Source organism: Stenotrophomonas sp. YJH_SMC_91 (genome assembly GCF_059368495.1).
This window is the reverse complement of sequence record NZ_JCAFRT010000001.1, coordinates 170,758-284,076: the sequence shown is the minus strand read 5'-3', so window position 1 is coordinate 284,076 and position 113,319 is coordinate 170,758. Positions and strand designations below refer to the sequence as shown.

104 protein-coding genes, 2 tRNA genes and 1 pseudogene (2 of these 107 cut by a window edge) are annotated in these 113,319 nt (G+C 66.2%); 39 read left to right on the top strand and 68 right to left on the bottom strand.

Annotated features, from left to right (window positions below):
• The 5 genes from recQ to AC5P5X_RS01240 all read left to right on the top strand — a co-directional run.
• Positions 1–1,719 carry the 3' portion of a DNA helicase RecQ gene (recQ, locus tag AC5P5X_RS01260; RefSeq protein WP_099524734.1) on the top strand. 87 nt of this gene lie to the left of the window's left edge, so 1,719 of the gene's 1,806 nt are visible here — the last part of the coding sequence; the start codon falls outside the window, past its left edge; its stop codon occupies positions 1,717–1,719.
• A 154-nt stretch (positions 1,720–1,873) separates the two neighbouring features.
• On the top strand, positions 1,874–2,257 hold the full coding sequence (locus AC5P5X_RS01255; RefSeq protein ID WP_111174257.1) for a CopL family metal-binding regulatory protein: 384 nt from the start codon (positions 1,874–1,876) through the stop codon (positions 2,255–2,257).
• A 75-nt stretch (positions 2,258–2,332) separates the two neighbouring features.
• On the top strand, positions 2,333–4,144 hold the full coding sequence (locus tag AC5P5X_RS01250) for a copper resistance system multicopper oxidase (protein ID WP_111189263.1): 1,812 nt from the start codon (positions 2,333–2,335) through the stop codon (positions 4,142–4,144).
• Positions 4,141–5,166 carry a copper resistance protein B gene (locus AC5P5X_RS01245; RefSeq protein ID WP_111189264.1) on the top strand — a complete coding sequence of 342 codons (1,026 nt, stop codon included), beginning with the start codon at positions 4,141–4,143 and terminating at the stop codon, positions 5,164–5,166. The genes AC5P5X_RS01250 and AC5P5X_RS01245 overlap by 4 nt, the downstream gene beginning before the upstream one ends.
• A gap of 81 nt (positions 5,167–5,247) precedes the next feature.
• A complete protein-coding gene (locus AC5P5X_RS01240; protein ID WP_099531000.1) occupies positions 5,248–5,760 on the top strand; it encodes a GNAT family N-acetyltransferase in 513 nt (170 codons plus the stop codon).
• 73 nt (positions 5,761–5,833) lie between these two features.
• On the opposite strand, the gene AC5P5X_RS01235 is transcribed toward AC5P5X_RS01240, so the two are convergent.
• The gene (locus AC5P5X_RS01235) at positions 5,834–6,142 is read right to left on the bottom strand and encodes a TFIIB-type zinc ribbon-containing protein (RefSeq protein ID WP_005410738.1); all 309 of its coding nucleotides are present in this window, start codon (positions 6,140–6,142) and stop codon (positions 5,834–5,836) included.
• A 149-nt stretch (positions 6,143–6,291) separates the two neighbouring features.
• Here AC5P5X_RS01235 and AC5P5X_RS01230 point away from each other — a divergent pair, with 149 nt between their 5' ends.
• Both AC5P5X_RS01230 and AC5P5X_RS01225 read left to right on the top strand, forming a co-directional pair.
• The gene (locus tag AC5P5X_RS01230; RefSeq protein ID WP_111189265.1) at positions 6,292–7,059 is read left to right on the top strand and encodes a CPBP family intramembrane glutamic endopeptidase; all 768 of its coding nucleotides are present in this window, start codon (positions 6,292–6,294) and stop codon (positions 7,057–7,059) included.
• Between the two features lie 92 nt (positions 7,060–7,151).
• Entirely contained in the window at positions 7,152–7,574 is a 423-nt protein-coding gene (locus AC5P5X_RS01225; RefSeq protein ID WP_005414268.1) for a response regulator, read from the top strand.
• Between the two features lie 8 nt (positions 7,575–7,582).
• Here AC5P5X_RS01225 and AC5P5X_RS01220 read toward each other — a convergent pair whose 3' ends face one another.
• Positions 7,583–8,521 carry an alpha/beta hydrolase gene (locus AC5P5X_RS01220; RefSeq protein ID WP_062605815.1) on the bottom strand — a complete coding sequence of 313 codons (939 nt, stop codon included), beginning with the start codon at positions 8,519–8,521 and terminating at the stop codon, positions 7,583–7,585.
• Positions 8,522–8,603: 82 nt separating this feature from the next.
• Complete coding sequence (locus AC5P5X_RS01215) at positions 8,604–9,446, bottom strand: alpha/beta hydrolase (protein WP_062605813.1); 843 nt, start codon at positions 9,444–9,446, stop codon at positions 8,604–8,606.
• A 174-nt stretch (positions 9,447–9,620) separates the two neighbouring features.
• Between AC5P5X_RS01215 and AC5P5X_RS01210 the strand changes: the two genes are divergently transcribed.
• Positions 9,621–9,959, top strand: coding sequence for a hypothetical protein (locus AC5P5X_RS01210; protein WP_099527377.1), 339 nt, complete (start codon positions 9,621–9,623; stop codon positions 9,957–9,959).
• Between the two features lie 75 nt (positions 9,960–10,034).
• On the opposite strand, the gene AC5P5X_RS01205 is transcribed toward AC5P5X_RS01210, so the two are convergent.
• Positions 10,035–10,110, bottom strand: a tRNA-Lys gene (locus AC5P5X_RS01205).
• 178 nt (positions 10,111–10,288) lie between these two features.
• On the opposite strand from AC5P5X_RS01205, the gene AC5P5X_RS01200 reads away from it, so the two are divergent.
• On the top strand, positions 10,289–11,245 hold the full coding sequence (locus AC5P5X_RS01200) for a DUF2268 domain-containing putative Zn-dependent protease (RefSeq protein ID WP_099527376.1): 957 nt from the start codon (positions 10,289–10,291) through the stop codon (positions 11,243–11,245).
• Between the two features lie 183 nt (positions 11,246–11,428).
• On the opposite strand, the gene queC is transcribed toward AC5P5X_RS01200, so the two are convergent.
• The 18 genes from queC to aspS all read right to left on the bottom strand — a co-directional run bounded on the left by queC (position 11,429) and on the right by aspS (position 27,838).
• Complete coding sequence (gene queC, locus AC5P5X_RS01195) at positions 11,429–12,094, bottom strand: 7-cyano-7-deazaguanine synthase QueC (RefSeq protein WP_005410745.1); 666 nt, start codon at positions 12,092–12,094, stop codon at positions 11,429–11,431.
• Between the two features lie 78 nt (positions 12,095–12,172).
• Positions 12,173–12,874, bottom strand: a complete 702-nt coding sequence (gene queE / locus AC5P5X_RS01190; protein ID WP_033832979.1) for a 7-carboxy-7-deazaguanine synthase QueE — start codon at positions 12,872–12,874, stop codon at positions 12,173–12,175.
• Between the two features lie 139 nt (positions 12,875–13,013).
• Positions 13,014–13,832, bottom strand: coding sequence for a tol-pal system protein YbgF (ybgF, locus tag AC5P5X_RS01185; protein WP_005414274.1), 819 nt, complete (start codon positions 13,830–13,832; stop codon positions 13,014–13,016).
• Between the two features lie 3 nt (positions 13,833–13,835).
• Positions 13,836–14,354 (bottom strand): peptidoglycan-associated lipoprotein Pal, encoded by a 519-nt coding sequence (gene pal / locus AC5P5X_RS01180; RefSeq protein ID WP_005410748.1) that lies wholly within the window; start codon positions 14,352–14,354, stop codon positions 13,836–13,838.
• Positions 14,355–14,418: 64 nt separating this feature from the next.
• Positions 14,419–15,738: a Tol-Pal system beta propeller repeat protein TolB gene (gene tolB / locus AC5P5X_RS01175; RefSeq protein ID WP_111189267.1), complete on the bottom strand. Its 1,320-nt coding sequence runs from the start codon at positions 15,736–15,738 to the stop codon at positions 14,419–14,421.
• A 283-nt stretch (positions 15,739–16,021) separates the two neighbouring features.
• On the bottom strand, positions 16,022–17,077 hold the full coding sequence (gene tolA / locus AC5P5X_RS01170) for a cell envelope integrity protein TolA (protein WP_005410750.1): 1,056 nt from the start codon (positions 17,075–17,077) through the stop codon (positions 16,022–16,024).
• Positions 17,067–17,495, bottom strand: coding sequence for a protein TolR (gene tolR, locus AC5P5X_RS01165; RefSeq protein WP_005410751.1), 429 nt, complete (start codon positions 17,493–17,495; stop codon positions 17,067–17,069). The genes tolA and tolR overlap by 11 nt, the downstream gene beginning before the upstream one ends.
• Before the next feature lie 24 nt (positions 17,496–17,519).
• Positions 17,520–18,299, bottom strand: a complete 780-nt coding sequence (gene tolQ, locus AC5P5X_RS01160) for a protein TolQ (protein WP_005410752.1) — start codon at positions 18,297–18,299, stop codon at positions 17,520–17,522.
• 10 nt (positions 18,300–18,309) lie between these two features.
• Positions 18,310–18,741, bottom strand: a complete 432-nt coding sequence (gene ybgC / locus AC5P5X_RS01155; protein ID WP_111189268.1) for a tol-pal system-associated acyl-CoA thioesterase — start codon at positions 18,739–18,741, stop codon at positions 18,310–18,312.
• Positions 18,731–19,771, bottom strand: coding sequence for a Holliday junction branch migration DNA helicase RuvB (gene ruvB, locus AC5P5X_RS01150; protein ID WP_005410754.1), 1,041 nt, complete (start codon positions 19,769–19,771; stop codon positions 18,731–18,733). Before ruvB ends, ybgC begins: the two co-directional genes overlap by 11 nt.
• Positions 19,772–20,323: 552 nt before the next feature.
• Complete coding sequence (locus AC5P5X_RS01145; RefSeq protein ID WP_062605804.1) at positions 20,324–22,243, bottom strand: potassium transporter Kup; 1,920 nt, start codon at positions 22,241–22,243, stop codon at positions 20,324–20,326.
• 49 nt (positions 22,244–22,292) lie between these two features.
• Positions 22,293–22,886, bottom strand: a complete 594-nt coding sequence (gene ruvA / locus AC5P5X_RS01140; protein ID WP_005410756.1) for a Holliday junction branch migration protein RuvA — start codon at positions 22,884–22,886, stop codon at positions 22,293–22,295.
• Positions 22,887–22,899: 13 nt separating this feature from the next.
• Positions 22,900–23,421: a crossover junction endodeoxyribonuclease RuvC gene (gene ruvC / locus AC5P5X_RS01135; RefSeq protein ID WP_005410757.1), complete on the bottom strand. Its 522-nt coding sequence runs from the start codon at positions 23,419–23,421 to the stop codon at positions 22,900–22,902.
• 105 nt (positions 23,422–23,526) lie between these two features.
• Complete coding sequence (locus tag AC5P5X_RS01130; protein ID WP_005414277.1) at positions 23,527–24,258, bottom strand: YebC/PmpR family DNA-binding transcriptional regulator; 732 nt, start codon at positions 24,256–24,258, stop codon at positions 23,527–23,529.
• Between the two features lie 233 nt (positions 24,259–24,491).
• Positions 24,492–25,124 (bottom strand): esterase/lipase family protein, encoded by a 633-nt coding sequence (locus tag AC5P5X_RS01125; protein ID WP_049396250.1) that lies wholly within the window; start codon positions 25,122–25,124, stop codon positions 24,492–24,494.
• 75 nt (positions 25,125–25,199) lie between these two features.
• Positions 25,200–25,721: a GNAT family N-acetyltransferase gene (locus AC5P5X_RS01120; protein WP_005410760.1), complete on the bottom strand. Its 522-nt coding sequence runs from the start codon at positions 25,719–25,721 to the stop codon at positions 25,200–25,202.
• A 31-nt stretch (positions 25,722–25,752) separates the two neighbouring features.
• A complete protein-coding gene (locus tag AC5P5X_RS01115; protein WP_111189036.1) occupies positions 25,753–26,070 on the bottom strand; it encodes a DNA primase in 318 nt (105 codons plus the stop codon).
• A 16-nt stretch (positions 26,071–26,086) separates the two neighbouring features.
• Positions 26,087–27,838 (bottom strand): aspartate--tRNA ligase, encoded by a 1,752-nt coding sequence (gene aspS / locus AC5P5X_RS01110; protein WP_005410762.1) that lies wholly within the window; start codon positions 27,836–27,838, stop codon positions 26,087–26,089.
• 158 nt (positions 27,839–27,996) lie between these two features.
• On the opposite strand from aspS, the gene AC5P5X_RS01105 reads away from it, so the two are divergent.
• Positions 27,997–28,740 carry a DUF3011 domain-containing protein gene (locus AC5P5X_RS01105; protein WP_049403871.1) on the top strand — a complete coding sequence of 248 codons (744 nt, stop codon included), beginning with the start codon at positions 27,997–27,999 and terminating at the stop codon, positions 28,738–28,740.
• Between the two features lie 49 nt (positions 28,741–28,789).
• Here the strand turns inward: AC5P5X_RS01105 and AC5P5X_RS01100 are convergent, their stop codons facing one another.
• The 3 genes from AC5P5X_RS01100 to blaL2 form a co-directional block, all read right to left on the bottom strand.
• A complete protein-coding gene (locus tag AC5P5X_RS01100; RefSeq protein ID WP_005410764.1) occupies positions 28,790–29,431 on the bottom strand; it encodes a hypothetical protein in 642 nt (213 codons plus the stop codon).
• A gap of 53 nt (positions 29,432–29,484) precedes the next feature.
• Entirely contained in the window at positions 29,485–30,699 is a 1,215-nt protein-coding gene (locus AC5P5X_RS01095; protein WP_005410765.1) for a cation:proton antiporter, read from the bottom strand.
• An 84-nt stretch (positions 30,700–30,783) separates the two neighbouring features.
• On the bottom strand, positions 30,784–31,695 hold the full coding sequence (gene blaL2, locus AC5P5X_RS01090) for a L2 family extended-spectrum class A beta-lactamase (RefSeq protein ID WP_005414283.1): 912 nt from the start codon (positions 31,693–31,695) through the stop codon (positions 30,784–30,786).
• Positions 31,696–31,870: 175 nt separating this feature from the next.
• Between blaL2 and ampR the strand changes: the two genes are divergently transcribed.
• Positions 31,871–32,737: a LysR family transcriptional regulator AmpR gene (gene ampR / locus AC5P5X_RS01085; RefSeq protein ID WP_005410767.1), complete on the top strand. Its 867-nt coding sequence runs from the start codon at positions 31,871–31,873 to the stop codon at positions 32,735–32,737.
• Positions 32,738–32,815: 78 nt separating this feature from the next.
• On the opposite strand, the gene AC5P5X_RS01080 is transcribed toward ampR, so the two are convergent.
• The gene (locus AC5P5X_RS01080; RefSeq protein ID WP_005414284.1) at positions 32,816–34,681 is read right to left on the bottom strand and encodes an ABC-F family ATP-binding cassette domain-containing protein; all 1,866 of its coding nucleotides are present in this window, start codon (positions 34,679–34,681) and stop codon (positions 32,816–32,818) included.
• 335 nt (positions 34,682–35,016) lie between these two features.
• Here AC5P5X_RS01080 and AC5P5X_RS01075 point away from each other — a divergent pair, with 335 nt between their 5' ends.
• Complete coding sequence (locus AC5P5X_RS01075) at positions 35,017–37,404, top strand: TonB-dependent receptor plug domain-containing protein (RefSeq protein ID WP_111189034.1); 2,388 nt, start codon at positions 35,017–35,019, stop codon at positions 37,402–37,404.
• 104 nt (positions 37,405–37,508) lie between these two features.
• Here the strand turns inward: AC5P5X_RS01075 and AC5P5X_RS01070 are convergent, their stop codons facing one another.
• The 3 genes from AC5P5X_RS01070 to AC5P5X_RS01060 form a co-directional block, all read right to left on the bottom strand.
• Positions 37,509–38,360, bottom strand: coding sequence for a hypothetical protein (locus tag AC5P5X_RS01070; protein WP_227843754.1), 852 nt, complete (start codon positions 38,358–38,360; stop codon positions 37,509–37,511).
• A 156-nt stretch (positions 38,361–38,516) separates the two neighbouring features.
• Positions 38,517–39,014 (bottom strand): hypothetical protein, encoded by a 498-nt coding sequence (locus AC5P5X_RS01065; RefSeq protein ID WP_111108686.1) that lies wholly within the window; start codon positions 39,012–39,014, stop codon positions 38,517–38,519.
• Between the two features lie 44 nt (positions 39,015–39,058).
• Entirely contained in the window at positions 39,059–39,598 is a 540-nt protein-coding gene (locus tag AC5P5X_RS01060) for a hypothetical protein (protein WP_049411116.1), read from the bottom strand.
• Positions 39,599–40,081: 483 nt separating this feature from the next.
• On the opposite strand from AC5P5X_RS01060, the gene ybaL reads away from it, so the two are divergent.
• Positions 40,082–41,779, top strand: coding sequence for a YbaL family putative K(+) efflux transporter (ybaL, locus tag AC5P5X_RS01055; RefSeq protein WP_005414286.1), 1,698 nt, complete (start codon positions 40,082–40,084; stop codon positions 41,777–41,779).
• Between the two features lie 488 nt (positions 41,780–42,267).
• Here the strand turns inward: ybaL and AC5P5X_RS01050 are convergent, their stop codons facing one another.
• Complete coding sequence (locus tag AC5P5X_RS01050; protein WP_111189033.1) at positions 42,268–43,554, bottom strand: O-acetylhomoserine aminocarboxypropyltransferase/cysteine synthase family protein; 1,287 nt, start codon at positions 43,552–43,554, stop codon at positions 42,268–42,270.
• Between the two features lie 182 nt (positions 43,555–43,736).
• On the opposite strand from AC5P5X_RS01050, the gene AC5P5X_RS01045 reads away from it, so the two are divergent.
• The 3 genes and pseudogenes from AC5P5X_RS01045 (at position 43,737) to AC5P5X_RS01035 (ending at position 46,702) form a co-directional block, all read left to right on the top strand.
• On the top strand, positions 43,737–44,474 hold the full coding sequence (locus tag AC5P5X_RS01045) for a winged helix-turn-helix domain-containing protein (protein ID WP_005414287.1): 738 nt from the start codon (positions 43,737–43,739) through the stop codon (positions 44,472–44,474).
• Positions 44,471–45,761 (top strand): annotated as a pseudogene (locus tag AC5P5X_RS01040) (ATP-binding protein). The gene AC5P5X_RS01045 and the pseudogene AC5P5X_RS01040 overlap by 4 nt, the downstream one beginning before the upstream one ends.
• 140 nt (positions 45,762–45,901) lie before the next feature.
• Complete coding sequence (locus tag AC5P5X_RS01035) at positions 45,902–46,702, top strand: MipA/OmpV family protein (RefSeq protein ID WP_005414289.1); 801 nt, start codon at positions 45,902–45,904, stop codon at positions 46,700–46,702.
• Between the two features lie 72 nt (positions 46,703–46,774).
• Here AC5P5X_RS01035 and clpB read toward each other — a convergent pair whose 3' ends face one another.
• Together clpB and AC5P5X_RS01025 are read right to left on the bottom strand one after the other, a co-directional pair.
• Positions 46,775–49,360 (bottom strand): ATP-dependent chaperone ClpB, encoded by a 2,586-nt coding sequence (gene clpB, locus AC5P5X_RS01030; RefSeq protein WP_111189032.1) that lies wholly within the window; start codon positions 49,358–49,360, stop codon positions 46,775–46,777.
• Between the two features lie 181 nt (positions 49,361–49,541).
• Entirely contained in the window at positions 49,542–50,363 is an 822-nt protein-coding gene (locus AC5P5X_RS01025) for a DUF3014 domain-containing protein (protein WP_495215880.1), read from the bottom strand.
• Between the two features lie 170 nt (positions 50,364–50,533).
• Between AC5P5X_RS01025 and AC5P5X_RS01020 the strand changes: the two genes are divergently transcribed.
• A complete protein-coding gene (locus AC5P5X_RS01020) occupies positions 50,534–51,244 on the top strand; it encodes a glutathione S-transferase (RefSeq protein ID WP_060380491.1) in 711 nt (236 codons plus the stop codon).
• 79 nt (positions 51,245–51,323) lie between these two features.
• On the opposite strand, the gene AC5P5X_RS01015 is transcribed toward AC5P5X_RS01020, so the two are convergent.
• From AC5P5X_RS01015 to AC5P5X_RS01000, 4 genes are all read right to left on the bottom strand, one after another.
• Positions 51,324–52,928, bottom strand: coding sequence for a SulP family inorganic anion transporter (locus tag AC5P5X_RS01015; RefSeq protein WP_033833007.1), 1,605 nt, complete (start codon positions 52,926–52,928; stop codon positions 51,324–51,326).
• A gap of 752 nt (positions 52,929–53,680) precedes the next feature.
• Positions 53,681–55,399, bottom strand: coding sequence for a thiamine pyrophosphate-dependent enzyme (locus AC5P5X_RS01010; protein WP_111188915.1), 1,719 nt, complete (start codon positions 55,397–55,399; stop codon positions 53,681–53,683).
• A 131-nt stretch (positions 55,400–55,530) separates the two neighbouring features.
• A complete protein-coding gene (locus AC5P5X_RS01005) occupies positions 55,531–56,388 on the bottom strand; it encodes an XAC2610-related protein (protein ID WP_111188917.1) in 858 nt (285 codons plus the stop codon).
• A gap of 36 nt (positions 56,389–56,424) precedes the next feature.
• Entirely contained in the window at positions 56,425–56,907 is a 483-nt protein-coding gene (locus AC5P5X_RS01000; RefSeq protein WP_111188916.1) for a DUF3574 domain-containing protein, read from the bottom strand.
• Positions 56,908–57,123: 216 nt separating this feature from the next.
• Here AC5P5X_RS01000 and AC5P5X_RS00995 point away from each other — a divergent pair, with 216 nt between their 5' ends.
• From AC5P5X_RS00995 to otsA, 4 genes are all read left to right on the top strand, one after another.
• Positions 57,124–59,559 (top strand): TonB-dependent receptor plug domain-containing protein, encoded by a 2,436-nt coding sequence (locus AC5P5X_RS00995; RefSeq protein WP_111118407.1) that lies wholly within the window; start codon positions 57,124–57,126, stop codon positions 59,557–59,559.
• Between the two features lie 214 nt (positions 59,560–59,773).
• Positions 59,774–60,532 (top strand): trehalose-phosphatase, encoded by a 759-nt coding sequence (gene otsB / locus AC5P5X_RS00990; protein ID WP_005410783.1) that lies wholly within the window; start codon positions 59,774–59,776, stop codon positions 60,530–60,532.
• Between the two features lie 41 nt (positions 60,533–60,573).
• A complete protein-coding gene (locus AC5P5X_RS00985; protein WP_099562848.1) occupies positions 60,574–62,355 on the top strand; it encodes a glycoside hydrolase family 15 protein in 1,782 nt (593 codons plus the stop codon).
• Complete coding sequence (otsA, locus tag AC5P5X_RS00980) at positions 62,352–63,716, top strand: alpha,alpha-trehalose-phosphate synthase (UDP-forming) (RefSeq protein ID WP_005410785.1); 1,365 nt, start codon at positions 62,352–62,354, stop codon at positions 63,714–63,716. The genes AC5P5X_RS00985 and otsA overlap by 4 nt, the downstream gene beginning before the upstream one ends.
• Positions 63,717–63,788: 72 nt before the next feature.
• Here otsA and AC5P5X_RS00975 read toward each other — a convergent pair whose 3' ends face one another.
• Genes AC5P5X_RS00975 through rluD form a run of 4 tightly spaced genes read right to left on the bottom strand, consistent with a single transcriptional unit; the run spans position 63,789 to position 66,487 of the window.
• On the bottom strand, positions 63,789–64,226 hold the full coding sequence (locus AC5P5X_RS00975; protein ID WP_005410786.1) for a thiol-disulfide oxidoreductase DCC family protein: 438 nt from the start codon (positions 64,224–64,226) through the stop codon (positions 63,789–63,791).
• A complete protein-coding gene (locus tag AC5P5X_RS00970) occupies positions 64,201–64,725 on the bottom strand; it encodes a DUF4166 domain-containing protein (RefSeq protein ID WP_005414299.1) in 525 nt (174 codons plus the stop codon). Before AC5P5X_RS00970 ends, AC5P5X_RS00975 begins: the two co-directional genes overlap by 26 nt.
• A 2-nt stretch (positions 64,726–64,727) precedes the next feature.
• Entirely contained in the window at positions 64,728–65,498 is a 771-nt protein-coding gene (gene pgeF, locus AC5P5X_RS00965) for a peptidoglycan editing factor PgeF (protein ID WP_012481092.1), read from the bottom strand.
• The gene (gene rluD / locus AC5P5X_RS00960; protein ID WP_005410789.1) at positions 65,498–66,487 is read right to left on the bottom strand and encodes a 23S rRNA pseudouridine(1911/1915/1917) synthase RluD; all 990 of its coding nucleotides are present in this window, start codon (positions 66,485–66,487) and stop codon (positions 65,498–65,500) included. Before rluD ends, pgeF begins: the two co-directional genes overlap by 1 nt.
• Positions 66,488–66,600: 113 nt before the next feature.
• On the opposite strand from rluD, the gene AC5P5X_RS00955 reads away from it, so the two are divergent.
• Together AC5P5X_RS00955 and AC5P5X_RS00950 are read left to right on the top strand one after the other, a co-directional pair.
• Positions 66,601–67,488: an outer membrane protein assembly factor BamD gene (locus AC5P5X_RS00955; protein ID WP_024956778.1), complete on the top strand. Its 888-nt coding sequence runs from the start codon at positions 66,601–66,603 to the stop codon at positions 67,486–67,488.
• A gap of 190 nt (positions 67,489–67,678) precedes the next feature.
• Positions 67,679–68,881 carry a lipase family protein gene (locus tag AC5P5X_RS00950; protein WP_099562842.1) on the top strand — a complete coding sequence of 401 codons (1,203 nt, stop codon included), beginning with the start codon at positions 67,679–67,681 and terminating at the stop codon, positions 68,879–68,881.
• 279 nt (positions 68,882–69,160) lie between these two features.
• Here AC5P5X_RS00950 and AC5P5X_RS00945 read toward each other — a convergent pair whose 3' ends face one another.
• The 3 genes from AC5P5X_RS00945 to sucC all read right to left on the bottom strand — a co-directional run bounded on the left by AC5P5X_RS00945 (position 69,161) and on the right by sucC (position 73,101).
• A complete protein-coding gene (locus AC5P5X_RS00945; RefSeq protein ID WP_024956776.1) occupies positions 69,161–70,795 on the bottom strand; it encodes an NAD+ synthase in 1,635 nt (544 codons plus the stop codon).
• A 239-nt stretch (positions 70,796–71,034) separates the two neighbouring features.
• Entirely contained in the window at positions 71,035–71,910 is an 876-nt protein-coding gene (gene sucD, locus AC5P5X_RS00940; protein ID WP_005410793.1) for a succinate--CoA ligase subunit alpha, read from the bottom strand.
• A gap of 21 nt (positions 71,911–71,931) precedes the next feature.
• On the bottom strand, positions 71,932–73,101 hold the full coding sequence (sucC, locus tag AC5P5X_RS00935) for an ADP-forming succinate--CoA ligase subunit beta (RefSeq protein WP_004154430.1): 1,170 nt from the start codon (positions 73,099–73,101) through the stop codon (positions 71,932–71,934).
• A 357-nt stretch (positions 73,102–73,458) separates the two neighbouring features.
• Between sucC and AC5P5X_RS00930 the strand changes: the two genes are divergently transcribed.
• The gene (locus AC5P5X_RS00930; protein ID WP_005414304.1) at positions 73,459–75,072 is read left to right on the top strand and encodes a sensor histidine kinase; all 1,614 of its coding nucleotides are present in this window, start codon (positions 73,459–73,461) and stop codon (positions 75,070–75,072) included.
• Between the two features lie 60 nt (positions 75,073–75,132).
• Positions 75,133–76,506, top strand: a complete 1,374-nt coding sequence (locus AC5P5X_RS00925) for a sigma-54-dependent transcriptional regulator (RefSeq protein WP_005410795.1) — start codon at positions 75,133–75,135, stop codon at positions 76,504–76,506.
• A 125-nt stretch (positions 76,507–76,631) separates the two neighbouring features.
• On the opposite strand, the gene pilB is transcribed toward AC5P5X_RS00925, so the two are convergent.
• From pilB to AC5P5X_RS00910, 3 genes are all read right to left on the bottom strand, one after another.
• Complete coding sequence (gene pilB, locus AC5P5X_RS00920) at positions 76,632–78,365, bottom strand: type IV-A pilus assembly ATPase PilB (RefSeq protein ID WP_062605785.1); 1,734 nt, start codon at positions 78,363–78,365, stop codon at positions 76,632–76,634.
• A gap of 222 nt (positions 78,366–78,587) precedes the next feature.
• The gene (locus AC5P5X_RS00915; protein ID WP_099474769.1) at positions 78,588–78,995 is read right to left on the bottom strand and encodes a pilin; all 408 of its coding nucleotides are present in this window, start codon (positions 78,993–78,995) and stop codon (positions 78,588–78,590) included.
• Positions 78,996–79,147: 152 nt separating this feature from the next.
• A complete protein-coding gene (locus tag AC5P5X_RS00910; protein WP_043035129.1) occupies positions 79,148–79,585 on the bottom strand; it encodes a pilin in 438 nt (145 codons plus the stop codon).
• A 352-nt stretch (positions 79,586–79,937) separates the two neighbouring features.
• Here AC5P5X_RS00910 and AC5P5X_RS00905 point away from each other — a divergent pair, with 352 nt between their 5' ends.
• Genes AC5P5X_RS00905 through coaE form a run of 3 tightly spaced genes read left to right on the top strand, consistent with a single transcriptional unit; the run spans position 79,938 to position 82,691 of the window.
• Entirely contained in the window at positions 79,938–81,197 is a 1,260-nt protein-coding gene (locus AC5P5X_RS00905; protein ID WP_099474767.1) for a type II secretion system F family protein, read from the top strand.
• Between the two features lie 7 nt (positions 81,198–81,204).
• Positions 81,205–82,068, top strand: coding sequence for a prepilin peptidase (locus AC5P5X_RS00900; RefSeq protein ID WP_005410800.1), 864 nt, complete (start codon positions 81,205–81,207; stop codon positions 82,066–82,068).
• Positions 82,069–82,079: 11 nt separating this feature from the next.
• Positions 82,080–82,691, top strand: a complete 612-nt coding sequence (gene coaE / locus AC5P5X_RS00895) for a dephospho-CoA kinase (protein ID WP_495215878.1) — start codon at positions 82,080–82,082, stop codon at positions 82,689–82,691.
• Positions 82,692–82,950: 259 nt separating this feature from the next.
• Here coaE and AC5P5X_RS00890 read toward each other — a convergent pair whose 3' ends face one another.
• The 6 genes from AC5P5X_RS00890 to rimK form a co-directional block, all read right to left on the bottom strand.
• Positions 82,951–83,337: a hypothetical protein gene (locus AC5P5X_RS00890; RefSeq protein ID WP_111189383.1), complete on the bottom strand. Its 387-nt coding sequence runs from the start codon at positions 83,335–83,337 to the stop codon at positions 82,951–82,953.
• A 508-nt stretch (positions 83,338–83,845) separates the two neighbouring features.
• Positions 83,846–85,174, bottom strand: coding sequence for a sensor histidine kinase (locus AC5P5X_RS00885; RefSeq protein WP_005410803.1), 1,329 nt, complete (start codon positions 85,172–85,174; stop codon positions 83,846–83,848).
• A 4-nt stretch (positions 85,175–85,178) separates the two neighbouring features.
• Positions 85,179–85,856: a response regulator transcription factor gene (locus AC5P5X_RS00880; RefSeq protein WP_111189384.1), complete on the bottom strand. Its 678-nt coding sequence runs from the start codon at positions 85,854–85,856 to the stop codon at positions 85,179–85,181.
• A gap of 8 nt (positions 85,857–85,864) precedes the next feature.
• Positions 85,865–86,335, bottom strand: coding sequence for a hypothetical protein (locus tag AC5P5X_RS00875; protein ID WP_005410805.1), 471 nt, complete (start codon positions 86,333–86,335; stop codon positions 85,865–85,867).
• An 89-nt stretch (positions 86,336–86,424) separates the two neighbouring features.
• Positions 86,425–86,901, bottom strand: a complete 477-nt coding sequence (locus tag AC5P5X_RS00870) for a hypothetical protein (protein ID WP_005410806.1) — start codon at positions 86,899–86,901, stop codon at positions 86,425–86,427.
• 246 nt (positions 86,902–87,147) lie between these two features.
• Positions 87,148–88,026: a 30S ribosomal protein S6--L-glutamate ligase gene (gene rimK, locus AC5P5X_RS00865; RefSeq protein ID WP_005410807.1), complete on the bottom strand. Its 879-nt coding sequence runs from the start codon at positions 88,024–88,026 to the stop codon at positions 87,148–87,150.
• Between rimK and AC5P5X_RS00860 the strand changes: the two genes are divergently transcribed.
• Positions 87,946–88,404: an acyl-CoA thioesterase gene (locus AC5P5X_RS00860; protein WP_462362553.1), complete on the top strand. Its 459-nt coding sequence runs from the start codon at positions 87,946–87,948 to the stop codon at positions 88,402–88,404. The two genes, rimK and AC5P5X_RS00860, sit on opposite strands and share 81 nt — an antisense overlap.
• Here the strand turns inward: AC5P5X_RS00860 and AC5P5X_RS00855 are convergent, their stop codons facing one another.
• Together AC5P5X_RS00855 and AC5P5X_RS00850 are read right to left on the bottom strand one after the other, a co-directional pair.
• Complete coding sequence (locus AC5P5X_RS00855) at positions 88,405–89,559, bottom strand: hypothetical protein (RefSeq protein WP_111189385.1); 1,155 nt, start codon at positions 89,557–89,559, stop codon at positions 88,405–88,407. It lies immediately after the preceding gene.
• A gap of 74 nt (positions 89,560–89,633) precedes the next feature.
• On the bottom strand, positions 89,634–90,038 hold the full coding sequence (locus AC5P5X_RS00850; RefSeq protein ID WP_005410810.1) for a DUF805 domain-containing protein: 405 nt from the start codon (positions 90,036–90,038) through the stop codon (positions 89,634–89,636).
• 573 nt (positions 90,039–90,611) lie between these two features.
• On the opposite strand from AC5P5X_RS00850, the gene AC5P5X_RS00845 reads away from it, so the two are divergent.
• Positions 90,612–91,223, top strand: a complete 612-nt coding sequence (locus AC5P5X_RS00845; RefSeq protein ID WP_111118413.1) for a hypothetical protein — start codon at positions 90,612–90,614, stop codon at positions 91,221–91,223.
• 213 nt (positions 91,224–91,436) lie between these two features.
• Here AC5P5X_RS00845 and AC5P5X_RS00840 read toward each other — a convergent pair whose 3' ends face one another.
• The 5 genes from AC5P5X_RS00840 to AC5P5X_RS00820 all read right to left on the bottom strand — a co-directional run bounded on the left by AC5P5X_RS00840 (position 91,437) and on the right by AC5P5X_RS00820 (position 94,706).
• Complete coding sequence (locus tag AC5P5X_RS00840) at positions 91,437–91,940, bottom strand: hypothetical protein (RefSeq protein ID WP_111189396.1); 504 nt, start codon at positions 91,938–91,940, stop codon at positions 91,437–91,439.
• Positions 91,941–92,048: 108 nt separating this feature from the next.
• Positions 92,049–93,011, bottom strand: coding sequence for a hypothetical protein (locus tag AC5P5X_RS00835; protein ID WP_146257170.1), 963 nt, complete (start codon positions 93,009–93,011; stop codon positions 92,049–92,051).
• A complete protein-coding gene (locus AC5P5X_RS00830; protein WP_111189386.1) occupies positions 93,008–93,454 on the bottom strand; it encodes a DUF6932 family protein in 447 nt (148 codons plus the stop codon). The genes AC5P5X_RS00835 and AC5P5X_RS00830 overlap by 4 nt, the downstream gene beginning before the upstream one ends.
• 555 nt (positions 93,455–94,009) lie before the next feature.
• The gene (locus AC5P5X_RS00825) at positions 94,010–94,156 is read right to left on the bottom strand and encodes a hypothetical protein (protein WP_181453535.1); all 147 of its coding nucleotides are present in this window, start codon (positions 94,154–94,156) and stop codon (positions 94,010–94,012) included.
• A gap of 25 nt (positions 94,157–94,181) precedes the next feature.
• A complete protein-coding gene (locus tag AC5P5X_RS00820) occupies positions 94,182–94,706 on the bottom strand; it encodes an SPRY domain-containing protein (protein ID WP_227415898.1) in 525 nt (174 codons plus the stop codon).
• Here AC5P5X_RS00820 and AC5P5X_RS00815 point away from each other — a divergent pair.
• On the top strand, positions 94,671–95,201 hold the full coding sequence (locus AC5P5X_RS00815) for a tyrosine-type recombinase/integrase (protein WP_258391098.1): 531 nt from the start codon (positions 94,671–94,673) through the stop codon (positions 95,199–95,201). The two genes, AC5P5X_RS00820 and AC5P5X_RS00815, sit on opposite strands and share 36 nt — an antisense overlap.
• A gap of 62 nt (positions 95,202–95,263) precedes the next feature.
• On the opposite strand, the gene AC5P5X_RS00810 is transcribed toward AC5P5X_RS00815, so the two are convergent.
• The 3 genes from AC5P5X_RS00810 to AC5P5X_RS00800 form a co-directional block, all read right to left on the bottom strand.
• Complete coding sequence (locus AC5P5X_RS00810) at positions 95,264–96,289, bottom strand: hypothetical protein (RefSeq protein ID WP_111118414.1); 1,026 nt, start codon at positions 96,287–96,289, stop codon at positions 95,264–95,266.
• Between the two features lie 187 nt (positions 96,290–96,476).
• Positions 96,477–96,550, bottom strand: a tRNA-Gly gene (locus AC5P5X_RS00805).
• Between the two features lie 115 nt (positions 96,551–96,665).
• Positions 96,666–98,519 carry an autotransporter domain-containing esterase gene (locus tag AC5P5X_RS00800; protein WP_043034314.1) on the bottom strand — a complete coding sequence of 618 codons (1,854 nt, stop codon included), beginning with the start codon at positions 98,517–98,519 and terminating at the stop codon, positions 96,666–96,668.
• 206 nt (positions 98,520–98,725) lie between these two features.
• Here AC5P5X_RS00800 and thiS point away from each other — a divergent pair, with 206 nt between their 5' ends.
• The 4 genes from thiS (at position 98,726) to AC5P5X_RS00780 (ending at position 102,481) form a co-directional block, all read left to right on the top strand.
• Entirely contained in the window at positions 98,726–98,926 is a 201-nt protein-coding gene (gene thiS / locus AC5P5X_RS00795) for a sulfur carrier protein ThiS (RefSeq protein ID WP_005410812.1), read from the top strand.
• Between the two features lie 151 nt (positions 98,927–99,077).
• Positions 99,078–99,872 carry a thiazole synthase gene (locus tag AC5P5X_RS00790; protein WP_005410813.1) on the top strand — a complete coding sequence of 265 codons (795 nt, stop codon included), beginning with the start codon at positions 99,078–99,080 and terminating at the stop codon, positions 99,870–99,872.
• Positions 99,872–100,606, top strand: a complete 735-nt coding sequence (gene trmB, locus AC5P5X_RS00785) for a tRNA (guanosine(46)-N7)-methyltransferase TrmB (protein ID WP_099485282.1) — start codon at positions 99,872–99,874, stop codon at positions 100,604–100,606. Before AC5P5X_RS00790 ends, trmB begins: the two co-directional genes overlap by 1 nt.
• 27 nt (positions 100,607–100,633) lie before the next feature.
• Positions 100,634–102,481, top strand: a complete 1,848-nt coding sequence (locus AC5P5X_RS00780; RefSeq protein ID WP_111189388.1) for an SLC13 family permease — start codon at positions 100,634–100,636, stop codon at positions 102,479–102,481.
• A 381-nt stretch (positions 102,482–102,862) separates the two neighbouring features.
• Here AC5P5X_RS00780 and AC5P5X_RS00775 read toward each other — a convergent pair whose 3' ends face one another.
• On the bottom strand, positions 102,863–103,198 hold the full coding sequence (locus AC5P5X_RS00775; protein ID WP_111189389.1) for a Rieske (2Fe-2S) protein: 336 nt from the start codon (positions 103,196–103,198) through the stop codon (positions 102,863–102,865).
• 178 nt (positions 103,199–103,376) lie between these two features.
• On the opposite strand from AC5P5X_RS00775, the gene AC5P5X_RS00770 reads away from it, so the two are divergent.
• The 4 genes from AC5P5X_RS00770 (at position 103,377) to AC5P5X_RS00755 (ending at position 106,555) form a co-directional block, all read left to right on the top strand.
• Complete coding sequence (locus tag AC5P5X_RS00770) at positions 103,377–103,658, top strand: hypothetical protein (RefSeq protein ID WP_005410817.1); 282 nt, start codon at positions 103,377–103,379, stop codon at positions 103,656–103,658.
• A 75-nt stretch (positions 103,659–103,733) separates the two neighbouring features.
• Complete coding sequence (locus AC5P5X_RS00765) at positions 103,734–104,450, top strand: fumarylacetoacetate hydrolase family protein (protein ID WP_012481114.1); 717 nt, start codon at positions 103,734–103,736, stop codon at positions 104,448–104,450.
• Between the two features lie 54 nt (positions 104,451–104,504).
• Complete coding sequence (gene mscL / locus AC5P5X_RS00760) at positions 104,505–104,909, top strand: large-conductance mechanosensitive channel protein MscL (protein ID WP_005410819.1); 405 nt, start codon at positions 104,505–104,507, stop codon at positions 104,907–104,909.
• 224 nt (positions 104,910–105,133) lie between these two features.
• Complete coding sequence (locus AC5P5X_RS00755) at positions 105,134–106,555, top strand: M28 family peptidase (protein WP_111189390.1); 1,422 nt, start codon at positions 105,134–105,136, stop codon at positions 106,553–106,555.
• A gap of 162 nt (positions 106,556–106,717) precedes the next feature.
• Here the strand turns inward: AC5P5X_RS00755 and AC5P5X_RS00750 are convergent, their stop codons facing one another.
• The 5 genes from AC5P5X_RS00750 to AC5P5X_RS00730 form a co-directional block, all read right to left on the bottom strand.
• The gene (locus AC5P5X_RS00750; protein WP_111189391.1) at positions 106,718–107,551 is read right to left on the bottom strand and encodes a TrmH family RNA methyltransferase; all 834 of its coding nucleotides are present in this window, start codon (positions 107,549–107,551) and stop codon (positions 106,718–106,720) included.
• Positions 107,544–109,064 (bottom strand): alanine/glycine:cation symporter family protein, encoded by a 1,521-nt coding sequence (locus AC5P5X_RS00745; protein ID WP_005414320.1) that lies wholly within the window; start codon positions 109,062–109,064, stop codon positions 107,544–107,546. Before AC5P5X_RS00745 ends, AC5P5X_RS00750 begins: the two co-directional genes overlap by 8 nt.
• A 168-nt stretch (positions 109,065–109,232) precedes the next feature.
• Entirely contained in the window at positions 109,233–109,829 is a 597-nt protein-coding gene (locus AC5P5X_RS00740; RefSeq protein ID WP_111189392.1) for a GNAT family N-acetyltransferase, read from the bottom strand.
• A complete protein-coding gene (locus tag AC5P5X_RS00735) occupies positions 109,822–112,947 on the bottom strand; it encodes an efflux RND transporter permease subunit (protein ID WP_329762631.1) in 3,126 nt (1,041 codons plus the stop codon). The genes AC5P5X_RS00740 and AC5P5X_RS00735 overlap by 8 nt, the downstream gene beginning before the upstream one ends.
• Positions 112,944–113,319: the end of an efflux RND transporter periplasmic adaptor subunit gene (locus AC5P5X_RS00730; protein WP_049448774.1), read on the bottom strand. Its footprint extends 731 nt past the window's final position; the window shows 376 of its 1,107 coding nt (coding positions 732–1,107); its start codon lies off the right edge, out of view — the gene reads right to left on this strand; the stop codon is at positions 112,944–112,946. The genes AC5P5X_RS00735 and AC5P5X_RS00730 overlap by 4 nt, the downstream gene beginning before the upstream one ends.

The following is a 113,319-nucleotide window of genomic DNA, read 5'->3' as shown; positions in this document are numbered from 1 at the left end:
GTGGCTGCCGGTCATGATGCCCTGGTACTGATGCCCACCGGCGGTGGCAAGTCGCTGTGCTACCAGGTCCCGGCCCTGCTGCGTGACGGATGTGGCATCGTCATCTCGCCGCTGATCGCGCTGATGCAGGACCAGGTCGAAGCCCTGCGCCAGCTCGGCGTGCGTGCCGAGTACCTGAATTCAACCCTGGATGCCGAGACCGCCGGCCGCGTCGAGCGCGAACTGCTCGCGGGTGAACTGGACATGCTCTATGTCGCTCCCGAGCGGCTGCTGACCGGCCGCTTCCTGTCGCTGTTGTCGCGCAGCCAGATCGCCCTGTTCGCCATTGACGAAGCCCACTGCGTGTCGCAGTGGGGCCACGACTTCCGCCCGGAATACCGCCAGCTGACCGTACTGCACGAGCGCTGGCCGCAGATCCCGCGGATCGCGCTCACCGCCACCGCCGACCCGCCGACCCAGCGCGAGATCGCCGAGCGTCTGGATCTGCAGGAAGCACGCCACTTCGTCAGCTCCTTCGATCGCCCCAACATCCGCTACACCGTGGTGCAGAAGGACAACGCGCGCAAGCAGCTGACCGATTTCCTGCGCGGCCACCGTGGCGAGGCCGGCATCGTCTACTGCATGTCGCGGCGCAAGGTCGAGGAGACCGCTGAATTCCTATGCGGCCAGGGCTTCAACGCCCTGCCCTACCACGCCGGCCTGCCGCCGGAAGTGCGCGCGAACAACCAGCGCCGCTTCCTGCGCGAGGACGGCATCGTCATGTGCGCCACCATCGCCTTTGGCATGGGCATCGACAAGCCGGACGTGCGCTTCGTGGCGCATACCGACCTGCCCAAGTCGATGGAAGGCTACTACCAGGAAACCGGCCGCGCTGGTCGTGATGGCGAAGCTGCCGAGGCCTGGCTGTGCTACGGCCTGGGCGACGTGGTACTGCTCAAGCAGATGATCGAACAATCCGAGGCCGGCGAAGAACGCAAGCAGCTGGAGCGGGGCAAGCTCGATCACCTGCTTGGCTACTGCGAATCCATGCAGTGCCGCCGCCAGGTGCTGCTGGCCGGTTTCGGCGAGACCTATCCCCAGCCGTGCGGCAACTGCGACAACTGCCTGACGCCACCGGCCTCGTGGGACGCGACCATTCCGGCGCAGAAGGCACTGAGCTGTGTCTACCGCACTGGCCAGCGCTTCGGCGTCGGCCACCTGATCGACGTCCTGCGTGGCAGCGAGAACGAGAAGGTGAAGCAGCAGGGCCACGACAAGCTCAGCACCTACGCCATCGGCCGCGATCTGGATGCGCGCACCTGGCGCAGTGTGTTCCGCCAGCTGGTCGCCGCCAGCCTGCTGGAAGTGGACAGCGAGGGCCACGGTGGCCTGCGCCTGACCGATGCCAGCCGTGACGTGCTGACCGGCCGCCGCCAGATCAGCATGCGCCGCGACCCGGCCAGCAGCACCAGCGGACGCGAGCGCAGTGCGCAGCGCACCGGGTTGTCGGTACTGCCGCAGGACCTGGCACTGTTCAACGCGCTGCGCGGCCTGCGTGCCGAACTGGCGCGCGAACAGAACGTGCCTGCCTTCGTGATCTTCCACGACAGCACCCTGCGCAACATCGCCGAGCAGCGCCCGACCAGCCTGGATGAACTGGCCCGGGTCGGCGGCATCGGCGGCACCAAGCTGAGCCGCTACGGCCCGCGCCTGGTCGAGATCGTGCGCGAAGAAGGGTAACGCCCGGCTCCCTGTAGCACCGAGCCCACGCTCGGCTGCCGTGGCCGCAGAAGCAGCCGAGCGCGGGTTCGGCTCTACATTGGTGCCGGTCCAACCTTGAACCAGCCATTCAGCCGGAAGTGCATCGGCGCCCACTTGCAGCTAGATTAACGCCATGTCCCTGGCCTCGACCCTGCTCCGTGTCGTGCTCATGCTCAGCCTGTTGCTCAACGGGCTGAACGCGGCCATGGCCAGCGGTCACGAGGAAATGGGGCGGATGGCACACGCCGTCGCGGCCGCCGTAGATGGCGGTGACCCCGACTGCCAACACCACGCCGCCATGCAGGCCGACGAGGCCCCGCAGGCCAAGGCCCCCGCCCACGACGCCCACTGCCAGATCAAGGACTGCGTGCGCAGCTGCGCCCAGCACCCGCTGCTGGTGGTGCAGCCGTTGCCGTTCATGGCCGGCCCGGCGTTGTCGCTGGCACCACAGCCGATGCCGGCTACCGGCCGCCCGTCGCCGCCGCTGCCGCCGATCTCACGCCCTCCCATCGGCTGATTCCACACGCACTGTGCGCCCTGCGCACCGTAGCCGGCCACCTGCCGGCGTCTTTCCGTGTCTGGAGTCTCCACCATGAATACCCGCAATCCCCCCGGTCCGGGCGCTGTGCCCATGCCGTCACGCCGCCTGTTCGTGCAGGGCCTGGCCGCCGGTGGCGTGGTCGCCGGCATCGCCGCTGTCGGCGTGCCGCAACGCGCGCTCGCCGCCGCCACTGCCGCCCCACGGCTGGCCGGTGCCCCCGCCGTGCTCAGCGATACCCGCATCGAACTGGCCATCGGCGAATCGCTGGCCAATTTCACCGGCCGCCCCCGCCCGGCGATCACCGTCAACGGCTCGTTGCCGGCCCCGATCCTGCGCTGGCGCGAAGGCCAGACCGTGGACCTGTTCGTGCGCAACACGCTGGAACGCCACCCGACCTCCATCCACTGGCACGGCATCCTGCTGCCGGCCAACATGGACGGCGTGCCGGGCCTGAGCTTCAACGGCATCGGCCCCGGCGAGACCTACCACTACCACTTCCAGCTGAAGCAGTCGGGCACCTACTGGTACCACAGCCACTCGATGTTCCAGGAACAGGCCGGCCTGTACGGCGCGCTGATCATCGACCCGGCCGAACCGGCGCCGTACCACCATGACCGCGAGCACGTGATCATGCTGTCGGACTGGACCGACATGGATCCGGGCGCGCTGTTCCGGCGCATGAAGAAGCTGGCCGAGCACGACAACTACTACAAGCGCACCCTGCCCGACTTCCTGCGCGACGCGAAACGCGACGGTTGGTCCGCGGCGCTGTCCGACCGTGGCATGTGGGGCCGGATGCGGATGACGCCCACCGATATCTCCGATATCAACGCGCATACCTACACCTACCTGATGAACGGCACCGCCCCGGCCGGCAACTGGACCGGCCTGTTCCGCAGTGGCGAAAAGGTGCTGCTGCGCTTCATCAACGGCGGGTCGATGACCTACTTCGACGTGCGCATCCCCGGTTTGAAGATGACCGTGGTGGCCGCTGACGGCCAGTACATCCACCCGGTCAGCATCGACGAATTCCGCATCGCTCCCGCCGAAACCTACGACGTGCTGGTCGAACCCACCGGCCAGGATGCGTTCACCATTTTCTGCCAGGACATGGGTCGCACCGGCTACGCCGCCGGCACGCTGGCGGTACGCCACGGACTGCAGGCACCGATTCCCGCGCGCGACCCACGCCCGTTGCTGACGATGAGCGACATGGGGCACGACATGGGCAGTGGTGGTCATGGTGGCCACGACATGGCCGCGATGAAGGGCACGGAAGGTAGCTGCGGCGCCAGCATGGGCCACGGTGCGCACGGCGGCGGCGGTACCGCCAGCAAGGTACCGAAGCATCCGGCCAGCGAGCGCAACAACCCGCTGATGGACATGCAGAGTTCGGCCACCGAGCCGAAGCTGGACGACCCTGGCATCGGCCTGCGCGACAACGGCCGCCAGGTGCTGACCTACGGCGCGATGCGCAGCCTGTTCGAAGACCCGGATGGCCGCGAGCCGAGCCGCGAGATCGAGCTGCACCTGACCGGCCACATGGAGAAATTCTCGTGGTCGTTCGATGGCGTCCCGTTCGCCAGCGCCGAGCCGCTGCGGCTGAACTACGGCGAGCGCATGCGCATCGTGCTGGTCAACGACACCATGATGCAGCACCCGATCCACCTGCACGGCGTGTGGAGCGATCTGGAAAACGCGCAAGGTGAGTTCCAGGTCCGCAAGCACACCATCGACATGCCGCCGGGCACCCGCCGCAGCTATCGCGTGCGCGCCGATGCACTCGGCCGCTGGGCCTACCACTGCCATCTGCTGTACCACATGGAAGCGGGCATGATGCGCGAAGTGAGGATCGAAGAATGAGCCGCTCACTGCTTTCCCCCAGCCTGCTGGCCCTGGGCCTCGCCGCCGCGTTGCCGGTGTTCGCGCAGTCGCACGCCGGCCATGACATGGGCGCGATGAACGTGCCTGCGAAGAGCGCGAAGACCCCTGCCGAACCGGTCGATCATTCAAAGATGGATCATTCGGAGATGGACATGTGTGCGGCGGATCAGGCCGGCATGGACCACCCCACGATGGACCACTCGAAGATGGACCATGGCTCGATGCAGCCAGCGGCGATGGACCATTCGCAGATGGACCACGGGGCGATGGGCCACGGCACGCCTGCACCCACCGAACCGCGCGAACCGATCCCGGTCCCGACCGATGCCGACCGCGCCGCCGCCTTCCCGCAGATCGCGCATGGCGCGATGGAACACGCGCCGGAGATCAACAGCCTGCTGCTGATCGACCGGCTTGAGCATTGGGATGGCAAGAGCAGCAACGGCCAGGCATGGGAAGCCACCGGCTGGATCGGCGGCAACATCAACCGCCTGTGGCTGCGCACCGATGGCGAACGCAGCCGCGGCCGCACCGAATCGTCGTCACTGGACGCACTGTATGGTCGCAGCGTGTCGCCGTGGTGGGACGTGCTGGTCGGCGTGCGCCAGGACTTCCGCCCGTCCGACTCGCGCACATGGGCGGCCATCGGCATCCAGGGTCTGGCGCCGTACAAGTTCGAAAGCTCGGCCACGCTGTACATGGGCTCCGGCGGCCAGGTGCTGGCCAAGGCCGAGGTCGAGTACGACGTGCTGCTGACCAACCGATTGATCCTGCAGCCGCTACTGGAAGCTACCGTTGCGGCCAAGGACGAGCAGGAGTACGGCATCGGCCGTGGCCTGAACAAGGTAGAGGCCGGCCTGCGCCTGCGCTACGAGTTCAGCCGTCGCTTCGCGCCCTACATCGGCATCAGTCACGAACGCAGTTTTGGCGACACCGCCGACTATGCCGGTGACCACGCGCGCGACACGCGCTGGGTGGCCGGCGTGCGCATGTGGTTCTGAGCAGCAGATCGTGAGCAATGGCCAGCCCCGGCAGCCGCCGGGGCCGGCTACACTTCGCCACGTTCCAATGCAGGCACCGCCATGTCGTTGCAGATCCGCCGCGCCACCCTTGCCGATGTCGACGCGCTGTCGGCGATCGCCATCGCCACGTACAACGAAACCTGGGGCGATTCCTATCCGCCGCAGGAGCTGCACGATTTCCTGCAGGCGCACTACAGCAGCGAACCGCAGCGCATCGAACTGTCCGACCCACGCAGTGCCATCTGGCTGTTGCTGGACGGTGACGCCGTGGTCGGCTACCTGGCCGCCGGTGCCAACACCTTGCCGCACACGGATGCATGCGAGGGTGACATCGAACTGAAGCGGTTCTACATCCTGGCCGGACACCAGAACGGCGGACATGGTGCACGCATGATGGACGCATTCATGGCGTGGCTGGACCAGCCGCAGCGCCGCACCCTGTGGGTGGGCGTGTGGGAAGAGAATTTCGGCGCACAGCGCTTCTACGCGCGCTATGGCTGCGGCAAGGTTGGCGAGTACGACTTCATCGTCGGTGACACGCGCGACCGCGAGTTCATCCTGCGGCGGCCGTGATCACGCGCCCCATGTAGAGTGAAGCTTGCTCGACTGTCACCGCCAAAAGTCGAGCATGGCTCGACGCTACAAACTAGAAATCGAACAACTCCGACAGGAAGCTGTCCTTCTTCTTTTTCTTGTAGCCGTGTCCCCGGTTGTCCTCGTAGCGCTGGCCGAGGTGGCGGGTATCACGGTGCATCACCGGTGGCGGCGCGGACGCCGGCTGAGCCTGCACGGGCGCTGGCGGAGGTACTGCAGCACCGGCGCCCGCACGTTCGATGATCTTGTCCAGCTCGCCACGATCCAGCCACACACCGCGGCAACTCGGGCAGTAATCAATCTCGATGCCATGGCGCTCGGCCATCTGCAGCGTCTGGGTCTTGCACACGGGGCACAGCATCGGCATTGCTCCTGTCGGTCTGGTTTCGACTGTACCTGCACCGCGATGACTGTGCGGCAACGCATGACCGATGGCACAGGGACTTCCGGCGTGTGCCCACATGCGTACCGCGGGGCACACTGCGCCCTTGTTCCGCAGGGAATGCGTACATGACCGTGTTGTCCCGCCTGCCCACCACCGCACGCCTGTTGCTGGTGCTGCTGGGCGTCGGCCTTGGCCTGAACCTGCGGGATATCGCCGCGGCCATCGGCACACCGATTCCCGCACTGCCCATCCCCTATGGCGGCAGCCTGTTGGACAACGCGCTGGCGGTACTGGTGGCACTGCTGCTGGCCGCGCTGCTGCGGCCCCGTGACATGGGCCTGATGGCCAGCCTGGGGCTGCGCGGCAACGGCTGGAGCGGCCCCATGTGGGTGCTGCTGGCCAGCCTGCCGTGCTGGCTTGGCCTGGCGCTGCTCGGAACACCGAACAGGGCACTGACTGCACTGGATGCCGCCATGCTGGCGGTGCTGTTCCCGCTGGCCGAGGAAGTGCTCTTCCGCGGCCTGGGCTTCGTGCTGCTGGTGAAGATCGTGCGCGGCCCCTGGCCATGGCTTGCACTGCCGCAGGCGCTGCTGTTCGGCATGGCGCACTGGCTCGGCTTCGGTGGGTTCGACGGTGGCGGCATCGCGCTGTTCGTCGGCGCGGTGATCGCCGTGGGCGGCTTCATCTTCGCCTGGCTCGACCACCTTGATGGCAACACGCTCTGGTGCGGCCTGGTCCTGCATGTTTCGATGAACCTGGCCTGGAATGTGTTCAGCCTCGATGACGCCCTCGCATTGGGCTGGCAGGCCACCAGCCTGCGCATCGGCACCGCCCTGCTCGCGGTCACGGGGCTGGCCTGGCACGTGCGGCTCCGGCGCCAGAGAGGCCTGTAACGCCCGCTTAGCTTGCCGTGCACGTCGGGATCACTACCGGCTTACGCATACTTGCGCGCCTTTTCACCGTTGCTGTCCGGAGTTGTCGCGTCATGTTGCTGTCCAAGCGCCACGTTGAACCCCGCGTCCTGCTCATCGAGGACGCCGAGGAAACCCGCGAACTGAGCCGGCTGGCGCTGGAAAGCCAGGCCTGCCACGTAGTGGGCGTGAGCTCTGCCGAAGCGGCGCTGGGCCTGCTGGCCGCCGGTGAGCGTTTCGACCTGCTGTTCACCGACGTGAATCTGGGCGCGATCAGTGGCATTGAAGCCGCCAACCGGGTCCGCGGCCTGTATCCCCAGCTGCCGATCCTGGTGACGTCGGGCATGGACCAGCACCAGGTGCTGCCGCAGCTGCGCGACGGCATCCATTTCCTGCCCAAGCCGTACAACATGAGCGAGCTGCTCGACGCCATCCGGCTGTGCTTCCGGCACGCCGATGTGGGCGTATTGACCGGGCCGGATGCACAGGCGGCCTGAGGCATTCATCAACCGCTGCTGTACGGTCCGGTACCCGGGAACACCTTCAGCAGTGCGCGGGTGATCATGTCCGGGTAGACGGTGAAGTGATCCTCGTCATCGATCACCATGTTCTCCACTTTCAACGATCGCCCGCTGCTGCGCAGCTGCTCGGCGAATTCGGCGTTGTGGCGCAGCATGTCGTTGCGGGTGAAGTAACGCGGTTCGGGCTTGACCGTTTCAAAGCTGCCCACCGACAGCACCACCGTGGTCGGCTGCGCCGGCGCCTTGGCTTCGGCCTGCATGCGCGGCACCCGATGGTCGTCGAACCACAGCGACGGGCTGGACAGGATGTAGGTGCGGAACATGTCCGGGCGCGTGGTCAGCACATAGGCGCCGAACAGGCCACCATAGGAATGCCCCGCATAGGCACGCCGCGCCGGATCGGTGCGGTAGCGCGCGTCGATCATCGGCAGCACCTGCCCAGCGAGGAAATCGCGGTAGTGCGCCGCGCCGCCGTAGCTGACGTCATCGCTGTAATCACGCGGATCGGTACGCACCGGGTCGCTGGGCGTGTAATCGCGCGAGCGGCTCTGCTTGGAGGTCAGGCCTTCCTGCGGCGGTAGCCCGACCAGGATGAAATCCTCGATGTTGACGCCCTTCTGCCCGACCATGTTGCGCACGCTGCGCACCAGCGGGAAGCTGTACAGCGCATCGGTCACGTACAGCACCGGGTAGTGCTTTTCCGGATGCGCCGCGTAGTCGGCCGGCAGCGCCACCCAGACCGGATAATCGCGGCCGACCGGGTCGTGCACGCGCAGCGCTTCGGTGTCCGGCAGCACCACACCCGGCGTGGCAGTCGGCGCACTGTCCTTCGCTTCACTCTGCATTGCGGGCGGCGCCACCGACATCGCACAGCCACTCACGGCCAGGCAGGCCGCCACACTCCATCCACGCACACGCTGCATCCACACGCTCCCGTTGCGGGCGGCGCACCCGATGGCGCCGCTGCCGCATCGTTGCATGGTGTGCAGGCGGGTACCAGTGCGGTCAGGGCGAGGCCGGCGGCGGCGCCGGGAACAGCGTGCGCAGCGCCTGCAACGCGGCCGGATGATAGATCGTGGCGTGGGTTTCCTCCGGCAACGGCAGGTACTTCACCAGCGGCGACGGCGACGCCTGTTGCAGCAGCGTGGCCAACTGCGCGGCGGACGCAGCCAGCTCTGGCTGCCCACTGCTGGCCAGGAACACGCGCGGCTGCGCACGCGTCACCGCCGGCAGCTGCTTGGCCGCGCCGGCCAGCATTGCGCCACGGTTCCACCACAGGCTGGGGTCCAGCGCGATGTAGCTGTTGAACAGCGTCGGCTCCTGCAGCAGCGTCTCGACCACGAACAGGCCAGCCAGCGACTCGCCGATCAACGCGCGCTCCTCGGTGGTCGGGTAACGCTGACGCACCTGCGGCATCAGTTCATCGCGCAGGAAGGTACGGTAGGCCGCCGAGCCGCCGATGCGCGGCGCGATCTTCTGGTCCTGCGGGTCCTTGCTGGGGCCGGTCATGTCGCGGCGGCGCTCGGTGTTCTCGATGCCAACCAGCAGGAACGGACGCATGCTGCCGTTGCCGCTGAGCACCTGCACCAGCCCGGCCACATGCAGGAAGTCCTCGCCGATGCCGCCGTCGGGCATGTAGAGCACCGGTAGCGGCGCCTTCGGGTCCAGCCCCCACGGCTGCGGGCGGTAGACGTTGATACGACGGGTCTCGCCCAGAGCCTTCGACTCGATGGTGAAGGTCTCGCCGATGACCAGCGGCGTGGCGGCGGCGGGCGACGCGGATTCGGCGGCCATCAGCGGCGCGGCGGAGACGACGGACAACAACAGCGACAGCACGATCAGACGCATGGGACGGCCCATCCTGGGAAAGATGCCGAGCATAGACCGCCGGAGGCACTGTCGTTCGCGGCACTTTGCCGATCTGCCGGAACTGGAGCACCATGGAGCCGGTGATGGTCATGCAACGGGCACTTTGGCTCAAGGACTGGTCGCCGCCACGCTCATATCCACAAGGAGGTTCCCATGTTGAGTGTATTGATCGCCACCACCCTTGCCGCCGCCTCACCGCAGTCCAGCAGCACTCCGCCAGCATCCGCAGCGTATGCGGACTGCCTGCTCGCCCACCTCCAACCGGGATTGTCCGACCACGCGATCCCGCTGCTGCAGCAGGCCTGCGTCGCGAAGTATCCGGAGAGCTACGTCGCATATTCAGAACTGGAACGCCGGATCAGCGCGCAGCGCCGGGCTGACTTTGACGCGGCTCAAGCGGAAGCCGTGCGTTCCGCGAATGCGGCAGCGGCGGCCGCACAGCAAGCTGCCGACGCGGCGGCCGCAAAAGCCAAGGGAGTGCGGGCGAAGTAGAGGCCACGGACCAGGGCAACAAAAAAGGCACCGCATTACGGTGCCTTTCTGAATGACTTGGGTCATTGGATGCAATGGTGGGCCGTGAAGGATTCGAACCTTCGACCAAAAGATTAAAAGTCTTCTGCTCTACCGACTGAGCTAACGGCCCATTGCACTGCCCCAGCCTTTCGGCGGGGTGGGCATTCTACCCTACTTTACCGGGCCGGGTGAAACCCTGGTGCGTCGAGGTTGCCGGCCAGCGGCCGGCACTACCCGATCTGGTGAGCCCGCTTAAACCTTCTGGGCCTCACGCGCATCCCAGCTGTGATTCCTGCCCGGAGCCACGGATGCGCCTGCCCTTCTGCCTCATTGCCGCCCTGTTGCTGCCCTGTGCGGCACTGGCCGCCCCATCCCAGGTCGTCACCGACGACATCGGCCGCTTCTGGGCCACTTATGACGCTGTGCGCGCCGAGCCCGACGTTGAACGCCAGGTCGCACTGGTGCAGGAGCGCTACATCGATCCAGGCAGCCCCGGCCTGCATGCGCTGATGCAGGTCCGTAACTACACCGCCCGCGAATACGCCGAGGCCATGCGTGCGTGGCCGCGCTTCTGGACGTCGGTACGCCCATTGACCGCCAACGCGCAGCAGGCCAGCGCCACACTGGAACGGGACCTGGCCGCCTTCCGCACGCTCTACCCCGCCCTGCGCCCGGCCACCATCACCTATGCCGTGGGCGTGCTGCGTACTGGCGGGACCACGCTGGGTGACAAGGTACTGATCGGTGCGGAGATGGCGCTGGGCGATGAACGCGTGGACGTGAGCGAGCTACCGGAGCCGATGCGCAGCCGCCTGCGGATCTTCTACGACAGCCGTCCGGGGGCGAACAACGCGCAGAACAACCTGCACGAGTACGTGCATACCCAGCAGCGCGAGACTACCGGCAGCCTGGCGCAGTACGCGGTGCGCGAAGGCGTGGCGGAGTATGTGGCCGAACGGCTGAGCGGGCGTCGGCCAGCGTTGCCGCTGTACAGCTACGGGCCCGCGCACGAAGCGGAAATCCGCACGCGTTTCGTCGCTGAAATGGACGGCGGGGATCTGGACAACTGGCTGTACAACAGCGCCGGTAATCCGTTCGGGGTGAGTGATGTGGGGTACTACGCCGGCTACCGTATCGCGCAGGAGTACATGCGCCAGCAGAAGGATGAGAAGGCTGGGATCGCGCGGATGATCGAGCTGGATTATGCCGATCCGGGGGCGGTGCGGGCGTTTATTGAAGCATCGGGGTGGTTGCGGCAGCGGTAGCGCCGGGCCGTGTCTGGCGGACAGTGCCAACCAAGGTTGGCACCCACCAGAGTCAGACCTGCCCGGCGAGTCAGCCAGTGCGAACCAACGGTTCGCACCCACCGAGGGAGCGATTCGCACCCACCATCTGGGAATTCACACCCATCAGGGAAGCCGGCCAGCGGCCGGCACTACCAGGGGCGGTCAGGCGTACAGCGTCGGGTCGGGCACGCCGGCTTCGGCGAAGCCCTGCGCGCGCAGGCGGCAGGCATCACAGTGGCCGCAGGCGGCGCCGTTGGCGTCGGCGTTGTAACAGGACACGGTCAGGCCGAAGTCCACGCCCAGGCGCACGCCTTCGCTGACGATCTGGCCCTTGCTGAGGAACTGCAGCGGCGCGTGTACCTTGATGCCCGCACCTTCCACGCCTGACTTGGTGGCCAGGTTGGCCAGCGCCTGGAACGCGGCCACGAACTCGGGGCGGCAGTCCGGATAGCCGGAGTAATCCACGGCGTTGACGCCGCAGAAGATGTCGTTGGCGCCGAGCACTTCGGCCCAGCCGAGGGCCAGCGACAGCATGATGGTGTTGCGTGCCGGCACGTAGGTGACCGGAATGCCGGCACCACCGGCCTCGGGCACGTCGATGTCGTCGGTCAGTGCCGAGCCGCCGATGCTGCGCAGGTCCACGTCCACGGTCTTGTGCGCGACCACGCCCTGGGCCTTGGCCACGCGGGCGGCGGCATCCAGTTCGGAGGTATGGCGCTGGCCATAGCGCACGCTCAGGGCATGCACGGCAAAGCCCTGTTCCTGGGCCATGGCAATGACGGCGGCTGAATCCATGCCGCCGGAGAGAAGCACGACTGCCTTCTTCATGGGTAAAACATCCGGTTGGGAGGGGAAAGCCAGCACGCTGTCCCGCGCCGGAGCTACATCAGGGAACGCCGCGCGGGCTCATCGGCCCGGCTCGTCGTTCCACAGGATTTTATGCAACTGCATCTGGAAGCGCACCGGCAGGCGGTCTTCGACGATCCAGTCGGCCAGCTGGCGCGCGGTGACCTCGCCCTTGCTGGGCGAGAAGAACACGGTGCAGCGCTTCACCAGCTCGTGCTCGGCGACCAGGGCCTTGGCCCAGTCGTAGTCCTCGCGGCTGCAGATGACGAACTTGATCTGGTCGCGTGCGGTCAGCAGCGGCAGGTTTTCCCAGCGGTTGCGCGCCACTTCGGCAGACCCCGGCGTCTTGATGTCGACCACGCGCGATACACGCGGGTCCACCGCGCTGACGTCCAGCGCGCCGGAGGTTTCCAGCGAGACGTCCATGCCGGCGTCGCACAGCTTCTGCAGCAGCACCAGGCAGCGCTTCTGCGCCAGCGGCTCGCCGCCGGTCACGCAGACGTGGCGCACGCCCTGGGCCAGCACCTCGGCCACGATGTCGTCGATGTCCCACCAGGTGCCGCCATGGAAGGCATAGGCCGTATCGCAGTACTGGCAGCGCAGCGGGCAGCCGGTCAGGCGCACGAACACGGTCGGCCAGCCGGCGGTATCGGCTTCGCCCTGCAGCGAGGTGAAGATCTCGGTGATCTTCAGGCGCGGCAGCGGCGACTGCACGATGTCGCTGGGGGTAGCGACGGCGTTGGACGGGGTAACGGCGGTCATGGCAAACAATTCTTCATGGGACGGGCGACCGATTTATCGGCGCCGGAAACGAAAGCAGCCGAGCATGGGCTCGGCTCTACAGGAGGCTGCCGGAAATCAGCCCGGCGCCAGGGTACGCATTGTACGCCCGGTCAGCGGATCAACGGATCTGCTTGCCGAGGCGGATGGACTGCAGCCGATCCTGGGCGGTGCGCGCGGCGTCCGAGCCCGGGTACTGCGCCACGACGCTCTCCAGCGTCTGCTGGGCCTGGTCGACCTTGCCCTCGCCATACTGCGAGAGGCCAACCTTGAGCAGGCCGCCAGCGGCCTTGTCGTGGGTCGGATAGCGCGCGAGCAGTTCACGGAACTGGGTCTCGGCCATCGGGAAATTGCGGGTGGCGTAGTAGCTCTCGCCCAGCCAGTACAGCGCGTTCGGCGCGTAGACGCCGTTCGGGTACAGCTGCAGGAAGCTCAGGAACAGCTGCGCCGAATCATCGTACTTGCCGGCCTTCAGCGAATCGAAGGCGACGTTGTAGGACGTGCGCTCGTCGCCGGTGGCGGCAAGGCTGCCGGCATCACCATGGACGGACGGCGGCCGCTCGGAAGTGGCCGCCGCTGCGGGTTTTGCCGGGGCCGGTGCGGCCTTCGGCGCGCTCGCCGGAACGGGCGGCAGGGCCGGGGCGGCATTGCCCCCTTCCAACCGGTTCAGGCGGCTGTCCAGATCCAGGTACTGGTCCTGGGCGGACTGCTTGAGCTGGGCGTTGTCGTGCTGCAACTGCTCGATCGAGGCCTGCAGGCTGGTGACCTGCTGCCGCAGCTGGTTGATCTGGTTCAACAGGTCCTGGTTGGCACTGTTGTTGTACATCTGCTGCTCGAGCGCGCCGACACGGTCAGCCAGGCTCTGTCGCTGTGCATGCGCCGGTGCGGCAGCCACGAGGGCTGCCGCAACGACCAGCATCAGTTTGATGCCAATGCGCATGGATTACTGCGCGGTGTAGACGATTTCGACGCGACGGTTCTGCGACCAGCAGGACTCGTTCGACTCGGTGCAGACCGGACGCTCTTCACCGTAGGAAACGACGGTCAGCTGCGAAGCCGAGCCACCGTTGGCCTGCAGGGCCGAGTTGACGCCGTTGCCACGACGCTCACCCAGGGCCTGGTTGTACGCGCGCGAACCGCGCTCGTCGGTGTGGCCCTGCAGGGTGATGCGCGAGGACGGACGGTCACGCAGGTACTTGGCGTGGCACGCCATGATGGCCTGGAATTCCGGCTTCACGTCTTCCTTGTCCAGGTCGAAGTAGACAACGCGCTGGCGCAGGCAAGCGTCGGTATCCAGGTCGCCCGGGCCGTACAGGCCCGAGGTCGACGGACCGGTCGGGGTGGTGGTCGAGGTGCCGGTGTCGACCGGGGCTGCCGGCTCTTCCTTCACCTTCTTCGAGCAACCGGCCAGGACGGCCACAGACAGCAGGGAAACAAGCAGAACGCGGGTGGACTTGTTCATGGCGATACCTTTGTGGCTCCTAGGCCGATGAGGGGTTCAAGACAACGAAAATATTAACACTCTTTTAGCGCTGGGTACGGTATGGGGACCATGCCGGCTCGCGCACATCACCATCGGCCAGGACCAGGCGCTGGCGAACCCGCGCATCGGCCGAGACGGCATACAACACACCACGGCCACCTTCGCGGGCGGCGTACAACACCATGCTCGCGTTGGGCGCAAAGCTCGGCGATTCATCCAGCGAGCCCGGGGACAGCGTGCTCCAGCGCGGCGAACCCAGCGAGCTGTCCATCACCGCGATCTTGTAGCTGTTGCCCGAGCCCTGGGCGACGGCGATCTTCTTGCCGTCGTAGGACACCGAGGGCTTGGCATTGTAGTTGCCCTGGAAGGTCACGCGCTCGGCGCTGCCGCCGCCCGCGCCGACCTTGTAGACCTGCGGACGGCCGCCGCGGTCGGAGGTGAAGTACACCGCGCTGCCGTCCGGCGCCCAGGTCGGCTCGGTATCGATGGCGAAGTGGTTGGTAAGCTGGGTCAGCTGCTTGCTGCCCAGGTCCATCACGTAGATTTCCGGGTTGCCCGAACGCGACAGGGTCAGGGCCAGCTTGCGGCCGTCCGGCGAGAACGCCGGGGCGCTGTTGATGCCTCGGAAGCTGGTGACGAGCTCACGCGCGCCGGTGCCGATGTTCTGGATGTAGATCGCCGAATTGCCACGCTCGAAGCTGACGTAGGCCAGCTTGCTGCCATCCGGGCTCCACGACGGCGACAGCAGCGGCTCGGCCGAACGCACGATGGTCTGCGGATTGAAGCCATCGGAGTCGGCCACCATCAGCGCGTAGCGCATGGCGTCGCCCTTGCCGCTGGCGGTCACGTAGGCGATGCGGGTCCAGAAGGCGCCGCGCACACCGGTGATCTTTTCGTAGATGGCGTCGGCCATCTGGTGGGCAACGTCGCGCATGGCGTTGCCACGGGCGGTCATCGCCAGGCCCAGCAGGCGCTCGCCCTTGGGTACGTCGAACAGTTCGTACTCGACGCGGTAGGCGCCGGCACCGGCGTCGAGCACGCGGCCGACCACGATGTAGTTCTGCTTCAGCGCGCGCCAGGTGGCGAACTGGATGTCGCCGCCGCGCACCGGCTTCTCGACGATCTGCGCTTCGGGCAGCGTACGGAACTGGCCCGAACGCTCCAGGTCGGCACGGACCACGCCGGCGACGTCGGTCTGCGGTACAGCCGACGACCCCTGGTAAGGCATCGGCACGATGGTGATCGGCAGCGCGGAAGCATTGCCGCCGATGATGTCGATATCCAGCCCCTTCTGCTGCGCGACGGCAGCAAAGGGCAGCAACAGGGCCGCAAACACGGCAAGCCAGCGAGGCATCTTTTTCATGGAGCGCTCAATAGGGGGAAACCGGAACGAGGGATAACAAAGCGGCAGTGAACCGCTTCGCAATCATGAACCAAGGGTACGTGAATTCCGGGTCAGTTCCAGCCCGTCCTCTCACGCACCGTTAACGTCGTGGCTAACATCGCGCCCGTCTGCCCCGTCACGCCGCCCTGCGGGGCGGTGTTCGACAGCAGCCCACAGCCTGCCCGGTCGAGACCTGGCCTGCCAGAGGCAAGCGCGACATCCGTGGACGCGGGCAGCGGAGAGCCACCCTGCCCTGCCCGCCTCAGCGATCCTGGGCGGTGAAGGTGAAGTTGAGCGTGCGTGCGAACACCGACTCGAAGCCGCGGTACGGCAGCGGCTGCGCGTTGAGCACGGCGGCCTCGATCGAGCGCTTGCCGGCCTCGTCGTACGGGCAGTTCGGGCTGACCTTGGCCTGCATCACCGTGCCACCCGGAATCTGGGTGATGGTGATCTGGCAGCGCTGGCCCAACGGCACCGTATCCGGGCGCACCCACTGCGACAGCACCTTGGCCTGGATGGCGGCTGCGTACTTGGCCGAAAGGTCGTCGCTGTTGCCACCGCCACCGGCGGCCGGCTGCGAGGCACCACTGGAACCGGCAGCGGCACTGCCGGCGGCATTGCGCGCGGCGGCCACCTGGCGCAGCTTCTGCTCGGCCAGCTTGGCTTCCTTCTCGGCCTGCTCGCGGCGGGCACGGATCTCGGCGATCTTCTTCTGCTTCTCGGCCTCGGCCTTGTCAGCGGCCACGCGCTCCTGCTCGGCCTGCTTCTTCTTCTCGTCCGCTTCCTGCTGCTTGGCCAGGCGCAGCTTCTGCTCGGCTTCTTCCTGGCGCTTGCGTTCGGTCAGGTCGATCTGTTCCTGGCGGCGCTTGGCTTCCTGTTCCTGCTTGGCCTTCTCCTGGGAGATGGCCAGCGCACTCACCGCTTCCTGATCCTTGGTATCCGGCTGCGCGACACGCTCCTGCGCCTGTTGCTGCTGCGGCGTGGGGGCGTCCTGCGGGCGCGGTTCCGGGATCGGCTGCGGCGGCGGAATGGTGTCTTCCGGCACCGGGATGGGCTCGGCCACCGGCGGCGGCAGGTCTTCCAGCTTTTCCGACTGGCGCAGGGCCTGGCGCGCAGCGGAGGCCTCCGACGCAGACAGCGCCAGGCTGGCCTCGACCGACGGATCGCCGGCGGCGGCGTCGGTGTTGCGCTCGGGCGACCAGAACCAGGCCACGATGAAGACCAGCGCGACCAGCAGGTGCACCAGCAACGCCAATGCCAGGGGCAGGCCCCAGCCGGGTTCGCGCTGATGCGGGGGTGGCAGGGCGTCAGCGTGCATCGGTGGCCAGGCCTACCTTGTCTACCTTGGCGCGCTTGATCACATCCATCGCGGCGATGACCTTTTCATAGGCCACGGCACGGTCGGCGGCGACGATCACGCGCACGCCCTTGTCCTGGGCGGCGATGCCGGCCAGCCGGCCTTCCAGTTCCTCGGCCGACACGGCGGTCGGTTCCTTGGCATCGGGCAGCTTCAGGCTGAGCTGGCCGTCCTGGCGCACCGAGACGATCACCGGGTCCTGCTTGCTCTCCAGCGCCTTGGCGTTGGACTGCGGCAGGTCGACGTCGAAGCTCAGGGTGAGCAGCGGCGCGGTGACCATGAAGATGATCAGCAGCACCAGCATGACGTCGATGTAGGGAACGACGTTGATTTCCGATTTCAGCTTGCGGCGCTTGCGGCGACCGATGGCAGCGGACATGGCTTGGACTCCCGGGTCAGGCGCTTACTCGTCGCCAGCGCTCTGGCGCTGCAGGATGGAGCTGAACTCTTCGGCAAAGGTCTCGAACCGCACCGACATGCGCTCAACGCGCGTGGTGAAGCGGTTGTAGGCCCACACCGCCGGGATCGCCACGAACAGGCCGATGGCGGTAGCGAACAGTGCCTCGGAGATGCCCGGCGCGACGGCGGCGATGCCGGCCTGCGCACCACTGCTGATCATGTCGTGCATGGTCACCATGATGCCGAACACGGTGCCGACCAGGCCCACGTACGGCGCGGTCGAACCGATGTTGGCCAGCAGTTCCAGGTTGCGCTCGAGCTGGTCCACTTCGCGGGTATAGGTGGTGCGCATCGCGCGCTGCGCGCCTTCCAGCTGTGCGCGGCCATCCAGGCGGCGCTTGTCACGCAGGCGGGTGTATTCGCGGAACCCTGCTTCGAAGATGGCTTCCAGGCCGGTCACGCTGCGGCTGCGGTCGGTGGCCGCGCTGTACAGCTTGCCCAGGTCCGCGCCGGACCAGAAGCGGTTCTCGAACTCGTCGGCTTCGCGGGTGGCCTGCTTGAACACGCGGGCCTTGCGGAAAATGATCACCCAGCTGACGAACGAGCCGACCAGCAGCAGCAGCACGATGATCTTCACCGGCAGGCTGGCCTTGGCCATCAGTTCGAGGTAGTTGATGCCGCCGCCGGTGGTGGCCTGGGCAAGGGTCTGTGTCGCGGCGTTGCTGACGTCGGCCGGCAGTGCCTCGGTGACCGTGGCCTGCAGGGCCAGGAGCGTTGCGATCATCCGTTGTTCCTCAGTGTTCGGATTCGGGGTGGAGGTGGGGTTGCAGCACGGCAAGGACGGCCTCGTCCATGCCACGCGGGCGGAAACTGGCCGCGTCCAGTGCGGCGATGCGGGCCTGGGCCGACAGCAGCAATTCGCCGTCGCGCAGGATCTGCTGGTCGAAGACCATGCTGGCCTTCTTCAGCTGGACCAAACGGGCGCTCACCTGCAGGGTGTCATCCAGCCGTGCCGGCCTGATGAAATCCATCTGCATCGAGCGCACCGCGAAGATCATCCCGTGCTCGGCGCGCATGCGCTCCTGGCCGTAGCCGAGCGAACGCATCCATTCGGTCCGGGCCCGTTCCATGAAGGCCACGTAGCGGGCGTGGTAGACCACGCCGCCAGCGTCGGTATCTTCCCAGTAAATGCGTGTCGGCCAACTGAATAGTGGCTCAACCGACATCGGGAACCTCCGCGAACAGGTCCTGCGGCGGGTTCTTCGGCTTCAGACCCATGTGCCGGTAGGCTTTGTGGGTGGCCATGCGGCCACGCGCGGTACGCACCAGGAAGCCCTGCTGGATCAGGTACGGCTCGACCACGTCTTCCAGCGTGCCACGCTCTTCGGACAGCGCCGCGGCCAGCGATTCGATGCCGACCGGGCCACCATCGAAGTAGTCGACCATGGTCTTGAGCAGGCGCCGGTCAAGCTCGTCGAAGCCTTCCGGGTCGACCTTGAGCATCTTCATCGCGGCCTGGGCCACGGGCTCGTCGATGTGGCCACCGGCCTTGACCTGCGCATAGTCGCGCACGCGTCGCAGCAGGCGGTTGGCGATACGCGGGGTACCACGCGCGCGGCGCGCGATCTCCCCTGCCCCATCGGCGGTGCAGTCGATGCCGAGGATGCTGGCGGAGCGGCGCACGATACGGGTCAGTTCCTCGACGCTGTAGAACTCCAGGCGCTGGACGATGCCGAAGCGGTCGCGCAGCGGCGCGGTCAGCAGGCCGGCGCGGGTGGTGGCGCCGATCAGGGTGAACGGCGGCAGGTCGATCTTGATCGAGCGGGCGGCGGGGCCCTCGCCGATCATGATGTCGATCTGGAAATCTTCCATCGCCGGGTACAGCACTTCCTCGACCACCGGCGACAGGCGATGGATCTCGTCGATGAACAGCACGTCGTGCGGCTGCAGGTTGGTCAGCAGCGCAGCCAGGTCGCCGGCCTTTTCGATCACCGGGCCGGAGGTCACGCGCAGGGCCACGCCCAGTTCGTTGGCGATGACATGGCTGAGGGTGGTCTTGCCCAGGCCCGGCGGCCCGAAGATCAGTACGTGGTCGAGCGCGTCGCCACGCCCCTTGGCCGCCTGGATGTAGATTTCCATCTGCTCGCGCACCGGCACCTGGCCGAGGTAGTCGGCAAGGCGCTTGGGGCGGATGCTGGCGTCGGCGGCGTCATCCTCGCGGGTGGCGCCGGCGCCGATGATGCGGTCGTCGGTCATGTGCTGATTATGCGGCAAAAGTGCGGGTTTCGGCCGGGCTGCGCCCGGCACCCGCAGAGGCAACGTCAACGTCAACGTCAACGTCAACGTCAATTGCGAATCTACTGGGGATGGCGGGGTGGGTCCGGTCGCGGGGGACGCCGTGAACCCGTCCTTGGGGGCTTGGCCGCGGCATCCATGCCGCGGACACCCCCGCAACCGGACCCACCCCGCCTTCGACAGTTTTCTGCGGCCTGTCGGAACGACGTTCTGCTTTGGTGGGTGCCGACCGTTGGTCGGCACGGGGTCGGATCTGGTAGGTGTCGACCTTGGTCGACACGGTAGATCCGCGCCATGCGTGGATGGAACGGTGCAGCCGAGCGATGCCCAGCTGCTGGCGCGGAACACTTCGGGAAGCCAAACCCCCTTGTTGTTCAAGGGGGCGCGCCGACAGGCGGGGGGATAAGGTGGAATGCGCGGAACGCCGGCGCCAACGGCGCCTGCGTTTCAAGGAGGCGCGCCGATAGGCGGGGAGTAAGGTGGAATGCGTGTGGGACGTAGCGCAGGCGGAGATTAAATCTCCACCTGCGCGCCGAGTTCGACCAGGCGGTTGCCCGGAATCCGGAAGAAGCCGGTCGCGGGCGCGGCATTCCGGTGCATCAGCGCGAACAGCTTGTCGCGCCAGATCGGCATGCCGCGGTTGGCGGTGGCCACAATGGTTTCGCGGCTGGCGAAGAAGGTGGTGTCCATCGGGTCGAAATAGATGCCACCGTGGTCACACGAGCGCATCAGCGCCAGCGGTACGTCCGGGGTTTCCATGAAACCGAAGCGCACATAGACCCGGTAGAACTCGTCGCCCACCGACTCGATCTTCAGCCGCTGCCCTTCCATCGCATAGGGAATGGGCAGGGTTTCCACGTGCAGGAACACGTTGCGCTCGTGCAGCACCTTGTTGTGCTTGAGGTTGTGCATCAGCGCGTGCGGGGCCACGGTCGGGTCGGCGGTGAGGAACACCGCGGTGCCCGGCACGCGTACCGGCGGTGCCAGCATCAGGCCCGGCAGGAAGGTGTCCAGGCGGATGCCGTCCTTGCGGATCTCATCACGCAGCAGCTCGCGGCCACGGCGCCAGGTGCGCATCATGGTGAACAGGAAGATGCCCAGCACCACCGGGAACCAGGCGCCCTGCAGCAGCTTGGCGCCGTTGGCGATGACGAAGCCGAGGTCGATGATGAAGAACACCACGCACAGCGGCAGCAGCCAGCCACGCGACTTCGGCCACAGCGAACGTGCCACCACGGCCAGCAGCAGGGTGTCGATCAGCATCGTGGCCGACACCGAGATGCCGTAGGCCACGGCCAGGTTGGACGAACTGCGGAACGCCAGCACCAGGCCGAACACCATCACCGCGATGCCCCAGTTGATGCCCGGGATGTAGATCTGGCCGATGGTGTCGTGCGAGGTGTGCTTGATGCGCATGCGCGGGATGTAGCCCAGCTGCATGGCCTGGCGCGAGACCGAAAACGCGCCGGTGATGACCGACTGCGAGGCGATCACCGCCGCCATGGTGGCCAGGATGATCATCGGGTACAGCGCCCACGAGGGCACCGCCTCGAAGAACGGATTCTTCAGGGCCTCGGGGTGGTTGAGCACCAGTGCGCCCTGCCCCAGGTAGTTCAGCACCAGGCACGGCAGCACGAAGAAGTACCAGGCGTGGCGGATCGGGCGCAGGCCGAAGTGGCCCATGTCCGCATACAGCGCTTCGCCGCCGGTCACCGCCAGCACCACTGCACCGAGAATGAAGATGCCGTGCCAGCCGTGCTCCATGAAGAAGCGGATGCCCCACCACGGGTTGAAGGCCTTCAGCACCTCGGGCGCATCGACAATGTTGTAGATGCCGATCACCGCCAGCGATACGAACCAGATCGCCATGATCGGGCCGAACGCCTTGCCGATCTTCTCGGTACCGAAGCGTTGCGCGGCGAACACTGCCAGCAGCACCACCAGGGTGACCGGCACGATGAAGACATGCAGTCCGGGTGCGGCCACCTCCAGGCCTTCGACCGCACTGAGCACGGACATGGCCGGGGTGATCACGCCGTCGCCGAAGAACAGCGAGGCGCCGAAGATGCCGAGGATGCCCACCACATAAGCCGAGCGCGAGCCATTGCGCAGCGTGCGCTGGGTCAACGCCATCAGCGCCATGATGCCGCCCTCGCCATCATTGTCGGCGCGCATGATGATGGTGACGTACTTCAGGGTCACCACCAGGTTCAGCGCCCAGAAAGCCAGCGACAGCACGCCCAGCACGGTATCGTGGTCGCTGTTGAGCCCGTAGTGCGGCGAGAACGCCTCCTTCAGGGTGTACAGCGGGCTGGTACCGATATCGCCGAAGACCACGCCGATCGCACCGATGACCAGCGCCAGTCCTCCAGCGGAGGGGGCGTGGCCATGGCCGCCGGGGGCGGCTGCGTGCGGGGTTTGACTGCTGGACATGGGACTCCTGGCGAAGCTCAGGCGGTTTGTTGAAGGAAAGGAAGGCGGATCAACGCAGCGCCGACTGCAGCGCCTTGCGGATCACGGTGGCCACTTCGTCGCCTTCATTGAAGGCATCACGGGCCATGCGCGCGGCTTCGGCCGGCTTGTAGCCCAGCTGCTGCAGGGCCACGGTGGCGTCGGACAGCGGATCGGCCGGGGCCGGGCCGCTGCCGGTGGGCAGCGCGCCGCCGGCACCGAACTGGGCCGCGCGGTCACGCAGCTCCAGCACCATGCGCTCGGCGGTCTTCTTGCCGATGCCCGGAATGCGGGTCAGCGCGGTGATGTCACCGGCCTGGACCATGCGCGCAAACTCCTCGACGGTGACGCCGGACAGCACGGCCAGCGCGATCTTCGCGCCGATGCCACTGACCTTCTGCACGTCGCGGAACAGGCGCCGCTCACCTTCACGCAGGAAGCCGTACAGCGAGACGCTGTCTTCCTTCTGCGAGTAGTGGGTGTACAGGGTGACCTCGCGGCCGAGCTCGGGCAGGTCGTAGAAGGTGCTCATCGGCGCCTCCAGTTCGTAGCCCACTCCGTTCACGTCCACCACCAGCCACGGCGGCGCCTTGTAGGCGACGATGCCGCGCAGTCGACCGATCATTGCGTGCAGCTCCTCATTTGCGGCCCCATGCCTGGCGGGCACTGAGCCCCAGGCGGTTGGCCGTCGCCCTTACGTGGGCATGGGTGATCGCCACCGCCAACGCGTCGGCCGCGTCGGCCTGCAGCTTGATTTTCAGGTTGAGCATGAGCCCGACCATGTGTTGAACCTGTTGCTTTTCGGCGCCACCGCGCCCGACAACCGCCAGCTTGATCTCGCTGGCAGCATATTCGTGCACCGGCAGGTCGCGCAGCACCACCGCCGAGATCGCCGCGCCACGGGCCTGGCCCAGCTTCAATGCCGAATCGGGGTTGCGGGCCATGAACACGCGTTCGATGGCCACTTCCTGCGGCTCATACTCGCGGCACAGGTCGGCCAGGCCCAGCACCAGCAGCTTCATGCGCTGCGGGAAGTCGTCAGCGCCCAGCAGCACCAGCGGCTGGTGGTGCACGTAGCTGACGCGGCCGGTGGCATCGACATCAATGATGCCGACCCCGGTCCGCTGCGAACCGGGGTCGATGCCGAGGATGCGGGTCATGCTGCACTCCTGGCGGGGCGGAACGGATTGCGCTGGCAGGCGTATGGGCTCATGACTGTCCGCGGTGACCGTTCAACGGCCCGCGCCCAAGCCGTCGAAGACGGCTCAGGCGTAGGCGTCGGCGCCGAGTTCGGCGTTGGAATACACGTCCTGCACGTCGTCCAGGTCTTCCAGCATGTCCAGCAGCTTCTTGACCTGCAGGGCGACCTCGCCCTCGACCTTGATGTCGTTGTCGGCGCGGAAGGTGATCTCGGCGTGGTCGGCGACATGGCCAGCGGCGGTCATCGCGTCCTTGACTGCGCTGAACGCGTCAGGGCTGGTGACCACATCGATCGAGCCATCGTCCGGATAGACCACGATGTCATCAGCGCCGGCCTCGATGGCCGCCTCGGTGATGGCTTCCTCGTCGGCACCCGGGGCGAAGCTGAGCACGCCCAGGCGCTTGAACATGAAGGCCACCGAGCCTTCGGTGCCCATGTTGCCGCCGCACTTGCTGAACGCATGGCGGACATCGGCCACGGTGCGCACGCGGTTGTCGGTCAGGCAGTCGACGATCACGGCCACGCCACCCGGGGCATAGCCTTCGTAGCGGATTTCCTCGTAGTCGACGCCTTCCAGTTCACCGGTGGCCTTCTTGATGGCGCGCTCGATCACGTCCTTGGACATGTTCACGGCCAGGCCCTTGTCCACCGCCACGCGCAGGCGCGGGTTGTTGTTGGGGTCGCCTCCACCGCCGCGCGCGGCAACGCCGATCTCGCGGATGATCTTGGTGAAAATCTTGCCGCGCTTCGCGTCGGACGCGTTCTTGCGGGCTTCGATGGAGGGGCCTCTACCCATGGGTGCTACCGTCTGGCTGCTTCAGGATCAAGGCGCGGATTCTACCTGATCGGGGACGGCAACCGTGTCTAGGGCGGAGAGATGCCGTCGGGCATGGCCCGGCGAAGCGCGTGCGAACCAACGGTTCGCACCCACCAGGGCAGGACGGTTCGCACCCACCGAGGTAGTCCGGTCGCACCCACCAGGGCAGGACGGTTCGCACCCACCGAGCCAGGGCGGTCGCCCCTACCAGATTACGCGGCGGCGGCGTCGCGGCTGTGGTCGAACTGGCCGTGGCGCAGGAAATGCGCGGTCTGCCGCGCGGCATCGGGCGACACGACCAGGCCGCTGTGGCTGGTGCGCACCACGCAATGGTCGGCCAGGCCCGGCAGGCGGGTCTCGGCCAATGCCACGGTGCCGTCGGAGGCATCGTCGATGGCGCCCAGCAGGCTGCCCAGCCCATGCGGCACCGAACCGGCGATCAGCCCGACCTCGGCCTTGCCCTGCCAGTCCGGCAGGCCGTCCAGCAGCAGCTCGCTGCTGCGCCCCAGCGCCAGGCCCCAGCCATGATCGGACAACGAGCGCGCGGTGCCACTGCCGCGCAGCGGCGAGCCCAGGCAGACCACGCGCTGCACCGGCAGCTGCGGATTGCGCCGCAGCGCTTCCAGCGCCAGCAGCCCGCCCAGGCTGTGGCCGACCAAACTCAGCGGGCCGGCGTCGGCCAGCCGCTCCAGCAGCTGCGGTACGGCCACGTCCGGGCCACCGAACACCGAGGAATAACCAAACGCGTGCACCTGGAAGCCGCGCGCGCGCAGGCGCCAGGCCAGCGGCCCGACCCAGGCGCGGGCATTCCAGATGCCATGCAGCAGCAATACGGGGGGAGTCATGCAAACAGCCTGGCGGTCAGCGGGGCAGGAACGTACGGTGATTGAACACGCGCGCGCAGCAAGCGGCAGTGAACATCAGGCCGCGCGCGGTGCGCGGCGCAGGATGAATTCGAGATCGTTCGTGTCGCCCACCGGGAACAGGTATTCGCCGGCCTTCTCGAACCCGTAGCGGGCGTAGAAGCGCTGTGCGCCGAAGTTCTCCGACCACACGCCCAACCACAGGGTGCGCGGGCCCTCGTGTTCCAGCCAGGCCAGCGCGGTTTCCAGCAGGCGGCTGCCCCAGCCGCAGCTTTGCTGCGTCTTGATCAGGTACAGGCGCTTGAGTTCGCCGTCACCGGGCTTCACGTCCGGGTGCGGCAGGCCACAGGGGCCGGCGGCGGCATGGCCGACCGCCTCCCCGTCCAGCTCCAGCAGCCACACCGCGTAATCCGGGTGGGCCAGGATCACGCGCTGGCGCTCGACCGTGTAGGCCTCCTCAAGGAAGGCCTGCAGGTCCTGCGGCGGATACAGATGGCCGAAGGTTTCGGTGAACGTGCGGGCGGCCAGCGCCGACAGGGTCGGCGCGTCGTCCACGGTGGCGCGGCGGATGGAATACATGCAGCAAGTTGACGTCAGCGCGAAGGGGCGGTCAAGCCTTTTCCGACGATTCCGCTTCTTCGTCTTCCTCGCCCTCTTCCTCGTATTCCTCTTCGTCCTCGTCTTCTTCGCCTTCCTCGTCCTCGTCGTACTCTTCCTCTTCGTCGTCCTCGTAATCCTCGACGCCGAAGTCTTCTCCATCCCAACGGCCTTCGCCGTCGGCGACGAAGGTCAGGGCCATCGCGGCCGGGTTGGTACCGACGCGGACCAGCCAACCGCCGAACACGCGTGCACGCTCGGTGACCAGGTTGGCCTCGGAGCCTTCATTGCCCAGCTTTTCCCACTCCAGCGAAAACGCAAACTCGGTCATTGCCTGGATCTCCTGATCAGTTGGTCTTGGGGCGAACCTGGATGTGCACTTCGGCCAGCTGCGCGTCGACGATCGGCGACGGCGCGTCGGTCATCAGATCCTGTGCACCAGTGGTCTTCGGGAACGGGATGACGTCGCGGATCGACTCGGTGCCGGCCATCAGCGCGGCGATGCGGTCGATGCCGAAGGCGATGCCACCGTGCGGCGGCGCGCCGTAGTTCAGCGCGTCGAGCAGGAAGCCGAACTTGGCACGGGCTTCTTCGGCACCGATGCCCAGCAGCTCGAACACCGCGCTCTGCATGTCCGGACGGTGGATACGGATCGAACCGCCGCCGATCTCATTGCCGTTGAGCACCATGTCGTAGCCGCGCGAAACGGCGGTACGGGCATTGGCGCGCAGGTCGGCGATGTCGTCCACGGCCGGTGCGGTGAAGGGGTGATGCAGGGCGACGTAGCGCTGTTCTTCCTCGTCCCACTCGAACATCGGGAAGTCGGTGACCCACAGCGGCGCCCAGCCGTCGGCGACCAGGCCGAAGTCCTTGCCGGCCTTCAGCCGCAGCGCGCCCATGAAGTCGGAGACCTTGTTGTAGCCACCGGCGCCGAAGAACACGATGTCGCCGTTGCCGGCGCCGACGTGGGCCACCAGCGCGGCGAAGGATTCCTCGCTGAAGAACTTCTGGATCGGCGAGCTGATTTCGCCGTTGTCGGCGATCTTGATGTAGGCCAGGCCCTTGGCGCCGTACTTGGCGGCATGCGCGGCGTATTCGTCGATCTGCTTGCGCGACAGCGACGCACCGCCCGGGATGCGCAGCGCGGCAACGCGGCCCTCGGCATCATTGGCCGGGCCGGTGAACACCGGGAACTCGCTGTCCTTGACCAGTTCGGCCACGTCCACCAGCTCCAGCGCGATGCGCAGGTCCGGCTTGTCCGAGCCGTAGCGGCGCATGGCCTCGGCCCAGGTCATGCGCGGGAAGCTGGCGTCCAGCTGCACGTCCACCACTTCCTTGAAGATGGCGCGGATCATGTCCTCGACGAAATCCTGCACGTCGCGCTCGCGGACGAAGGCGAATTCCATGTCCAGCTGGGTGAATTCCAGCTGGCGATCGGCACGCAGGGCCTCGTCGCGGAAGCAGCGCGCGATCTGGTAGTAGCGGTCGAAGCCGGCCACCATCAGGATCTGCTTGAACAGCTGCGGGCTCTGCGGCAGTGCGTAGAACTCGCCTGGGTGCATGCGCGCCGGCACCAGGAAGTCGCGTGCGCCTTCCGGGGTGGCCTTGGTCAGGATCGGGGTTTCGATGTCCTGGAAGCCCTTTTCGTCCAGGTGGCGACGCAGCGCCTGCACCAGCTTGATGCGGGTGCGCTGCATGCGCTGCATTTCCGGGCGGCGCAGGTCCAGGTAGCGGTACTTCAGGCGGGTTTCCTCGCCCGGGTTCTCATGGGCGTGGAACGGCAGCGGCGCAGCCTTGTTCAGCACGGTGATGGCGGTGGCGATCACTTCCACCTTGCCGGTGCGCATCTTGTCGTTCACCGCGTGGCGGGCACGCACGACGCCTTCCACCTGCAGCACATCCTCGTAGCCCAGCGACGCGGCCACCGCGAACACTTCGGCATTGTCGACCTCCACCGTCACCTGCACGATGCCTTCATGATCGCGGAGATCGATGAAGCAGACGCCGCCCTGGTTACGGGCCACGTCGGTCCAGCCGGCGAGGGTGACAGTCTGGCCAATCAGGGTCTCGTCGACCAGGCCGCAGAAGTGGGTACGCATGGGGGGAAGCTCCGCTGGAGAACGCCGGCACCGGATGGGGGCCGGAAAGCCTCGTATTCTGCGGCCGAGGCCCCGGCTGGGGCAAATCCGGCCAGTCACACCGGCTTGATCGTCCCCCTCCCTATAGTCGGGCACCTGCCACCGTATGGGATGCCGCCATGAAACCGCTGTCCCTGGCCAGCCTGGCCGTGACCCTCAGCCTGGGTGCGCTGGGCACCCTTGCCCTGCCCGCTCCGTCCGCCTCTGCGCAGAACGGGGTGATCCGCTGCGAAAGCCAGAGCAACCGCGAACGGGTCTGCAACACCGGCTGGCGCGGCGCGCAGCTGGTCCGTCAGTTGTCTGGCAGCCCCTGCGAGGAAGGGCGCTCCTGGGGCAGCCGCAATGGCAGCATCTGGGTCACCAATGGTTGCCGCGCCGAGTTCGTCGAGGCCCGTGGTGGCTGGGGCGGCGGCAATGGCGGTGGCTGGGGAGGCAACAACGGTCGCCCCGGCGAGACCATCCGCTGCGAAAGCCAGAACAACCGCGAGCGCAGCTGCCCGGTCGGCTGGCGCAATGCCCGCCTGGTCCGCCAGTTGTCCGGCAGCCCTTGCGACGAGGGCCGTACCTGGGGTGTGCGCAACGGCGCGGTATGGGTCAGCAATGGCTGCCGCGCCGAATTCGCCGAGGCCCGCGGCTGGGGCGGTGGCGGTGGCGGCTGGGGCGGTGGCAACAGCAACTATTCCGTCACCTGCAGCAGCAACAACAACCGCTCGCAGACCTGCGACTGGGATGAGCGCCAGGGCCGGCCGGTGCTGCAGCAGCAGCTGTCGGGCAGCGCCTGCCAGGAAGGCCGCAGCTGGGGTTATTCGCGTGGCCAGGTGTGGGTGAGCAACGGCTGCCGGGCGCGCTTCGGCACGCGGTGAGTGCAGGGTCGGGGTCAGAGCCCTCCGCAGGAGGGATCCGACCCCGGGATCACGGTGCGGGTGCTGTGTCGTCGCCCCACGGTGGCGGTGGCAGGTCGACCGGCTTGCTCAGGTCGAACTGCACGCGGAAGCGGCGGCCGTCCGGGCGCGTCAGTTCGTAGACGAACGTCTGGTCCGGATCGATCTCCATCGCCCAGGTGTTGTGCGTGGAAGCCAGCATGTCGGCACGGCGGAACATCGCCACCGAATCGGCATCGGCAGGGAACTGCTGGCGCTCGGCGGTGCCCGGCGGCGTGCTGTCGCCACCGTACAGGGTGATCGCGTCGGGGCTGCCGTCTTCGTGGCGATGGTCGTGCTTCAGCCGCAGCCCGTTCGGCGTGCGGGTCAGCACCCAGGTCCGCGAGTGGTCATCACCGACATGGAACGGGATGCGCAGCTCGTGCGCCGGGTCGGCGCAGCCGCGCACATGCATGACCAGGCGCTGCCCGGCGAACGGATCCTTGGCGGTCGGTGCAGGCGTGTCCTCCACCACCTTGCCGACGTAGGCCTGGCCGCAATGTGCGGCGATGGCGGCCATGAACGCATCGGCCGGTGCGGTCGCCAGATCGTGGGCGACCGTATCGGAGCGCTGCGTGCACGCAGCGAGGCTGAGCAGGAGGGCGGCGGTAGTGGCAACGGCAATCGGTCTCATGCCCCAACCCTAACGGCCATGGACGATGGGCGCAAACCGCGCGCCAGTCCCGCTCAGCGCTCGGCAGACGGTGCTGCCGGCAGTGCTTCGGTCGCCGCCACCGGTGCGGCCTCGCCCTCGCCGGCCGGCTCCTGCTCCACCGGATCAACGTCAAACGGTGTACGGAACACCAGCGACGGCAACAGCGTGGTCAGCGCCGCGTACAGCAGCAGCGCACCGAACAGCACCGCCGGAATCTGGAAGCGCTCACGCATGATCGCCGCCAGCACCAGGGTGAAGATCAGCGTCGGTGCCAGCGCCAGCGAAACCCGCAGGCTGCTGCGGAAGCTCTCGCCGAACATCACCCGGCGCTGCAGCCAGACCACGCCGATGCGCAGCGGCAGCACCACCAGGGTGATCACGATGCCCAGCCCCAGCGCCTCGAAGCTCAGCGCTTCGGCGGGCACCTTGGTGCCGGCGTTGAAGAAGTAGAACGGCACGAAGAACGAGGCGAACAGGCGCAGCGCGTGCAGGTTCTCGTGCGAGGCCAGCAGCGGCATGCGCTGGTGCAGCAGGCGCGCGACCAGGCCGGCGATGAACGCGCCAACCAGGTAGTACACGCCCAGCAGGTAGGTGATGTAGGCCGCCACCATGCCGACCATCACCAGCAGCGAGAATTCCGAGCCCGGCGCGTGCGGTGCCACCCAGCGGCCCAGCGCGATGAACAGCAGCGGCAGGCCGATCATCATCGCCAGCAGTGCCAGGCTGGACAACGCCATGTGCCCTGGGTCACCGGCCTGCAGCACGATGAACAACGCCGCCAGCGCCAGCAGTTCGCCGGCGATGGCCTTGCTGGTCACCCAGAACCGCTCGTCTTCGCTGAGGCCAAGCCGCGACAGCGAGTCCATGATGAAGCCCGTGGACGGCGTCAGCAGCGCCAGCGCCAGCAGGCCGGCGGCCTGCCACGGCAGCCCCGCATAACGCCAGGCCAGCCAGCCCACGCCGAACAGCGTGCCGGTACGGATCACCAGGTGCGCCAGCAGCGGCCACATGCCACGGCGCAGCGCCTGCAGGTCCACTTCCAGGCCGGCGAACAGGAACAGCGAGGAAATGCCCAGCGTGGCCAGCAGGCCGATCACCGCATCATGGGCCTGGTCGCCCAGCCAGAGCATGCCGATGATGCCGAACAGCAGGCAGGTCAGCGGCGCGGGCAGGCTGAAACGCTGCAGCGCGCGCGGGATCACCAGCAGCGCGAAGATCAGCAGCAGGTAGATCAGTTCATGGCTCATGGGGACTTCCGTGTGGTTCGAACGCGCGCAGGATGCGCGCGCCGAACCGATCCGGCAAGCCACGTTTGAATGACCCCGGTTACCTCATCCGATCAACCGGTCGGCAATCCGCCCCACCTGTGCCAGCACGCTAGCGCGTTGCTCGTAGCTGATCGCACCTGCCTGCAGATAAGCCGTCAGCACCCACGGGGCGCCCCCAGCTACGGGCCACAGCACGGCGATGTCGTTGCGCGCGTCTTCACCATTGCTGCCGGTCTTGTCACCCACGCGCCAGCGCTTGCCCAGGCCCGCGCGCAGGCAGGCGTCGCCGGTTTCGTTGTCGATCAGCCAGTCGGCCAGCTGCTGCCGCGAAGCCGGTTGCAGTACCTCGCCCAACACCACGCGCTGCAGGGTCGCGGCCATCGCCGCCGGCGTGGTGGTGTCGCGCGGGTCGCCCTTGGCAAAGCTGTTCAGCTCCGGCTCCAGGCGGTCACTGCGGCTCACCGTGTCGCCGCTGGCGCGCAGGAACGCGGTCACTGCGGGCGGGCCACCGACCACGCCGAACAGCAGGTTGGCGGCGGTGTTGTCGCTGGTGATGATCGTGGCACGGCACAGGTCGCGCACGGTCATGTCCTTGCCGGCGTGGCGGCGGGTGACCGGTGCATGCGAGAGCAGATCGGCCTCGCCCACCGGCACGCGCCTGTCCAGCAATGCCGGCATGCGTTCGGCCTGGCTGAGCACGGTGGCCGCCAGCATGCTCTTGAAGGTGCTGCACATCGGGAAGCGCTCGTCCTGGCGATGACTGATGCGGCGACCGCTGGCAGTGTCCAGCAGGGTCACGCCGAGGCGTCCGGCGCAGGCCTTTTCCAGCGCGGCGAAATCACTGGCGGCGGTGATGGCGGCATCGGTGGGTGCGTTGGCGGTGGCCTTGCCCGCTGCACGTGCCAGCAGCGGCAAGGCAAGCGAGGAAGCCACGGCGGCACCACTGAACTGCAGGAATCGGCGACGGGCGAGCATGCGGGTTCTCCTGGGGGACCGCTCGATTATTGAAGCCTTGATCGGGGGCGACCAGCGCAAAAAATCTGCGAGAGACATTAGTTCAATTAATGTCTGACGCATTCAACCCCTTAATTTTCCGAAATGTTTCGTTGAAGCGTTAGGATCATCCATCACTCCAGCTCACGACTGCGCGATGCTGCACCCTACCCTGCCACTGAACGCGCTGCGCGCCTTCGAGGCCGCCGCCCGCCACCAGAACTTCACCCGTGCCGCGCTGGAGCTGTGTGTCAGCCAGGCCGCACTGAGCCACCAGATCCGTGGACTGGAGGACCGGCTCGGCATCCGCCTGTTCCATCGCCTCCCGCGCGGCGTGGCGCTCACCGATGAAGGCGCGGCGCTGTATCCGGTGCTCAACGAATCGTTCGAGCGCATCTCCGCCAGCATCGCGCGTTACACCGGCGGACCTGCGCGTGAAGTGCTGACCCTGGGCGTGGTCGGCACCTTCGCCACCGGCTGGCTGCTGCCACGGCTGGCCGCGTTCGAGGCAGCGCACCCGGACATCGAGCTGCGCCTGCAGACCCACAACAACCGCATCGACCTGGCCGGAGAAGGGCTGGACCTGGCGATCCGCTTTGGTGATGGCGACTGGCAGGGCCAGGCGTGCACGGCGATCCTCGACGCGCCGTTTGCACCGCTGTGCGCACCGGCGCTGGCGCGGCGCCTGAAACAGCCACGCGACCTGGGCACGCTGCCGCTGCTTCGTTCCTACCGCAGCGACGAATGGCCGCGCTGGCTGCAGGCGGCCGGGGTCAGCGGCGTGGAAGCGCGCGGGCCGGTATTCGATTCCTCGTTGACGGTCGCGATGGCGGCCGCCGGTGGCGCCGGTGTGGCCTTGCTGCCGCTGCGCATGTTCGAGCAGGAACTGGCCGAGGGTCGCCTGCTGCAGCCGTTCAGCACCACGCTGGAGCTGGGGCGCTACTGGCTGACGCGGTTGCGATCGCGTGCCGAACGTGAGCCGGCCAGGCGCTTCCGCGAATGGCTGCAGGCACAGGGCGGGTAGGCAGTGCCGGCCGCTGGCCGGCAACCCCTTGATCGTTGTGGGCGCATCGCGCTGCCGGCCAGCGGCCGGCACTACCGGTCAGGACTCGAGCAGTTCCATCCAGGCGGCTTCGGCCTTTTCCAGCTGCGCGGCGGCCGTTTCACGATCGCGGCCAAGCACGGCCATGCGCGTGGCATCGGCGTAGTTGGCCGGGTCGGCCAGCTGGCGGTCCAGCTCGGCCAGGGCACCTTCCAGCTCGGCCACCTTGGCTTCAGCGGCGGCCAGCTTGTGCGGGTTCACCGGCTTCTTCTGCACCACCTGCGCCACCGGGGCGGTCTTGACCACCACCGGCTCTTCCACCTGTTCCATGCGCGCCTTGGTGCCCTGCGCCTGCGGGCGGGTACGCAGCCACGCGGCGTAGGCATCCAGGTCGCCATCGAACGGCTCGACCACGCCATCGGCCACGCGCCAGTAGGTATCGCAGACCAGGCCGATCAGATGGCGGTCGTGAGAGACCATCACGATCGCGCCTTCGAAGGTGGCCAATGCTTCGGCCAGCGCTTCGCGCATTTCCAGGTCAAGGTGGTTGGTCGGTTCGTCCAGCAGCAGCACGTTCGGCTGCTGCCAGGCGATCAGCGCCAGCGCCAGGCGTGCGCGCTCGCCACCGGAGAAGCCATCGACCGGCTCGAACGCGCGGTCACCCGGGAAGTTCCACTTGCCGAGGAAGTCGCGGAACGACTGGTTCGGTGCGTCCGGGGCGATCTCGCGGAAATGCTCCATCGGCGACTGGCCTTCGTGCAGCGACTCCACCGTGTGCTGGGCGAAGTAGCCGATCTTCAGGTCCGGGTGCGCCATGCGCTCGCCGACGATCGGTGCCAGCTCGCCCACCAGGGTCTTCACCAGGGTGGTCTTGCCGGCACCGTTCGGGCCGAGCAGGCCAATGCGCTGGCCCGCTTCCAGACCGAAGCCGACGTTGTGCAGGATCACTGCGTCCTTGCCGTAGCCGGCCTCGACATGGTTCAGGCGGATCAGCGAGAACGGCAGCTTGGCCGGCGGCGCGAACTCGATGCGGAACTCGCGCTCGGCGCGCACTGCTTCGGTGCCGGCCAGCTTGGCCAGGCGCTTCATGCGGCTCTGCGCCTGCGCGGCCTTGCTGGCCTGTGCCTTGAAGCGGTCGATGAAGCTCTGCAGGTGGGCGCGCTCGGCCTGTTCCTTCTCGTGCGCGATCTGCTGCTGGCGCAGCTGTTCGGCGCGCTGGCGCTCGAAATCGGTATAACCGCCCGGGTAGAGCTTGGCGCCGCCGCCGTGCAGGTGCAGGGTGTGGGTGGCCACGTTGTCGAGGAACTCACGGTCATGCGAGATCAACAGCAGGGTGCCGGGGTACTTCAGCAGCCACTGCTCCAGCCAGTACACCGCGTCCAGGTCCAGGTGGTTGGTCGGTTCGTCCAGCAGCAGCAGGTCACTGGGCATCATCAGCGCGCGGGCCAGGTTCAGGCGTACGCGCCAGCCGCCGGAGAACGAGGACACCGCGCGGTGGTGGGTCTCGGCCGGGAAACCGAGGCCGTGCAGCAGCTTGCCGGCGCGCGCTTCGGCGTCGTAGGCCCCCATCTCGGCCATCTTCGTGTGCGCGTTGGCCACCGCCTCCCAGTCTTCGCGCGCGGTTGCTTCAGCCTCTTCAGCCAGCACCGCAGCCACATCGGTATCCCCGCCCAGCACAAAGCTCAGCGCCGGGTCCGGCAGCGACGGGGTTTCCTGGGCCACGCTGGCGATACGGACCTTGCCGGGCAGGTCGACGTCACCCTTGTCGGCCTCCAGCTCGCCCTTCACCGCCGCGAACAGGCTGGACTTGCCAGCACCGTTGCGGCCGACCACGCCCACCCTGTAACCGGCGTGCAGGGTCAGGTCGACATTGGACAACAGCAGCCGCTCGCCGCGGCGCAAGGCGAAATTACGAAGGGAGATCATCGGGGGAGGGGTCCATATAACCGGATGGAATGTGCTGGTGAGCACTGTTCCTGCGACGTAATTCTAGCGTTAACGAATACTTGACGCGCCCCGGGATGCGCGGCGGCAGGCCAACTCTCTCCCTCGTCGGCCCCGCGCAGCCCCCGGGCCCCACCTCCCGCCGCTGCCCTCTGCCGCTAAATGGTTGCTGCTGCAACGTTTTTTCCTGTTGCAACCATTTGACAGGCACTGAATATCCCGTTAATTCCTGCCTTGCGCACCGCAACAACCGCCGTCCGCCTCACCCCCGTGATGTCGATTCCGGTGCCACCCCCGCCAACCGGAGCCCCATCCCGATGACCCGCAAGACCAGCCTGATCGCCGCCGCCGTCGCTGTCGCACTCGGTGGCTCTCCGTTCGTTGCCGCTGCCCAGCAGGCCGGCACCGCCGCCAACACCCTGGACACGGTGATCGTCACCGGCACCCGCGTGGCCGACCGCACCGTCGCCGAATCGCAGTCGCCGATCGACATCATCACCCCTGAAGTGCTGCAGTCCACCGGCACCAGTGAACTGGCCACCGCACTGTCGCGCGCCCTGCCCTCGCTGAACTTCCCGCGCCCGGCCTTGACCGACGGCACCAGTGGCGTGCGCCCGGCGCAGCTGCGCGGCCTGTCGCCGGACCAGGTGCTGGTGCTGGTCAACGGCAAGCGCCGCCACACCTCGGCGATGATCAACGTCAACGGCAGCATCGGCCGTGGCTCGTCGGCGGTGGACATCAATGCGATTCCGATCGCCGCCATCGAGCGTGTGGAAGTGCTGCGCGACGGTGCGTCGGCACAGTACGGCTCGGACGCCATTGCAGGCGTCATCAACATCGTGCTCAAGGGCAGCGGCAGTGGCGGCAGCCTGGCCGTGGACTACGGCCAGTACTCCGCCGGCGACGGCAACAAGTACCAGCTCTCCGGCGATACCGGCGTCGAGTTCGGCAACGGCCGTGGTCGCGTGCACGTGGCTGGCCAGATCAGCCAGCAGGACGAGAGCAACCGCGCCGGCCCGTACCGCGGCACCACCCCGAACACCGGCAACTTCCCCAGCATCGGCCAGAAGACCTTCATCGTCGGCGACCCGCGCGTGGATGCCACCGCCGCGTCGGCCAACGCCAGCTTCGACTTCAGCGACCACGTGACCGGCTACGCCAGCGCGCTGCTCAGCAACCGCGACATCACCTCGTTCGCGTTCTACCGTTCGCGCAACCACAGCGGGCAGAGCGCGCTGCTGGCGCAGACCTACCCCGACGGCTTCGTGCCGGAGATCAACCAGTATTCGAAGGACCGCTCGCTGGTGGCCGGGGTCAAGGGCAACACCGACAACGGCTGGACCTGGGACCTGAGCCTGAACCACGGTGAGAACACCCTCGACTTCCACACCCGCAACAGCATCAACTACAGCCTCGGCGCAACCAGCCCGCGCTCGTTCTATGACGGCACGCTGAAGTACCAGCAGGACATCTTCAATGCCGACCTGACCAAGTCGCTGGACTGGGGCCTGGCCTACCCGGTCACGCTGTCCTTCGGTGGTGAGTACCGCAAGGAAAAGTGGGACCAGAACCCGGGCGAACTGAACTCGTACACCGGCAGCGGCGCGCAGGGCTTCGCGGGCTTCACCCCGACCAATGAAGTGCATGCCGACCGCCACAACTACGCGGTCTATGCTGGCCTGGAAGCGGACCTGACCGAGAAGTTCTCGGCCGGCATCACCGGCCGCTACGAGGACTACTCGGACTTCGGCGACCGCTTCTCCGGCAAGCTGTCGGCGCGCTATGCATTCACCGACAAGGTCGCGCTGCGGGCCACCGCCTCCAGTGGCTTCCGTGCACCGTCGCTGGCGCAGCAGGGCTACCAGGCGGTCACCAGCCAGTTCCTCAATGGCGTGTTCGTCGAGCGCGGTACCTTCCCGACCACCAGCCCGGCCGCACAGGCGCTGGGCGCCTCGCCGCTGAAGGCCGAAACCTCCACCTCCTACAGCCTGGGCCTGGTGCTGCAGCCGGTCGACCGCCTGTACATCACCGTCGACGCCTACCAGATCGACATCGATGACCGCATCGCATTGTCGTCCAGCATCACCACCAACGCGGCCACCAGCGCGCTGCTGGGCACCCTGGGCCTGCCGCAGGTGACCGCGTTCTCCTACTTCACCAACGGCCTGGATACGCGCACCCGTGGCGTCGACTTCGTGTCCAGCTATACGGTGCCGTTCAACGCCAGCAGCCTGGAGCTGACCGCTGCGTACAGCTACAACGACACCGAAGTGCGCCGCGTCGGCGGCACCCCGGCGGTGTTCGGAACGCTGGGCCTGACCCAGTCGCTGATCGGTCGCGACGAAATTGGCCGCATCGAGGACAGCTACCCGCGCGACAAGGCGATCCTGAGCGGCACCTGGCGTTCGGACCACTGGGAACTAGGCCTGGCCGCCACCCGCTACGGCAAATTCACCGTGCGCAACTCGGCCACCGCGCTGCGCGACCAGACCTACGGCGATGCCTGGGTGGTGGATGCTTCGGCCAGCTACAAGCCGAGCAGCAACTGGACGCTGACCGTGGGCGCCGACAACCTGCTGGACAAGTACCCGGACCGTACCGAAGACCTGCAGAACTCGACCTTCGGCATGCTGCCGTACAGCAACTACTCGCCGTTCGGCTTCAACGGCGCGTATGTGTACGGGCGGATCAAGTACACCTGGTAAGCGACGCTCTGGTAGTGCCGGCCGCTGGCCGGCAACTCCTAGCCACATCTCTCACACCCGCCGGAGTGATCCGGCGGGTGTTTTGTTATGTGCTGCGGGCAAGATCAGCCGCGCGGCTGGCAATTGGACGTGCGATGACCTTCTACGATCACACGGACAGACTCGAGACAGTTGTCCAGACTGTCAAAATTCACGCTCACTTGAAGACCAGGCAGCGACCACCTCGCGCTGCCAAACGTTCCTTCATCAAGCCAACGACTGGCTCGTTGATCCATGCGCTCTTCGAGAATGGACGGCGGATCATCGAATTGAAGGCCGAATGGCAGCGGCCCAGCCCAGGCTCTTGAGTTTCCCAGTCGATCGCGGACGAAACTGATGCCGGTGCATACCGGATGGCTACCGGGCACGCCCTGCCTACTGTCAAAGTAAAGGATGAAGCCATGCTCGTCGGATCTATCAACGACCTCGCTGCTCGCCTCCGCCATCAGACTCGCAAGACCAAGGTCCCGGAACGCGACCTGGAAATCGGGGTCATTGGTCGATCTGCCGAGGACAGCGAGCACCTGCTCCGCCGAAGGGTACTCGCGCGTTGCCGGTGCGCAAGCCAATGGATGCATGGGAATTCCCAAGCTGATATCAAAGATCCCACACGCTCCTGCCTGTTTGATGCATCCAGCCTGATACGTCAGACGGATGCGGTAGTCAGGCAACCACCACGCGTCACGCCTGCCGGCGTGCAAGCTGTCCCCAAAGCCCGCCGTGGCGAGCCTTTCGCGCGCTGTCGTCCTATCGTCCTCCCATTGCAGGCCAAACAGCAGGTCGCCTTCGTACCTGCGCATGACATCCGGAATGCCGGCCGTCACCGCAACGTTGGTGAAGATCAGCTCACCGCTCTTGCCGTGCGAAGCAATGGATCGCCCGTTCCAGTAGTTGCGCTCGCTGAAGGAGAACAGCATGCCCCGCGCGCTCACACGCACAATCGTCTCGTAAGGGCTTTTGGCAGGCCGGGCCAGCTCTGGCCTTCGCCTGACGCCAAGCGACTGCAGCATCGTTGAGACGGCTGGGTCAGTGGCGCTTCTGCCAAACAGGGCTGTTATCGCCTGTAGGTCCATTCATTCCTCTTGTGGCAGCCCCAGGCTGACGCAGCGGACTCCCCTTTCACCGTCGTAGTCGACAGCCAGCTCCAGCTTTCCGAGCATCCATGCGTCGACATTGCCAGACAGACCAAACACCGTTGGCGCCCCCAGATCGACAGATGCGTCCGACCTGATCTGGTCCCTGGACATCAGGAAGTTCAGGCCGAAAGGCATCGGCCCTTCATACTGGGTGCCGGTGTCATTTCGCCAGCCCCAGAAGATCACGTCGGTGAGCATCCAGGGGCCATCATCGATGTCGTGATAGGCGGTCTCTGAGACCAGACCGGCATCCTTGAATTCAAGCTGCAGTCCAGCAGCGTCATCTGCCCAGATCCGGTGACCACTGACACCCAGGCGGTAATCATCCAGATTCTGAAGCTGGATTCCGATCCTGGAAAAGATGGTTTCGAGCTCCTTCGATTCCGAATCTCTACCGATCGCGGCGATGAACTCTTCAACGGTGGGATGATTCATGAAATTCCGCCTATCTGTATGGGCGAGATGCGCCTACGTAGCGCTTACGGATGGTGATCGCTACGCTTGATGGGGATGCTCAACGAGATGCAGCGGATCGAGTCATCTGGACCAGAGAAATCAACCGCAAGCTCCAAGCCACTGACGCACCAGACATCCACCTCACCATCAAATCCCATTTCAACAGCATTCCCTGCACTCAACGCGGCGAGTCGCTCCCTTACATGCTGGCGCAGCATGGAAAAGCTCAGTCCACAGGGCAACGGGCCTGAGTAGGCAGGCTTCTCCTTCCTGACTTTGTTCTTCTTACTCACTCTCGCTCCCCAGAGCGCTACGCTCGTCAGTACCCAGGGCCCTTCGTCCAGGTCGTGGTAAGGAATGTCCACCAGCAGCCCGACGTCCTTGAATTCCAACTGCAGCGTATTTTCCTCGTCAGTCCAGAACCGCATTCCCGCCAACTTCAACGGATAGTGACGAAAGTCGCGCTCACCAATTTCCAGATCAAGGAGCAAGCGGGACAGGGGCGCCGAGCTTGTGTCTTGACCTATCGCCTGAATCACTACGTCAATGCCGGGAAGCTTCATGTGGTCGTTCGCCCATGCGGTCTGGAGAGAGCAGGCCCCTCTGATTGGTCAGCAGAACGGAGTAGCGGACACATGGTGACGTGTTCCGGACTCGAGGAACCCTCCGCCAGATTGCAAACTTCAGCCCCGTCGCCTGCGCCTCCCGGCCGGCCACCGGCCCTTGGATGCTGTCGCATCGACGGAAAACCTTGGCGCACAGGGGCAAAGGGTCCTGCGATGGCACCGCCGCGTATCGAACCCATCCCCTTCCCGTGCCTTTCTCGGGTGGCGTCGGCCTGGCTGCGGTCCACGGTCCAGAGCCACTGGCCACCCCAAACAGGTCCGATCCCGACAGCGCCACCCTCGACCGCCCCGCACACGCCAGGCCGGACGCCGACCACTGATGGCTCCGCCCACGCAACGATCCGATACGCTGGCCCGGTTTGCCGTATCTGGCCGCATCGGTGAAAATCGGGGCATTCCCCCGATTTCCTGCGAGTGCCGATGCACCATGACACCGACCTGATCAACATCGTTGCCGTTGGCCTGGGGCTCGCCTTCATCTTCGGCGCGCTGGCCAACAAGCTCCGCTTGTCTCCCCTGGTCGGTTACCTGGTTGCTGGCATCTGCGTAGGTCCGTTCACCCCCGGCTTCGTCGCCGACCAGGCGCTGGCCAACCAGCTGGCCGAACTGGGCGTGATGCTGCTGATGTTCGGTGTCGGCCTGCACTTCTCGCTGAAGGACCTGATGGCGGTCAAGGCCATCGCCATTCCCGGTGCCATTGGGCAGATCGCAGTGGCCACCCTGCTCGGCTGGGGCGTGGCCTCGCTGATGGGCTGGCCGGCCATCCATGGCGTCATCTTCGGTTTCTCGCTGGCCACCGCCAGTACCGTGGTGCTGCTGCGGGCGATGGAGGAACGCCGTCTGCTGGAGACCATGCGCGGCAAGATCGCGGTCGGCTGGCTGATCGTGGAAGACCTGGCCTGTGTGCTGGCACTGGTGATGATGCCGGTGATGGCCGGCGTGTTCGGCCCCGACGCGGCCAAGGAATCGCACTCGCTGGGCAGCGTGCTGGCCGATATCGGCTGGACCTTCGTGCAGCTGGGCCTGTTCGTGGCGGTGATGCTGGTGGTCGGGCGCCGGGTCATCCCGTGGATCCTGGAACGCATCGCCGGTACCGGTTCGCGTGAGCTGTTCACCCTGTCCGTGCTGGCGATCGCGCTGGGCGTGGCGTTCGGCTCGGCGATGCTGTTCGGCGTCTCGTTCGCGCTGGGCGCGTTCTTTGCCGGCATGCTGCTCAACGAATCGGAGCTGAGCCACAAGGCCGCGCATGATTCGCTGCCGCTGCGCGATGCGTTCGCGGTGTTGTTCTTTGTGTCGGTCGGCATGCTGTTCGACCCCAACATCATCGTGCAGCACCCGTGGCAGGTGCTGGCCACGGTGCTGATCATCATGTTCGGCAAGTCAGCCGCCGCGTTCTTCATCGTGCGTGCGTTCGGCCACCCGACCAGCACCGCGCTGACCATCTCGGCCAGCCTGGCGCAGATCGGCGAGTTCGCCTTCATCATCGCCGGCCTCGGCGTGGCGCTGCAGATCCTGCCGAAGGAAGGCCAGTCGCTGGTGCTGGCCGGGGCGCTGGTGTCGATCATGCTCAACCCGCTGGTGTTCGGCCTGCTCGACCGTTGGCAGGCCAAGCAGGAGCAGTCTCCGCAGGTACCCGAGCCGCCCGAAGCGATCGGCCCGTCGCGCGACCTGCATGACCACGCCATCGTGATCGGCTATGGCCGGGTGGGCAGCGAACTGGCGCAGGTACTGCGCGACCGTGGCGTGCCGGTGCTGGTGATCGATGACAACAAGGAACACGTCGAGCAGGCGCACGCCAAGGGCCTGGCGGCGATCCGCGGCAGTGCCGCTGCCGACCGGGTGCTGGCCGAGGCCCATCCGGAACGCGCGAAGATCGCGGTGCTGGCGATTCCGCAGCCGCTGGAAGCCGGTGAGGCACTGGCCAAGCTGCGGGCGATCAACCCGGACCTGACCCTGCTGGCGCGTGCGCACAGCGATGCCGAGGTGAAGCATCTGCTGGAACACGGCGCGGATGGCACAGTGATGGCCGAACGTGAGCTGGCGTATTCGCTGGCGGAGATGGTGATGGCCACGCCGCCGTATCGCGGGTTGGGCCAGCACAGTATTCCGGTGGTGTGAGGGGTGTGCGTGCGGCAGGGCTTGCAGCCCTGCACCTGCTGGAGCAACTTCAACTGCAACGGCAAAAGCAAAAGCAGGCATTCCGTGGGATGGCGGGGTGGGTCCGGTGGCGGGAGACGCCGTAAACCCTTCCATGGGGGCTTGGCCGCGGCTTGCTCGTGTGTGCAGTCCTTGCACACACGGCAAGACCAGGGTTGGGCGTCCTGCCCAACCCGCCCGAGGCATGCCTCGGGCCCATGCCGCGGACACTCCCGCCACCGGACCCACCCCGCCTTCGACAGTTCCCCGCTGCTGTTGGTGCATGGGGTCAGATCCGTTTTCCACAGGAAAACGGATCTGACCCCGGAAACAAAAAAATCCCCGGTCGACCCGCATCGACCGGGGATCTGGATCGCCACGTTGCCACGCCTTGGAGAGGCAGTTCCACCGTAGCGCATCGCGGCACCGGTGGTGATCGCCTGTGGCGATGACGACCAAGCGTGTGGCTATCAGGCGCCGGCCAGGGCCTGTTCCAGGTCGGCACGCAGGTCGCCGATATGTTCAATGCCGATCGACAGCCGCACGGTGTCTTCACTGACGCCGGCCTTGGCCAGCTCCGCCGCATCCAACTGGCGGTGGGTGGTCGAGGCGGGATGGGTGGCCAGTGACTTCGCATCGCCCAGGTTGACCAGGCGGGTGAACAATTTCAGCGCGTCAAGGAAACGTGCGCCTGCCTCGCGCCCGCCCGGCAGGCCGAAGGTCAGCACGCCCGAGCCGTGCCCACCCAGATAGCGCTGCGCGGCGGCGTGCTCGGGATCGTCGGCCAGCCCGGCATAGCGCACCCACGCCACCTTTGCGTGTGACTTCAGGAACTGCGCGACGGCCAGTGCGTTGGCGTTGATGCGTTCCATGCGCAGGGCCAGGGTCTCGATTCCCTGCAGGATCAGGAACGCATTGAACGGCGACAACGCAGCGCCGGTATTGCGCAGCGGCACCACCCGCGCGCGGCCGATGTAGGCCGCTGGCCCCAGGGCTTCGGTATAGACCACGCCGTGGTAGCTGGGGTCGGGCTGGTTGAGCCGCGCGAAGCGTTGGGGCTGTGCGGTCCAGTCGAAGCCGCCGGAATCGATGATCGCGCCGCCGAGGCTGGTGCCGTGGCCGCCCAGGTACTTGGTCAGCGAATGCACCACGATGTCGGCGCCGTGCTCGAATGGGCGCAGCAGGAACGGCGTGGCCACGGTGTTGTCGACGATCAGGGGCACGCCAGCGGCATGCGCGACCTCCGCAATCGCAGCGATGTCGGTGACGTTGCCGCGCGGGTTGCCGATCGATTCGACGAACACCGCCTTGGTGCGCTCGTCGATCGGCGCGGCGAACGCAGAAGGATCAGCCGGATCAGCAAAGCGCGCCTGGATACCGTACTGCGGCAGGGTGTGCGCCAGCAGGTTGAGGCTGCCGCCATACAACGCGCTGGAGGCAACGATGTTGTCGCCGGCCTCTGCAATGGTCTGGATGGCATAGGTGATCGCGGCCTGCCCCGAGGCCAGCGCCAGCGCACCGATGCCGCCTTCCAGCGCGGCCAGGCGCTGCTCCAGCACGTCGGTGGTGGGGTTCATGATGCGCGTATAGATATTGCCCGGTACCTTCAGGTCGAACAGGTCGGCGCCGTGCTGGGTGTCATCGAAGGCATACGCCACCGTCTGGTAGATCGGCACCGCCACCGCGCGGGTAGTCGGGTCGGGACGGTAGCCGCCGTGCACGGCCAGGGTTTCCAGTTGCCACTGCGGGTCGCTCATTGCGCCAGGCTCCATCCGGGGAAACCGCCACCATAGGCCAGCCGTCGCCGGCCGCTGAAAGCTGCTGGCGATGACGTCCATACCGGGGGTTATCAGGTTGGCCGCGATTCAGGCAGCGGTCACGGGGCGTTGATAGGCTTCGCCGCCGGGCGCTCCTGCCCGGGCACGGAGGCCCCACGCGCATGCAGCCATCCCCCTGGACACCCACCGCCAACGGTACCCCGACCCAGGTCTTGTTGGTGGAGGACGACCGTCGCCTGGCCGAGCTGGTCAGCGACTATCTCCACGAACATGGTTTCGCCGTGCAGCATGTGGCACGCGGTGACCTTGCCGGCGCGGCCTGCCGCCAGCATGCGCCCGAGCTGGTGGTACTGGACCTGATGCTGCCCGGCCTCGGCGGCATCGACGTGTGCCGGCAGATCCGCAGCTTCTCCGACGTGCCGATCCTGATGCTGACCGCCTGCGAAGACGACATCGAGCAGGTGCTGGGCCTGGAATCGGGCGCCGATGACTATGTGCACAAACCGATCGAGCCGCGCCTGCTGCTGGCCCGCCTGCGCGCCCTGCTGCGCCGCCGTCATGGCAGCAGCAACACCGGTACACCCAGCCGTCTGATGCATGGCGAACTGCTGATCGACCGCATGCAGCGCGAAGTGCACCTGCACGGTCAGCCGGTCGAGCTGGGCACCACGGAATTCGAGATCCTGTGGCTGCTGGCCAGCCAGCCGGGGCAGATCCTGTCGCGCGACCAGATCCTGCAGGCGGTGCGCGGCATCGGCTTTGACGGCCTGGACCGCAGTGTCGATGTCAGCATCGGCAAGCTGCGCCGCAAGCTCGGTGATGATGCGCGCGAACCGCGGCGGATCAAGACCGTGTGGGGCCGTGGCTACCAGTTCAATCCGTCGGCCTGGACGGCATGAAGCGGCTGTTCCTGTGGTTGTGGTTTATCACGGGTGCCTGCTTCCTGGTGTCGGTGTTCTTCCTCAACCACATCCTGGACGGCATCTACACGCCCGTGCAGGATCGCGTCTTCGTCCAGCAGGTGCGTGGTCAGGTGTACGCCCTGCGCAGTGGCCTGGCCGGCTTGGATGCCGACCAGCAGCGTGAGCGCCTGCAGCAGTGGCAGCCACACTACGGCATCGCCCTGACCCTGCTCGACAAACCTCCCGCACTCGACGCGCAGGAACAGGTGGCCGTGAAGGCCGATGGTTTCATCGTGCGCGATCAATACCAGCAGGTCCTGCTGCCCATCGAGGGCAGCGATGGCCGCTGGCTGCACCTGCGCCTGCCTGGCGCGGTGCAGATGACCACGTACATGACCATCGCCGCCTACCTCAGCATCCTGCTGCTGGTGGGGCGCCAGCCTGTACGCGTGGGTGCGCCTGCTCTGGCGCGACCTGGAAGCGCTGCGCCGGCATGCCGACCGCATCGGTTCGGGCGATCTGCAGGCACGTGCGCAGGTCTCGCCACGCTCGCAGATCCGGGTCATCGTCGACCACTCCAACCGCATGGCGGCACGCGTGGCCGAACTGGTGCAGCGCCAGCGCGACCTGACCCATGCGATCTCGCACGAGCTGCGCACGCCGATCGCGCGCGTGGCCTTCGGCCTGGACCTGATGCAGGACAGCGATGACCGCGAACGCCGCGAACGGCTGGCGCGGGGCCTGCACGGTGACCTGGCCGAGCTCAACCGGCTGGTCAGCGAACTGCTGGCTTACGAACGGCTGGAGCATCCCAGCGAGGGCGAGCCGATGCAGCGCATCGAAGCCAACGACTGGCTGCAGGCCTGCCTGGCCGATGCGCGCCGTGATGCCGAACGTGCCGGCGTGATACTGCGCGTGCAGCCCAGCGCGTTGCCACGGGTGGATGCCGAGCCGCGCCTGCTGCAGCTGGCACTCAGCAATCTGGTGGGCAATGCGCTGCGCCATGCGCGTTCGCAGGTGGAAGTCTCGCTGGTCGGTGTCAGCGGCCGCGCCTGCCTGCGTGTGGATGACGACGGTCCCGGCATTGCCGAAGCCGATCGCGAGAAGGTGATGCGCCCGTTCACCCGCCTGGATGACAGCCGCAGCCGCGATACCGGGGGCTTCGGCCTGGGCCTGGCCATCGTCAGCCGCATTGCCGTCCGCCACGGCGGCGAGCTTCGCATCAGCCGCGCCACGTTGGGCGGCGCGCGCATGGAAATGCACTGGCCGCTGGCTGCCAGCTGAACGCCCCTGGGCGCGATTACAGTTGATTACAACTCCCGCACAACTGCGGACGGATCGGTCGCCGGCGTATCGCCACGCTAGCGACCCTGCAGCACTCGCCGGATGCGCGTGCTGCCTTCCTCCCATTGTCGAGAGTTTCCATGTCCCAGCTCCGCCGTTCCCCCGCCCTGCTCTGCCTGGCCCTGTTGCCGCTGTTCGCCGCACCGATCGCCCACGCCAAGGATGACCACTGGACCTTCGAGGTCGCTGCCGGCGGTGGCGTGGCGCCGCGCTACAGCGGCAGCGAGGAGTATCGTGCGACACCGTCGTTGTCCTTTGATGTCACCTCGCCGGGTGGATGGTTTCTGGGCACCAGTGGCATTGGCTGGGGCACCTCCATCGGCGAGCACACCCGCGTGCGCGCGTATGTCGGCGCCAGCGGCATCCGCAAGGAAAAGGACTCGCTGCTCGGCGGTTCCGACTTCCTGCGCGGCATGGGTGATATCGATACCCGTCCCCTGGTCGGCATCTCGGCTGGTTATACGCTGGGCGAAGCCGTGCTGAGCGGCTCCTGGCAGTTCACCCGCAAGGACGAGGACAAGGCCGAGAACGGCCTGGCCACCCAGCAGATCCATCTGAACCTGAGCATGCCGCTGTTCGACCTGGCCGGCGGCGTGGTCAGCGGCAGCGTGTCCACCGACTACGGCAACCGCGGCTACATGCAGACCTGGTACGGCGTCAGCCCGGAACAGGCGGCGCGTACCGGCTTTGCCGAGCACAAGCCAAAGGCCGGCCTGGTCAGTGCCGGTGTCGGTCTGAAGTGGAGCCACCGCGTGGGCCGCAACGGCAACTGGTACATCTCGGCCGAAGGCACGCGCCTGCTCGGTGATGCCGCCGACAGCCCGATCGTGCAGAAGGCGAACCAGTTCGGCTTGATGAGCGGCTATACGCACCGCTTCTGAGTGAGCGCCGGGCATTGCCCGGCCCACTTCGCAGGAAACGGGGCGCTACGGCCAGGCAGCGCCCCGTGTGAATCACGCTTTGGCGAACACCAGGCGGCCGCCGTCGTTTCCGACTTCGATGGTATCGCCGTTGACGAAAGCACCGGACAGGATCTGCTGCGCCAGCGGATTCTCCAGCTGCGACTGGATTGCACGCTTCAACGGGCGCGCGCCATAGACCGGATCGAAGCCGACGTTGCCGAGCAGGTCGAACGCCGCATCGGAGACCGCCAGCTTCAATCCGCGCTCGGCCAGCCGCTTCTCAAGCCCACGCATCTGGATGCGCGCGATCTGCTTGATCTGCTGCTTGTCCAGCGGGTGGAACACCACGATGTCGTCCAGGCGGTTGATGAACTCCGGACGGAAGTGCGCCTGTACCACGCCCATCACCGCCGCCTTCATCTGCGTGTAGGCCTCCGGACTGTCGTCGGCGCTCATGTCCTGGATCTGGTGCGAGCCCAGGTTCGAGGTCATCACGATGACGGTGTTGCGGAAGTCCACGGTGCGGCCCTGTCCATCGGTCAGGCGGCCATCGTCCAGCACCTGCAGCAGGATGTTGAACACATCCGGATGCGCCTTCTCCACTTCGTCCAGCAGGATCAGCGAGTACGGACGGCGACGCACGGCCTCGGTCAGGTAGCCACCTTCCTCGTAGCCCACGTAACCCGGAGGCGCGCCGATCAGACGGGCGACGCTGTGCTTCTCCATGAACTCGCTCATGTCGATGCGGATCATCGCGTCGGCGCTGTCGAACAGGAATTCGGCCAGCGACTTGCACAGCTCGGTCTTGCCGACACCGGTCGGGCCGAGGAACAGGAACGAGCCGGCCGGGCGATTCGGATCGGACAGGCCCGCACGCGAACGGCGCACGGCATCGGAGACGACCTTGATCGCTTCTTCCTGGCCGACCACGCGGTTGTGCAGCACCTCTTCCATGCGCAACAGCTTGTCGCGCTCGCCTTCGAGCATCTTGTTGACCGGGATGCCGGTCCAGCGCGATACGACTTCGGCGATCTCCTCGTCGGTCACGCGGTCCTGCACCAGCTTGAAGTCCTTGTGCTCGGCCTCCTGGGCCGCGGCCAGCTGCTTTTCCAGCTGCGGCAGCAGCCCGTACTGGATCTCGCTCATCCTGGCGAAATCCTGGCGGCGCTGCGCGGCCTCCAGCTCCAGCCTGGCCTGCTCGACCTGTTCCTTGATCTTGGTCGCGCCCTGCAGCGCGGCCTTCTCCGACTTCCAGATTTCATTGAGGTCGGAGAACTCGCGCTCCAGCCCGTCGATGTCGTTCTCCAGGTCGGCCAGGCGCTGCCGCGAGGCTTCGTCCTTCTCCTTCTTCAGCATCTCGCGCTGGATCTTCAGCTGGATCACCCGGCGCTCAAGGCGGTCCAGCTCTTCCGGCTTGGAGTCGATCTCCATGCGCAGTCGCGAGGCGGCTTCGTCCATCAGGTCGATGGCCTTGTCCGGCAGCTGGCGGTCGGTGATGTAGCGGTTGGACAACGTCGCAGCCGCGACGATGGCCGGATCGGTGATCTCCACGCCGTGGTGCACGGCGTACTTTTCCTTCAGGCCGCGCAGGATCGCGATGGTGTCCTCCACCGACGGCTCGCCCACGAACACCTTCTGGAAGCGACGCTCCAGCGCAGCATCCTTCTCGATGTACTTGCGGTATTCGTCCAGCGTGGTGGCGCCGATGCAGTGCAGCTCGCCGCGTGCCAGCGCTGGCTTCAGCATGTTGCCGGCATCCATCGCGCCATCGGCCTTGCCGGCGCCGACCATGGTGTGCAGTTCGTCGATGAACAGGATGATCTGGCCTTCGTTCTTGGCCAGGTCGTTGAGCACGCCCTTCAGGCGCTCCTCGAATTCGCCGCGGAACTTGGCCCCGGCAATCAGCGCGCCCATGTCCAGCGACAGCACGCGCTTGCCGCGCAGGCCCTCGGGCACTTCGTCGTTGATGATGCGCTGGGCCAGTCCTTCCACGATCGCGGTCTTGCCCACGCCGGGTTCGCCGATCAGCACCGGGTTGTTCTTGGTCCGGCGCTGCAGCACCTGGATGGTGCGGCGGATCTCCTCGTCACGGCCGATCACCGGGTCGAGCTTGCCGCTCTCGGCACGCGCGGTCAGGTCGATGGTGTATTTCTCCAGCGCCTGGCGCTGTTCCTCGGCATTCTCCGACTGCACGTTCTCGCCGCCGCGCAGCTTGTCGATGGCCGCCTGCAGGCGGGTCTTGTCGGCACCGGCGGCGCGCAGCGCCATGCCCAGCGTGCCGCCGTCGTCCAGCGCCGCCAGCACGAACCACTCGCTGGCAATGAAGGCATCCCCGTGCTGCTGGGCCAGCTTGTCGGTCTGGTTCAGCAGGCGCCCCAGGTCGTTGCCCATCGAGACGTTGCCGGCCTGGCCGGACACCTTCGGCAGCGCATCCAGCGCCTCGGTCAGGCGCTCGCGCAGTACCGGCACGTTCACCCCGGCCTGGGCCAGCAGCGGACGCGTGCTGCCGCCCTGCTGGTCCAGCAGCGCGCTGAACAGGTGAACCGGTTCGATGATGCTGTTGTCGCGGCCCACGGCCAGCGACTGTGCGTCTGCCAGCGCCTGCTGGAAACGCGAGGTGAGCTTGTCCATCCGCATTGCGAATCCTCATCGGTCATCAGGGCCGGCCCGCGCCGGCGATGCTGGAAAGATGCGGTTGCCCCACCCGGTTTCAAGGGTGGCTGCGACTGCACCTCGAGGCCAGTCAGGCTTCGGCCAGCATGCCGGAACCGGTGTGGTCGGCGTGTTGATCCCGATCAGTTCCACGCAGTGAACGGGCTCAGCGGGTGATCGCGCTGCGGATCGCCCGCAGCTGCTGCTTGACCGCCCGCGCCTGGGCGGCATCCATCCGCAGCAGCGCCTTCTGCCCGATCGAGCGCGACTGCAGGGTGGGATCGACAAAGCGGTAGCGGCCGCGTTCATCGCGCTGTACCACTGGGGACTGGGCCAGTTCCGGGGTGTCCAGCAGGTGGTCGATCACCGCGACCAGGCGGTCGTTGAAGTACCCGTCGGGCCGGCCCAGGTCCACATAGGCCTGCTGGATCAGCGGATAGAAGCGCTTGTAGGCGGTAGCCGTTGCCGCCGGGTCCAGCGCGGTGAAGGCCTGCACGTAGGATGCATAGCGCGCCGCGTTGCTGGCGGCGATGCGTTCGCCACCCTCGCCCGGCTCGACCTGCAGGTTGCCCGGCAGCGGCCGCGCGGCCAGCGCAGTCGGCGGCACGCTGGGCTTGTCCAGGTTGTCGACCTGGGTGACCAGGCGCTGGATCAGATGATCGCGCAGCAGCAGGGTCAGTGGCCCCTCGCCCTGGAGCAACTGGCTCAATGCACCCCAGGCGGCCGTATCGCTGTCAGCCAGCTTGGGCAGCGCCGGATCGGCGGCGGCCTCGGTATCCAGCGGATGCTTGATCGCGGGCGGTGCTGGCGCGGGTTCCGCGGCCGCCTGCGGTTGTGGCGGCGCGCCGGTACTGGCGGGGGTTGATTGCACCGGCACCGAAACACCGTCTGCCAGGCGCTTCAGCTGATCGCGGAACAGCCAACCACCGGCACCACCGATCACCACCACGCCCAACACCCAGGGCCATACCGCCTTTCCACTCTGCATGATGCAGCACCTCGTTTCACACGCATGATGAAGGTGTGACCCCACCGATTGCAGCCGGTTCCCCGCCTGTTCCGCTGCCGTTCGGGTTGAGGCCTGCAGCAAGGCCGTGCTCACACTTGCTTTGCATGCAGCGCGCGAGGCTGTGAGCCTTGTTCTGTGGAGGCACTGCCATGCAGTACGCGCTGTATTACTGGACCGGCATCCAGGGCCGTGGCGAGTTCGTGCGGCTTGCGCTGGAGGATGCCGGTGCCGACTACATCGACATGGCGCGGGAGCACGGCGATGCGGTGATGCAGCCGTTTCTCGATGGCAGCAGTGAAGGTGCGCAGCCCTTCGCGCCGCCATTCCTGAAGGCGGGCCGCCAGGTCATTGCACAGGTCGCCGCGATCCTGGATTTTCTCGGCCCGCCGCTTGACCTGGTGCCGCAGGCGGCCTCGCGGCGGATGCAGGCACTGCAGTTGCAGCTGACCATCGCTGATCTGGTAGCCGAGGTGCACGACACCCACCATCCGATCGCCGCATCGAAGTACTACGAAGAGCAGAAGACCGAAGCCAAGGCACGGGCCGCCTCCCTGCGTGGCGAACGGCTGCCGAAGTTCCTCGGCTACTTCGAGCAGGTGCTGGCCGCCAATGGTGGCCGCCACGCACTGCGCGAGCATTCCTATGTTGATCTGTCGCTGTTCCAGCTGCTGAGCGGACTGGACTACATGTTCCCGCGCCGCATGCAGGCACTGGCGCCGACCCTGCCCCTGCTGCGTGCGCTGCAGGAGCGGGTGGCAAAGCGGCCGAACATCGCCGCCTATCTGGCCTCGGAGCGGCGGTTGCCGTTCAACACCAACGGCATCTTCCGCCACTACCCGGAACTGGATGGAGAGCGGTAGTGCCGGCCGCTAGCCGGCAACCACATGATGCGTCTGCAGCCCACCGCTTTGCCGGCCAGCGGCCGGCACTACCGTTGGGTCAGTTGTTTTCACCCAGCGGCTGCACCGGCTGCTTCTGCAGCGAAAGCAACCCCAGCAGCAACGCCAGTGCCACGTAGGCACCAGCGAACTGCCAGCTGATGATGCGCGCCAGGCCGTCCAGCTCCCACGGCAGGTAGATGCCACCGCGCGGATCCACCGAGTGGATCAGGCCGAACAGGGTCAGCACCGCAGCCACCAGCAGGAAGCCGCAGGCACGGCGCAGGCGGCCATCGACCATCGCCGCCACCGCCGAAATCCACAGCATCGAGGTGATGATGAAGCCGTTGCCGAGGGTAAAGATCACCGCCAGCTCGGGCAGACCGTGGCCATCCAGTTTGGTCAGCAGCTGCGGCAGCTGGTCCGGCGCGATCCAGCCGGGTGCCTTGATCGCCAGCAGGTAGGCCACCGACGGCAGGAAGCCGAACACCATCGCACCGGTGTGGTGACGCGGCGTGGCCTGGAAGGCCTGGGTGGTGATATCGATGGCCACGTACACGATGATCGGTGCCAGCACCGCCAGCGGCAGCCACTGCACCAGCCCGGAGATGATGCCGAGCATGCCGCCGATGCCGACGAACAGGCCGGTCAGCAGCGTGTAGCCGCTGCGCGCACCCATGTGCTTGTACGCCGGCTGGCCGATGTACGGCGTGGTCTGCGCCACGCCACCGCAGACGCCGGCCACCAGCGTGGCCACCGCTTCCACCAGCAGGATGTCGCGGGTGCGGTAGTCGTCGCCGGCTGCGCGCGCGCTTTCAGAGACGTTGATGCCACCGACCACCATCAGCAGGCCGAACGGCAGCAGCAGCGGCAGGTAGGTCATCGCGGTGGGCAGGCCGTCGAGGAAGCCCAGTGTCGGCAGCGGCAGCACCACCTGCGGCGGCACCCACTCCGGTACATGGAAGCCGGGTGCGCCCAGCCCGGCCAGGCCGAGGCCGTAATACAGCACGGTGCCGAACACGAAGGCCAGCAGCACGCCCGGGCCACGCACCGGCAGCTTGCCCTTGGCGATCAGCACGTACAGCAGCAAACCGAGCGTGGTGAAGCCGACCAGCGGCGAGCGCAGCGTTTCCAGCAGCGGCAGCAGGCCCATCAGCACCAGCGCGATACCAGCAATGGAGCCCAGCAGCGCGGCACGCGGCAGCGCGCGGGTGACCGCTTCGCCGAAGAACGACAACACGAACTTGAGCACGCCCATGATGACCAGCGCGGCCATGCCCAGCTGCCAGGTGGCGATGCCCGCAGCATGCGGGTCCATGCCCTGCTGCTTGAACGCGAGGAAGGCCGGGCCGAGCACCAGCAGCGCCATGCCGATGCTGGTCGGTGCATCCAGGCCCAGCGGCATGGCGGTGACGTCGTCGCGGCCGGTACGCGCGGCCAGCCGGCGCGCCATCAGGGTGTACAGCAGGTTGCCGACCAGCACACCGAAGGCGGTGCCGGGGAACATGCGGCCGAACACCACGTCGGCGGGAAACTGGAAGATCCCGACCAGGGCCATGGCGATGAAGCCGAGGATGGAGAGGTTGTCGACGACCAGGCCGAAGAAGCCGTTGAAGTCACCGGCGACGAACCAGCGACGCGGTGCGGCGGAAGCGGGAGCGGACATGGAAGGGGCGGTGGGGGTGGGGACCGCCGATGGTAGGCCCAGCGGGGCCAGCGCGCCAATTCCGTCGTGGAATGATGGGTTCCAGCCAACGGCGGAGCCCCTCGTGGCTGGGGATTGGTCGCGGACAGCGGACCTCAGGGGGTGGGCCGGGCGGGTAGGCTGCGCAGGGGGCGCTGCAAGTACGTCCCTGTAAGCTCGGTCGCCGCATCCATGCGGCTCACGCCCCTGCGCAACCTACCCGCCCGGCCCCTGACAGTTTCCTGCGCGTGCCAGCCACGGAAGAGAATCAAAAGATCAAAAGCAAAGGCAGGCGCTCGTTGTAGCGCCGAGCCCCTGCTCGGCCGCTGTACGCGAAGCCTCTGAGCCGAGCATGGCCAGGCTCTACAGAAGATCATTCCGATCATTCATTCGTTCATCCACGCATGGCGTGGATCTACCGTGTCGACCAAGGTCGACACCCATCAGGCACCGGCCATGCCATTCCGACAGATCGCAGAAATCTGTCGAAGGCGGGGTGGGTCCGGTTGCGGGGGTGTCCGCGGCACGGATGCCGCGGCCAAGCCCCCAGGGACGGGTTTACGGCGTCCCCCGCAACCGGACCCGCCCTGCCATCCCACGGAATGCCCGCTGTTGCTGTTGCTTCGGTTGTTGCTGTTGCTTCGGTTGTTGCTGTTGCTTCGGTTGTTGCTGTTGCTTCGGCTGTTGCATTGGCCTCTGCGGGTGCAGGGCGCAGCCCTGCATCGACCAACTCCCTACTTCTTCAGGAAGTTGTCCACCAGCAGATGCTTCACGTCGTCGAAGCGGCCGTTCAATACCGCCTTGGCTGCATACAGCGCGGTACCAGCCACCTGCTTGGCCTCGATCTGCGGCGGCATCACCAGCTCGGCGCGGCTGGTATGCACGTCCAGCAGCGCCGGGCCACGCTGCGACAGGAAATCCTGCACCGCTTCTTCCAGATCCTCGCTGCGCGTCACCGTGCGGCCGTGGAAGCCGATCACTTCGGCAAGGCGGCCAAAATCCGGGTTCTTCAGGTCGGTGTAGTTGTCCAGCAGGCCTTCCACCTTCTGCTCCAGCTCGACGAAGTTCAGCGAGCCGTTGTTGAACACCACCACCTTGATCGGCAGGTTCTCCTGCACCGCGGTCAGCAGGTCGCCCAGCAACATTGCCAGGCCGCCATCGCCGGACAGCGAGATCACCTGCCGGCCAGGGAACGCCTTCTGCAGGCCCAGCGCCTGTGGCATCGCGTTGGCCATCGTGCCGTGCAACAGGCTGGTCAGCGTGCGGCGGCGGCCGTTGACGCGGATATGCCGCAGCACCCACACCATCGGCGAGCCACCGTCTGCAGTGAACAGCGCATCGTCGCTGGCATGCTTCGACAGCAATGCCGTCAGATGCTGCGGGTGGATCAGTTCACCCTCGCCCGGCTGTTCTTCCTGCTCGCGCTTCTTCAGTGCCTTGTCGCGACGCCCGATGCACTCGTCCAGGAAACTGCTGTCCTCGCGCGGCGGCAACATCGGCAGCAAGGCATCCAGCGTCGGTGCGATATCACCGACCACGCCAAGGTTCACCGGGTGGCGGCGGCCGAGATGGCTGCCATCGCGGTCGACCTGGATGATCGTGGCCTTGTCCGGGTAGAACTGGCCCCAGGCGAAGTCGGCGCCGAGCAGCAGCAGCGTGTCGCACTCCATCAGCGTGTGGAAGCCGGATTCGATGCCGAAGATGCCGGTCATGCCCATGTTGTACGGGTTGTCCGGCTCGACGAAGTCCTTGGCGCGCGAGGTGTGCGCGATCGGTGCCTGCAGGCGCCGCGCCAGTTCCAGCAGCTGTGCGTGCGCACCCTGGCAACCGGCGCCGGCGTAGATGCCGATGCGCTTGCCCTGCCCCAGCAGCTCGGCGATGCGCTGCAGCTCAGCATCCGACGGGCGCAGTACCGGCTGGGTGTAATGCACCGAGAACGGCACATCGTGCTTCACTTCTGCCTGGCTGATATCGGCGGGCAGGATCACCACCGCCACGCCACGGCGGCTGATCGCGGCCTGGCAGGCCAGGGTGACCACGCGACGCGCCTGCTCGGCGCTGTGCACCTGCTCGCAGAACACCGAACAACTGGCGTACACCGCCTTGAAGTCCACTTCCTGCGGAAATTCCATGCCCAGCTCGCTGGTCACCACCTGGCTGGCGATCAGCACCATCGGCGCGCGGTTGCGGTTGCTCTCGAACACGCCATTGATGAAATGCAGGCTGCCGGGACCGCAGGAGCCGGCGCAGGCGGTCAGTTCGCCGCTCACCAGCGAATCGGCGCCTGCGGCAAAGGCTGCTACTTCCTCATGCCGCACATGCACCCATGCGATCTCGCTGCCATGCATCGCATCGGTCACATGGTTGAGCGTATCGCCCACGATGCCGTAGCAACGGCGGACACCAGCCTGCTGCAGGGCGTCCACCACGATTTCGGCCACGCGCTTGCTCATCGGATACATCCTCGAACGGGGGAACGTCCGAGGCTAGACCCGATGAAGTGATGCCTCCGCAAAAAAAGGGGACGGAGGGAATCAAGTCGTATGTGCCACAAACGACTTGATTCCCTCCGTCCCCTTTTTCTTCAATCGTTGACGTTGATCCAGCCTTCCACCGCGCCCTGCTTCGGGTTGCGGTAGCGCAGCTTCACCCAGCCGTCCTGTTCATCCAGCAGTTCCACGCGATCACCCTGCACCAGGTAACGCTTGGTGCTGGAGGCGCCGGGTCGGTCGAACAGGAACAGGGGCGCGGTTACCACGGTGGCCTGCTGACCACGCAACGGCCCGTCCGGCGGTGCGCCCAGGCCATCGGCGATGGCACTTTCCAGCACACGGCCGGCCGGATCATACGTGCGCCAGACCGCCAACGGGCCCTGCTCGTCGGTCTGTTCCCACTGCAGCGCGGCGTTCAAGGTATCGCCCAGCATCAGCACGCTCTCAGAGCGGTACAGATGGAGCTTCGCGCCTGCAAACCGGTACTGGTCGGTGTACCACATCGGGCCACTGCGGCAGCTGCTGGTCAGGGTTCGAGTGGCAGCATCCACGCTCAACCCCATCAGGTCACCGCAACTGTCCTTGCCGTGGGTGTCGGCCTGCAGCGCGCGGAACCCCACAGTGGCCGGATCGAACCGGTACACCGCCACTGCTTCGTTGACCATGCCCACCGGGGCGCGTGCGACCAATTCCGGGTAGCCATCGAAATCTACATCTTCGAGCGACCATCGCGAGGTGCCATCGGCATCCGCCGCGCCCTCAAGCGTCTGGCGCTTGCCCGACGGTGACAGCTGCACGGCGATGCTGCCGTCCTGCTGCGGATCGGCATGCGCCTGCACATGCGCGGCCACCTGGAAACGCAGCGTTTCGCCGTCGTCGCCACTTGCCTGCGCCGACGGTGCCAGCACGCCCGCCAGCACCAGGCCCAGCACGCATTCCCTGTAATTCATCATTGCTCCCTGCGACACCGCGGCGGCACCTTCAACTCAGAACGATACCTCGACCGGCTGCCGCGACCACAGCACCGATTGATGCTTGGTCTGCTGCTTCCACGCCAGGCGGATCGCTTCGATGTCGGCGCGGCGCTGCTGGGTGTCCTCGTGCAGCACCACCAGCACCTTGGTGCGCAGGCGGTTGGGCGCGGCATCACCGCGGAACAGCCATTGGCCATAGGCATCGAACACGGTCAGGCCATCCGGGAAGCGCGGAGTGACTTCCTTGTCCAGGAAGGTGCGCCACTGCGCCTCGCTGATGGTATCGGCCTGCGGGCGGTTGCCGGCGCCCTGCTCCTCGCCCACGCCGAAATACAGCTCGCTGCGCACCCAGCCGTGGCCGGCGGACGGGCGTGCGGCATCCCCCTTCAGTTCGGCGGTGGTGGCCAGGGCATAGGCGCTGGGCGCCTGCGAGGACAGGCTTGCGCAGCCACTGGTGGCCAGCAGCACGGCGAAGACGAGGCCAAGGTGTTTCATCGGTACAGCTCCGGGGAAGGGGGACAAGGCGAGCCGGCAGCGTACAGCGCCACCGGCCCGGCGTGCTGATGCCAGCAGGGCATCAACTCATGCCGGACCGGCAGGGGCTTGCATCGGCACCGGTCATCACGCGAAGATAATATATCGCTTCATCCGGATGGATGTAAGTGAAACCACCTCCCCCCCTTCCCCGTCGTCGTTGTTGCTGGAGCCCCCATGTCCGTCCGCCTGCCCGCGTCGCCGCTCGGCCTCGCCATCGCCCTCGCGCTTTCCTCCGCCGCCGTCCCGGCCCTGGCCCAGGACGCCACCAACCTGGACACGGTGATCGTCACCGGCACCCGTGCCGCCGACCGCACCGTGCTCGAATCCACCTCACCGGTAGACGTGCTCACCGCCGAGGACATCCGCAAGGCCGGCGTGGTCAACGGCGAACTGGGCAGCGCGCTGCAGGCGTTGCTGCCGTCGTTCAACTTCCCGCGCCAATCCAACTCCGGCGGCGCCGACCATGTGCGCGCCGCGCAGTTGCGCGGCCTGTCGCCGGACCAGGTGCTGGTGCTGGTCAATGGCAAACGTCGCCACCACACCGCGCTGGTCAACACCGACAGCAAGATCGGCAAGGGCACCACCCCGGTTGATTTCAATTCGATCCCGGTCAGCGCGATCAAGCGCATCGAAGTACTGCGTGATGGCGCTGGTGCGCTGTATGGCTCGGATGCCGTGGCCGGTGTGATCAACGTGATACTCGACAACGGCGGCGACGGTGGCGAGATCGAGGCCAGCTACGGCGCCAACCACACCGACCTCAAGCCGATCGGGCGTACCCTTACCGACGGCCAGACCGGCAATATCAGCGCCAAGGTCGGCACTTCGCTGGGCGAGGATGGCGGCTTCCTGCGCGTCGGCCTGGAATACAAGCACCGCAACGGCACCAACCGCGCCGGCTTCGACCAGATTCCGCCGTGGGACCAGACCCCGGGCAACCTGGCGCTGCAGGGCAAGCGCAACTATGTGCTGGGCGATGGCAAGAGCAAGGACATCAACCTGTGGCTGAACACCGAGATCCCGGTGGGCCAGACCTCGACATTCTATGCATTCGGCACCTTCAACCAGCGCGATACCGAAGGCGCGAACTACTTTCGCTACCCCGACGGCGATGCCAACTGGAAGCAGGTCTATCCGAACGGGTACCGGCCGATCTCCGAGGGCGAGAACCGCGACGTGCAGGCCGTGGCCGGTGTACGCGGGCAGTGGGGCGAATGGAGCTACGACGGCAGCCTGGACTACGGCCAGAACGACTTCACCTACCGCCTGCGTGATTCGCTCAACGCCTCGCTGGGCCCGACCAGCCCGACCCGCTTCAAGACCGCCGATTACGAATACGCGCAGACCGTGGGCAACCTCGACCTGAGCCGCGTGTTCACCCAGAGCGACAGCATCAGCCACACGCTCGGCCTGGGCGTGGAAGCACGCCACGAGCGCTACCAGACCCGTCCCGGCGACCCGGCCAGCTATGCGGCCGGCCCGTACACCGACCGCCCGACCGGTTCGCAGGCCGGTGGCGGCCTGACCCCGCAGGACGCGGCCACCCTGTCGCGCGATGTCGCCAGCGCCTACGCCAGCCTGTCCAGTCAGTTCGGCGAGAAGTTCTCCACCGATCTGGCCGCGCGCTACGAGCACAACGACGACTTCGGCGGTGAACTGACCGGCAAACTCGGCCTGCGCTATGAGTTCACCCCGGCGTTCGCGCTGCGCGGTGCCATCTCCAACAACTTCCGTGCGCCGTCGCTGGCACAGATCGGCTACGAATCCACCTCCACCGGCTACAACGCTGGCGGCCAGCTGGTGCAGGGCCGCCTGTTGTCGGTCAACAACCCGATCGCGCGTGGCCTCGGTGCGCAGAACCTGAAGCCGGAGAAGTCGATCAATACCTCGCTGGGCTTCACCAGCCGAATTGGCGAGCACTTCGACCTGTCACTGGACTTCTTCCAGATCGACATCGACGATCGCATCGCGCTGTCGGAGAGCATCACCGGCGATGCACTGACCGACTACGTGGCCGCCAACTACGGCGTCAGCGGCCTGCAGAGCGCCAGTTTCTTCGTCAACGCCGCCGATACCCGCACCCGCGGCGCCGAGCTGGTGAGCAACTGGCGCCAGTCGCTGGGCGACGGCCAGCTGCTGCTGACCGGCACCTATGCGTACACCAAGACCACGCTGAAGAACGTGCTGGCCACGCCGGCACAGCTGCGTGCACTGAATCCGGACTACGTGCTGTTCGGCATCGAAGAAACCAACACGCTTACCGATGCCACGCCGCGTACCCGCGGCAGCTTCTCTGCCGCGTGGAGCAACGACCACTGGTCGCTGAGCAGCCGCGTGAACCGCTACGGCAGCGCCACCCGCGTGTTCAACTTCGGTGACGGCTACATCCCGCGCCAGACCTACCAGGCCGAGTGGCAGCTGGATGCGGAGGTCGAATACCGCATCACTCCGCGCTGGAGCGTGGCCATCGGCGGCCAGAACCTGACCGACAACTACCCGGATCGATCCAACAGCGATATCCACTACTTCGGCAACCTGCCGTATGACGTGCTGTCGCCGATCGGCAGCAACGGCGCGTACTACTACGGCCGCGTCCGCTATACGTTCTGATCGCATTGGGTAGGTGCGGACCGTTGGTCCGCACGACACGGTAGTGCCGGCCGCTGGCCGGCAACTTCGTGATCGGGGTGCGGATCTGCTTTGGGTGGGTGCGGACCGTTGGTCCGCACTGCTGCCGTGCCGACCAACGGTCGGCACCCACCGAAGCAGGGCCGTAGCCTGCCCTCGACCCCGCGTACACGCCCACGCTGGCAAGCTGGGCGTCATGGCTGAACCGCTCCCCCTGCGTCCGCCACCGCCATTGCTGGACGACGCCTGTGCGTTGTTCCTCGATGTCGATGGCACCCTGATCGAATTCGCTGCACGCCCGGATGCCGTGCAGCTGCTGCCGGATGTGCGTGAAGCCATCGGCCGCATCAGCGACCGCCTGGAAGGTGCCGTGGCACTGGTCAGTGGTCGCCCGCTTGAACAGCTGGATCAACTGTTCGCCCCCCTGCAACTACCCGCCGCCGGCCTGCACGGCCATGAGCTGCGTGGCGAAGACGGTCGTGTGCTGCGCGACGAACACGACGACGACACCGCCGAATGGCTGCACGCGCTGCACCAGCAGGCGATGCGCTTCGCCCATGGGCATCCTGGCGTGCTGGTGGAAGACAAGGGCGTCGGCCTGGCCTTGCACTGGCGCGGTGCGCCGCACGCCGCCAGCGATGTCCGCGCGTTCGCTGACCGCCACGTGCGTGGCCGCACCAGCTACCGCCTGCAGCCTGGCGACCATGTGGTCGAGTTCGTGCCTGTCGGCACCGACAAGGGCCGTGCCGTGCGCCGGATGATGCAGTACCTGCCCTTCCGCGGCCGCCTGCCGGTGTTCCTCGGTGATGACCTCACCGACGAATTCGGCTTCGATGCTGCCAACGGCCAGCATGGCTGGAGCGTGCTGGTGGGTGAACGTGAACCCAGTGCGGCCGTGTTCGCGCTGCCCGACATACGCAGCGTGCACGCCTGGCTGCGTGAGAATGCCTATTGACCCGGCCAACCCCCACGGCCGCAACCGAGATGTACCGCGTGATGACCCAACCCGATCTTGATCTGGGCGTGGTCGGCAACGGCAGCTTCGGCGCCCTGGTCGACAAACATGCCCGCGTTGTCTGGAGCTGCCTGCCCACCTTCGACGGCGACCCCACCTTCTGCGCCCTGCTCGACCCCAACCAGCAGACCGGCGGCGACTTCGCCATCGAGCTGGAGGACTTCGCGAGCAGCGAGCAGGAATACCTCACCAACACTGCGATCCTGCGCACCGTGCTGCGTGACACGCAGGGCGGCGCATTGGAAATCCTCGATTTCGCCCCGCGCTGGCGCCAGAACGATCGCTTCTACCGCCCGGTCAGCCTGATCCGCCAGGTGCGTCCGCTGACTGGTAGCCCGCGCATCACCGTGCGTGCGCGCCCGCTGGCCGACTGGGGCGCACGCGTGCCCGAATCCACCTGGGGCAGCAACCATGTGCGCTGGATCCTGCCCGAACACGTGCTGCGGCTGACCACCGATGTGCCGGTGCGCTTCGTGCGCGACGGCCTGCCGTTCGTGCTCAACCATCCGATCCACCTGATCCTGGGCGTGGATGAATCGCTCAATCGTTCGATCAGCGGCTACGTGCAGGAAGCCTTCCAGCGCACCCGCGACTACTGGCGCGAGTGGGTGCGCTACCTGTCCATTCCACTGGAATGGCAGGACGCGGTCATCCGCAGTGCGATCACGTTGAAGCTGTGCCAGTACGAGGACAGCGGCGCGATCATCGCGGCGATGACCACTTCCATTCCGGAAGCACCCGGCAGCGTGCGCAACTGGGACTACCGCTACTGCTGGCTGCGCGACGCGGCCTTCGTGGTGCGGGCGCTGAACCGTCTCGGCGCAACGCGCACGATGGAACAGTTCCTCGGCTACATCTTCAACCTGGCCACCACCGACGGCACGCTGCAGCCGCTGTATGGCATCGGCTTCGAGGCCAAGCTGGACGAAGACGAAGTGCCCAGCCTGTCCGGTTATCGTGGCATGGGCCCGGTACGGCGCGGCAACCTGGCCTGGGTGCAGCGCCAGCACGATGTCTACGGCAGCGTGGTGCTGGCGTCCACGCAGCTGTTCTTCGACCGGCGCCTGCAGGACCCGGGTGATGCGCACACCTTTGCCCGCCTGGAACCCCTGGGCGAACAGGCCTTCGCCCTGCACGACGTACCCGATGCCGGCCTGTGGGAATTCCGCGGCCGCACCGAAGTGCACACCTACACCAGCGCGATGTGCTGGGCTGCCTGCGACCGCCTGTGCAAGATCGCCGTGCGCCTGAAGCGTGACGACCGCGCGCATTACTGGCGCGAGCGCGCCGACACCATCCACGCGCGCATCATGGCCGAATCCTGGAACGAGGAGCTGGGCCACTTCACCGATACCTTCGGTGGCCATCGGCTGGATGCCTCGCTGCTGCTGCTGGCCGATATCGGTTTCATCGACGCGCTGGACGCCCGCTTCATCGCCACCGTCGATGCCATCGGCCGCGACCTCAAGCATGGCAATTCGCTGTACCGCTATGTCGCGCCGGATGACTTCGGTGAGCCGGAGACCAGCTTCACCATCTGCACCTTCTGGTACATCGACGCGCTGGCCGCGATCGGGCGCATGGATGAAGCACGTGAGATGTTCGAGCTGCTGCTGAAGCAGCGCAACCACCTGGGCCTGCTGTCGGAGGATCTGGCCTTCGACAGCGGCGAGGCCTGGGGTAATTTCCCGCAGACCTATTCGCACGTCGGCCTGATCACCGCCGCAATGCGCCTGTCGCGGTCCTGGCAGGAGGCATCGTGAGTCGTCTGGTCGTGGTTTCAAACCGTGTGGCCGTGCCCGGCGAGAACCGCGCCGGCGGCCTGGCTGTCGGCCTGCTGGCTGCCCTGAAGGAACGCGGTGGCCTGTGGTTCGGCTGGAGTGGCAAGACGGTGAAGGAAGGCAGCGGCACGCTGCACCGGCAGAAAGACGGTGACATCGACTACGTCACCATGGACCTGAGCAAGCGTGAGGTCGATGGCTACTACAACGGCTTCGCCAACCGCACCTTGTGGCCGCTGCTGCACTTCCGCCTGGATCTGGTCGACTACGACCGCGGCACCCGCGAGACCTACCACAAGGTCAACGCGCTGTTCGCCGACAAGCTCGCGCCACTGCTGCGCGAGGACGACATCGTCTGGATCCACGACTACCACCTGATCCCCCTCGGTGCGCTGCTGCGCGAGCGCGGCATCGGTTGTCGCATAGGCTTCTTCCTGCATATCCCGATGCCGTCTGCCGACCTGCTGCAGGCGATGCCCGACCACCTGCGGCTGTTCTCCGCGCTGTACGCCTACGACCTGGTCGGCTTCCAGACCCAGCGCGACGCTGATCGCTTCCAGACCTACCTGCGCCTGTTCGGCGGCGGCCGCGTGCTCGACAACGGCGAGCTGGAAGCACCGGGCGGGCGCCGCTTCCGTGCCGCCGCCTTCCCGATCGGCATCGACACCGAGCTGATCGCACGCCAGGCCGGCACCGCGGCCACCAAGGCCGCCGTGAAGAACCTGCGCGCCAGCCTGCGCGATCGCCAGCTGGCGATCGGCGTGGATCGCCTGGACTATTCCAAGGGCCTGCCCGAACGCTTCCTTGGCTTCGAGCGCTATCTTGAGCGCCACCCCGACCAGCGCGGCTCGCTGACCTACCTGCAGATCGCCCCGGTCTCGCGCGGCGATGTCACCGAGTACCGGCAGCTGCGCAGCCAGCTGGAACAGATCGCCGGCCACATCAACGGTGGCCACGCCGAACCTGACTGGACGCCGCTGCGCTACGTCAACCAGAACTTCACCCATGCCACCCTCACCGGCTTCTACCGGGCGGCGGCGGTCGGCCTGGTCACGCCGTTGCGCGATGGCATGAACCTGGTGGCCAAGGAATACGTAGCGTCGCAGGACCCGGAAGATCCCGGCGTGCTGGTGTTGTCGCTGCTGGCCGGCGCTGCCGACGAACTCAAGCAGGCATTGCTGGTGAACCCGCACGATCTGGACGGCGTGGCCGACGCCATCGCCACGGCAGCAACGATGTCACTGAGCAGGCGCAAGGAACGCTGGCACGCGATGATGGATCACCTGCGCACCTACGACATCAATCACTGGCGCCGCAGCTATCTGGACGCGCTGGAAGGTTGAGGAAAAAAGGGGACGGAGGGGATCAAGGCAGTTGTGCACAGACGCCTTGATCCCCTCCGTCCCCTTTTTCCTTCAATCCAGGAATCGCGCTGCCTGCTCCGGTGCGGGCAGATGACAGGCGTCGTGCCGTCCGAACCAGCGGTAGCGGTTGCGCGCCAGCACGCGGTACGCGGCATCACGCCAGCCGCGCGGCACTGCCCGTAGTACGCCGGTCAGGCGCCAGGCGCCGCCCAGCCCCGCCAGCACGCGGAGGATCGCATCGGTATCGGTCCAGGCACCCTGCGCGTCCAGCAGCAGGAACGACATCGGGTCCTGCGGGTCCAGCCCGTGCGCGCGCAACATCGCGCTGCCCTGCTGCCCCTGCATCGCCGCAAAGCGGTAGCGCCCGGCGCGGTCGAAACGCAGCAGGAAGCGCACCCAGCGGTTGCACAGCGCGCATACGCCATCGAATACGATCACCGCGCTGCCCGCCTCGGCGGCGGCCTCACTGCGGTTCGAGCCAACCTTCATAGCGGATCAGGGCTCCCGCCCAGGGCAGCGTCACATCGACCAGGAAAGTGTACCGCTCACCCTGCCAGGCTTCGCGGCAACGCACGCCACCAAACCAGCGCCTCGGCAACGGCAGCAGCCCGAACGCCCAGACCCGGCGCACCGACCAGTCGATGCCACCCTCGCGGGCCTGCAGATCAAACTCGAAGCGCACCGCGCCCAACTGCTCGCGCAGGCAGCCCTCGTGCGCCCACAGCCGCGACACCATCGGCCAGCGGCCAAACTGCCGCGCCCACTGCTCGCCCTGCCCATGTGCGCTGAACGCCACTTCGGTGGGCAGCGCGTCACCGTCCTTCGGCAGCCGCGCCAACACAGCCAGCAGCGGCACCAGCCAGTGCCGCCCCCTCACGATGCGCGCCTGCCCCACGTAGCGGCAGGGCAACGGCGCGGCATGCAGCGCCTGCACCGGCGCGGCCAGGGTGGCGAAGGCCGGCCCCAGCACGCGCGCGAACAGCGGCAAGGTCAGGGCGCGATCCAGGCCAGCGTCGCCATGCGCCCGGTGCGACGGTCGCGCCGGTGCGAATACAGGTCCGGATCGGCCATGGTCGACACCGTGCCGCCATGAACCTGCGCCGGGTCCATGCCCGCCGCCTGCAACCGCTGCCGCGCCAGCGCGAACAGGTCCACCTTCCAGTGGCCCGCGCGGGTGGCAACGAACGCCGCCTCGGCGGCCGGATCATGGCCGACGAAGGCGTGGTAGACCTCCTCGCCGATCTCGTAGTCGGCCGGTCCGGCGGCCGGGCCCAGCCAGGCCCGCAGCTGCGCCGGCGGCGTCTGCATGGCGGCCACGGTGGCCTCCAGCATGCCGTCGGCCAGGCCACGCCAGCCTGCGTGGGCCGCGCCCACCTCACTGCCATCGGCGGCGGCAAACACCACCGGCAGGCAGTCGGCAGTCAGGATCGCCAGCACCACGCCCGGCACCGAAGTCACTGCGGCATCGGCCACCGGCTCGCTTGCGCCGGGCACCGGCGGCGCGGTGAAGCGCAGCACGGTGCTGCTGTGCACCTGGCGCAGCCAGTGCGGTGTCGAGGGCAGCCCCAGCCCCTGCTGCAGCAGCTGGCGGTTGTGCTCTACGTTGGCTGGGGTATCACCGTCGGCCGCGTGCCGGTTGCCCAGGTTGAACTGCGCGAACGGCGCCGGCGAAATGCCCGCACCGTGCCGACGCGTGGTCAACGCATGGACGCCCGGCGGCGCCAGCCAGTCCGCCTGCAGCACGGGCAGCGCGGCGGCCATCACCAGCGGTCCCGCTCGCGCGCGGCGAAGGCCTCGCTGTCTTCGCGCAGCACCTTCATCAGGTGCAGCATGTCCTCCGGCACCGGCGCGGTGTTGCGCACCAGCTCACCGGTGATCGGATGGGTGAACTCCAAGGTCTCGGCGTGCAGGGCCTGGCGCTTGAAGCCACGCAGCGCGGCCACCAGCTCATCGCTGGCCCCCTTGGGCAGCTTCAGCGCACCGCCGTACAGCGGGTCACCGATGATCGGATGGCGCACATGCGCCATGTGCACGCGGATCTGGTGGGTACGGCCGGTTTCCAGGCGGCACTCCAGCGCGGTGTGCGCACGGAAGCGCTCGCGCAGGCGGTAGTGGGTGATCGCTTCCTTGCCGTCCTCGCGCACCGCCATCTTCAGGCGGTCGCGCGGGTGGCGGTCGATCGGGGCATCGGCGGTACCGCCGGCCACCAGCGCACCCATCACGATGGCCAGGTACTGGCGGTGCACGTCGCGTGCGGCCAGCTGCTCGACCAGCGCGGTCTGCGCTTCCAGGGTCTTGGCCACCACCATCACGCCACTGGTGTCCTTGTCCAGGCGGTGCACGATGCCCGCGCGCGGCAGCACCGCCACCGACGGGTCGCGGAACAGCAGGGCGTTGACCAGGGTGCCGCTGTGGTTGCCCGCGCCCGGGTGCACCACCAGGCCGACCGGCTTGTTGATCACCAGCAGGTGCTCGTCCTCGAACAGCACGTCCAGCGGGATGTCCTCCGGCTGGGCGTCGGTCTGGGTTTCCAGCACCACGTTGAGGGTCACCACCTCGCCACCGCGCAGCGGATCGCGCGGGCGCACCTGGGCGCCGTCCAGCAGGACCTCCCCGGCCTTGATCCACTCGGTCAGGCGCGAACGCGAGTATTCGGGGAACAGTTCGGCCACCACGGCGTCGAAACGGCGGCCGGCAGCGGTGTCGGGGACGATGGCCTGGCGGGCCGATTCAGAGGGTTGTTCAGACATGGCAGGGGGCATTCTTTGAAATTTTGGGGTCCCGGCGGCCGGTTTCAGTCGCTGGACAGGACACTAGGCTATCATCGACCCTTCGTATTCCAGCCGCGTCCCGCCTTGACCTCATGATCCGACGCTCCTCCATGCTCTCCGCGCCCGTCCGCCTCACCGCCCTGCTGCTGGTGCTGGTCATCGCCGCCACCGGCTGCCACCGTGGCGCCAAGAAGGGCGATCGCCCCGATGAAGGGACGCCGGTCGAACAGTTGTACGAGAAGAGCCACAAGCTGATGCAGGGTGGCAACTGGAGCGGGGCTGAAACCAGCTTCCGCCGCCTCGTGGCCCAGTATCCGTACGGCCCGTATACCGAACAGGCGATGATCGAAACCGCCTACGCGCAGTACAAGGCCGGCAAGCACGACGATGCAGTGTCCAGCATCGACCGCTTCATCCGTACCTACCCGACCCATCGCAACATCGCGTACCTGTACTACCTGCGCGGCCTGGCCAACTCCAACCGCAGTACGGTTTTCCTGCGTCGCGTATGGTCGCTGGATGCCAGCCGCCGCGACCTGTCCACGCCGCACCAGGCGTATTCGGACTTCAACATCGTGGTGGACCGTTACCCGAACAGCCGCTACGCCGCCGATGCGCGCCAGCGCATGCTGGAGCTGCGTGACGTGTTCGCCCAGCATGAGCTGGACAACGCCCTGTACTACATGCGCCGCGGCGCCTGGGTCTCGGCCGCCGGCCGCGCCAACTACCTGCTGGAAACCTATCCGCAGAGCGCGTTCCAGTACGATGCCGTCGCCGTCCTGGCCGATTCCTACACCCACCTGGGCAACAAGACCCTGGCCGACGACGCCCGCCGCGTCCTGCAGCTGAACCAGCCGGACCACCCGTGGCTGGAAGGCAAGTGGCCGAAGTACCCGTGGATGATCCGCAAGCTGAACCCGTTCGCTGGCGAAAAGTCCGCCAGCACCGGCCAGCGCAACGCGCGACTGGAAAAGAAGTAAAAGAAGGCCCCGAAAGGGGCCTTTTCTTTGTCGGCAGATCCACGCCATGCGTGGAGGGTTCGCGCGACCATGGACCACGACACTAGGAATTCTACGAATCCCCGGCGGATGCGACGCCGGTCCCAATCGGCGTAGGCGAGGCCCTCCACACTGCGGCGCAACGGCCATCCCGGCCGTGAAGGAGCGCCCCATGACCCCACCACCCCGTCGTTTCCGCCCCCTCGCCTGCCTCCTCGCCACTGCCCTGCTGGCGCTGTCCTCGGGCCCCGTGGCGGCTGCCCCACCCGCACCGGGCGATCTGCTGTCTGCTGCCCCCTATCGCGCGTCATGGGTGCCGTCCAAGGCCGCGCAGGCCTACAAGCTGCACTACCGCACCCCGGATCATCGCGGCCAGCTGGCCGAAGGCACCGGCCTGCTGTACCTGCCCGCCGGCGCGGCGCCTGCAGGCGGCTGGCCGGTGGTGTCCTGGGCACATGGCACCCAGGGCATCGCGGATCGCTGTGCGCCCTCGGTGTCCGGCCCCTACCAACCCGAACGCGACGGCCGCTTCCTCGATCAGTTCCTGGCACAGGGCTATGCGGTGGTTGCTGCGGACTACCAGGGCCTCGGCAGTCCAGGTGACCATGCCTATCTGCATGTGCGCACTGCCGCGCGCAATGCCATCGACCTCGTCAAAGCCAGCCGCCAGTATCTGGGCACCGCAACGCTGTCGCCGCGCTGGGTCTCGGTCGGCCATTCGCAGGGTGGTGCCGCCGCGCTCACTGCCGGGCATCTGGCACCCACCTATGCTGGCCCGTCGCTGCACTACCGCGGCAGCTTCACCACCGGCACGCCCACCGCCGTCGAGCTGACCGCACTGGTGATGAAGCCGGACAACCGCACCGCCAATCCTGGCGCGCTCAACGCGTATCACGCGTATCTGCTCGACGGTCTGCTGCAGGTTGCGCCGCAGATCGACCGCGTCCTCAGCGACACCGGCCGCACCCGCGTGGCAGTGGCACGCGAGCAGTGCCTGGGCGAACTGGCCACCACGCTGGACGGCGCGGATACCGGCAGCATGTTCACCGCACCGCTGACCAGCGTGCCGGGCATCTGGGCCGTGCTGTACGACTATCTCGGCGTACCGCGCCGCGGTTTCAGCCAACCGCTGATGCTGGGCCACGGCAGCGAGGACCGCGACGTCCCCTATCTGACCACCCTGCTGTATGCCGCAGGCCTGGCGCTGCGCGGCGAGCCGGTAGCGTTCCGGCGCTACCCGGTCGACCATCGCGGCACGCTGGACGCTGCGGCGGCGGATGGCCTGGCATTCGTACGAGCCCGGCTGGGGGACGGCCACTTCAACGACGCTGCGGAAACCGCCGACCTCGAACAGCTGCTCGACGACGCCCGGTAGATCCACGCCATGCATGGATGCGCGGGATACGGGTTGCCGGCCAGCGGCCGGCACTACCGGAGGCAGTAGATCCGCGCAATGCGTGGATGCGCGGGATACGGATTGCCGGCCAGCGGCCGGCACTACCGGAGGCAGTAGATCCACGCCATGCGTGGACGCGCGGGATACGGGTTGCCGGCCAGCGGCCGGCACTACCAAAGGCAGTAGATCCGCGCCATGCGTGGATACGCGGGGTACGGGTTGCCGGCCAGCGGCCGGCACTACCTGCTAACGGCTACCTCAACCCTTGTAGCCGTTGCTGATCGGGTAGCGACGCTCGCGACCGAAAGCGCGGCGCGACACCTTCGGGCCTGGCGCGGCCTGGTGCCGCTTCCACTCGCTGATGCGCACCAGGCGCAGCACGCGGTCGACCACGGCCGCGTCATAACCGGCGGCAACGATCTCCGTGCGCGACTGCTCCTGGTCGATGTAGCGGTACAGGATGCCGTCCAGCACGTCATAGGCCGGCAGCGAGTCCTGGTCCAGCTGGTTCTCGCGCAGTTCGGCCGACGGCGGGCGGCTGATCACCGCCGGCGGGATCACCGGCGCACCGCCCACGGTATTGCGCCACTTGGACAGGCCGAACACCTCGGTCTTGTACAGGTCCTTCAACGGCGCGTAGCCACCGCACATGTCGCCATAGATGGTGGCATACCCGACGGCGTACTCGCTCTTGTTGCCGGTGGTCAGCAGCAGCCCTCCGAACTTGTTGGCCAGCGCCATCAGGATCACGCCACGGCTGCGCGACTGCAGGTTCTCTTCGGTCACGTCCGGCGCAGTGCCTTCGAACATCGGCGCCAGCGATTCCATCAGGCCCTTGAACGCCGGCTCGATCGAGACCGCTTCCAGCTTCACGCCCAGTGCCTGGCACTGCTCGGCGGCCAGGTCGTTGGACATGCCGGCGGTGTAGCGCGACGGCAGGCGCACAGCGGTGACGTTCTCGGCGCCGAGCGCGTCGACCGCCAGCGCCAGTACCAGCGCCGAATCGATGCCACCGGACAGGCCCAGCCAGACCTTCTTGAAACCGTTCTTGCGGCAGTAGTCCTGGATGCCACGGGTCACCGCGCGCCAGGCCAGCGCGTCCATGCTCTCGTCGCCGTCGTCCATCCACACGTGCGGCATGAAGCGGCGCGTTTGGCCGTCGTACTCCACCACCAGCCACTGGTCGACGAAGGCGGCGGCGGCGGGGTGCACCGTGCCATCACCATCGGCCACCACCGAGGCGCCATCAAACACCAGCGCATCCTGGCCACCAACCACATTGAGATAGGCAATCGCTGCCCCGCTCTCGCGGGTGCGTGCGGCCAGCACCGCATCGCGCTGGGCGTGCTTGCCGCGCTCGTACGGCGAGGCATTGGGTACCACCACCAGCTGCGCGCCGGCGCGCACGGTGTCGGCCAGCGGCTCGGCGAACCACAGGTCCTCGCAGATCAGCAAACCCACCGGAATGCCGTTGACCTCGAAGACGCAGCTGCCACCGTCCGGATCAACATCGAAGTAGCGGCGTTCGTCGAACACGGCGTAATTGGGCAGCTCACGCTTGCGGTAGGTCTGCTCGACCAGGCCATCGCGCAGCACGCTGGCGGCGTTGTAGACCACCGCGCCAGCCGCCTGCGGCCAGCCGACCACCGCCGTGATGCCGCGGCAGGCACCGGCGATGCGCATCATTGCCTGCTCGCACTCGTACAGGAAGCCCGGGCGCAGCAGCAGGTCTTCCGGCGGATAACCGCTCACCGCCAGCTCGGGGAACATCACCAGCTCGGCGCCGTACTCGTCGCGCGCCTGGCCGATCATCTCGATGATGCGCTCGGTGTTGCCGGCGACGTCGCCGACCGGGAAGTCGAACTGCGCCATCGCGATGCGGATCGAAGCCATGGGAATCCAGCCTGTGGTTGCAATGCCGCCATTGTAGCGCTGCGCCATGCGCGCGCCGGGCGCGCTCGCTGCGTGGACAGCCCCGGCTCAGTAGATCCACGCCATGCGTGGATGAGCTTGCCGGGATGGCCAGGGCGCCAGATGCAGAAAGGCCGCCCGGAGGCGGCCTTTCTGTTTCAGCAGCCGGAGGGAAGAGCAGTCGACTAACAGTCGACTCTACAATCCCCCGCCCAGCGGTCTTACTTGACCAGCTTGGCGATGGCAGCGCCCAGGTCGCCCGGCGAGCGGACGGTGACAACACCGGCCGCTTCCATGGCGGCGAACTTGCCTTCGGCAGTGCCCTTGCCGCCCGAGGCGATCGCACCGGCGTGGCCCATGCGCTTGCCGGCCGGAGCCGACGCACCGGCGATGAAACCGACGACCGGCTTCTTCACGTGGTTCTTGATGTACTCGGCGCCGGCTTCTTCGGCGTCGCCGCCGATTTCGCCAACCATGATGATGCCTTCGGTCTGCGGGTCTTCGTTGAACAGCTTCAGGCAGTCGACGAAGTTCAGGCCGTTGATCGGGTCACCGCCGATGCCGATGCAGGTGGACTGGCCCAGGCCGACTTCGGTGGTCTGCTTGACCGCTTCATAGGTCAGGGTGCCCGAACGCGACACGATGCCGATCTTGCCCGGCTGGTGGATGTGGCCCGGCATGATGCCGATCTTGCACTCACCCGGGGTGATGACGCCCGGGCAGTTCGGCCCGATCAGCACGGTGTCCGGATGCGAACGGGTCAGCACGTTCTTGACGCGCAGCATGTCCAGCACCGGGATGCCTTCGGTGATGCAGACGATGACCTTGATGCCGGCAGCAGCGGCTTCCAGGATCGCGTCAGCCGCGTACGGCGGCGGCACGTAGATGACCGAGGCGTTGGCGCCGGTGCTCTGCACGGCGTCGGCAACGGTGTTGAAGACCGGCAGGTCGATATGGGTGGTGCCACCCTTGCCCGGGGTCACGCCGCCGACAACCTGGGTGCCGTACTCGATCATCTGAGTGGCGTGGAAGGTGCCCTGCTGGCCGGTGAAGCCCTGCACGATCACCTTGGTGTTCTTGTTGATCAAAACAGACATTGGAATTCCTTGGTGTCGGTATCAGGCGGCGTTCTTGACAGCTTCAACGATCTTCTTGGCGCCATCGTTGATGTTGTCAGCCGGGATGATGGCCATGCCGCTGTCACGCAGCAGCTGCTTGCCTTCTTCCACGTTGGTGCCTTCCAGGCGCACCACGACCGGAACCTTGACGCCCACTTCCTTCACGGCGGCGATGATGCCTTCGGCAATCATGTCGCAGCGGACGATGCCGCCGAAGATGTTGACGAAGATGCCTTCGACCTTGTCCGAGGACAGGATCAGCTTGAAGGCTTCGATGACGCGCTGCTTGTTGGCACCGCCGCCCACGTCCAGGAAGTTCGCCGGCTCGCCGCCGTTGAGCTTGATGACGTCCATGGTGGCCATGGCCAGGCCGGCGCCGTTCACCATGCAGCCGATGTTGCCGTCCATGGTGACGTAGTTGATGTCCAGTTCCGAAGCGATCACTTCGGTCGGATCTTCCTGGGTCTTGTCGCGCATGGCGACCAGGGCCTTCTGGCGGAACGCGGCGTTGTCGTCGCTGTCGAACTTGCCGTCCAGCGCGTACAGGTTGCCGTCGTCCAGGATGGCCAGCGGGTTGATTTCAACCAGGGCCAGGTCCTTTTCGTTGAACAGGCGGTACAGGTTCACCATGATGCTGGCGAACTGGCCGGCCTGCTTGGCGGTCAGGCCCAGCTTGAAGCCGAAATCGCGGCCGTGGTAACCCTGCACGCCTTCGACGAAGTCGACGTTCAGCGAGTGGATCAGCTCCGGGGTTTCAGCAGCGACCTGCTCGATCTCCACGCCGCCTTCCGAAGAGGCGATGTAGGTGATGGTCTTGGTGCCACGGTCGACCAGCACCGACAGGTACAGTTCCTTGACGATCTCGCCGGCGGTGGTCACCAGCACCAGGTTGACCGGCAGTTCAACGCCAGCGGTCTGGTAGGTGGCCATCTTGGTGCCGAGCATCTTGGCCGCAGCGGCCTTCACGTCGTCGGTGGTCTTGCAGAACTTGACGCCGCCAGCCTTGCCGCGGCCGCCAGCGTGGATCTGCGCCTTGACCATCCAGGGGCCCTGGCCCAGGGAGTTGGCAGCGGCAACCGCTTCGTCCGGGGTCGCAGCGACCTTGCCGGCCGGGACCGGGATGCCGTACTCGGCAAGCAGTTGTTTTGACTGGTATTCGTGGAAATTCATGCGTCACCGTGGGAATAGGAACGACCGCACGCAATTCCTCAGGGCCCCGGCGGGGCGCCGGCATGGACCGCGGCGGGCCCACTATTGTGGCCGAGCCGGCGCCGGGGCGCAAAGAAGTCTGTACAAAACGCCAGACGCGGGCAGATTTCCACCGTCATTCAGGCAGTTGCGCCCGGGCCGGGGCTGGCCACCGGTGTCCGCAACGGGCCAAATGCGCGATCCGGACCACTTCGGCGGCGCCCGGCCGAGGGCCCTATACTGCCCTTCGCAAACGCGACGTGCCGGCCCGACTTCAGGGGACGCCGGACAGGCCCGCCGCAGAATCCAGACCCAGGCAGCCAGAAGGGGAGTTCCGGCGTGTCACCCAGTGCTTCATTGATTGACCGCATCGAATCGATTCCGCGGCGTGAACTGTATTTCTTCGCGCTGTACCGGGTGCTGATCGCTACGGTCATTGCCGCCCTGCTCTACAGCCCGTTGTCGGCCATGGTCGGCGAAGCCCACCACCCGCGGCTGGCCGATGTCGTTGCGGTCATCTATCTGGCCCTGTCGCTGCTGGCCCTGGTGGTCGGCCGCAACGAACGCTGGCTGCGCCCGATCGTGGTCAGTGGCGTGCTGGTGGATATCGTGGCTGCCACCCTGCTGTCGCACGCCCTGCCCGGCGCCAGTGCCGGTATCTCGATGTCGCTGCTGTTCAACATCGCCGCCGCCGCCACTCTGCTGCCGCTCAGCCTGGGGCTGGGCCTGGCGCTGGCCGCCAGCCTGGCCACCGGCGTCGAGTACACCTGGAAGCTGCTGGAAGGCGGCGACCCCACCCGCACCCTCGCCGAACTGGCGATGTTCGCCACCAGCTACCTGGCACTGGCCTTCATCAGCTACCAGGTGGGCAACCGCGCCCGCCGCAACCAGCAGCTGGCCAACCAGCGCGGCGATGAAGTCGCCAACCTGTTCCAGATCAACGAACTGATCATCCGCCGCATGCGCACCGGCGTGCTGGTGGTGGACGCCGACAACCGCATCACCCTGGCCAACGAAGCCGCCTCGATGCTGCTGGGCGACAACGACGGCAACGGCGAAAGCGGGCGCCTGGACCTGGCCAGTGCCGCACCGGAACTGGCGCGCCGGCTGCAGCGCTGGCGCAATGGCTGGGCACAGGACGAACTGCCGCTGCAGCTCAACCCCGACCAGCCGGAAGTGCAGCCACGCTTTGCCCGCCTGCTGGCCGGCAGCGACCTTGCGCTGGTGTTCCTGGACGATTCCAGCGTGGTCTCGCGCCGCGCCGAATCGCTCACTCTGTCGGCCATGGGCCGCTTCTCGGCCAGCCTGGCGCACGAGATCCGCAATCCGCTGGCGGCGATCAACTATGCCGTGCAGCTGCTCGAGGAAGGCACCGGCTTCAACGAAAGCGACCGCCGCCTGCTGCAGATCATCCGCCAGCAGTGCCAGCGCACCAACGGCATCGTCGAGAGCGTGCTGGGCCTGGCACGGCGCGAACGCGCCACGCCCGAGAACGTGGACCTGGTCGCCTTCGTGCGCCGCTTCGTGCTGGAGTACAAGCAGGGCCAGACCCTGGAGACCGACAGCATCGAACCGATCATCAGCGACACATCGGTGATGGCCCAGGTCGACGCCAAGCATCTCTACCAGGTGCTGACCGTGCTGGTGCACAACGCACTGAAGTACGGCCGCATCGGCCAGCAGCCTGCACGGGTGCGGCTGCGCGTGGCCCAGCACGAACGCAGCGCGGTGATCGACGTGATGGACCGTGGCCCGGGTATCCCGGAGAGCGTGGCTGCGCAGCTGTTCCGGCCCTTCTTCACCACGTCCGAGCATGGCACGGGACTGGGCCTGTACATCGCGCGCGAGCTGTGCAGGGCCAACCAGGCCCGCCTGGACTACATCGCGGTGCCGGCCGGTGGCTCCTGCTTCCGCCTGGTGCTGCCCGGTCCACATACGCTGCTACCGAGCTGATCCCCATTCTGTGCGTCAAACATTTGTCGCTTCCAGCCCCCTCGTTTATCTTTCACGCCCATGAATGAAACCCGCAGCGCCCTCGTCGTCGACGACGAACGCGACATCCGCGAACTGCTGGTGCTGACCCTCGGCCGCATGGGGCTGCGCATCAGTACCGCCGCCAACCTGGCCGAGGCACGTGAGCTGCTGGCCAGCAATCCGTACGACCTGTGCATCACCGACATGCGCCTGCCCGATGGCAACGGCATCGAACTGGTCAGCGAGATCGCCCAGCACTACCCGCGCACGCCGGTGGCGATGATCACCGCATTCGGCAGCATGGATCTCGCTGTGGAGGCACTGAAGGCCGGTGCGTTCGATTTCGTCAGCAAGCCGGTGGACATCTCGGTGCTGCGCGGACTGGTCAAGCACGCGCTGGAACTCAACAACGCCGAGCGCCCCGCACCGGGCCCCAACGCCGAACAGGGCGGGCGCCTGCTGGGCCACTCGCAGGCCATGGATGTGCTGCGCACCACCATCGGCAAGGTCGCGCGCAGCCAGGCGCCGGTCTACATCCTCGGCGAGTCGGGCGTCGGCAAGGAGCTGGTTGCACGCACCATCCATGCCCAGGGCGCGCGCGCGGCCGGCCCGTTCGTGCCGGTCAACTGCGGTGCCATTCCCGGCGAGCTGATGGAGAGCGAATTCTTCGGCCACCGCAAGGGCAGTTTCAGCGGCGCACACGCTGACAAGCCTGGCCTGTTCCAGGCTGCGCATGGCGGCACCCTGTTCCTGGACGAAGTGGCTGAACTGCCACTGCAGATGCAGGTGAAGCTGCTGCGCGCGATCCAGGAAAAGTCGGTGCGCGCGGTGGGCGCGGCCAACGAGGAGCCGGTGGATGTCCGCATTCTCTCGGCCACCCACAAGGATCTGGCCGAGCTGGTCGAGGACGGGCGCTTCCGCCACGACCTGTACTACCGCATCAACGTGATCGAACTGAAGGTGCCGCCGCTGCGCGAGCGCCGCCAGGACCTGCCCGAACTGGCCGCGGCCGTGCTGGCCCGATTGGCCCGCAGCCACGGCCGCGCCACCCCGCTGCTGGCGCCGTCGGCGCTGGAAGCACTGGCGCAGTACGCGTTCCCGGGCAATGTGCGCGAGCTGGAGAACATCCTGGAACGTGCGCTGGCCCTGGCCGAGGAAGACTGCATCGGCGCCGATGACCTGCGCCTGCCGCAGCACGCGCCGCGTGCACCCGGCAGTGCCGCGCCCGCCGAAGCCGTGGCCGACCTGCAGCCGGGCAGCGCCGCCCTGCCCTCCTACATCGAGCAGCTCGAGCGCAGCGCCATCCAGCGTGCGCTGGAAGAGAACCGCTGGAACAAGACCCGTACCGCCGCGCAGCTGGGCATCACCTTCCGTGCGCTGCGCTACAAGCTGAAGAAGCTGGGGATGGAGTAAACCCGGGGTCGGATCCCTTTCCAAAGGAAAGGGCTCTGACCCGGCGCGTACCACCGACCTGGTAGTGCCGGCCGCTGGCCGGCAACCCCATGCATCGCGTCATCCACGCATGGCGTGGATCTACCTCAATCCTTGGTAACGCGGTTGATCTCGGCCAGGCTGGTGATGCCCGCCGCCGCCTTCTTCAATGCCGACTGGCGCAGGTCATTCACCCCGATCTGCTGCGCCGCCTCGGCAATCTGCAGCGCGTTGCCACCGGCCAGCACGATGGTGGCGATCTCATCGGTCATCGGCATGACCTGGTAGACGCCGGTCCGGCCCTTGTAGCCCTCGGTGCATTCGTCGCAGCCCACGGCCTCGTACAGCTCGATGCCCGCATCCAGCTGCGCCTGGGTGAAGCCTTCGGCCAGCAGCGCATGTTCGGGCAGGCTGGACGGACGCTTGCAGTTGCCGCACAGGCGGCGCGCCAGGCGCTGGGCGATCACCAGCGTCACCGAGCTGGTGATGTTGTAGGGCGCGATACCCATGTTCATCAGGCGCGCGATGGTCTGCGGCGCATCGTTGGTATGCAGCGTGGACAGCACCATGTGGCCGGTCTGCGCGGCCTTGATCGCGATCTCCGCCGTTTCCAGGTCGCGGATTTCGCCGACCATGATGATGTCCGGGTCCTGTCGCAGGAACGAGCGCAGCGCCGCGGCGAAGGTCATGCCGCGCTTGTTGTTCTGCTGTACCTGGTTGACGCCGGGCAGGCGGATTTCCACCGGGTCTTCGGCGGTGGAGATGTTGCGCGTCTCGTCGTTGAGGATGCCCAGCGCGGTATACAGCGACACGGTCTTGCCCGATCCGGTCGGGCCAGTCACCAGCACCATGCCGTACGGCTTGTGGATGGCATCCAGGAACAGCTTCTGCTGGTCCGGCTCGTAACCCAGCTTGTCGATGCCCAGCTTGGCCGCGCTGCCATCGAGGATACGCAGCACCACCTTCTCGCCGAACAGGGTCGGCAGCGTGCTGACGCGGAAGTCGATCTGCTTGGTCTTGGACAGGTTGAGCTTGATGCGGCCGTCCTGCGGGACGCGCTTCTCGGCGATGTCCAGCTGTGCCATCACCTTCAGGCGCGCGGCGATGCGCTGGTTCAGCTTCACCGGCGCGCGCGCCACCATCTTCAGCAGGCCGTCGATGCGCAGGCGCACGCGGTAATCGTCTTCGTAGGGCTCGAAGTGGATGTCCGAGGCGCCCTTGCGGATCGCATCGACCAGCACCTTGTTGACGAACTTCACCACCGGGGTGTCGTCACCCTTGGCGTCGATGCCGGAATCGCCGCCGGTGGCGCCGAGATCCTCGTCGCCGGCCGCCACGTCCAGGTTGCCCATGCCATCGTCATCGCCACCCAGGGCGTCGCCGAGGGTGTCATGGCTGGCGTGCCACTGTTCCAGCGTGCGCCGGATCTGGTCCTCGTCGACCAGGATCGGCTCGACCACCAGGTTGGTATGGAACTTGATCTCGTCCAGCGAGTGGGTCGGGTTGCTGGTGCCGACGAACAGCCTGCCACCGCGCTTGAACAGCGGCAGCACGTTGTGCTTGCGCAGCAGCTCCTCGCTGACCAAGCTCATCGCGTTCTGGCTGGCGTCGAAGGTGGACACGTCGAACAGCGGCATGCCGAACTCGACCGCATTGGCGGCGGCCAGCTGCGAGGCATTGACCAGCTTGTTCTGCGCGAACCACGTCGGCAGCGGCTGGCGCGCGGCGGCGGCCTTGGCCATGGCGTCGCGGGCGGTGGCCTCGTCCAGGGCCCCGTCCTGCACCAGGCGACGGGCCAGGCCGGTGATGCCGACAAGATTGGCGGTGGTGACAGCGTTCATATGAATCCTTGGCTCATGGGGTCATGCCATGCCGTGCGTCTTGCACGGACACCGCACGGGGCAGCAGAACCCGCCGCGACCCAATGGCCATCGGCATCGCCAATCCATGAGCAACACTGCCTTGCCCGGCACTCCCGGCCCGGCAGGCACGATCCTGACTCCCCCGGGGATGATAGCCCCGTCAAGGGGCAGCCAGCATCCCATCGGAGCGCTGAAGTGTGATCAGCAGCCGGTCGGGCGATAGCGCGTTTCGAACGCGCTGCCATCGCAGCTCCAGATGCCCTCGGCGGAGCGGCGCAGGATCAGGTCCTTGCCGTCCAGCGCGCTGTGTCCCTTGAGGGTGCAGCTGATGTGGCCGACACCGGAATCGCTGAGTTCGGCTTCAACGTTCGAGCAGTGGGCGTTCTGGGCACCGCCGATGAACTCGGGGGTGACCAGGCTGGCCGAGCGGTTTTCATAGACGACCGTTTCAACCAGCATCTTGCCCGGGCTGATGTCGGCCAGCGCGGCCGTCAGCTGGGTACGGATGATGTATGGCTGGAACGCCACCGTCGCGATGGCCGCCAGAATGCCGATGATGGCCACCACGATCATCAGCTCGATGAGCGTAAAGCCCTTCTGCGTGTTCATGATTCCCCCTGTGTTGTCCAGCAATCCCCATTGCTGCGTGCCGACCGGGATTCGTACTCCAGTTAGCACAAGGCCCGCCGAAGCGGGCCTTGTGTCAACTCTGATGACAGCTACAGGAGCAGCAAACTCCCATGCCTGTCAGGTCAAGAGTATTAGGTACCAGTGCAGCCAGCCGGACGGAACTTCTTATCGACCGACACCGTGGTGCAGCTGAAACCGCCAGCCTTGGTGATCGCGCCCGAGGTAGCGTCGACGGTTGCTTCGGCATAGTCCAGCGAGATGCTGGAGCTGGTGCCAATACGACCCGGATCACGGATGGTGCACTTCATGCCGGTCTTAGCCACGGTGATTTCCGAGCAGCTACCGGTTTCCTTGCTCTGGAAGCCGGCAGATTCCAGCGTCGGAGTCTTACCGTTGCTGACTTCCATTTCGAACTGGGTCTTGTGCGAGGCCAGGTCGGCCAGCGCAGCGGTGACCTTCGACTTCGAGGTGTAGTCCTGGTAGGCGGGCAGTGCGATGGCGGCCAGGATGGCGATGATCGCGACGACGATCATCAGTTCGATAAGGGTGAAGCCCTTCTGGTTCTTCATTGGTACATCCCCAAGATAGTGGTGGTTGAGTTCAGTGCACGGGATCGGACCGGACAACGCCGGTTGAGCGGGCCCCGCGCCCTGCGGGTGGATCAACGCAGGTTGCGTGCCAACCCCGGCACGCCTCCCCCTGGATTTCCCCGCGCCCATGATGGCAGCAATTTCGCGGATGGGAACCCCCCGCTTCCGAATCTGCGATGGACGCGGCAATGTGACGCAGTACGTCACCTTTGGTCGGCACCCGGCACGAAATCGCACGCTGGGCCGCCTGCCAACTGCCCATCCGCCCTTGAACCCGCTACCATCGATGGCTAGTTACCCGCCTGGGGATGGCGGGTCTTGGGGAGCCAACATGTCTGTCAGTCGCAGTGCGATCAAGAAAGAGCCGGTGGCGCGCGCCACCATGGAGCTGCAGCCGTTTGTCTGGGAGGGGACCGACAAGCGGGGCGTGAAGATGAAGGGCGAGCAGCTGGCCAAGAACGCCAACCTGCTGCGCGCCGAGCTGCGCCGCCAGGGCATCAACCCGGGCCAGGTCAAGCCCAAGCCGAAGCCGCTGTTCGGCGCCGCCGGCAGCCCGGTCAAGCCCAAGGACATCGCCTTCTTCAGCCGGCAGATGGCCACGATGATGAAATCCGGCGTGCCGATCGTGTCGGCGCTGGACATCATCGCCAGCGGGCACAAGAACCCGCGGATGAAGAAGCTGGTCGACACCATCCGCACCGACATCGAGGGCGGCTCCTCGATGTACGAGGCGATCAGCAAGCACCCGGTGCAGTTCGACGAGCTGTACCGCAACCTGGTGCGGGCCGGCGAAGGTGCCGGCGTTCTGGAAACCGTGCTGGACACGGTGGCCACCTACAAGGAGAACATCGAAGCGCTGAAGGGCAAGATCAAGAAAGCGCTGTTCTACCCGATCATGGTGGTGGTGGTGGCCATGCTGGTCAGCGGCATCATGCTGGTGTTCGTGGTGCCGCAGTTCGAGGACGTGTTCAAGAGCTTTGGTGCCGAGCTGCCCGCCTTCACCCAGATGGTGGTGAACCTTTCGAGATTCATGGTGTCGTGGTGGTGGCTGATGCTGCTGGTCGCGATCGGTACGGCGGTCGCCCTGGTCATGTCCTACAAGCGCTCGCCGAAGATGCAGCATGCGATGGACCGGCTCGTGCTGAAGGTGCCGGTGATCGGGCAGATCATGCACAACAGCGCCATCGCCCGCTTCTCGCGCACCACCGCGGTGACCTTCAAGGCCGGCGTACCGCTGGTGGAGGCGCTGGGCATCGTGGCCGGTGCTACCGGCAACACCGTGTACGAAGAGGCGGTGCTGCGCATGCGCGACGACGTCTCGGTGGGTTACCCGGTGAACATGTCGATGAAACAGACCAACCTGTTCCCGCACATGGTCATCCAGATGACCGGCATCGGCGAAGAGGCTGGTGCGCTGGACGCCATGCTGTTCAAGGTGGCCGAGTACTATGAGCAGGAGGTCAACAATTCGGTGGATGCCCTGAGCAGCCTGCTGGAACCGATGATCATGGTGTTCATTGGTACCATTGTGGGCGGCATGGTGATTGCCATGTACCTTCCCATCTTCAAACTCGGCGCCGTCGTCGGATAACACATACATGGCTTTTCTCGACCAGCATCCTGGCCTCGGCTACCCCGCCGCGGCTGCCTTCGGACTGCTGCTGGGCAGTTTCCTGAACGTCGTCATCCTGCGCCTGCCCAAGCGGCTGGAATGGCAGTGGAAGCGCGATGCGCGCGAAGTCCTGGAGGAACCGGACTTCTATGAACCGCCCCCACCGGGGATCGTGGTCGAGCCGTCGCACTGCCCGCACTGCAAGCACAAGCTGAGCTGGTACGAGAACATCCCGCTGTTCAGCTGGATCATCCAGGGCGGCAAGTGCCGCCACTGCAAGGCACCGATCTCGCTGCAGTACCCGCTGGTGGAGGCGCTGACCTCACTGCTGGTGGTGGCCTGCGTCTGGCAGTTCGGCTTCGGCTGGCAGGGTTTCGGCGCCATCGTGCTGACCTGCTTCCTGATCGCGCTGTCCGGCATCGATCTGCGCACCCAGCTGCTGCCCGACCAGCTCACCCTGCCGCTGATGTGGCTGGGGCTGATAGGCAGCATCGACAACCTGTACATGCCGGCCAAGCCCGCCCTGGTGGGCGCGGCGGTGGGCTATCTGTCGCTGTGGACGGTCTGGTGGCTGTTCAAGCAGCTGACCGGCAAGGAGGGCATGGGCCACGGCGATTTCAAGCTGCTGGCAGCGCTGGGCGCCTGGTGCGGGCTGAAGGGCATTCTGCCGATCATCCTGCTGTCGTCGGTGCTGGGCGCCATCATCGGCTCGATCTGGCTGTACAGCCGGGGCCGTGACCGCGCCACGCCGATTCCGTTCGGCCCTTACCTGGCCATTGCCGGCTGGTTGTACTTCATGTGGGGCGCGCCGCTGGTGGAGCAGTACATGGTGATGAGCGGGCTGCGCTGAGGGGAGTCCCCATGAGCCGCTATGTGGTTGGCCTGACCGGTGGCATCGCCTCGGGCAAGAGTGAAGTGACCCGGCGCTTCGAAGCGCTGGGCATCGTGGTGGCCGACGCCGACCTGGCCGCCCGGGCCGTGGTGGCTGCCGACAGCCCGGCGCTGGCCCGCATTGCCGAGCGTTTCGGCGCCGACATGCTGCTGGCCGACGGCAACCTGGACCGGGTCCGCCTGCGCGCCCACGTCTTTGCCGATCCGGCCGAGCGGACAGCGCTGGAAGCCATCACCCACCCGGCCATCCGCCTGCTGATGCAACAGCAGTGCGAGCAGGCTGAGAGCCCCTATGCGATTGCGGCCATTCCGCTGCTGACCGAGGTGGGCGGGCGGAAGGCCTACCCTTGGCTGGACCGGGTGCTGCTGGTGGATGCTCCGGAAGCCGTGCAGCACGCCCGCCTGATGCAGCGCGATGGCATTGATGCTGCGCTGGCCGACCGGATGATTGCTGCGCAGGCCAGCCGTGCGCAGCGCTTGGCACTGGCCGATGACGTAGTGGTCAATGATGGGCAGCCGGAGGACCTGCAGGTGCAGGTGGAACAGCTGCATGCGCGGTATCTGGGCTTGGCCGGGGCTTGAGGCCTGGTTGCCGGCCAGCGGCCGGCACTACCAAAGCGCATCCACGCGTGGCGTGGATCTACTGGCCGATTCGATTGCCGGCCAGCGGCCGGCACTACCGAAGCGCATCCATGCGTGACGTGGATCTACTGGCCGATTCGATTGCCGGCCAGCGGCCGGCACTACCAAAGCGCATCCACGCGTGGCGTGGATCTACTGGTCGATTCGATTGCCGGCCAGCGGCCGGCACTACCGAAGCGCGTCCATGCGTGGCGTGGATCTACTCCAGCTGCAGGCGGGCGTAGCGGGCGAGTTCGCGCGCGCCGAGCAGCAGGCCGTCGACCACATCGGGATTGAGTTGCTGGTGCACACCGCCCTGCTCTCGCGCGAGTTCGGCGGCGTGCAGTAGCTGGATCAGGGTATTCAGACCGGCAAGCGTGCGGCTGAGGCCTGCCATCGTGGCTGCCTGCGCCAGGCTGGCCCCCTGCATATCCAGCGGCTGGCCGTCGGCGGCGTCGCGGCCATCCATGCGCGCCAGCAGGGCAGGCAGCAGGTCCTTGGGGTCATCCAGCAGAACTTCGACACGCTCGGCGACGTCGGCAGGCAGCAGGTGGGCGGCGTCGCCGATCAGGGCGTGCAGCTGGGGGAACAGCGGGCGGGTGGACATGGTGGAGCTCCTCGCAGTCGGCAGGCCACCTGCAGATGCAAGGTGGCGGACGGTGCGGGTTGGCGTACCGGAGACCCAACAATCAGCAAAAAGACTCCAGCGGATTCTGACGAATCCCCACGCACCGCCCGCCGAAACAAGGCACGCGGTGCATTTTCCACGACAGGCCGACGCCAGCCGGAAGTTTGCTGAATGTTGGTTTTTTTCAGGACGCCAATCCCGGCCAAGGCACCTGCCCCGGCCAGGTCATCAGGCCATCGCCGCACGCGGCGATCTGTAAGGAAATTCCCAAGTGCGGCGCGGGCTTGCCAATGCGTGCGCTGGAACACGCGCAGGGCGCGGCAGCGATCACGGTGGTGTCGTGTTGGGCCTGAGGCCCGATCATCGCGCGAGGGGGATTTGGTGGCACAAGCGACACAGCGCGCGATGCAAGGTCGGCAGGGTTCGTGCCGACCAAGGTCGGCAGGGTTCGTGCCGACCAAGGTCGGCACCCACCAAAGCAGGGCCCTTAAAGTGGCTTCGGCGAGAACGTCAGGGTGGCGATCACGCCACGCTCGCCACCGGGGCGCACGCTCACCTGCCAGCCGTACAGGTCGCACAGACGGCTGACGATCGACAGGCCGATGCCGCCGCCCTGCGAATGACCAGCGTGCGTGCCGCGGTAGCCACGCTGGAACAGCTTGGCCGCATCTTCCTCGCTCAGGCCCGGGCCGCTGTCGGTCACCGACACCGAATTGGCACCCACGAAGACGCGTACTTCGCCATCCTGCGAGTACTTCACCGCGTTGCCGATCAGGTTGCCCAACGCCACCGACAGCGCCGCCTCGGGTGCATCGATCACCAGGTTGCGCTCGCCTTCCAGCAGCAGCTCCAGCGGCTTGCCACCCAGCTGCGCGCGGTGCGCATCCAGCAGCTGCTCGGCCACGCGGGCCACGTTGCTGGTGCCCTGCCCGCGCTCGTTGCGCGACAGCAGCAGCAGTGCGCCGATCAGGTCGCTGCACTGCTGCTCGGCACGCTGGATACGTTGCAGGCGCTGCAGCACCTTCTCGTCCAGGCCGGGCCGGGTCAGCAGCAGCTCGGTGGCACCGCGGATCACTGCCAGCGGCGTGCGCAGTTCATGGCTGACGTCTGCATTGAACTCGCGATCGCGCTGCACCACTTCGGTCAGCCGCGAGGAGTAGTCGTCCAGCGCCTGGGCCAGCTGGCCCACTTCGTCGTCGGGGAAGCGCGGTGCCAGCGGCTCAGGCTCGCTGGTGCCCCCCCGGTAGGCGCGCAGGCGGGCCGCCAGGTCCGATACCGGCTTCATCACCTTCGAGGCCGACCACCAGCCCAGCACAAGCGACAGCACACTGAACACCAGCACCGACAACACCAGCGCGCGGTTGAGCTGCTTGCCGCCGCGCACGCTGTCGGTCATGTCATAGGCGAGGAAGAACCAGGCGTCGTCGGCCTTGCGTACCGCCAGCTTGTAGGCATACGGCTGCCCCTGCTCGTCGGTGCCACTGAGGTTGTAATTGCCGTTCTGCAGGTCGGCCCACTGCGGCCACGACTCGCGGGCCTTGTCGAACTTGTCAGCCGAGTAGGCGTACGCCCGGATCTGCTGCACGGGCACTGCCGGATTGCGCCCCGGATGCTCGTAGAAGCGCCGCGCATACTCTTCGATGTTGTGGTTGATCACGTCTTCCACCAACTGGTTTTCCACCCGCATGCGGGCCCAGTTGGTGGCGAACGCGAACAGTGTCGTCAGGCAGAAGCCCAACAACACGAACGAGACGATGATGCGGCTGCGCAGGCGCCGCCGGTATGGCGTGCGCCGGCGCTCCCCCTTGGCTGCCACGGAATCAGGCTTCCGGGGTGGCGATGCGGTATCCGATGCCATGGCGGGTCTGGATCAGCGGCACTTCAAACGGCTTGTCGACCACCGCACGCAGGCCATGGATATGCACGCGCAGCGAATCCGAATCGGGCAGTTCCTCGCCCCACACGCGGGTTTCCAGCTCCTGGCGGGTCACCACCGCGGGTGCCGCTTCCATCAGCGCCTGCAGGATCTTCAGCGCGGTCGGGTTGAGCTGCAGCAGCTTGCCCTGGCGGCGCACTTCCAGCGTATCCAGGTTGTATTCCAGGTCGCCGGTTTCCAGCACGCGGGTCTGCACGCCCTTGCCGCGGCGCGACAGGGCGGTCAGACGCACTTCCACTTCCTGCAGCGCGAACGGCTTGATCAGGTAGTCATCGGCACCGGAATCGAAGCCGGCCAGCTTGTTGTCCAGCGAATCGCGGGCCGTCAGCATCAGCACCGGGGTCTGCTTGCGCGCTTCATTGCGCAGCTTGCGGCAGACTTCGATGCCGTCCATGCCTGGCAGGTTGAGATCCAGCACGATCGCGTCGAACTCGTGCACCACGGCCAGATGCAGGCCGGTGACCCCGTCAGCCGCGAAGTCCACCGTATGCCCCCGGTCCTCCAGATAGTCGCCCAGGTTGGCCGCAATGTCGCTGTTGTCTTCGATTACCAGGATTCTCACTGTCACCTCTAATTGACTGTACTGCCGGCGCGCATGACCTGCCTCATGTCCTGCTGTGCCCGTTCCTTCTGCCGAGCGCGCTCGGCAACGGTCATGCACTGCGTCGTGGTCCGGTTGGAACCGATGGGCTTTTCACGTTGGCATATTAGACGACTATCTTCACGCGCCTGTGTCAAAACCGTGTTCACGACCTGCTGATCGTTGAAGACCTGGGTTTGCACCGGTTCAGGCATGGAATCGCGTGCCGGGTACTGCTCCACCGCTGCGCGCATGCGTGCCAGGGCGTCGTTGACGCGGGTGCGCTCGTCCTGCTTGAGTTCCGAATAGGTTTCGCCGTCCTTGAGCTCCACCTCGATACGCGCGATCTGCTGCTGCAGCGGCTGGCCGGGCACGAACACGTCCTTGCCCCTGGATGCCGATGCGGTACTGACCAGGGCGAGTCCTGACAACAGGACGGCCGACATCAAAGCCTGTTTCATGGCAAACAAATCCTTGTCTGTGGCGAATCCCGACTCTATTCGCACCCCCTTCACGCCAGCAAGTGCCAATGGTCGGGGCAGCGGAAGCCCTACCGCGAGCTGGCAGGGTTGAAGTTGTTGAAGGTGCGCTGGTCGTTCAACAGCGCCTTGCCCTTTTCCTCGATCCGGCGGCGCTCGGCCACCGTCAGGCAGCGGCTTTTGGGCATGTTGCTGCCGGTGCTGCGCGTGTGCTGGCAGATCTGCCGGCTGTCCTCGTGGGCACGGGTGAGCAGGGTATTGATCCGCTCCTGGTCGTTGAAGACCTCCCCCTGCACCTGCGGCGGCAGTTCCTGCACGCTCTGGTGGCCGCCCATCCGCGCGGTGATCCGGGCCAGCGCTTCGCGCACGGTGCTGCGGTCATCAGCGGAAATCTCGCTGTAATCGCCATCATCCAGGGCTTTTTCGACCTGGCGCACCTGCTCGGCCACCGGCGACTGCCGGTCCATCTGCACAACGGATTTCTCCGGCTTGGCCGCAGCAGATCCGGCCAGGCCCAGCAACAACGCGATCATCGTGATGCGGTACATCGCCAGCCTCCGATCCATCCAGGAACGATGGGGGCCACTCTACGGCCGTCACGCCACCTCCACAAGGGACAGCGGGCAGGCATAAAAAAGACCCAGGCGGTGCCCCCGCCTGGGTCTGAAGTTGTATCCCGATACCGATCCTGCTGAGAGGCAGAGCTGCGGTTCGCTGAAGCCTACGCGTGGGCCGATTAAAGGCTTGTTAAAGCCGGCCTCATCCGCCCGTGAGAATCTCAAGCCACTGAATACTCAGGGTTTTTTAAGCTTCTCGACGTGCTCGATGATGCGCGTGGCCACGTCCACCCCGCAGGCGGCCTCGATCCCTTCCAGCCCCGGCGTTGAATTGACCTCCAGCACCAGCGGGCCGCGCGCGGAGCGGATCAGGTCCACCCCGCACACCGACAGTCCCAGCGCCTTGGCCGACCGCACCGCCACCTGCTGCTCGGCACGGCTGGCCTTGGCCGCCACCGCCGTACCCCCGGCATGCAGGTTGGAGCGGAAGTCACCTTCCGGCGCCTGCCGCTGCATCGAGGCAACCACCTGGTCACCGACCACGAAGCAGCGCAGGTCGGCGCCCTTGGCCTCGCCGATGAATTCCTGCATCAGGAAATTGGCGTACAACCCGCGCAGGGCCTCGACAATGCCGCGCGAGGCGCTGGCCTTCTCGGTAAGGATCACGCCGCGCCCCTGGGTACCCTCATTGAGCTTCACCACATGCGGCGGTGGGCCCAGCATGGACAACAGGTCGACGGTGTCGTCGGGGTTGTCGCCGAACACAGTGACCGGCATGTCGATGCCCTTGGCCGCCAGCAGCTGGTGTGCGCGCAGCTTGTCGCGCGAACGCAGGATCGCGTCGGACGGATTCGGGGTGCGTGCACCCATCAGTTCGAACTGGCGCAGCACGGCCGTGCCATAGCGGGTGATCGAGGCACCGATGCGCGGGATGACCATGTCCACGCCGGTCATCGGCCGGCCCTTGTAATGCATCGAAAAGCCATCGGCGGCAATGCGCATGTAGCAGCGCAGCGGATCGAGGATGCGCACGGTGTGGCCGCGCGCGCGCGCCGCCTCGACCAGCCGGCGGGTGGAATACAGGGAACTGTTGCGGGACAGGATGGCGAGCTTCATCGCGGCAGGATCGGGCGGCAGGCGCGCAGCATAGCGCGGGCGTGTGGCGGGTGGATGATGCCCTGCGGCGTGCGCGACCTGGCGCTGATCCTGCGTCGCTACGAGATGGACTTCCTGCAGCAGATACAGGCGGGACACGAAGTGCGCATCGAGACCCGGATCGAGAGCATTGGCCGCTCCTCGCTGTCGATCGTGCAGCAGGCGTTCCAGTTCGAGGCCCTGGTAGCCAGCGGCCGCTGCGTGATGGTTCATTTCGACTACACGGCCAACGCCTCGCGCGAGATCGATGCGGAGCAGCGCCAGGCGTTGTCGGGGCTGTTCACCGAGGAATATGCACAGTCGCTGCGGGAAACGAGCGCGCGCGCCGCCGAGGCCTGATCAGCGCGAGGGAAGGCGCAGCCTGAAGCGCCCATCCCGGGCGCGCAGAGCCAACCCGGTTTCCCGCCATTCCACAGGCAGCTCCAAGGCTGTGTGGCGCGTGGGGTATCGATGGACGGCATCGAACTCCCAGCGTTCCTCATAGGCTTCGCACTGCAGTGTGCCGTCATCGTCAGCATCGATCACATTGATCCAGGCCATGCTCCGGGCCTTACCGAAGCCCCCCATCGCTTGACGGGCAAAGGCTTGCCAACGACCCTGCCAGCAGACAAGCCACACGCCCTCGATGGGTCGCAGGTTCTCATCAAGCACACTGCCGGCCACCACCAGGCAGCGTCCCGACGGGCTCGCGATCACGGTCTCCAGATCACAGGCATGGCGACCACTGGAGGTCTCGTCAAGGTAAAGGGCATACGGGCAAATGCACGCGAACAGGGCCGGATGCGCAGTCACGCGCAGATCATCGGGAAGCAGTGGGACCGCGCGCAGCACCCGGGCATCAGGCAGGACGTGCCTCAGCTCCCGCGGCAATCCGGCGGCCAGCGCCGGATGGCCGTGCTCCAGCCATAGGCCTCGGCAGGAATGCAGCTGGGTCACGCCGCCGGACTGGCTGCGCAGCCACGCCGCCGCCCCCACCTCCCCATCGGTCTGCAGGCGCTCGCCCAGCTGCTGCCGGAACTGGCCGGGGTCAGCCGCAAGCACCTGCACCGTCTTTTGGCGCTCGTCGTAGACGATCACTGCTTCGCATCGATCAACATACCCGCTGGCCAGGCGCAGCGCGCTTCCCGGCAGGTCCAGCCATTCACCGCTGGCATCACGACTGCCTCCAGTGGATACACCTTCGACGATGGCGCCATCGCGCAGCATCTGCGTGCTGTACGCCGGTCCGCCCATGCCCAGCTCGCCCCAATCCAACAGCACATCATGTGCGGGCGGCCGTTCGGCAAAGGGCTTCATCGATCGCGAGCGCAGTCGTGAGCCGCCCACGGCATTGCCGACCAGATCGATTCGCTGCAGCGCGCCCCCCAACGCAAGGCACACGGCAAGGCCGACAATCACTCCCAGAGGCGACCACCAGGCCACACAGACGGCGACCAGGGCCAGGAACGGCAACCACTGGGTGTAGCGCCGCAGGGCGGTTCGATCAAGGGACATGCGGATGAGAGAGGCGCCCCAGCGAACCGTCGACGTCTTCAATGCCGATCCGATCGATTGCGGCCGATGCCGGTTCAAGCATCCTGCGCTCCTGGAACGGCGCCAAATCGATTCTCTTCCTCGCTCCCGGGAAGCAGCATGACCGGAAAGAGGACGAACACCCCCAAGGGAATGAACGCGATCACGGTGTACCAGCCTGACTCGTCGATATCGTGCAATCTCCTCACGGTCAGGGCCAGCATCGGAGGCAGGAAGACGAAGACAGCGCAGACGGTCATGACCCATCCCACCTTCCACAGGATCTCGGACGTTTCCCAATCCAACGACAGGTACCCGACCAGCCAGTAACCGCGATCCATCACGCTGTAGCTCACCGCCATCACGAACCCGGCCAGCAGCGAATACGACCAGAACTCCCGCCGGTCGGATCGTCCGGAAAAATCAAAGCATCGCCTGATGGGCACAAGTGCAGCGATCATTCACGCTCCGGGCAACGGATGTTGGGCGTCAACAGCTGACGATCTTCTAGCATTGCGAAGCCAAGCATCAACTGAACCCCGCAGCTCGACCGGGCCCGGGAGGCCACAGCGCTGGGGCAGGGGAATTCCTGTCCTGCAGGCTATGCGCAAGGATGCATTCGGACACGACCGATCCGGCCGAGGGATGTTTGCGAAGCGACGTCCAGCCCTGGCATTCACCGGGCATCTCGACCGGGATCCATGCGCGGAAAAGCGGGGTTCGGATATCGCGGAGCGTCTGCCTGATACAGACCGCTGGAGACATGGAGCGGGCGATGGGAATCGAACCCACGTCAGTAGCTTGGGAAGCTCTTAAGTAATCCTTAAAACTCAACGGCTTAATTATAATTCCCACTCCGCAATACACCATGCTGCGGGCTCAGTTATGCCGGAAAAAACGCAACATCCGGAGCGATTGCGGAGCGGGCTAGGTGCTCTCAGGCACCCCGCTGCAGGTGCTGAGGTATGCTCGCCCTCCGGGCGCCCAGCCGCAGCCCAGCGCGCCCACATCCGAACCCAGGCCAGGAGGCGACAATGGATGAAATGAAAAAACTGGAACAGGCAAGAAAGTCGTTGCGACATGTACTCAACGACACCACCCCTCTTGAAAGAGATGATTATTTTAGGATAGGACTGTTCATTCAGACCTACTGCTTCGCAGATTTTGAGGCACGGCGGATCATCAACCTGCTGGAACAAATTCAGTCGGGAGAACCCACCTCATACGCTTCGAAACTCAACGATAAAGACACCATCGAACACCTCAAGCGCCACGCTGCTGACTGCGTTTGGAACAAAGATGTGTCGGAAGGGTTGAGCAAAGTAGCTGAGATCTTAGGCATGCACCGAACGATTAGGCACATGTTTGCTCATTGGTCCGGCCGCCGAGTACCGGGTCACGACCACTATATTTTCTTCACAGCAAATCTAGCTGGCCAAAAGATTCCAGATGGCGCGCCAAGATTTGAAGAGCATGAAGAAGCGAACATGCAGTATGGACTAATGCCAGTATCGGACTTGGAGCAAGAACTTGAAAAACTCAAAGGGCACGTCGAGTACATGACGAACATCGGGCGTCAGCTAGAGGCAAAGGTCAGCGAAATTGCCGAGCAGTTCAAAGAAGATAAGAAAAAAGGCAAATTCTGACTGGGAACGCCGCCAGTATCAGTTGCACTTGACTGGAGAAGCTCAGCTCCAGCTCGTCCTTTGCGCTGACCCAGCGAGGATCCGAGAGCGGCTTAGAAGTCTGCCTGACTATGGAGGCGAATCAAGACTTGCATTGAACTGATTTCTGGAGCAAACATGACGTAGCCCTTGTGTCGCAAGGAGCTATGCAGACGTTTTCTGGAGGCTAGGTGGTCAAACACCGCGGCGCAGATGCTCCAGCCTGCCCCTCACCCACGCCTTGCTGCGGACGTCCCTCGCTCGGGGCTTGGTCTCTGCTGGCGGCTTGCGCGGCTCCAGCGCCGCCTTGATCCGCTCGACCTCCTTCGCTCCGGCCTCAGCCAGGCGCCGGGCCTGTTGCCGCTGCTCACGGGTCGGCGGCAGGCTGGGCAGTGGCGGGGGCAACTGGATCGGCGTGCTGTCGGTCAGCCGGGCAACGGCCTCACGCAGAGGCAGCTCGGGATACAGCCGGGCTGCGCACCAGCGCTCGGCGTAGCGCTTCGCCTGTCGGACGTTGGCGGCGCGCGCTTCCTTGGTGTGCCACATCTTCTGGCCCTCCATCCACAGCCGGACGCCAGGACCGCCATCGAGCGTGACGTTCGCCGTTTCCCGGCCGTTGTACCAGAGCGCCCAGCGCTCGCCGGTCTGGACCCAGCCAGAGGAAATCGGGGCGGTGCGGAAGCCGTGGGGAGAGCGCATGGCCGGAAGGATACGGCCGAGCGTCTCAAAGATTGCGACAAAGCAGGGCTGCAATGTTGAATCATTCAGTGCTACAGAATTCCTCAAGCAAAGCAGCACCTCCAACCATCATTCAGTTAAATACTCGATCGAACCCAATTCGTCTCCAAAAGAAAAACCAAGGAGCGTGTAGTCTTCCAAAGTCTGCCCCACACTGACATTGGTAGTCGTGGTTCTTTCAAAGCTAAAGCTCAGCCGCTGACCAAGCTTCAAATGCCTAACTCGATCAAACAGATCTCTCGGGAACTTGGCAGAAATTTTCCTGCCGTCATCATCCATCACCTCAATCCGGCCACTGGCACTGAGTAGCGTAACGGCACCAACAACAGCGAACGTCTCTGGAGGACGAACAGTCACTAGCTGCAGATTCTGCCGAACCAAAGCAACGCGCTCCGGAGCGGCCGTCCAGCGATGAACTCGATCAGCCGAGTCTGTCCACACCATGTCTACAGTGCAGTTCTCCGCCTCAAGTTCCGTGAGCATACGAGCAATCATCCGAGATGCCATGGAGCCTGCCTCAGCAGCCTCTTGCGCTACGCTGGTTGGCTCAGCGTTTAGCACCCGAAACACTGTCGAAAGGCTGTTTTCTAGCAGTGACTCACCGGTGAGGTCAGGCGACGTGTTGCCAGTAATCACAAGTTCCGTGGACCCCATCGCCACATCCGCCAACCTGAGATCGAGGGTCCGCCTAATTTCTTCAGGGATTCGCCTGGTAGCCTCACGTCCATTCTGAATTCGGTAAGACGCGTATCCCATTGATCGCTCGATTAAACTCGACAACCGGGACAGCAGATGGAGAGGAATAGAGCCATCATTAAGTCGCGGCCCATTCAATTTAAACGACAGAACTTGCTTGCCATGCTCAGCCTTTGCCAAAGCAAGATCATGCTGCAACTCTGCCACATGAACTTGCATGGAATTTAGAGAAGCCGCAGCGAAAACATCTTCAGATTCAGCCTCAGCCTGTCGCTGATCGGCCAGCGACTGCCGCGCTGCCTCGAGCATCTTTTCGATGGAAGCGATCCTATTCATAGGCTGAGCACCACCAAGCCCTTAGGAGTAACAGTGTCATGGCAGAAGCCAAAGAGACCACGCCAATAAGCAAGCGAATCCGCTGAATTGGGATTAACGATAAAGGCGTGACAGTTGTACTTAGCCTTAGCTTCCTGTCTATGAAAGAGAGCGTCAATCCTAGACAAGTTGGCCGTGAACTCATTTTTACAAAGAGGGTCAGGAACGAATACAACATCAACGTCCCCGGGCTCCATTTTTTCAGTCACGAAGGAACCGTCAATCCATAGCTTTCCAAGCAGCCCCATAGCGCGCAGCTCTGAGATGAAATCATTCAACTGAGCGCAGAGCTTCGGGCGCCTTGTCGAAGTTGGAAACGGGTCCACGCACAGCTCTACAAGTTTCTGCCAGTCCAAATTGTGAAACCCCGCTGGGAAAAGCGGAGTGAAATCCATCTTCGACATGCAACCCCCCGTCCTTGATGGGCAAGTTTTACCCTAATTTACGTTATTGCGCACCATCTGTTGTGTCATCCGCACAGGTTGTGCATAGCGATGCCCACGCGCGCCCCAAGCCGAGCGGCCTGCGGATCCGGATCCGGATCCGGCAACGTCAGGGTGCCTGCTCTGCCTGGATGGCACCATCGGGCAACGGCTCGACCACAGGTCGGCGAAGATCTACGCATGACCAAAGGGCAACCCGGGCCGACCACCTTGGCATGCTGGGCACTTGCGCAGGTGGATGTCGCTTCCGTTGGCCCCGTAGCTCTCCCCGCAGAACTGGCAGTGCAGCACATAGATGCTCTGGCCATGATCCGTTCCGGGCAGACCTGTGGCTCGGACGTTCTTCTGACCATTCGGGTTGATGAAGCCGATCTTAGTCGTGCCCTTATCGACTCTGGCCATGGCGTCGCTCGCTGAGAACTGTCGGAAGTGTATCCGTATACGCGGCGCCCACTCCTGGCGGCGGTAGGCTGCTGCCATGTGCGGCCGATTCGTCCAGCTCCCCAGCCCAAATCCTCAGATCGGTCCCAGGTCCTTCACCGCAGCCTGGCCCTGCTGCAAGAACCCGATCAGCAGACAACCGCCGGCCACTTGCCGGCCCATCTGCTCATTGAGGTAGTTCGCCTGGAGCCGCCCAGCCGTCATCAGATCGGACTGCAGCATGCTGGGCGCGATGCCCTTGAGTGGATCACTTGGAGAAGAACAGCGGCCCGGACAGCTGCAGCTCGCGCACCAGGATCTGCGCGCCGTTGAGGTATAGCCGCAGCTGGCGAGGGGTCGAGAACACCACCTGCAGCCCGACAATGTCGCCGTGGGTCGCTGTCGGCAGGCCAGTGGCGATCGCACCGCCCGCCTGCAGCAGGCGCCCGGCCGCGAGATCCCAGCCGATGCTGGCGAGGTCCGCACCCAGCGCCTTGTTCAGCGCTGCGGGGCCGGTGGCGAAGCCTACGAGGGCTGCAACGGCGTCATCGCCCCACACGGCAAACTCCACGCCCACCGTGCCGGCATCAAGGCCGAAGTCGGAGCGCGAGTGGCTGGCCAGCGTGGTGGCGCCGGTGGTGGCCAGGGTAAGCCCGCCATCTCGCGCAGCGAGTAACGGGCCAATGGGCGTGGCGGCGACCTGCCGAACCCGTGTGAGGGCATCCGGCGGAATAAGGAAGCCGGTCGCGATGTCTACGTGGACGATGACGCGTTCAAGGCTGTCTACGCCCACGCCGATGCAGCCCTGCGCGACGCCATGGACCTGGCCTACCTGACCGGGCAGCGCGTTGGCGATGTGTGGGCGATGGACGTGCGGCAGGTCTCAGCTCGCGGCCTGGTGATCCAGCAGTCGAAGACCAGCAACCGGGTCACTTTGGAGATCACAGGCGAGCTGGCTGCGCTGCTCGAGCGCATTGTAAAACGTAAGGAGGAGCAGTGCCCGAACGGGCGAGAGAAGGTCTACAGCACGCGGCTGATCGTGGACGACGACGGCCTGGCTCTCGGCCGCGCAGCGTTGCGCTACCGGTTCGACAAGGCCAGGGAGGCGGCGGGCATTACGAAGGGAGAGTTCCAATTCCGAGATCTCCGCGCCAAGGCGGGTACGGACAAGGCCTATTCGGCAAAGGACATTCGCGAGGCGCAGGCCCAGCTTGGCCATTCGTCCGTCACCACGACCGAAATCTACGTGCGCAAAAGAAGAGGGGCGAAGGCGACACCTACTCGATAGGAAAAACACTGCGATCGCACCGACTAGTACTAAGCAAGAACAAAACAACTCAAAGCGAGCACCTATTCCGTGGGAGCCTGCGCAACGAGCTGGGCATCCCGACCGGAGGTCGTACCATGCCAGCGCCTTTCACGGGGCCGCCACAAGAACGATGCCACCTCACGATCACTAGAATCATACACCGCAATTCGTCCTCGATCAGAAAGGGTCCACGAAAGCCAATCTCTCGTCTCTAATCCTTGCGAATCGATGAACCCGTATTCCTTTGTGAATTTAATGGAACCGAATTCCATGGAGCCGACGAAAAGGGTTACCTGCTTAGCTGTAAGGAGATCGAAGAGGCGCGCCATCAAATTTGACGAAGCTTCCTCATGCGAGGCACTAATTGCTCGCTCAAAAGTTAGCGCCCAACTCAAGCTGGCAGCCCGCCGATCCGAAGCCTCTGCCATCGTTTTAAATTGCTGGACCTCGAACCTGTTTTTTTCCGCAATTTCACTAAGCCTACGATTTAACTCGGAATCACGCGCGGCAAGTTCAGCTTCGTGCGTCTGCACCAAACGGGCGACGGAGCCCAGTTCCTTAGCAGCCCGTGCAGTTTGCTCATCCGCAAGCGTGAGCGCGGCCGTAAGTTCATTGTTAGCTTTCTCGACCTTCTCCGCAGCATCAGCCCTTGCCTCAGCGATCATTTTCTCTGCGCGCTCCATAAGCGCTGCAGACTCGGCTGCACTGAGGAGCTTCTCATCAGCGACACTCTTCGCAATATTGTTTAACTCTCGCTGATGCTCCAAAGCACGCTGATAAACTCGCTCCGTCGGCCTGGGCAAAGCGTAAATATAGAGCAGCGCAAAGGTCAGCGGAAGTACAAAGCACTTCAATAATGCATATGAAAAATTCGGATACAAGTCGGAATCGATATACGCAAATTTCTCTTCAAACGAAGATCCGGCGAGCAAAACTACTATTGCCCTATAGTTGACTGCCGCCCAACTTAGAGCAAACGAACCGATCAGTGGATTCGCTATCCGATTGCTCCAAGCGCCGCGCAGATCCTTCAAGAAATCGCCAACACCGTTGCTCTCGTCGCTCATAAGTCTCTCAGGAACATCCTGGTCCAGAGTGAATTCGCACAACTTGTGGCGCCGAGCAGCGCGGCGAGAACTCTGCCGCCCACCAAGCGAACTGAGTCAACCTAGCTTCCGACCGCTCCACACATACATTTGCGGAGCATCCTATGGATTGCGGAGCGTATCGCTTTCCGAAACCCGTTGCGCGACATGGAGCGGGCGATGGGAATCGAACCCACGTCAGTAGCTTGGGAAGCTACAGCTCTACCATTGAGCTACGCCCGCGTTGCGGTGGAAAGTCTATGCGCTGGGCCCCGTGTTGCGCAATGGTGCCCATCGCATCAGGCCGGGGGTCAAAGCCCTCTCGTTGCCGAGAGGGCCGGCCCCGCCTGGTTTCTGCTTAGAAGGTGCCGCTGAAGTTGGCGAACAGCGTTGCGTCCTGGGCACGCTTCTGCCCGGCCGAAGCGCTCAGGCCGAAGTTGCTCTGCAGCCCGAACAGTTCGGTGCGGGCGCCCAGCACGACGGTCGCGTAGTCCTTGTCGAACTTCAGGCCCGGCACACGGTAGCTGCCCAGTTCCGGCAGGGTCTGCAGCCACGCGCTGCCCTGCTTGGTGTCTTCGAACTCATGGTCGTAGGTCAGCTGCGCGTACGGCTTGAGGGTGCCGCCATCGAAGCGGGCCTGCCAACCGATGCGACCAACGGTCGAATCAACGTTCTGGCGGTCGTAGCCCAGCGCGGTGGCCAGGGTGCCGGCCGCAGCGCTTTCGGTGTAACCATCGATCTTCACCTTCTGCCAGATCACCGAAGCGATCGGGCCGTGACGGAAGCCGCCTTCGGTGCCGAACTCGTAACCGGCGTTCAAGGCGGCGGTCAGGTTGCTGCCGTCCGGCGAACCACCGTGCTCGCGAGTGGCCGGGCCGAGCTGGACCTTGCGGTTCACGTCATACGACAGCCAGGTGTAGCTGACCTGGCCGTTCACCCAGATGCGATCGCCGTACCAGCCGGCGAACAGGCCGGCGGTGGTGTCCTTCTGGGTGAAATCGCCACGGCTGTTGCCGAAGTCGGCGTTGAGGCGGCCGAAGCCAGCGAAGCCGCCGACCACCATGCCGTCGCGCGCCCAGTCGATGCCGAACAGGCCGGCCGGCGCCAGGCCGTCGTACAGATCCGCGTGGTCGTAGCGCTGCAGGTCACCGCGGACGCCGCCCCACCAGGACAGGCCGTCGGCCGGACGACCGCCCAGGTGCATGCTGACCTGATCGGCACGCGAACGACCGATGGTCTGTGCCGAGTGGCTCAGCACCTGCTGCAGGCGCGGGGCTTCCAGCACCGAGACCGCGTACTGGCCCAGCAGCTGGTGGCCCGCCGTGGTCGGATGCACGCCATCGGCGAACAGATAGGTGTTGGCCGCATCCGGGCTGACGTAGCTGGTCGGGTTGCAGCCAATGATGCTTGCAGTGGCGTTGTTCGGATCGATCTTGCAGGCGGTGCTGGTGACGTTGGTGAAGCCGTACATCGCCGGGTTGGCGGTTACTTCGCGCAGGATGCTGAAGGTATCAAGCGGGATGAACTCGATGCCGGCCTGCTTCAGGCCACCGTACAGGGCCTTGTTGTAGCCGGCCGACAGTGCGGTGGCGGCGGCGGCATTGGGACCACGGAACTGCGGAGTGATGCCCACGTCCGGCAGGTTCGGAACCAGCACGTACTGGGCGCCGGCCTGCTTCAGTGCCCCCACCAGTGCGATCTGGTCCGTGACCGCTGCGCCGATGATGCCCTGCACCTGGGCCTGGGACGCGCCGCCTGCCGCCGCACGGGTGGCCGCGAACAGATCATTGGCGCCTCCCCAGACGGTGTACAGCGCGTTACCGTCAGCCTTGCCGCCATTTGCGGCAAGGTAACGGGCGGCCTGCGACTTCAGCGACGGAATGGCACCCAGGCCACCCGCTTCGTCGACCGATACGCGGGCGCCACCGACAGCATAGTTGTCACCCTTCTGGCCGTTGCCGTTGGCACCGCCGTTGAGGCCGTAGTAATTGGCGACCTGCTGCGACCACACCCAGCCCGGGTTGGTGGTGAACTGACCGGTGACCGGCTGCACGCCCGGATCAAGCAGCGGGCGGAAATAGCCGGCATCGGTCAGGCTGTCGCCGAAGAACACGGCCTTGGAATACGGGGATTCGCCTGCCATGGCCGGAAGCGCGGCCAGCGCGATCGCGGCCGCCATCAGGGTGCGGATCGGGCGTTTGCTGAGCAGCATGAAAAAACTCCTGTGGGGATATCGTTGAGGACCCGGCGGACGTACGCCGGCGCACGGTGAATGGTTTCACTGCGCCGCGTTTTGCTCACGCTGCGCCGCCGCATGGATTGTCGCCCGATCGCCGGGAAACCTGCTGTGCCGGAGCTGGCGCCCCGTTCAATTTGCAAGTGTTCCGATCCCGGCGGGCTATCGGCGACAATGCACGGATGAACATCCAGCTCAATGGCGAACCCCGCGCCCTGCCCGCTTCGGCAACCCTCCACGACCTGCTCGAGGCCGAACAGTTGCTGCAGCGCCGGGTGGCGGTCGAGGTCAACGGCGAGATCGTCAGCCGCAGCCGCCACGGCGAGCACGTCCTGGCCGAAGGCGACGTGGTGGAGATCGTGCACGCGTTGGGCGGGGGCTGAGACCTCCGGGTGGTGCCGGCCGCTGGCCGGCAATCCGACGCTGTCAGGCACCCTGCATGTGCCGGCCAGCGGCCGGCACTACCCTCGCCCTCCTGCGGACAGCACCGCCTTGCGTGATCCCATCTTCAGGCGGATAGGCGATAATCGCGCCATGAACGTTCATGTCTCCCCCGATTCGCTGGTGATCGCCGGCAAGACCTATGGCTCGCGGCTGCTGACCGGCACCGGCAAGTTCAAGGATCTGGAAGAAACCCGCCTGGCCACCGAGGCCGCGGGCGCCCAGATCGTCACCGTGGCGATCCGCCGCACCAACATCGGGCAGAACCCGGGCGAGCCGAACCTGCTCGACGTGCTGCCGCCGGAGCGCTACACCATCCTGCCCAACACCGCCGGCTGCTACACCGCCGAAGATGCCGTGCGCACCTGTCGCCTGGCCCGTGAGCTGCTGGACGGCCACAACCTGACCAAGCTGGAAGTGCTGGGCGACCAGAAGTCGCTGTACCCGGACGTGGTGCAGACCCTCAAGGCCGCCGAACAGCTGGTCAAGGACGGTTTCGAGGTGATGGTCTACACCTCCGATGACCCGATCCTGGCCAAGCGCCTGGAAGAGATCGGCTGCGCCGCGGTGATGCCGCTGGCCGCGCCGATCGGTTCGGGCCTGGGCATCCAGAACAAGTACAACCTGCTGCAGATCATCGAAGACGCCAAGGTGCCGATCATCGTCGACGCCGGCGTGGGCACCGCCTCCGACGCGGCGATTGCGATGGAGCTGGGCTGCGACGGCGTGCTGATGAACACCGCCATTGCCGGTGCACGCCACCCGGTGCTGATGGCCAGCGCCATGCGCAAGGCAGTCGAGGCCGGCCGCGAAGCCTTCCTGGCCGGGCGCATTCCGCGCAAGCGCTATGCCAGCGCGTCCTCGCCGGTGGATGGGTTGATCGGCTGATGACCAATCCTTTCGACAGCGCCGGTTCCAAGGCCCCGCCCAAGCCCTTCACCGTCAGCGAGGGCCGCCGCGAGGTGCGCAGCTTCGTGTTGCGTCAGGGCCGTTTCACTCCCGCCCAGCAGCGCGCGTTCGACGAACGCTGGCCGCGCTTCGGCATCGACTACAACGGCCAGCCGCGTGACCTGGACGCCACCTTCGGCCGCCCGGCGCGCAAGGTGCTGGAAATCGGCTTCGGCAACGGTGCCGCGCTGCGCTTCGCCGCCCAGCACGACCCGTCGCGCGATTACATCGGCATCGAGGTGCACGCCCCGGGCGTGGGCCGCCTGCTGAACGCGCTGGCCGAGGACAACGCCGACCACGTGCGCCTGTACCACCACGATGCCGTGGAGGTGCTGCAGAACGAGATCGCCGACGGCGCGCTGGATGAAGTGCGCATCTACTTCCCGGACCCGTGGCACAAGAAGCGCCACAACAAGCGCCGCCTGCTGCAGCCGGCGTTCGCCGACCTGCTGGTGCGCAAGCTGCGCCCGGGTGGCCGCCTGCACTGCGCGACCGACTGGGAAGACTACGCTGAGCAGATGTGGGACGTGCTCGATGCCACTGCCGGCCTGGTCAACCGTGCCGGCCCGCGTGGCAGCGTGCCGCGCCCGGACTGGCGCCCGCAGACCCACTTCGAGACCCGCGGCCAGAAGCTCGGCCACGGCGTCTGGGACCTGTTGTACGACCGCACCTGATCAACGCCTGAGGACGCCGCGCCCCACATGGATACCGCGCTGACGCTGACCAACGACATGAAGCTCGTGCTCGGGCTGGTCGGCTTCACGATGGCGATGTTCCTGTTCGAGCGCATCCGCGCCGATGTGGTCGCGCTGGTGGTACTGGTGGTGCTCGGTGTCACCGGCCTGATCGCGCCGGAGGAGATCTTCGGCGGCTTCTCCGGTAACGCGGTGATGAGCATCATCGCCACCACCATCCTCGGTGCGGGCCTGGACCGCACCGGGGCACTGAACCGGCTGGCCGCGTGGCTGCTGCGGCGCGGCCATGGCGTCGAGCAGCGGCTGCTGATGATGACCACGGCCATTGCCGGCCTGAACTCCTCTTTCATGCAGAACCCGTCGGTGATGGCGCTGTACCTGCCGGTCGCCTCGCGACTGGCAGCGCGCACGGGCCTGACCCTGCAGCGCCTGCTGCTGCCGATCTCGGCGGCGATCGTGATGGGCGGCGCGCTGACCATGGTCGGCAACTCGCCGCTGATCCTGCTGAACGACCTGCTGGCCTCGGCCAACAACAACCTGCCCTCGGGCCTGGCCACCATCGAGCCGCTGCGCATGTTCGCGCCGCTGCCCATCGGCGTGGCCCTGCTGATCGCCTCGCTGCTGTACTTCCGCTACTACGGCGACCGCAAGCTGGTTGAAGAAGAAAGCCTGGTCAACGACGGTGTCACGCCGGCACGCACCGAGAGCTACTTCGCCAAGACCTACGGCATCGAAGGCGATGTGTTCGAGCTGGTGGTCAGTGCCGAAAGCCCGCTGGTCGGCATGACCCTGGGCGAGGCCGAGAACCTGCACGATGCCCCGCTGCTGCTGGCCCTGAAAACCGGCAACGACACCCGCCTGGCGCCGCCGGCGGAAATGCGCATCTGGGTCGGCAGCGTGCTCGGTGCGATGGGCCCGCGCGAGCAGATCAACGACTTCGCGCAGAACCAGTTCCTGCGCATGTCTTCGCGCCTGAAGCACCTGGGCGACCTGTTCAACCCGAGCCGTGCCGGTATTTCCGAGGCGGTGGTGCCGCCGACCTCGAACGTGATCGGCAAGAGCGCCGCGGACCTGCGTCTGCGCAAGGAGCGTGGTATCAGCCTGCTGGCGATCAACCGCGACAAGCAGGTGATCCGCGAGGACGTGCGCGATGTGCAGCTGCGCGCCGGCGACATGCTGGTCTTCCACAGCATCTGGACCGACCTGGCGCAGGCCGCGCGCAGCCGCGACTTCGTGGTGGTCACCGACTATCCCACCGGTGAGCAGCGCCCGCACAAGTTCAAGATCGCCATGACGATCTTCGCGCTGACCATCCTGATCGCGCTGACCAGCAAGCTGCCGGTGGCGCTGACGCTGATGACCGGCGTGGCCGGCATGCTGCTGACCGGCGTGCTGCGCATGGACGAGGCGTATGCCTCGATCAACTGGAAAACGGTGTTCATGATGGCCGGGCTGATTCCGCTCGGTTGGGCGATGGATTCCAGCGGCGCGGCGGCGTGGGTAGCCGGGCATACGATCGACAAGCTGCCTACCGGCATCCCGGTGTGGGTGCTGGAGGTGGCGCTGGCGCTGTTGACCACGGCGTTTTCGCTGGTGATCAGCCATGTGGGCGCGACCATCGTGATGGTGCCCATTGCGGTGAACCTGGCGCTGGCGGCGGGTGGCAACCCGACCGCGTTCGCGCTGATCGTGGCGCTGTCGGCGTCCAACAACCTGATGACGGCCTCCAACCCGGTGATCTCGATGATCACCGGCCCGGCCAACTACACCCCGCGCGAGATGTGGCGGGTCGGCGGCCCGCTGTCCCTGATCTACACCTGCGTGGTGGTGCTGATGATCAACCTGATGTTCTGAGGGTTGGGTTTGTTGGCAGGGCTGCGCCCTGCACCCCGGTAGTGCCGGCCGCTGGCCGGCAACATCAACGGCAAAAGCGTGCATTCCGTGGGATGGCGGTGCACTGTGGGTTTGCGGGGACGCCGTAAACCCATCCATGGGGGCTTGGTCGCGGCATCCATGCCGCTCACACCCCGCAAACCCACAGTGCCCCGCCTTCGACGGTTTCACGAGGCTGGTGGTGGGTGCCGACCGTTGGTCGGCACGGATCTCGCTCTGGTAGCTGTCGACCTTGGTCGACACCGTAGATCCACGCCATGCGTGGATGAATCTCTGGATACCCATTGATGTGGATACCCATTGATCCTGTGGGTGCGAACCTTGGTCCGCACACCGGTTACATCAGGCCAGGTAAACCTGCCCGTCGCGCACGTCCACCGGTACGGCGCGCAGTCTGTCGCCCTTGCACGGGCCGGCAATGCAGTCGCCGCTGTCCAACGTGAACGAGGCGCCATGCGCGGCGCACACCAGGTGGCCCTCGCGGCTCTTCAGGAACTGGCCCGGGGCCCAGTCCAGGCGGCGGCCGGCGTGCGGGCAGATGTTCAGGAACGCACGCACCTGCGCGCCGTCGCGGTACAGCACCAGCGATTCGGCATCGCCATCAACCACCGCTTCGACCTCGGCAAACGCGCCATCGGCAATGGCATCAAGGGCGATCAGGGCGGCAGGGGCAGTCATGGCGAAGGCTCGGACAGTAAACCCGCATTGTCGCACGCCCACTCAGGTGACTGGCTGCGACATGAACACAAGTCATTGATCCGTAATAAGCACAGGCTATATTTAACGAGTTTTTCACTCAATGACAGTGGCGCGTCCCGATACTCTGGTTTCGCTGATCCCAGCCTATCGAGCCGCCATGTTCAATCGCGCATCCGCCTTCAACCAGTTCCGCACCCTGTTCGCGCCGCGCAAGCCGCGCCACCCGCTGGTGCGCGTTGCCGTGGGCCTGCTTGGCCTGGCGATCCTGGCCGCGATGGTGTTCATCGGCGTGTTCGTCGGTGCGGCGATGATCCTGGTGGGCCTGGCGTGGAAGCTGCTGGCCTCGCGCAAGCCGGGTGTTGCCCGTCCGGTCGACCCGACCGTGGTCGAAGGCGAGTACCGCGTGGTACGCAAGCCGGTGTTGCCGGCCTCGCGCTGATCCACCTCCTGCGCGCCCGCTGACGGCGGGCGCCATGCGTTCTAGACTGCGGGCACGCCCTTCCTGGATGCCCGCATGTCCGATGTCTCCGATGTGATCCCTGCCGTAGCCCTGCCGCGTGTACCGGTGGTGGGCGGTGGCAGTTTCCCCGTGCACCGCATCTACTGCGTCGGCCGCAACTTCGCCGACCACGCCCGCGAAATGGGCGCGGCGGTGCCGGCGGCCGATGACCGTGGCCGCCCGATGTTCTTCAGCAAGCCGGCCGATGCGATCGTGGTCGGCCATGACGACGCCATCCCCTACCCGCCGGCGACCGCCAACCTGCACCACGAAGTGGAGCTGGTGGTGGCGATCGGCCGTGATGCGCCCGCAGGCGAACTGGCCGTGGCCGATGCCGAAGCACTGGTCTACGGCTACGCCGTCGGCCTGGACCTGACCCGCCGCGACCTGCAGGCTGCGGCCAAGGACAAGGGCCACCCGTGGGATGCGGCCAAGGGCTTCGATGCCTCCGCGCCGATCAGCGAAATCGTCCACGCCGAAGAGGTCGGCGATCTGGCCGCGCTCAACCTGTCGCTGGAGGTCAACGGCGAGGTGCGCCAGCAGGCGCTGCTGGACCAGATGATCTGGAACGTGCCGGAGATCCTGCACGAGCTGTCCAAGCTGTGGCAGCTGCGTGCCGGCGACCTGGTGTTCATGGGCACCCCGTCAGGCGTGGCTGCACTGAAGCCCGGCGACCGCTTCAGCGCGCGCCTGGAAAATGTGGCCGAGCGCCACGGCGTGATCGCCGGCTGACATCAGCTGCGCTACCCTGCGCGCTGTCCACTTCCCCACCGGAGAAAAACAACAATGGGAATGCTCACCGAGTTCAAGGAATTCGCGATGCGCGGCAACGTCATCGACCTCGCCGTCGGCGTGGTGATCGGCGCGGCCTTCGGCAAGATCGTGACGGCGCTGGTCGAGAAGATCATCATGCCGCCGCTGGGCCTGCTGATCGGCAAGGTGGATTTCTCGCAGCTGGCGTGGACGCTGTCACCGGCCCGCATCGGGCCGGACGGCAAGGAGATTCCGGCCGTGGTGATCGGCTATGGTGACTTCATCAATACGCTGATCCAGTTCGTGATCGTGGCCTTCGCCATCTTCATCGTGGTCAAGGCGATCAACCGCCTGTCGCGCAAGCAGGAGGCTGCACCGGCCGCACCGGCCGAGGAAGTGGTGCTGCTGCGCGAGATCCGCGACAGCCTGAAGAAATAAGGCGGCAGAACGGTAGTGCCGGCCGCTGGCCGGCAAGGCCAGCACATACGGAAGCCGGCCAGCGGCCGGCACTACCGCGACTGCGCGAAAGCCCCGCTCCGGCAGGGCTTTCGCTTTGCCGGACATGGCGGAAAACAGCGTTCGCGCCAGCCATGACCTCCCGCCCATGCGCCGGGCTGAACGACTGTTAAGCTCCAAGGCTTGGTCCCTTCCCGGAGTTGTCCATGCGTCGCCGCGTCCTTGCCATCGCATCCTCCCTCGCCCTGCTGGCCGCCCCGGCCTTCGCGGCGCCGCATACCACCACCCTGCCCCCGGCGTCGCTGGCCACCGCCGCACAGCTGCGCGACCAGGCGCTGGCCGATGACACCGGCTGGAAGGTGGTCGAATCGCTCACCACCGAAATCGGCCCGCGCATCGCCGGCAGCGAGGCCGACGCCCGCGCCGTGGCCTGGGCCGAAGCCAAGTTCAAGGCATTGGGCTTCGACAAGGTGTGGAAGGAACCGGTGACCTTCCCGAAGTGGGAGCGCCGCAGTGAACACGCTGCCGTGACCGGCAGGAACCCGCAGCCGCTGCAGATCACTGCGCTGGGCGGCAGCCCGGGCGGCACGGTGGAAGCGGAGGTGGTGCGCTTCGCCGATCTGGCCGCCCTGCAGGCGGCACCGGCCGGTTCGCTGAAGGGCAAGATCGCCTTCGTCGATTACCAGATGCTGCCGTTCCGCGATGGCCGCGACTACGGCCGCGGCGGTGCAATCCGCAGCAAGGGACCGTCAGAAGCGATCCGCAAGGGCGCGGTGGGCTTCCTGATGCGCTCGGCCGGTACCGACTCCCACCGCGTGCCGCACACCGGCATCACCCGTTTCGATGATGGTTTGACCCCGGTGCCGTCGGCGGCACTGTCGGTGCCCGATGCCGACCAGCTGGCGCGCCTGCTGGCCCGTGGCAGCACCACGGTGAAGGTGGCGCTGGACTGTGGCTGGGATGGTACGGCGACCTCGTACAACGTGATCGGCGAGATCACCGGCCGCAGCCTGCCGAAGGAAGTTGTGGTGATCGGCGGCCATCTGGATTCGTGGGACCTGGGCACCGGCGCGGTCGATGACGGCGCGGGCGTGGGCATCACCATGGCCGCCGGCCACCTGATCGGCCAGCTCAAGCAGGCACCGAAGCGCACCATCCGCGTGATCGCCTTCGCCAACGAGGAACAGGGCCTCTACGGCGGCAAGGCCTATGCCGAGGCACACGCCAAGGACGTGGCCCTGCACCAGCTGGCCGCCGAGAGCGACTTCGGCGCAGGCCGCATCTACGCCTTCAATACCGGTTCACCGAATCCGGAAGGCTCACGTGAAGCGACGAAGCAGATTGCCGAAGTGATGAAGCCGCTGGGCATCGAGTACCAGGCCGACAAGGGTGGCCCGGGCCCGGACGTCGGCCCGCTGGCCGCCAAGGGCGGTTCGTGGGCGTGGCTGGCACAGGACGGCTCGGACTACTTCCACCTGCACCACACCGCCGACGACACGCTGGACAAGATCGACCCGAAGGCGCTGGCGCAGAACGTGGCCGCGTATACGGTGTTCGCGTACCTGGCGGCGGAAGCCGATGGCAGTTTCGGCAGCGAAGCCAAGGCGACCACGCCACCGAACGAATGATGCGGTAAGCGCCGGGCCATGCCCGGCGAGCGCAGCGGCAGGAGCGGTGCGAACCAAGGTTCGCACCCACCAAGGCGGGTCCTGAATCAGGAACCCGGCAGGGTCAGAGCCCTCGCCTGCGGCGAGGGATCCGACCCCGATCATGCGACCCCGGATACGGGATCACCCGCGTCGACTGGCCCACTGCGCCAGCAGCACGGCCGTGGCCGAGGCCACGTTCAGGCTCTCCACCGCGCCACTGCCGGGAATCGAGACCCGCATGTCGCATTCGCTGGCCAGGCCGCGGTCCATGCCCTCGCCTTCGGCGCCCATCACGTACACCAGCCGCTCCGGCAGCGACGCACGGAACACGTCGTCGCCACCCTCAACGAGGGTCGCCGCCAGCCCGAAGCCGGCCGCACGCAGCTGCGCCATCGCCTGAGCAGTCTCCGGCAGCTGCACCAGCGGCACCGACTCCGCCCCGCCTTCGGCCACGCGTGCGGCAGCACCGGACAGCGCCAGCGTGCTGCCGGCCGGCAGCAGCAGCGCCTTGACGCCGAAATGCGCGGCCGAGCGCAGGATCGCGCCGAAGTTGTGCGGGTTGCCAACACCATCCAGCCACAACGCCAGCACCGGGCCCTGCTCCAGATCGGCCAGCCACTGCGCCAGCGGCACGACCGGCGCACGCAGCACGTCGGCCACCAGGCCTTCGTGATGGGTCGTGGCAGCCAGCTTGTTGAGATCGCCTTCCTCGACGACGCGATAGCCCACGCGGTTGGCCACGCACCACTTCAGCACCGGCTGCATGCGCGGAATCAGCGCGTCCACCAGGTACAGCTTGCGCAGCGCCTGCGGGCGATTGGCGAACAGGGCCTGTACGGCGTTCCAGCCATACAGGCGCAGTTCGTCGTTGCCGCGCCCCGGCGGCGGCGGGGTGCCGCCCTCACGCGGTGGCAGCGGGGTGGCCCGCGGCGGTCGCGACGACGGGCGGCGGGCATTCTTCCAGGGATCATTCACTACGGGACAACTCCAGCTTGCGTTGACGCCAGAAATCGGCGTTCTTGATGCCCAGGGCATCGGGGTCGAAGATTGGATCGAGGCCGAGCTTCTTCTGTCGTTCGTAATCACGCAGGGCGAGCATGGCCGGCTTCTGGATGATGAGGATGGCAATGATGTTCAGCCAGGCCATCAGGCCGACGCCGATGTCACCCAGCGCCCAGGCCAGGGTCGCATTATGGAACGCGCCGAACACCACCATGCCGATGATGCCCAGGCGCAGCACCAGCACGGTCAGCGGGCGCTTCCTGTTGTGGTTCACATAGCTGAGGTTGGTCTCGGCCATGTAGTAGTACGCCATGATGGTGGTGAAGGCGAAGAAGAAGATGGCGATGGACACGAACGCCGAACCCCAGCCCGGCAGCACGGCTTCCACGCCGGCCTGGGCGTAACCGGCGCCTTCGGGAATGCCGGCCAGGCCCTGGAAGATCGGCGGGGCGCCGGCACCTGCGGGCGAGTAGACGTTGTAGGTGCCGCTGGCCAGGATCAGGAAGGCGGTAGCGGTGCACACCATCATCGTGTCGAAGTAGATGGCGAAGGCCTGCACGTAGCCCTGCTTGGCCGGGTGCGAGACTTCCGAGGCGGCCGCTGCATGCGGGCCCGAACCCTGGCCGGCTTCGTTGGCGTAGATGCCGCGCTTGATGCCCCACTCCACTGCGAGGCCCATCATCGCGCCGAACGCGGCGTGGGTGCCGAAGGCGCTGCTGAAGATGATGTTGAACATCTCCGGCACGCGGTCGTAGTTGATGATCATGATGACGATGGCCATCAGGATGAAGCCGGCGGCCATGAACGGCACCACCACTTCGGCGAAGTTGGCGATGCGCTTGACGCCGCCGAAGATCACCACGCCCAGCAGCAGCGCGACCACGATGCCGATGCCCAGCTTCAGCGCCTGCACCGATTCCATGCCGAAGGCCTGGCCATCGAGCGGCCCGCACAGCGCGGTGCCGCGGCAGGCGTTGATGATGCTGTCGGCGATCGCGTTGGCCTGCACGCCCGGCATCAGGAAGCCGGCGGCGATGATCGTGGCGATGGCGAAGGCCAGCGCGTACCACTTCAGGCCCATGGCCTTTTCGATGTAGTAGGCCGGGCCACCGCGGTAGCGGCCTTCAGCGTCCTTGGTCTTGTAGATCTGCGCCAGGGTGCATTCCACGTACGACGTGGACGCGCCGAGGAAGCCCATCACCCACATCCAGAAGATCGCACCGGGGCCGCCGAAGGCGATGGCGGTGGCCACGCCGGCGATGTTGCCGATGCCCATGCGGCCGGCCATCGACATGGCCAGGGCCTGGAACGAGGACACGCCGGCGTCGGATTTCTCACCCTTGACGGTGAGGCGGCACATCTCGAGGAAGCCGCGGATCTGCATGAAGCGCGTGCGCAGGCTGAAGAACAGGCCGGCGCCCAGGCACACGAAGATCAGTGCCTTGCTCCAGATGATGCTGTTGATGAAATGTACGGTTGCTTCCACGCGCGCTCTCTCCAGTCGGCGGGTTGTAAGGACGTCCCGTCGGCTGGAAGGGACCGGTCGATTCTCCCTGATCGAAGGCCGCTGCGGTAGCGCCAAGAGGATGGGGTCGGATCCCTTGCGCGCCGCGCAAGGGCTCCGACCCCAGTTCGCCCGTGTGGCAGGTTGGGGTCAGGGCAGCCGGGTGCGTACCCGGGCGAAGCGGCGCAGGTCGTGCAGGACGCCGCGCTTGTAGACCGCACAGCGCTCCACGCCCTCTTCCTGGAAGCCGTTCTTCTCCAGTACACGGGCCGAGCCGAGGTTGAAGTCGACCACGCTAGCCTGCAGCCTGAACAGGCGCAGTTCGTCCATCACCCACGGTGCGAACAGGCCAACCACGCGGGTCATCACGCCCTGGCCCCAGTAGGCCTGGCCGAGCCAGTAACCCAGTTCGGCGGTATGCCCACGCTCGGCCACGCCCTGCTGGGCACCGACGCTGCCGCAGGCCTGGCCGTCGATCTCGATGGCCAGGTTCAGCGTGCCAGGGGCCAGCACGCGGCCCGCCAGGAAGGCCTCGCCATCCTCGCGCGTGTACGGGTACGGAAAGCGATCACGCAGGCCCCGCGATACCTCGGCGTCGTTGGCATGGCGCAGCAGGGATTCCAGGTCTTCCGGGCGCCAGGGGCGCAGGCGGAAACCTTCTCCCTGTAGGGGCGGGGTCAGAGCCCTTTCCGTTCCGGAAAGGGATCCGACCCCTGGTTCGACCCCGCCGGCAGGCCGGTCAGGCATGCCCGCCCACCGAGGGCGATTCGGCTTCCTGCTTCTCCAGCTCGCGCTTCACCGCTTCCGGCGAGCGGGTGTACGGGGCCAGCCGCGCGTAGAACGCCGGCACCACGAACAGCGACAGGAAGGTCGAGAGGGTTACGCCGAAGATGATCACGATGCCGATCGTGCCACGGCTGGCCGAGCCGGGGCCACCGGCCACCACCAGCGGAATCGCGCCGACCACGGTGGCGATCGAGGTCATCAGGATCGGGCGCAGGCGCACCATCGCCGATTCGATGATCGCCTCGCGCACGGTTCTTCCGTCGTCGCGCAGCTGGTTGGCGAATTCGACGATGAGGATGCCGTTCTTCGCTGCCAGGCCGACCAGCATGACGATGCCGATCTGGCTGAACAGGTTCACCGTGCCGCCGCTCACCCACAACCCGACCAAGGCACCGAGCACGCCCAGCGGCACGGTCAGCATGATGGTGAGCGGGTGGATGAAGCTCTCGAACTGCGCGGCCAGCACCAGGTAAACCACCAGCAGGGCCATCGCGAAGGTCAGCAGCACCGCGCCACCCGCACTCTGGTACTCGCGCGATTCGCCCTTCCAGTTCACCTGCGCGTACTGCGGCAGTTCCTCGCGGGCCACGTTCTGCGTCCAGGCGATGGCCTCGCCCAGCGGATAGCCCGGTGCCAGGCCGGCGGTGATGGTGATCGAGCGCAGGCGGTTGAAGCGGTTCAGCGTGCCCGCCTCGGCCACTTCGCTGAGCGTGACCAGGTTGGACAGCGGCACCAGTTCGCCGGAGGTGGCGCGCACGCGGATCGCGGCCAGGTCGGCCGGGCTGGCACGGCCATCGCGACCGGCCTGCACCAGCACGTCGTACTCCTCGCCGTTGTCGACGAAGGTGGTGACGCGGCGCGAGCCCATCATGGTTTCCAGTGCCGAACCGATCGCGGTGACCGGCACGCCGAGATCCGCCGCACGCTGGCGGTCGATGTTCACCCGCATCTGCGGCCGGGTTTCCTTGTAGTCCGAATCCGGGCCGACCAGGCCCGGATTGTCGGCCATGCGCAGCAGGATGCGGTCACGCCACTGCGCGATCTCGGCGTATTCCGGGCCGCCCAGCACGATCTGGAATGGCTGGCCGCCACTGCGCACCAGCCCGCCGCCCACCTGCGTACGCACGCGCACGCCGCGGATGGTGTCCAGTTCCTTCTGCAGTGCGTTGGCCACGTCCGGCGTGGCCTCGCTGCGCTGGCGCCACGGCTGCAGGAAGATGCTGACGCGGCCGGTGTGCATTTCCTCGCTGGCACCGAAGCCGCCGGGCACGCGGGGGTTGGCACGCACGATCGGCTTGTCGGCGCCCACGTGCGGGGCCAGCAGCGCTTCCACCTGCTGTACCTGCTGCACGGTGTAGTCGTAGCCGGCGCCTTCCGGGCCGTCGATCATGATCTGGAACGAACCGCGGTCTTCGGCCGGCGCCAGTTCCGACGGCAGCAGTTTCAGCAGGCCCCAGCTGGCGGCCAGCGCGGCCACCATCACCAGCAGGTAGATCCAGGTGCGGTCCACGTGATGGTCGAGCACGCGACCATAGCCGGAGGCCAGGCGCTCCAGGTTGCGGTTGACGAAGCCATGCAGGCCGCGCGGTGCCTGCCCGCTGTGCGGCTTGAGCAGTTTGGAGGCCATCATCGGCGTCAGCGTCAGCGCCACGAACGCGGACAACGCAACCGCCGCCGCCAGCGCCACCGCCAGTTCGCGGAACAGGCGGCCGGTATTGCCTTCCAGGAAACCGACCGGCAGGAACACCGCCACCAGCACCGCGGTAGTGGCGATCACCGCGAAGGCGACCTGCGTGGTGCCACGCTTGGAGGCCACCAGCGGGGGCTCGCCCAGGTCGATGCGGCGCTGCACGTTTTCCACCACCACGATCGCATCGTCCACCACCAGGCCGATGCACAGCACCAGGGCCAGCAGGGTCAGCAGGTTGATCGAGAAATCGAACGCATACAGCGCGATGAACGCCGCGACCAGGCAGACCGGCACGGTCACCGCCGGGATCAACGCGGCGCGGAAACTGCCGAGGAACAGCCAGATCACCGCCAGCACCAGGATCATCGCTTCCACCAGCGTGGCATAGACGCGGTCAACTGCGGCTTCGATGAAGGTGGTGTTGTCGAAGGCGACGAAGATCTGCGTGCCCTTGGGCAGGGTAAGTGCCACCCGCTCGGCTTCAGCGCGCGCGGTACGCGCCACGTCCAGCGAGTTGGCGGTGGAGGTCTTGACGATGCCCAGGCCGATGCCCGGCTCGCCGTTGCTGCGGTAGTACGCGCGACGCTCGGCCGAAGCCAGTTCGATCTTCGCCACGTCGCCCATGCGCACCACGTAGCCGTCGCGGCCCTTGCCCAGCGGGATGGTCGCAAAGTCTTCCGGCTTGATGTAGTTGCGCTCCACGCGCAGGGTGAAGTCACGGTCGGTCGACTCGATGCGGCCGGCCGGCAATTCCACGTTCTCGTTGCGCAGTGCGGTTTCCACATCGCCAGTGGTCAGCCCGCGCGCGGCCAGCTGGTCACGGTCCAGCCAGATGCGCATCGCATAGCGCTGGCGGCCACCGATGCGGACCTGGGCCACGCCATCGAGGCTGGAGAAACGATCGACCACGTAGCGGTCGGCGTAGTCGCTCAGCTCCAGCGTGTCCATGGTCGAGGACACCATGTTGAACCAGATGATCGGGTCGGCATCGCTCTCGACCTTGGCGATTTCCGGCGGACGCGCTTCTTCGGGCATGCGGTCGGCGACGCGGCTGACCGCATCGCGCACGTCATTGGCCGCCGCTTCGATATCGCGGTTGGAGGTGAACTCGATGCTGACCTGCGAGCGGCCGTTGGTGCTGCGCGCATTGATCGTATCGATGCCTTCGATGCCGGCCAGCGCATCTTCCAGCACCTGGGTGATGCGGCTTTCGATGACCGCCGCCGAGGCGCCGGTGTAGTCCACCGACACCGACACGATCGGCGGATCGATGGCGGGCAGTTCGCGCAGGGTCAGGCGGGTGAAGGACATCACGCCCAGCACCAGCAGCAACAGGCTCATCACCACGGCGAACACCGGCCGCTGGATGGAGATGTCGGACAGCTTCATCCGCCGTGGCCCTCGGCCGCGACCGGCGCCGGTGCATCCGCCGGCTTGGCACCGCTGGCCGGGGCCGCATCCTTGGCCGCGACCTTCAGGCCCGGGCGCAGCTTGCCGGTGCCATCGACCACGATGCGCTGGCCGGCTTCCAGGCCCTGCTTGATCTCAACCACGCCGGCACGGCGCGCACCGGTCACCACGTCCACGCGCTCGACGCTGTCGTCGCTCTTGATGCGGTACACGAACGTGTCGCGGCCCACCTGCACCACGGCGATTTCCGGCACCACCAGCGCCGGGCGCTCGGGGCGGAACAGGCGCACGTCCAGCAGCATGCCCGGGCGCAGCGCGTGGTCGCTGTTGGCGAAATCGCCGCGCACGGTC

Bases quoted from the DNA above. Each gene is read 5' to 3' on its own strand.
- AC5P5X_RS01255 (WP_111174257.1), top strand. From the start codon at position 1,874: ATGTCCCTGGCCTCGACCCTGCTCCGTGTCGTGCTCATGCTCAGCCTG.
- AC5P5X_RS01250 (WP_111189263.1), top strand. From the start codon at position 2,333: ATGAATACCCGCAATCCCCCCGGTCCGGGCGCTGTGCCCATGCCGTCA.
- AC5P5X_RS01245 (WP_111189264.1), top strand. From the start codon at position 4,141: ATGAGCCGCTCACTGCTTTCCCCCAGCCTGCTGGCCCTGGGCCTCGCC.
- AC5P5X_RS01240 (WP_099531000.1), top strand. From the start codon at position 5,248: ATGTCGTTGCAGATCCGCCGCGCCACCCTTGCCGATGTCGACGCGCTG.
- AC5P5X_RS01235 (WP_005410738.1), bottom strand. From the start codon at position 6,142: ATGCTGTGCCCCGTGTGCAAGACCCAGACGCTGCAGATGGCCGAGCGC.
- AC5P5X_RS01230 (WP_111189265.1), top strand. From the start codon at position 6,292: ATGACCGTGTTGTCCCGCCTGCCCACCACCGCACGCCTGTTGCTGGTG.
- AC5P5X_RS01225 (WP_005414268.1), top strand. From the start codon at position 7,152: ATGTTGCTGTCCAAGCGCCACGTTGAACCCCGCGTCCTGCTCATCGAG.
- AC5P5X_RS01220 (WP_062605815.1), bottom strand. From the start codon at position 8,521: ATGCAGCGTGTGCGTGGATGGAGTGTGGCGGCCTGCCTGGCCGTGAGT.
- AC5P5X_RS01215 (WP_062605813.1), bottom strand. From the start codon at position 9,446: ATGCGTCTGATCGTGCTGTCGCTGTTGTTGTCCGTCGTCTCCGCCGCG.
- AC5P5X_RS01210 (WP_099527377.1), top strand. From the start codon at position 9,621: ATGTTGAGTGTATTGATCGCCACCACCCTTGCCGCCGCCTCACCGCAG.
- AC5P5X_RS01200 (WP_099527376.1), top strand. From the start codon at position 10,289: ATGCGCCTGCCCTTCTGCCTCATTGCCGCCCTGTTGCTGCCCTGTGCG.
- queC (WP_005410745.1), bottom strand. From the start codon at position 12,094: ATGAAGAAGGCAGTCGTGCTTCTCTCCGGCGGCATGGATTCAGCCGCC.
- queE (WP_033832979.1), bottom strand. From the start codon at position 12,874: ATGACCGCCGTTACCCCGTCCAACGCCGTCGCTACCCCCAGCGACATC.
- ybgF (WP_005414274.1), bottom strand. From the start codon at position 13,832: ATGCGCATTGGCATCAAACTGATGCTGGTCGTTGCGGCAGCCCTCGTG.
- pal (WP_005410748.1), bottom strand. From the start codon at position 14,354: ATGAACAAGTCCACCCGCGTTCTGCTTGTTTCCCTGCTGTCTGTGGCC.
- tolB (WP_111189267.1), bottom strand. From the start codon at position 15,738: ATGAAAAAGATGCCTCGCTGGCTTGCCGTGTTTGCGGCCCTGTTGCTG.
- tolA (WP_005410750.1), bottom strand. From the start codon at position 17,077: ATGCACGCTGACGCCCTGCCACCCCCGCATCAGCGCGAACCCGGCTGG.
- tolR (WP_005410751.1), bottom strand. From the start codon at position 17,495: ATGTCCGCTGCCATCGGTCGCCGCAAGCGCCGCAAGCTGAAATCGGAA.
- tolQ (WP_005410752.1), bottom strand. From the start codon at position 18,299: ATGATCGCAACGCTCCTGGCCCTGCAGGCCACGGTCACCGAGGCACTG.
- ybgC (WP_111189268.1), bottom strand. From the start codon at position 18,741: ATGTCGGTTGAGCCACTATTCAGTTGGCCGACACGCATTTACTGGGAA.
- ruvB (WP_005410754.1), bottom strand. From the start codon at position 19,771: ATGACCGACGACCGCATCATCGGCGCCGGCGCCACCCGCGAGGATGAC.
- AC5P5X_RS01145 (WP_062605804.1), bottom strand. From the start codon at position 22,243: ATGTCCAGCAGTCAAACCCCGCACGCAGCCGCCCCCGGCGGCCATGGC.
- ruvA (WP_005410756.1), bottom strand. From the start codon at position 22,886: ATGATCGGTCGACTGCGCGGCATCGTCGCCTACAAGGCGCCGCCGTGG.
- ruvC (WP_005410757.1), bottom strand. From the start codon at position 23,421: ATGACCCGCATCCTCGGCATCGACCCCGGTTCGCAGCGGACCGGGGTC.
- AC5P5X_RS01130 (WP_005414277.1), bottom strand. From the start codon at position 24,258: ATGGGTAGAGGCCCCTCCATCGAAGCCCGCAAGAACGCGTCCGACGCG.
- AC5P5X_RS01125 (WP_049396250.1), bottom strand. From the start codon at position 25,124: ATGACTCCCCCCGTATTGCTGCTGCATGGCATCTGGAATGCCCGCGCC.
- AC5P5X_RS01120 (WP_005410760.1), bottom strand. From the start codon at position 25,721: ATGTATTCCATCCGCCGCGCCACCGTGGACGACGCGCCGACCCTGTCG.
- AC5P5X_RS01115 (WP_111189036.1), bottom strand. From the start codon at position 26,070: ATGACCGAGTTTGCGTTTTCGCTGGAGTGGGAAAAGCTGGGCAATGAA.
- aspS (WP_005410762.1), bottom strand. From the start codon at position 27,838: ATGCGTACCCACTTCTGCGGCCTGGTCGACGAGACCCTGATTGGCCAG.
- AC5P5X_RS01105 (WP_049403871.1), top strand. From the start codon at position 27,997: ATGAAACCGCTGTCCCTGGCCAGCCTGGCCGTGACCCTCAGCCTGGGT.
- AC5P5X_RS01100 (WP_005410764.1), bottom strand. From the start codon at position 29,431: ATGAGACCGATTGCCGTTGCCACTACCGCCGCCCTCCTGCTCAGCCTC.
- AC5P5X_RS01095 (WP_005410765.1), bottom strand. From the start codon at position 30,699: ATGAGCCATGAACTGATCTACCTGCTGCTGATCTTCGCGCTGCTGGTG.
- blaL2 (WP_005414283.1), bottom strand. From the start codon at position 31,695: ATGCTCGCCCGTCGCCGATTCCTGCAGTTCAGTGGTGCCGCCGTGGCT.
- ampR (WP_005410767.1), top strand. From the start codon at position 31,871: ATGCTGCACCCTACCCTGCCACTGAACGCGCTGCGCGCCTTCGAGGCC.
- AC5P5X_RS01080 (WP_005414284.1), bottom strand. From the start codon at position 34,681: ATGATCTCCCTTCGTAATTTCGCCTTGCGCCGCGGCGAGCGGCTGCTG.
- AC5P5X_RS01075 (WP_111189034.1), top strand. From the start codon at position 35,017: ATGACCCGCAAGACCAGCCTGATCGCCGCCGCCGTCGCTGTCGCACTC.
- AC5P5X_RS01070 (WP_227843754.1), bottom strand. From the start codon at position 38,360: ATGCTGTTCTCCTTCAGCGAGCGCAACTACTGGAACGGGCGATCCATT.
- AC5P5X_RS01065 (WP_111108686.1), bottom strand. From the start codon at position 39,014: ATGAATCATCCCACCGTTGAAGAGTTCATCGCCGCGATCGGTAGAGAT.
- AC5P5X_RS01060 (WP_049411116.1), bottom strand. From the start codon at position 39,598: ATGAAGCTTCCCGGCATTGACGTAGTGATTCAGGCGATAGGTCAAGAC.
- ybaL (WP_005414286.1), top strand. From the start codon at position 40,082: ATGCACCATGACACCGACCTGATCAACATCGTTGCCGTTGGCCTGGGG.
- AC5P5X_RS01050 (WP_111189033.1), bottom strand. From the start codon at position 43,554: ATGAGCGACCCGCAGTGGCAACTGGAAACCCTGGCCGTGCACGGCGGC.
- AC5P5X_RS01045 (WP_005414287.1), top strand. From the start codon at position 43,737: ATGCAGCCATCCCCCTGGACACCCACCGCCAACGGTACCCCGACCCAG.
- AC5P5X_RS01035 (WP_005414289.1), top strand. From the start codon at position 45,902: ATGTCCCAGCTCCGCCGTTCCCCCGCCCTGCTCTGCCTGGCCCTGTTG.
- clpB (WP_111189032.1), bottom strand. From the start codon at position 49,360: ATGCGGATGGACAAGCTCACCTCGCGTTTCCAGCAGGCGCTGGCAGAC.
- AC5P5X_RS01025 (WP_495215880.1), bottom strand. From the start codon at position 50,363: ATGCAGAGTGGAAAGGCGGTATGGCCCTGGGTGTTGGGCGTGGTGGTG.
- AC5P5X_RS01020 (WP_060380491.1), top strand. From the start codon at position 50,534: ATGCAGTACGCGCTGTATTACTGGACCGGCATCCAGGGCCGTGGCGAG.
- AC5P5X_RS01015 (WP_033833007.1), bottom strand. From the start codon at position 52,928: ATGTCCGCTCCCGCTTCCGCCGCACCGCGTCGCTGGTTCGTCGCCGGT.
- AC5P5X_RS01010 (WP_111188915.1), bottom strand. From the start codon at position 55,399: ATGAGCAAGCGCGTGGCCGAAATCGTGGTGGACGCCCTGCAGCAGGCT.
- AC5P5X_RS01005 (WP_111188917.1), bottom strand. From the start codon at position 56,388: ATGAATTACAGGGAATGCGTGCTGGGCCTGGTGCTGGCGGGCGTGCTG.
- AC5P5X_RS01000 (WP_111188916.1), bottom strand. From the start codon at position 56,907: ATGAAACACCTTGGCCTCGTCTTCGCCGTGCTGCTGGCCACCAGTGGC.
- AC5P5X_RS00995 (WP_111118407.1), top strand. From the start codon at position 57,124: ATGTCCGTCCGCCTGCCCGCGTCGCCGCTCGGCCTCGCCATCGCCCTC.
- otsB (WP_005410783.1), top strand. From the start codon at position 59,774: ATGGCTGAACCGCTCCCCCTGCGTCCGCCACCGCCATTGCTGGACGAC.
- AC5P5X_RS00985 (WP_099562848.1), top strand. From the start codon at position 60,574: ATGACCCAACCCGATCTTGATCTGGGCGTGGTCGGCAACGGCAGCTTC.
- AC5P5X_RS00975 (WP_005410786.1), bottom strand. From the start codon at position 64,226: ATGAAGGTTGGCTCGAACCGCAGTGAGGCCGCCGCCGAGGCGGGCAGC.
- pgeF (WP_012481092.1), bottom strand. From the start codon at position 65,498: ATGGCCGCCGCGCTGCCCGTGCTGCAGGCGGACTGGCTGGCGCCGCCG.
- rluD (WP_005410789.1), bottom strand. From the start codon at position 66,487: ATGTCTGAACAACCCTCTGAATCGGCCCGCCAGGCCATCGTCCCCGAC.
- AC5P5X_RS00955 (WP_024956778.1), top strand. From the start codon at position 66,601: ATGATCCGACGCTCCTCCATGCTCTCCGCGCCCGTCCGCCTCACCGCC.
- AC5P5X_RS00950 (WP_099562842.1), top strand. From the start codon at position 67,679: ATGACCCCACCACCCCGTCGTTTCCGCCCCCTCGCCTGCCTCCTCGCC.
- AC5P5X_RS00945 (WP_024956776.1), bottom strand. From the start codon at position 70,795: ATGGCTTCGATCCGCATCGCGATGGCGCAGTTCGACTTCCCGGTCGGC.
- sucD (WP_005410793.1), bottom strand. From the start codon at position 71,910: ATGTCTGTTTTGATCAACAAGAACACCAAGGTGATCGTGCAGGGCTTC.
- sucC (WP_004154430.1), bottom strand. From the start codon at position 73,101: ATGAATTTCCACGAATACCAGTCAAAACAACTGCTTGCCGAGTACGGC.
- AC5P5X_RS00925 (WP_005410795.1), top strand. From the start codon at position 75,133: ATGAATGAAACCCGCAGCGCCCTCGTCGTCGACGACGAACGCGACATC.
- pilB (WP_062605785.1), bottom strand. From the start codon at position 78,365: ATGAACGCTGTCACCACCGCCAATCTTGTCGGCATCACCGGCCTGGCC.
- AC5P5X_RS00915 (WP_099474769.1), bottom strand. From the start codon at position 78,995: ATGAACACGCAGAAGGGCTTTACGCTCATCGAGCTGATGATCGTGGTG.
- AC5P5X_RS00910 (WP_043035129.1), bottom strand. From the start codon at position 79,585: ATGAAGAACCAGAAGGGCTTCACCCTTATCGAACTGATGATCGTCGTC.
- AC5P5X_RS00905 (WP_099474767.1), top strand. From the start codon at position 79,938: ATGTCTGTCAGTCGCAGTGCGATCAAGAAAGAGCCGGTGGCGCGCGCC.
- AC5P5X_RS00900 (WP_005410800.1), top strand. From the start codon at position 81,205: ATGGCTTTTCTCGACCAGCATCCTGGCCTCGGCTACCCCGCCGCGGCT.
- coaE (WP_495215878.1), top strand. From the start codon at position 82,080: ATGAGCCGCTATGTGGTTGGCCTGACCGGTGGCATCGCCTCGGGCAAG.
- AC5P5X_RS00890 (WP_111189383.1), bottom strand. From the start codon at position 83,337: ATGTCCACCCGCCCGCTGTTCCCCCAGCTGCACGCCCTGATCGGCGAC.
- AC5P5X_RS00875 (WP_005410805.1), bottom strand. From the start codon at position 86,335: ATGAAACAGGCTTTGATGTCGGCCGTCCTGTTGTCAGGACTCGCCCTG.
- AC5P5X_RS00870 (WP_005410806.1), bottom strand. From the start codon at position 86,901: ATGTACCGCATCACGATGATCGCGTTGTTGCTGGGCCTGGCCGGATCT.
- rimK (WP_005410807.1), bottom strand. From the start codon at position 88,026: ATGAAGCTCGCCATCCTGTCCCGCAACAGTTCCCTGTATTCCACCCGC.
- AC5P5X_RS00855 (WP_111189385.1), bottom strand. From the start codon at position 89,559: ATGTCCCTTGATCGAACCGCCCTGCGGCGCTACACCCAGTGGTTGCCG.
- AC5P5X_RS00850 (WP_005410810.1), bottom strand. From the start codon at position 90,038: ATGATCGCTGCACTTGTGCCCATCAGGCGATGCTTTGATTTTTCCGGA.
- AC5P5X_RS00845 (WP_111118413.1), top strand. From the start codon at position 90,612: ATGGATGAAATGAAAAAACTGGAACAGGCAAGAAAGTCGTTGCGACAT.
- AC5P5X_RS00840 (WP_111189396.1), bottom strand. From the start codon at position 91,940: ATGCGCTCTCCCCACGGCTTCCGCACCGCCCCGATTTCCTCTGGCTGG.
- AC5P5X_RS00835 (WP_146257170.1), bottom strand. From the start codon at position 93,011: ATGAATAGGATCGCTTCCATCGAAAAGATGCTCGAGGCAGCGCGGCAG.
- AC5P5X_RS00830 (WP_111189386.1), bottom strand. From the start codon at position 93,454: ATGTCGAAGATGGATTTCACTCCGCTTTTCCCAGCGGGGTTTCACAAT.
- AC5P5X_RS00825 (WP_181453535.1), bottom strand. From the start codon at position 94,156: ATGCTGCAGTCCGATCTGATGACGGCTGGGCGGCTCCAGGCGAACTAC.
- AC5P5X_RS00810 (WP_111118414.1), bottom strand. From the start codon at position 96,289: ATGAGCGACGAGAGCAACGGTGTTGGCGATTTCTTGAAGGATCTGCGC.
- AC5P5X_RS00800 (WP_043034314.1), bottom strand. From the start codon at position 98,519: ATGCTGCTCAGCAAACGCCCGATCCGCACCCTGATGGCGGCCGCGATC.
- thiS (WP_005410812.1), top strand. From the start codon at position 98,726: ATGAACATCCAGCTCAATGGCGAACCCCGCGCCCTGCCCGCTTCGGCA.
- AC5P5X_RS00790 (WP_005410813.1), top strand. From the start codon at position 99,078: ATGAACGTTCATGTCTCCCCCGATTCGCTGGTGATCGCCGGCAAGACC.
- trmB (WP_099485282.1), top strand. From the start codon at position 99,872: ATGACCAATCCTTTCGACAGCGCCGGTTCCAAGGCCCCGCCCAAGCCC.
- AC5P5X_RS00780 (WP_111189388.1), top strand. From the start codon at position 100,634: ATGGATACCGCGCTGACGCTGACCAACGACATGAAGCTCGTGCTCGGG.
- AC5P5X_RS00775 (WP_111189389.1), bottom strand. From the start codon at position 103,198: ATGACTGCCCCTGCCGCCCTGATCGCCCTTGATGCCATTGCCGATGGC.
- AC5P5X_RS00770 (WP_005410817.1), top strand. From the start codon at position 103,377: ATGTTCAATCGCGCATCCGCCTTCAACCAGTTCCGCACCCTGTTCGCG.
- AC5P5X_RS00765 (WP_012481114.1), top strand. From the start codon at position 103,734: ATGTCCGATGTCTCCGATGTGATCCCTGCCGTAGCCCTGCCGCGTGTA.
- mscL (WP_005410819.1), top strand. From the start codon at position 104,505: ATGGGAATGCTCACCGAGTTCAAGGAATTCGCGATGCGCGGCAACGTC.
- AC5P5X_RS00755 (WP_111189390.1), top strand. From the start codon at position 105,134: ATGCGTCGCCGCGTCCTTGCCATCGCATCCTCCCTCGCCCTGCTGGCC.
- AC5P5X_RS00740 (WP_111189392.1), bottom strand. From the start codon at position 109,829: ATGCCTGACCGGCCTGCCGGCGGGGTCGAACCAGGGGTCGGATCCCTT.
- AC5P5X_RS00735 (WP_329762631.1), bottom strand. From the start codon at position 112,947: ATGAAGCTGTCCGACATCTCCATCCAGCGGCCGGTGTTCGCCGTGGTG.